99 protein-coding genes and 1 pseudogene (1 of these 100 running past the window's edge) are annotated in these 112,187 nt (G+C 74.6%); 45 read left to right on the top strand and 55 right to left on the bottom strand.

Annotation, left to right across the window (positions count from 1 at the left end; translation table 11 throughout):
* The 3 genes from AB0953_RS12055 to AB0953_RS12045 form a co-directional block, all read right to left on the bottom strand.
* Positions 1-234, bottom strand: the beginning of a protein-coding gene (locus tag AB0953_RS12055; RefSeq protein WP_366859318.1) for an ABC transporter ATP-binding protein. It extends 1,728 nt beyond the left edge of the window; 234 of the gene's 1,962 nt are visible here — the first part of the coding sequence; it begins with the start codon at positions 232-234; its stop codon lies beyond the left edge, outside the window.
* 134 nt (positions 235-368) lie between these two features.
* Positions 369-3,305 (bottom strand): FAD-binding and (Fe-S)-binding domain-containing protein, encoded by a 2,937-nt coding sequence (locus tag AB0953_RS12050; protein WP_366859317.1) that lies wholly within the window; start codon positions 3,303-3,305, stop codon positions 369-371.
* Between the two features lie 18 nt (positions 3,306-3,323).
* Positions 3,324-3,854 carry a MarR family transcriptional regulator gene (locus tag AB0953_RS12045; protein WP_366859316.1) on the bottom strand — a complete coding sequence of 177 codons (531 nt, stop codon included), beginning with the start codon at positions 3,852-3,854 and terminating at the stop codon, positions 3,324-3,326.
* Positions 3,855-3,940: 86 nt separating this feature from the next.
* On the opposite strand from AB0953_RS12045, the gene AB0953_RS12040 reads away from it, so the two are divergent.
* Together AB0953_RS12040 and mltG are read left to right on the top strand one after the other, a co-directional pair.
* Positions 3,941-5,857: an ABC transporter ATP-binding protein gene (locus AB0953_RS12040; protein WP_366859315.1), complete on the top strand. Its 1,917-nt coding sequence runs from the start codon at positions 3,941-3,943 to the stop codon at positions 5,855-5,857.
* Between the two features lie 56 nt (positions 5,858-5,913).
* Positions 5,914-6,822, top strand: a complete 909-nt coding sequence (gene mltG, locus AB0953_RS12035; protein ID WP_366859314.1) for an endolytic transglycosylase MltG — start codon at positions 5,914-5,916, stop codon at positions 6,820-6,822.
* 7 nt (positions 6,823-6,829) lie between these two features.
* On the opposite strand, the gene AB0953_RS12030 is transcribed toward mltG, so the two are convergent.
* From AB0953_RS12030 to AB0953_RS12015, 4 genes are all read right to left on the bottom strand, one after another.
* The gene (locus AB0953_RS12030; protein ID WP_366859313.1) at positions 6,830-8,041 is read right to left on the bottom strand and encodes an NAD(P)-binding domain-containing protein; all 1,212 of its coding nucleotides are present in this window, start codon (positions 8,039-8,041) and stop codon (positions 6,830-6,832) included.
* 77 nt (positions 8,042-8,118) lie between these two features.
* Positions 8,119-9,480 (bottom strand): cytochrome P450, encoded by a 1,362-nt coding sequence (locus AB0953_RS12025; RefSeq protein ID WP_366859312.1) that lies wholly within the window; start codon positions 9,478-9,480, stop codon positions 8,119-8,121.
* 167 nt (positions 9,481-9,647) lie between these two features.
* Entirely contained in the window at positions 9,648-10,325 is a 678-nt protein-coding gene (locus AB0953_RS12020) for an HAD family phosphatase (RefSeq protein ID WP_366859311.1), read from the bottom strand.
* 103 nt (positions 10,326-10,428) lie between these two features.
* Positions 10,429-10,908 (bottom strand): Lrp/AsnC family transcriptional regulator, encoded by a 480-nt coding sequence (locus tag AB0953_RS12015; protein WP_366859310.1) that lies wholly within the window; start codon positions 10,906-10,908, stop codon positions 10,429-10,431.
* Positions 10,909-11,061: 153 nt separating this feature from the next.
* Here AB0953_RS12015 and AB0953_RS12010 point away from each other — a divergent pair, with 153 nt between their 5' ends.
* The 3 genes from AB0953_RS12010 (at position 11,062) to AB0953_RS12000 (ending at position 15,427) form a co-directional block, all read left to right on the top strand.
* Positions 11,062-12,657, top strand: coding sequence for an SDR family oxidoreductase (locus tag AB0953_RS12010; RefSeq protein WP_366859309.1), 1,596 nt, complete (start codon positions 11,062-11,064; stop codon positions 12,655-12,657).
* Between the two features lie 206 nt (positions 12,658-12,863).
* Positions 12,864-14,237, top strand: coding sequence for a deoxyribodipyrimidine photo-lyase (locus AB0953_RS12005; protein WP_366859308.1), 1,374 nt, complete (start codon positions 12,864-12,866; stop codon positions 14,235-14,237).
* A 209-nt stretch (positions 14,238-14,446) separates the two neighbouring features.
* Positions 14,447-15,427, top strand: coding sequence for a MerR family transcriptional regulator (locus tag AB0953_RS12000; protein WP_366859494.1), 981 nt, complete (start codon positions 14,447-14,449; stop codon positions 15,425-15,427).
* Here the strand turns inward: AB0953_RS12000 and AB0953_RS11995 are convergent.
* The gene (locus tag AB0953_RS11995) at positions 15,354-15,941 is read right to left on the bottom strand and encodes a sigma-70 family RNA polymerase sigma factor (RefSeq protein WP_366859307.1); all 588 of its coding nucleotides are present in this window, start codon (positions 15,939-15,941) and stop codon (positions 15,354-15,356) included. The two genes, AB0953_RS12000 and AB0953_RS11995, sit on opposite strands and share 74 nt — an antisense overlap.
* 181 nt (positions 15,942-16,122) lie before the next feature.
* Between AB0953_RS11995 and AB0953_RS11990 the strand changes: the two genes are divergently transcribed.
* The 5 genes from AB0953_RS11990 (at position 16,123) to AB0953_RS11970 (ending at position 21,960) form a co-directional block, all read left to right on the top strand.
* Positions 16,123-16,722 carry a histidine phosphatase family protein gene (locus AB0953_RS11990; RefSeq protein WP_366859306.1) on the top strand — a complete coding sequence of 200 codons (600 nt, stop codon included), beginning with the start codon at positions 16,123-16,125 and terminating at the stop codon, positions 16,720-16,722.
* 315 nt (positions 16,723-17,037) lie between these two features.
* The gene (locus tag AB0953_RS11985; protein ID WP_366859493.1) at positions 17,038-18,621 is read left to right on the top strand and encodes an FUSC family protein; all 1,584 of its coding nucleotides are present in this window, start codon (positions 17,038-17,040) and stop codon (positions 18,619-18,621) included.
* A gap of 118 nt (positions 18,622-18,739) precedes the next feature.
* On the top strand, positions 18,740-19,330 hold the full coding sequence (locus tag AB0953_RS11980) for a GNAT family N-acetyltransferase (protein ID WP_366859305.1): 591 nt from the start codon (positions 18,740-18,742) through the stop codon (positions 19,328-19,330).
* A gap of 249 nt (positions 19,331-19,579) precedes the next feature.
* The gene (locus AB0953_RS11975) at positions 19,580-20,716 is read left to right on the top strand and encodes a nitric oxide synthase oxygenase (protein ID WP_366859304.1); all 1,137 of its coding nucleotides are present in this window, start codon (positions 19,580-19,582) and stop codon (positions 20,714-20,716) included.
* 152 nt (positions 20,717-20,868) lie between these two features.
* Complete coding sequence (locus tag AB0953_RS11970; RefSeq protein ID WP_366859303.1) at positions 20,869-21,960, top strand: lactonase family protein; 1,092 nt, start codon at positions 20,869-20,871, stop codon at positions 21,958-21,960.
* 126 nt (positions 21,961-22,086) lie between these two features.
* Here AB0953_RS11970 and AB0953_RS11965 read toward each other — a convergent pair whose 3' ends face one another.
* The 3 genes from AB0953_RS11965 to AB0953_RS11955 form a co-directional block, all read right to left on the bottom strand.
* Entirely contained in the window at positions 22,087-23,007 is a 921-nt protein-coding gene (locus AB0953_RS11965; RefSeq protein ID WP_366859302.1) for a hypothetical protein, read from the bottom strand.
* Between the two features lie 169 nt (positions 23,008-23,176).
* Entirely contained in the window at positions 23,177-23,863 is a 687-nt protein-coding gene (locus AB0953_RS11960) for a uracil-DNA glycosylase (RefSeq protein ID WP_366859301.1), read from the bottom strand.
* 87 nt (positions 23,864-23,950) lie between these two features.
* Positions 23,951-25,090: an exo-alpha-sialidase gene (locus AB0953_RS11955; RefSeq protein WP_366859300.1), complete on the bottom strand. Its 1,140-nt coding sequence runs from the start codon at positions 25,088-25,090 to the stop codon at positions 23,951-23,953.
* Positions 25,091-25,378: 288 nt separating this feature from the next.
* Here AB0953_RS11955 and AB0953_RS11950 point away from each other — a divergent pair, with 288 nt between their 5' ends.
* The gene (locus tag AB0953_RS11950; protein ID WP_366859299.1) at positions 25,379-26,740 is read left to right on the top strand and encodes a wax ester/triacylglycerol synthase family O-acyltransferase; all 1,362 of its coding nucleotides are present in this window, start codon (positions 25,379-25,381) and stop codon (positions 26,738-26,740) included.
* A 211-nt stretch (positions 26,741-26,951) separates the two neighbouring features.
* Here AB0953_RS11950 and AB0953_RS11945 read toward each other — a convergent pair whose 3' ends face one another.
* Complete coding sequence (locus AB0953_RS11945) at positions 26,952-28,310, bottom strand: FAD-dependent oxidoreductase (RefSeq protein ID WP_366859298.1); 1,359 nt, start codon at positions 28,308-28,310, stop codon at positions 26,952-26,954.
* Positions 28,311-28,362: 52 nt separating this feature from the next.
* Positions 28,363-28,986: a DUF305 domain-containing protein gene (locus tag AB0953_RS11940; RefSeq protein WP_366859297.1), complete on the bottom strand. Its 624-nt coding sequence runs from the start codon at positions 28,984-28,986 to the stop codon at positions 28,363-28,365.
* 51 nt (positions 28,987-29,037) lie between these two features.
* On the opposite strand from AB0953_RS11940, the gene AB0953_RS11935 reads away from it, so the two are divergent.
* Complete coding sequence (locus AB0953_RS11935) at positions 29,038-30,492, top strand: hypothetical protein (RefSeq protein WP_366859296.1); 1,455 nt, start codon at positions 29,038-29,040, stop codon at positions 30,490-30,492.
* Here the strand turns inward: AB0953_RS11935 and AB0953_RS11930 are convergent.
* The 4 genes from AB0953_RS11930 to AB0953_RS11915 form a co-directional block, all read right to left on the bottom strand.
* Positions 30,483-31,121 carry a helix-turn-helix domain-containing protein gene (locus AB0953_RS11930; protein WP_366859295.1) on the bottom strand — a complete coding sequence of 213 codons (639 nt, stop codon included), beginning with the start codon at positions 31,119-31,121 and terminating at the stop codon, positions 30,483-30,485. The genes AB0953_RS11935 and AB0953_RS11930 overlap by 10 nt on opposite strands.
* Positions 31,122-31,221: 100 nt before the next feature.
* Positions 31,222-31,869: a phosphatase PAP2 family protein gene (locus tag AB0953_RS11925; RefSeq protein ID WP_366859294.1), complete on the bottom strand. Its 648-nt coding sequence runs from the start codon at positions 31,867-31,869 to the stop codon at positions 31,222-31,224.
* Between the two features lie 84 nt (positions 31,870-31,953).
* Positions 31,954-32,895, bottom strand: a complete 942-nt coding sequence (locus AB0953_RS11920; RefSeq protein ID WP_366859293.1) for a M56 family metallopeptidase — start codon at positions 32,893-32,895, stop codon at positions 31,954-31,956.
* A gap of 79 nt (positions 32,896-32,974) precedes the next feature.
* A complete protein-coding gene (locus tag AB0953_RS11915; RefSeq protein WP_366859292.1) occupies positions 32,975-33,538 on the bottom strand; it encodes a DUF5134 domain-containing protein in 564 nt (187 codons plus the stop codon).
* A 151-nt stretch (positions 33,539-33,689) separates the two neighbouring features.
* Here AB0953_RS11915 and AB0953_RS11910 point away from each other — a divergent pair, with 151 nt between their 5' ends.
* The gene (locus AB0953_RS11910; RefSeq protein ID WP_366859291.1) at positions 33,690-34,229 is read left to right on the top strand and encodes a GNAT family N-acetyltransferase; all 540 of its coding nucleotides are present in this window, start codon (positions 33,690-33,692) and stop codon (positions 34,227-34,229) included.
* A 25-nt stretch (positions 34,230-34,254) separates the two neighbouring features.
* On the opposite strand, the gene AB0953_RS11905 is transcribed toward AB0953_RS11910, so the two are convergent.
* On the bottom strand, positions 34,255-34,947 hold the full coding sequence (locus AB0953_RS11905; protein ID WP_366859290.1) for a glycerophosphodiester phosphodiesterase family protein: 693 nt from the start codon (positions 34,945-34,947) through the stop codon (positions 34,255-34,257).
* Positions 34,948-35,338: 391 nt separating this feature from the next.
* On the opposite strand from AB0953_RS11905, the gene AB0953_RS11900 reads away from it, so the two are divergent.
* The 4 genes from AB0953_RS11900 (at position 35,339) to AB0953_RS11885 (ending at position 39,332) form a co-directional block, all read left to right on the top strand.
* A complete protein-coding gene (locus AB0953_RS11900; protein WP_366859289.1) occupies positions 35,339-36,745 on the top strand; it encodes a DUF6421 family protein in 1,407 nt (468 codons plus the stop codon).
* Positions 36,746-36,771: 26 nt separating this feature from the next.
* Positions 36,772-37,533 (top strand): SDR family NAD(P)-dependent oxidoreductase, encoded by a 762-nt coding sequence (locus AB0953_RS11895; RefSeq protein WP_366859288.1) that lies wholly within the window; start codon positions 36,772-36,774, stop codon positions 37,531-37,533.
* Entirely contained in the window at positions 37,530-38,591 is a 1,062-nt protein-coding gene (locus AB0953_RS11890; protein ID WP_366859287.1) for a low specificity L-threonine aldolase, read from the top strand. Before AB0953_RS11895 ends, AB0953_RS11890 begins: the two co-directional genes overlap by 4 nt.
* Before the next feature lie 96 nt (positions 38,592-38,687).
* A complete protein-coding gene (locus AB0953_RS11885) occupies positions 38,688-39,332 on the top strand; it encodes a transglutaminase family protein (protein ID WP_366859286.1) in 645 nt (214 codons plus the stop codon).
* On the opposite strand, the gene AB0953_RS11880 is transcribed toward AB0953_RS11885, so the two are convergent.
* Positions 39,268-40,530 carry an MFS transporter gene (locus AB0953_RS11880; protein ID WP_366859285.1) on the bottom strand — a complete coding sequence of 421 codons (1,263 nt, stop codon included), beginning with the start codon at positions 40,528-40,530 and terminating at the stop codon, positions 39,268-39,270. The two genes, AB0953_RS11885 and AB0953_RS11880, sit on opposite strands and share 65 nt — an antisense overlap.
* 83 nt (positions 40,531-40,613) lie before the next feature.
* On the opposite strand from AB0953_RS11880, the gene AB0953_RS11875 reads away from it, so the two are divergent.
* Positions 40,614-41,198 (top strand): CGNR zinc finger domain-containing protein, encoded by a 585-nt coding sequence (locus tag AB0953_RS11875; RefSeq protein ID WP_366859284.1) that lies wholly within the window; start codon positions 40,614-40,616, stop codon positions 41,196-41,198.
* Positions 41,199-41,443: 245 nt separating this feature from the next.
* Here the strand turns inward: AB0953_RS11875 and AB0953_RS11870 are convergent, their stop codons facing one another.
* Positions 41,444-42,166, bottom strand: a complete 723-nt coding sequence (locus tag AB0953_RS11870; protein WP_366859283.1) for a lysophospholipid acyltransferase family protein — start codon at positions 42,164-42,166, stop codon at positions 41,444-41,446.
* Between the two features lie 260 nt (positions 42,167-42,426).
* On the opposite strand from AB0953_RS11870, the gene AB0953_RS11865 reads away from it, so the two are divergent.
* From AB0953_RS11865 to AB0953_RS11845, 5 genes are all read left to right on the top strand, one after another.
* On the top strand, positions 42,427-42,807 hold the full coding sequence (locus AB0953_RS11865) for a thioredoxin family protein (RefSeq protein WP_366859492.1): 381 nt from the start codon (positions 42,427-42,429) through the stop codon (positions 42,805-42,807).
* 247 nt (positions 42,808-43,054) lie between these two features.
* Positions 43,055-43,594, top strand: coding sequence for a flavin reductase family protein (locus tag AB0953_RS11860; RefSeq protein ID WP_366859282.1), 540 nt, complete (start codon positions 43,055-43,057; stop codon positions 43,592-43,594).
* A 204-nt stretch (positions 43,595-43,798) separates the two neighbouring features.
* Complete coding sequence (locus AB0953_RS11855) at positions 43,799-44,584, top strand: electron transfer flavoprotein subunit beta/FixA family protein (RefSeq protein WP_366859281.1); 786 nt, start codon at positions 43,799-43,801, stop codon at positions 44,582-44,584.
* Between the two features lie 60 nt (positions 44,585-44,644).
* Positions 44,645-45,619 carry an electron transfer flavoprotein subunit alpha/FixB family protein gene (locus tag AB0953_RS11850; RefSeq protein ID WP_366859280.1) on the top strand — a complete coding sequence of 325 codons (975 nt, stop codon included), beginning with the start codon at positions 44,645-44,647 and terminating at the stop codon, positions 45,617-45,619.
* Positions 45,620-45,783: 164 nt separating this feature from the next.
* The gene (locus AB0953_RS11845) at positions 45,784-47,082 is read left to right on the top strand and encodes an aldolase (RefSeq protein WP_366859279.1); all 1,299 of its coding nucleotides are present in this window, start codon (positions 45,784-45,786) and stop codon (positions 47,080-47,082) included.
* 37 nt (positions 47,083-47,119) lie between these two features.
* On the opposite strand, the gene AB0953_RS11840 is transcribed toward AB0953_RS11845, so the two are convergent.
* The 3 genes from AB0953_RS11840 to AB0953_RS11830 all read right to left on the bottom strand — a co-directional run bounded on the left by AB0953_RS11840 (position 47,120) and on the right by AB0953_RS11830 (position 48,861).
* Entirely contained in the window at positions 47,120-47,449 is a 330-nt protein-coding gene (locus AB0953_RS11840; RefSeq protein ID WP_366859491.1) for a WD40 repeat domain-containing protein, read from the bottom strand.
* Positions 47,450-47,540: 91 nt separating this feature from the next.
* Positions 47,541-47,723, bottom strand: a complete 183-nt coding sequence (locus tag AB0953_RS11835) for a hypothetical protein (RefSeq protein ID WP_366859278.1) — start codon at positions 47,721-47,723, stop codon at positions 47,541-47,543.
* Between the two features lie 151 nt (positions 47,724-47,874).
* On the bottom strand, positions 47,875-48,861 hold the full coding sequence (locus AB0953_RS11830) for a LacI family DNA-binding transcriptional regulator (RefSeq protein WP_366859490.1): 987 nt from the start codon (positions 48,859-48,861) through the stop codon (positions 47,875-47,877).
* 202 nt (positions 48,862-49,063) lie between these two features.
* Between AB0953_RS11830 and AB0953_RS11825 the strand changes: the two genes are divergently transcribed.
* Positions 49,064-50,101: an NUDIX domain-containing protein gene (locus AB0953_RS11825; RefSeq protein WP_366859277.1), complete on the top strand. Its 1,038-nt coding sequence runs from the start codon at positions 49,064-49,066 to the stop codon at positions 50,099-50,101.
* A gap of 54 nt (positions 50,102-50,155) precedes the next feature.
* Here AB0953_RS11825 and AB0953_RS11820 read toward each other — a convergent pair whose 3' ends face one another.
* The gene (locus AB0953_RS11820; RefSeq protein WP_366859276.1) at positions 50,156-50,857 is read right to left on the bottom strand and encodes an MBL fold metallo-hydrolase; all 702 of its coding nucleotides are present in this window, start codon (positions 50,855-50,857) and stop codon (positions 50,156-50,158) included.
* A gap of 154 nt (positions 50,858-51,011) precedes the next feature.
* Complete coding sequence (locus AB0953_RS11815; RefSeq protein WP_366859275.1) at positions 51,012-52,376, bottom strand: dipeptidase; 1,365 nt, start codon at positions 52,374-52,376, stop codon at positions 51,012-51,014.
* Between the two features lie 273 nt (positions 52,377-52,649).
* On the opposite strand from AB0953_RS11815, the gene AB0953_RS11810 reads away from it, so the two are divergent.
* Positions 52,650-53,867, top strand: a complete 1,218-nt coding sequence (locus AB0953_RS11810; RefSeq protein ID WP_366859489.1) for a geranylgeranyl reductase family protein — start codon at positions 52,650-52,652, stop codon at positions 53,865-53,867.
* A gap of 171 nt (positions 53,868-54,038) precedes the next feature.
* Here AB0953_RS11810 and AB0953_RS11805 read toward each other — a convergent pair whose 3' ends face one another.
* Positions 54,039-54,500: a nitroreductase/quinone reductase family protein gene (locus AB0953_RS11805; protein ID WP_366859274.1), complete on the bottom strand. Its 462-nt coding sequence runs from the start codon at positions 54,498-54,500 to the stop codon at positions 54,039-54,041.
* A gap of 147 nt (positions 54,501-54,647) precedes the next feature.
* Between AB0953_RS11805 and AB0953_RS11800 the strand changes: the two genes are divergently transcribed.
* The gene (locus AB0953_RS11800) at positions 54,648-55,346 is read left to right on the top strand and encodes a TetR/AcrR family transcriptional regulator (protein WP_366859273.1); all 699 of its coding nucleotides are present in this window, start codon (positions 54,648-54,650) and stop codon (positions 55,344-55,346) included.
* Between the two features lie 596 nt (positions 55,347-55,942).
* Here the strand turns inward: AB0953_RS11800 and AB0953_RS11795 are convergent.
* Entirely contained in the window at positions 55,943-56,683 is a 741-nt protein-coding gene (locus AB0953_RS11795; protein ID WP_366859272.1) for a maleylpyruvate isomerase family mycothiol-dependent enzyme, read from the bottom strand.
* Positions 56,684-56,720: 37 nt separating this feature from the next.
* Here AB0953_RS11795 and AB0953_RS11790 point away from each other — a divergent pair, with 37 nt between their 5' ends.
* Both AB0953_RS11790 and AB0953_RS11785 read left to right on the top strand, forming a co-directional pair.
* On the top strand, positions 56,721-57,383 hold the full coding sequence (locus AB0953_RS11790) for an alpha-ketoglutarate-dependent dioxygenase AlkB (RefSeq protein ID WP_366859271.1): 663 nt from the start codon (positions 56,721-56,723) through the stop codon (positions 57,381-57,383).
* A gap of 65 nt (positions 57,384-57,448) precedes the next feature.
* Complete coding sequence (locus AB0953_RS11785; protein ID WP_366859270.1) at positions 57,449-58,771, top strand: ROK family protein; 1,323 nt, start codon at positions 57,449-57,451, stop codon at positions 58,769-58,771.
* A 488-nt stretch (positions 58,772-59,259) separates the two neighbouring features.
* On the opposite strand, the pseudogene AB0953_RS11780 reads toward AB0953_RS11785, so the two are convergent.
* Positions 59,260-59,661, bottom strand: a pseudogene (locus tag AB0953_RS11780) (ATP-binding protein); the annotation flags it as partial.
* 198 nt (positions 59,662-59,859) lie between these two features.
* On the opposite strand from AB0953_RS11780, the gene AB0953_RS11775 reads away from it, so the two are divergent.
* Positions 59,860-60,999 carry a PLP-dependent cysteine synthase family protein gene (locus AB0953_RS11775; RefSeq protein ID WP_366859269.1) on the top strand — a complete coding sequence of 380 codons (1,140 nt, stop codon included), beginning with the start codon at positions 59,860-59,862 and terminating at the stop codon, positions 60,997-60,999.
* A gap of 42 nt (positions 61,000-61,041) precedes the next feature.
* Here the strand turns inward: AB0953_RS11775 and AB0953_RS11770 are convergent, their stop codons facing one another.
* Positions 61,042-61,536, bottom strand: coding sequence for an SRPBCC family protein (locus AB0953_RS11770; protein ID WP_366859268.1), 495 nt, complete (start codon positions 61,534-61,536; stop codon positions 61,042-61,044).
* A 426-nt stretch (positions 61,537-61,962) separates the two neighbouring features.
* Between AB0953_RS11770 and AB0953_RS11765 the strand changes: the two genes are divergently transcribed.
* Positions 61,963-64,308: a hypothetical protein gene (locus tag AB0953_RS11765; protein WP_366859488.1), complete on the top strand. Its 2,346-nt coding sequence runs from the start codon at positions 61,963-61,965 to the stop codon at positions 64,306-64,308.
* On the opposite strand, the gene AB0953_RS11760 is transcribed toward AB0953_RS11765, so the two are convergent.
* The 5 genes from AB0953_RS11760 to AB0953_RS11740 all read right to left on the bottom strand — a co-directional run bounded on the left by AB0953_RS11760 (position 64,259) and on the right by AB0953_RS11740 (position 70,548).
* Complete coding sequence (locus tag AB0953_RS11760; protein ID WP_366859267.1) at positions 64,259-66,763, bottom strand: right-handed parallel beta-helix repeat-containing protein; 2,505 nt, start codon at positions 66,761-66,763, stop codon at positions 64,259-64,261. The two genes, AB0953_RS11765 and AB0953_RS11760, sit on opposite strands and share 50 nt — an antisense overlap.
* A 141-nt stretch (positions 66,764-66,904) precedes the next feature.
* Complete coding sequence (locus AB0953_RS11755) at positions 66,905-67,516, bottom strand: hypothetical protein (RefSeq protein ID WP_366859266.1); 612 nt, start codon at positions 67,514-67,516, stop codon at positions 66,905-66,907.
* Positions 67,517-67,724: 208 nt separating this feature from the next.
* A complete protein-coding gene (locus tag AB0953_RS11750; RefSeq protein ID WP_366859265.1) occupies positions 67,725-68,549 on the bottom strand; it encodes an MOSC N-terminal beta barrel domain-containing protein in 825 nt (274 codons plus the stop codon).
* A 58-nt stretch (positions 68,550-68,607) separates the two neighbouring features.
* The gene (locus AB0953_RS11745) at positions 68,608-69,132 is read right to left on the bottom strand and encodes a DUF6643 family protein (protein ID WP_366859264.1); all 525 of its coding nucleotides are present in this window, start codon (positions 69,130-69,132) and stop codon (positions 68,608-68,610) included.
* A 246-nt stretch (positions 69,133-69,378) separates the two neighbouring features.
* Entirely contained in the window at positions 69,379-70,548 is a 1,170-nt protein-coding gene (locus AB0953_RS11740; RefSeq protein WP_366859263.1) for a glycosyltransferase, read from the bottom strand.
* A 439-nt stretch (positions 70,549-70,987) separates the two neighbouring features.
* Here AB0953_RS11740 and AB0953_RS11735 point away from each other — a divergent pair, with 439 nt between their 5' ends.
* Positions 70,988-71,782 carry an aspartate/glutamate racemase family protein gene (locus AB0953_RS11735; RefSeq protein ID WP_366859262.1) on the top strand — a complete coding sequence of 265 codons (795 nt, stop codon included), beginning with the start codon at positions 70,988-70,990 and terminating at the stop codon, positions 71,780-71,782.
* Positions 71,783-71,794: 12 nt separating this feature from the next.
* Here the strand turns inward: AB0953_RS11735 and AB0953_RS11730 are convergent, their stop codons facing one another.
* The 3 genes from AB0953_RS11730 to AB0953_RS11720 form a co-directional block, all read right to left on the bottom strand.
* Positions 71,795-72,721, bottom strand: coding sequence for an ADP-ribosylglycohydrolase family protein (locus tag AB0953_RS11730; protein ID WP_366859261.1), 927 nt, complete (start codon positions 72,719-72,721; stop codon positions 71,795-71,797).
* Positions 72,718-73,347: a TetR/AcrR family transcriptional regulator gene (locus AB0953_RS11725; RefSeq protein ID WP_366859260.1), complete on the bottom strand. Its 630-nt coding sequence runs from the start codon at positions 73,345-73,347 to the stop codon at positions 72,718-72,720. Before AB0953_RS11725 ends, AB0953_RS11730 begins: the two co-directional genes overlap by 4 nt.
* A 230-nt stretch (positions 73,348-73,577) precedes the next feature.
* Positions 73,578-74,054 (bottom strand): VOC family protein, encoded by a 477-nt coding sequence (locus AB0953_RS11720; RefSeq protein WP_366859259.1) that lies wholly within the window; start codon positions 74,052-74,054, stop codon positions 73,578-73,580.
* A 116-nt stretch (positions 74,055-74,170) separates the two neighbouring features.
* Between AB0953_RS11720 and AB0953_RS11715 the strand changes: the two genes are divergently transcribed.
* From AB0953_RS11715 to AB0953_RS11705, 3 genes are all read left to right on the top strand, one after another.
* A complete protein-coding gene (locus tag AB0953_RS11715; RefSeq protein WP_366859258.1) occupies positions 74,171-74,686 on the top strand; it encodes a hypothetical protein in 516 nt (171 codons plus the stop codon).
* A gap of 76 nt (positions 74,687-74,762) precedes the next feature.
* Positions 74,763-76,379 (top strand): apolipoprotein N-acyltransferase, encoded by a 1,617-nt coding sequence (gene lnt, locus AB0953_RS11710; protein WP_366859257.1) that lies wholly within the window; start codon positions 74,763-74,765, stop codon positions 76,377-76,379.
* A gap of 36 nt (positions 76,380-76,415) precedes the next feature.
* Positions 76,416-76,988, top strand: coding sequence for an NUDIX domain-containing protein (locus tag AB0953_RS11705; protein WP_366859256.1), 573 nt, complete (start codon positions 76,416-76,418; stop codon positions 76,986-76,988).
* Positions 76,989-77,062: 74 nt separating this feature from the next.
* Here AB0953_RS11705 and AB0953_RS11700 read toward each other — a convergent pair whose 3' ends face one another.
* Entirely contained in the window at positions 77,063-77,839 is a 777-nt protein-coding gene (locus tag AB0953_RS11700; protein ID WP_366859255.1) for a trypsin-like peptidase domain-containing protein, read from the bottom strand.
* 234 nt (positions 77,840-78,073) lie between these two features.
* Between AB0953_RS11700 and AB0953_RS11695 the strand changes: the two genes are divergently transcribed.
* On the top strand, positions 78,074-79,363 hold the full coding sequence (locus tag AB0953_RS11695) for a bifunctional GNAT family N-acetyltransferase/ATP-binding protein (protein WP_366859254.1): 1,290 nt from the start codon (positions 78,074-78,076) through the stop codon (positions 79,361-79,363).
* A gap of 37 nt (positions 79,364-79,400) precedes the next feature.
* On the opposite strand, the gene AB0953_RS11690 is transcribed toward AB0953_RS11695, so the two are convergent.
* From AB0953_RS11690 to AB0953_RS11670, 5 genes are all read right to left on the bottom strand, one after another.
* Entirely contained in the window at positions 79,401-80,102 is a 702-nt protein-coding gene (locus tag AB0953_RS11690) for a hypothetical protein (RefSeq protein ID WP_366859253.1), read from the bottom strand.
* Positions 80,099-81,751 carry a serine/threonine-protein kinase gene (locus AB0953_RS11685; RefSeq protein ID WP_366859252.1) on the bottom strand — a complete coding sequence of 551 codons (1,653 nt, stop codon included), beginning with the start codon at positions 81,749-81,751 and terminating at the stop codon, positions 80,099-80,101. The genes AB0953_RS11690 and AB0953_RS11685 overlap by 4 nt, the downstream gene beginning before the upstream one ends.
* Positions 81,752-81,884: 133 nt before the next feature.
* A complete protein-coding gene (locus AB0953_RS11680) occupies positions 81,885-83,141 on the bottom strand; it encodes a Tm-1-like ATP-binding domain-containing protein (RefSeq protein ID WP_366859251.1) in 1,257 nt (418 codons plus the stop codon).
* A gap of 48 nt (positions 83,142-83,189) precedes the next feature.
* Positions 83,190-83,666 (bottom strand): NUDIX domain-containing protein, encoded by a 477-nt coding sequence (locus AB0953_RS11675; RefSeq protein ID WP_366859250.1) that lies wholly within the window; start codon positions 83,664-83,666, stop codon positions 83,190-83,192.
* A 72-nt stretch (positions 83,667-83,738) separates the two neighbouring features.
* The gene (locus AB0953_RS11670) at positions 83,739-84,806 is read right to left on the bottom strand and encodes a cation diffusion facilitator family transporter (protein WP_366859249.1); all 1,068 of its coding nucleotides are present in this window, start codon (positions 84,804-84,806) and stop codon (positions 83,739-83,741) included.
* Positions 84,807-85,030: 224 nt separating this feature from the next.
* Here AB0953_RS11670 and AB0953_RS11665 point away from each other — a divergent pair, with 224 nt between their 5' ends.
* On the top strand, positions 85,031-87,103 hold the full coding sequence (locus tag AB0953_RS11665; RefSeq protein ID WP_366859248.1) for a SpoIIE family protein phosphatase: 2,073 nt from the start codon (positions 85,031-85,033) through the stop codon (positions 87,101-87,103).
* A gap of 193 nt (positions 87,104-87,296) precedes the next feature.
* The gene (locus tag AB0953_RS11660) at positions 87,297-87,821 is read left to right on the top strand and encodes an FBP domain-containing protein (RefSeq protein ID WP_366859247.1); all 525 of its coding nucleotides are present in this window, start codon (positions 87,297-87,299) and stop codon (positions 87,819-87,821) included.
* On the opposite strand, the gene AB0953_RS11655 is transcribed toward AB0953_RS11660, so the two are convergent.
* Entirely contained in the window at positions 87,802-89,772 is a 1,971-nt protein-coding gene (locus tag AB0953_RS11655) for an ABC transporter permease (protein ID WP_366859246.1), read from the bottom strand. The two genes, AB0953_RS11660 and AB0953_RS11655, sit on opposite strands and share 20 nt — an antisense overlap.
* 128 nt (positions 89,773-89,900) lie before the next feature.
* Complete coding sequence (modA, locus tag AB0953_RS11650) at positions 89,901-90,734, bottom strand: molybdate ABC transporter substrate-binding protein (protein ID WP_366859245.1); 834 nt, start codon at positions 90,732-90,734, stop codon at positions 89,901-89,903.
* A 362-nt stretch (positions 90,735-91,096) separates the two neighbouring features.
* On the opposite strand from modA, the gene AB0953_RS11645 reads away from it, so the two are divergent.
* On the top strand, positions 91,097-91,504 hold the full coding sequence (locus tag AB0953_RS11645; protein WP_366859244.1) for an RNA-binding S4 domain-containing protein: 408 nt from the start codon (positions 91,097-91,099) through the stop codon (positions 91,502-91,504).
* Positions 91,505-91,778: 274 nt separating this feature from the next.
* On the opposite strand, the gene AB0953_RS11640 is transcribed toward AB0953_RS11645, so the two are convergent.
* The 4 genes from AB0953_RS11640 to AB0953_RS11625 all read right to left on the bottom strand — a co-directional run bounded on the left by AB0953_RS11640 (position 91,779) and on the right by AB0953_RS11625 (position 95,913).
* The gene (locus AB0953_RS11640) at positions 91,779-92,183 is read right to left on the bottom strand and encodes a PTS fructose transporter subunit IIA (protein WP_366859243.1); all 405 of its coding nucleotides are present in this window, start codon (positions 92,181-92,183) and stop codon (positions 91,779-91,781) included.
* Positions 92,180-92,776 carry a dihydroxyacetone kinase subunit DhaL gene (gene dhaL, locus AB0953_RS11635; RefSeq protein WP_366859242.1) on the bottom strand — a complete coding sequence of 199 codons (597 nt, stop codon included), beginning with the start codon at positions 92,774-92,776 and terminating at the stop codon, positions 92,180-92,182. The genes AB0953_RS11640 and dhaL overlap by 4 nt, the downstream gene beginning before the upstream one ends.
* 46 nt (positions 92,777-92,822) lie before the next feature.
* Positions 92,823-93,827 carry a dihydroxyacetone kinase subunit DhaK gene (gene dhaK, locus AB0953_RS11630; RefSeq protein WP_366859241.1) on the bottom strand — a complete coding sequence of 335 codons (1,005 nt, stop codon included), beginning with the start codon at positions 93,825-93,827 and terminating at the stop codon, positions 92,823-92,825.
* A gap of 133 nt (positions 93,828-93,960) precedes the next feature.
* Positions 93,961-95,913: an amino acid transporter gene (locus AB0953_RS11625; protein ID WP_366859240.1), complete on the bottom strand. Its 1,953-nt coding sequence runs from the start codon at positions 95,911-95,913 to the stop codon at positions 93,961-93,963.
* A 353-nt stretch (positions 95,914-96,266) separates the two neighbouring features.
* Here AB0953_RS11625 and AB0953_RS11620 point away from each other — a divergent pair, with 353 nt between their 5' ends.
* On the top strand, positions 96,267-96,911 hold the full coding sequence (locus AB0953_RS11620) for an alpha-ketoglutarate-dependent dioxygenase AlkB (RefSeq protein WP_366859239.1): 645 nt from the start codon (positions 96,267-96,269) through the stop codon (positions 96,909-96,911).
* A gap of 68 nt (positions 96,912-96,979) precedes the next feature.
* Here AB0953_RS11620 and AB0953_RS11615 read toward each other — a convergent pair whose 3' ends face one another.
* The 3 genes from AB0953_RS11615 to AB0953_RS11605 all read right to left on the bottom strand — a co-directional run bounded on the left by AB0953_RS11615 (position 96,980) and on the right by AB0953_RS11605 (position 99,208).
* Positions 96,980-98,245, bottom strand: coding sequence for an SUKH-4 family immunity protein (locus tag AB0953_RS11615; RefSeq protein ID WP_366859238.1), 1,266 nt, complete (start codon positions 98,243-98,245; stop codon positions 96,980-96,982).
* A gap of 91 nt (positions 98,246-98,336) precedes the next feature.
* Positions 98,337-98,669: a YkvA family protein gene (locus AB0953_RS11610; RefSeq protein WP_366859237.1), complete on the bottom strand. Its 333-nt coding sequence runs from the start codon at positions 98,667-98,669 to the stop codon at positions 98,337-98,339.
* A gap of 77 nt (positions 98,670-98,746) precedes the next feature.
* Positions 98,747-99,208, bottom strand: a complete 462-nt coding sequence (locus AB0953_RS11605; RefSeq protein ID WP_366859236.1) for a MarR family transcriptional regulator — start codon at positions 99,206-99,208, stop codon at positions 98,747-98,749.
* Positions 99,209-99,344: 136 nt separating this feature from the next.
* Here AB0953_RS11605 and AB0953_RS11600 point away from each other — a divergent pair, with 136 nt between their 5' ends.
* Both AB0953_RS11600 and AB0953_RS11595 read left to right on the top strand, forming a co-directional pair.
* Positions 99,345-99,902 (top strand): DoxX family protein, encoded by a 558-nt coding sequence (locus AB0953_RS11600; protein WP_366859235.1) that lies wholly within the window; start codon positions 99,345-99,347, stop codon positions 99,900-99,902.
* A 151-nt stretch (positions 99,903-100,053) separates the two neighbouring features.
* The gene (locus tag AB0953_RS11595; protein WP_366859234.1) at positions 100,054-101,865 is read left to right on the top strand and encodes a glycoside hydrolase family 15 protein; all 1,812 of its coding nucleotides are present in this window, start codon (positions 100,054-100,056) and stop codon (positions 101,863-101,865) included.
* A gap of 72 nt (positions 101,866-101,937) precedes the next feature.
* On the opposite strand, the gene AB0953_RS11590 is transcribed toward AB0953_RS11595, so the two are convergent.
* Positions 101,938-103,431, bottom strand: a complete 1,494-nt coding sequence (locus AB0953_RS11590) for an APC family permease (RefSeq protein ID WP_366859233.1) — start codon at positions 103,429-103,431, stop codon at positions 101,938-101,940.
* A gap of 349 nt (positions 103,432-103,780) precedes the next feature.
* A complete protein-coding gene (locus AB0953_RS11585; RefSeq protein WP_366859232.1) occupies positions 103,781-106,075 on the bottom strand; it encodes a SpoIIE family protein phosphatase in 2,295 nt (764 codons plus the stop codon).
* Positions 106,076-106,373: 298 nt separating this feature from the next.
* Between AB0953_RS11585 and AB0953_RS11580 the strand changes: the two genes are divergently transcribed.
* On the top strand, positions 106,374-107,174 hold the full coding sequence (locus tag AB0953_RS11580) for a class I SAM-dependent methyltransferase (RefSeq protein WP_366859231.1): 801 nt from the start codon (positions 106,374-106,376) through the stop codon (positions 107,172-107,174).
* A gap of 121 nt (positions 107,175-107,295) precedes the next feature.
* On the opposite strand, the gene AB0953_RS11575 is transcribed toward AB0953_RS11580, so the two are convergent.
* Positions 107,296-108,207 carry an alpha/beta hydrolase fold domain-containing protein gene (locus AB0953_RS11575; protein WP_366859230.1) on the bottom strand — a complete coding sequence of 304 codons (912 nt, stop codon included), beginning with the start codon at positions 108,205-108,207 and terminating at the stop codon, positions 107,296-107,298.
* Positions 108,208-108,420: 213 nt separating this feature from the next.
* Between AB0953_RS11575 and tdh the strand changes: the two genes are divergently transcribed.
* From tdh to AB0953_RS11560, 3 genes are all read left to right on the top strand, one after another.
* Positions 108,421-109,449 carry an L-threonine 3-dehydrogenase gene (tdh, locus tag AB0953_RS11570; protein ID WP_366859229.1) on the top strand — a complete coding sequence of 343 codons (1,029 nt, stop codon included), beginning with the start codon at positions 108,421-108,423 and terminating at the stop codon, positions 109,447-109,449.
* Between the two features lie 363 nt (positions 109,450-109,812).
* Entirely contained in the window at positions 109,813-111,021 is a 1,209-nt protein-coding gene (locus AB0953_RS11565; protein WP_366859228.1) for a glycine C-acetyltransferase, read from the top strand.
* A gap of 12 nt (positions 111,022-111,033) precedes the next feature.
* On the top strand, positions 111,034-111,948 hold the full coding sequence (locus tag AB0953_RS11560; protein WP_366859227.1) for a LysR substrate-binding domain-containing protein: 915 nt from the start codon (positions 111,034-111,036) through the stop codon (positions 111,946-111,948).
* The last annotated feature ends 239 nt before the right edge of the window (positions 111,949-112,187 follow it).

Raw genomic sequence — 112,187 nt, 5'->3', positions numbered from 1 at the left:
GGCCAGCAGGGCCCCGACGAGGAGCAGCCGCGTGCCGTCGCGGTCCACGACCGCGTCCACGCCGACTCCCACCGCGTACGGCAGGCCCGCGACGCCGCAGAAGTGGACCAGGCCCCAGCACAGGCTCTTGACCTGTCCGCCGAGTTGGCCCCGTCCGAGCCACACCAGGAAGCGGGGACCGGAACGGGCGTCGGGTACACCGGGATCCGGATACGGGAGATCGCTGATCTGCATGACGCCCCATGACTGGTCGAGAGGTCCAAACCGTGCAAGGTTCGCCTTCCGGACCGGAGCGGGGCAATCGATTTTGCGTTGGCCAAGGCCTCACACGGCGGGATGTGCGGTCGCCCCCGCCGTATGACGCCCGGTCAGGGGCGCGTGGCCCGCTCCAGCTCCAGCAGCACCGAGCGGTAGCTGCGGCCGGTCGCCAGGTCCATGCCCACCTCGCACATCCGGTTCGCCGACAGGTGCGCGTCGAACGCCCGGGAGGTCACCTCCGCCGCCTCCCGCGCCGTCGCCGAGGCGGTCAGCTCCGGATGCAGCATGCCCCGGTCGCCGGCGAAGGCGCAGCAGGCCGCGTCCTCGGGCACCACCACCTCCCGCGCGCACGCCCGGGCCACCGCCAGCAGCTGCGCCTCCACCCCCAGATGGCGCATCGAGCAGGTGGGGTGGACCACAGCCGAGCCCACCGTGCGCCGCACCGAAAGGTGCGGCAGCAGGTCCTGCGCCGCCCATACGACCGAGTCCACGACGCGGAGTTGCGCGTGCAGCGCGCGGTTGTCGTCGGTCAGGTGGGGGACCACCTCCCGTGCCAGGCCCAGCGTGCAGGACGAGGCATCCACGACCAGCGGCAGCCGCCCGCCCGCCGTCCAGCCCCAGGCGGCCTCCACGATCCGGTTGGCCATCACCCGGTTCCCCGCCTCGTAGCCCTTGGAGTGCCAGATCGTCGCGCAGCAGGTCCCGGTGACCTCATCCGGGATCCACACCGGCTTGCCGGCCCGCTCCGAGACGGCCACCACGGCCTCCTGCAAGGACGTGTCCTCGCCACCGTCCGGGCCGCCGAAGATCCGGTTGACGCAGGCCGGGTAGTAGACGGCCGCCGCGCCCGCCCGCCGCGTGGCAGGAGGCCTGCGCGCTGCCGGGCCGGGAAGCTGCGGCAGCCACTGCGGGACCAGGTCGGGCCGTACGGCACCGCGCAGGGCCGCCGTCACCGCGGCGGGCAGCCGGTCCCCGACCAGGCCGGCGACCCGGTCGGCGGCGGCCACGGCCAGCCGGGCCGCCCTCTCGACGGCCGCGAACCGGCGGGCGGCGAGCTCGGCCGCCCGCTCCTCGCGCGGACCGTGCCGGCGGTGCCGGAAGTCCCGTACCAGCGCGCCGGTGTCGATGCCGACGGGGCAGGCGAGCATGCAGGTGGAATCGCCCGCGCAGGTGTCGACGGCGTCGTACCCGTACGACTCCAGCAAGCCGTCCAGCACCTGCGAGCCCGGCTGCTGCCGCATCATCTCCCGCCGCAGGACGATGCGCTGGCGGGGCGTCGTCGTCAGGTCCGCGCTGGGACAGGTCGGCTCGCAGAACCCGCACTCGATGCAGGGGTCGGCCACCGCCTCCACCCGGGGAATCGTCTTCAGGCCGCGCAGGTGGGCCCGGGGGTCGCGGTCGAGGAGGATCCGCGGGGCGAGCAGCCCGTCCGGGTCGACCACCTGCTTGGTGCGCCACATCAGCTCGGTGGCCCTGGGGCCCCACTCCAGCTCCAGGTAGGGCGCCATGTTGCGGCCCGTTGAGTGCTCGGCCTTCAGCGAGCCGTCAAAGCGCTCCACCGCGAGCCGGCAGAAGGCGTCCATGAAGGCCGCGTACCGCTCGACGTCGGCGGGCAGGGAGGCGTCGAAGGCGAGCAGGAAGTGCAGGTTTCCGTGGGCCGCGTGCCCGGCGACGGCCGCCTCGAAGCCGTGCTCCGCCTGGAGCGCGAGCAGCGCCTCGCACGCCTCGGCCAGCCGGGAGGGCGGCACCGCGAAGTCCTCGGTGATCAGGGTGGTGCCCTGGGGCCGGGCCCCGCCGACGGCCGTGACGAAGGCCTTGCGCGCCTTCCAGTAGCCGTCGATCGTCCCCGGGTCGCGGGTGAAGGCGTTGGTGACCGACGGGACCGGCGCCACCAGGTCCAGCCCCGCCAGGACCTCGGCGGCGCGCCGCTCGTGCTCCGCCCGCCCCGCCTCGTCCGCGGCGCGGAACTCCACCAGCAGGGCCGTGGTGTCCTTCGGCAGCCCCGCCCAGTCGGCGGGTACGCCCGCGACGCGCACCGAGGCGCGCAGGGTGTTCCCGTCCATCACCTCGACCGCGAGGGCGCCCGCCGCGGTGAAGAGCGGCACCGCGGCCGCCGCTGCGGGCAGGGAGGGGAAGAACAGCAGGCCGGAGGTGCGGTGGCGGTCCAGCGGCAGGGTGTCGAAGACGAGCTCGGCGAGGAAGCCGAGCGTCCCTTCGGAGCCGACCATCAGACCGCGCAGGATCTCGACCGGGGTGGTGCCGTCCAGGTAGGCGTCGAGCCGGTAGCCGGTGGTGTTCTTGATCTCGTACTTGGCCCGGATCCGGGCGACCAGCTCCGGATCCGCCTCGATCTCCCGCTTGATCTCCATCAGCCCGCGGCACAGGGCCGGCTCGGCGCGGGCCAGCTCCTCGTCGGCCAGCGGATCGGCGGTGTCCACGATCGTGCCGCCCGGCAGGACGAGCGTCAGCGAGGCCAGCGTGCGGTACGCGTTCCTCGTCGTCCCCGCCGTCATGCCGGACGCGTTGTTGGCGACGACCCCGCCCAGGGTGCAGGCGACCGCGCTGGCCGGGTCCGGCCCGAGGACGCGGCCGTGGCGGGCGAGGGCGGCATTGGCCCGGGCCACGGTCGTGCCGGGCCGGATACGGGCCCGGCGGCCGCCGTCCAGCACCTCGATGCCGGCCCAGTGGCGGCGTACGTCGACGAGGATGTCCTCGCCCTGGGCCTGGCCGTTGAGCGAGGTCCCGGCGGCCCGGAAGACCACCTCGCGCCCGCGCCCGCGGGCGTAGGACAGCACCGCGGAGACGTCGTCGACGTCCTCGGCCACGACCACGGCCTGCGGCACGAACCGGTACGGCGAGGCGTCGGAGGCGTACCGGACGAGGTCGGAGGCCTTCCACAGCACCTTCTGCGCGCCCAGCAGCTCGGTCAGCTCGGTGCGCAGCGGCTCGGGCGTGCCGCCGGCGCGCCACTCGGGCAGCCGGTCGGGAGAGGGGCCGCGGACGGTGTGCGGGCGCAGGGCCCCGGGCTTCGGTTCCAGCAGCGGCATCGCGACCCCTTGCTCCCGTCAGCAGCGGCGCCCTCCGGGGGCGTCCATCAGAGCGTCCAGCAGGCCGCCGAGCTGGTCCCGCTGCCCGGCGGTCAACGGAGCCAGGATCTCCTCTGCGGCGTCGGTCCGCGCGCTGCGCAGCCTGCGCAGCGTGGCGCGCCCCGTGTCCGTGAGCTCGATCCGTATCACCCGCCGGTTCGCCGGGTCGGGCGCGCGGCGCACGCAGTCCGCGGCCTCCAGGCCGTCCACCAGCGTCGTCACGGCACGCGGCACCACTTCCAGGCGGGCGGCGAGGTCCGCCATGCGCGGCGGCTGCCCGCCGTCGTAGTGCGAGACCAGCCGCAGCAGCCTGCTTTGGGCAGGGGTGATGCCGAGCGGCTCCAGGTGGCGCTTCTGGATCCGGTGGAGCCGGCGGGTCAGCCGCAGCAGCTGCTCGGCGAGCACGCCGTCCGTGCTGTCCGCGGAGCTCTCGGGGCCCTCGGGGGAGACGGCGGCCGGGCCGGGGAACGGGCCGGCGGTCGAGCTGTCGGTTTCGGAAGCGGTGCTCATACTGGTGAACGGTACCAGGACCGGACTCATTGTGAGTATAGGTAACAATGAGCTATGCTCATGCGAGTCTCGTCAGAAGGAGGCCCATGCGCCCCGAAGAACCGAAGTGGACCCCATCGAAAGAAGCCCTCGACCCCAGCAGCCCCGCCCCCGCGGACCGCCCGCGCGAACTGCGCCGGATCGTGGGCCTCTTCCGCCCCTACCGCGGCCGGCTCGCCGCCGTGGGGCTGCTGGTCTGCGCGTCCTCGCTGGTCGGCGTCGCCTCGCCGTTCCTGCTGAAGGAGATCCTGGACGTCGCCATCCCCGACGGCCGCACCGGGCTGCTCAGCCTGCTCGCCCTCGGCATGATCCTCACCGCCGTCGTCACCAGCGTCTTCGGGGTGCTCCAGACCCTGATCTCCACCACCGTCGGCCAGCGCGTCATGCACGACCTGCGCACCGCCGTCTACGCCCAGCTCCAGCGGATGCCGCTGGCCTTCTTCACCCGCACCCGCACGGGCGAGGTGCAGTCCCGGATAGCCAACGACATCGGCGGCATGCAGGCCACCGTCACCTCGACCGCCACGTCGCTCGTCTCCAACCTGACGGCCGTGGTCGCCTCCGTGGTCGCCATGCTCGCGCTCGACTGGCGGCTCACCCTCGTCTCGCTGCTCCTGCTGCCCCTGTTCGTGTGGATCAGCCGGCGCGTCGGCCGCGAGCGCAAGAAGATCACCATGCAGCGGCAGAAGCAGATGGCCGCGATGGCCGCCACCGTCACCGAGTCCCTGTCCGTCAGCGGCATCCTGCTCGGCCGCACGATGGGCCGCGCCGACTCGCTCACCCGGTCCTTCGCCGAGGAGTCGGAGAAGCTGGTCTCCCTGGAGGTCCGCTCCAGCATGGCCGGGCGCTGGCGGATGTCCACCATCGGCATCGTCATGGCCGCCATGCCCGCACTCATCTACTGGGCCGCCGGCATGGCCCTCCAGTCGGGCGCGCCGTCCCTCTCCGTCGGCACCCTCGTCGCTTTCGTCACGCTCCAGCAGGGCCTGTTCCGGCCCGCCGTGAGCCTGCTGTCGACCGGTGTGCAGATCCAGACCTCGCTGGCCCTCTTCGCGCGCATCTTCGAGTACCTCGACCTGCCGGTGGACATCACCGAGCGCGAGGACCCCGTCCGCCTGGAGCGGGCCAAGGGCGAGATCCGGTTGGAGGACGTGGACTTCGCGTACGACGCCAAGCACGGGCCCACTCTCTCCGGGATCGACATCACCGTCCCGGCCGGCGGCTCCCTCGCCGTGGTCGGCCCGACCGGCTCCGGCAAGAGCACCCTCAGCTACCTGGTCCCCCGCCTCTACGACGTCACCGGCGGACGGGTTGCCCTCGACGGGGTGGACGTGCGCGACCTCGACTTCGACTCGCTGGCCCGCTCCATCGGCGTGGTCTCGCAGGAGACGTACCTCTTCCACGCCTCGGTCGCCGACAACCTGCGCTTCGCCAAACCGGACGCCACGGACGAGGAGATAGCCGAGGCGGCCCGCGCGGCCCAGATCCACGACCACATCGAGTCCCTGCCCGACGGGTACGACACCCTGGTCGGCGAGCGCGGCTACCGCTTCTCCGGCGGCGAGAAGCAGCGCCTGGCGATCGCCCGGACGATCCTGCGCGATCCGCCGGTGCTGATCCTCGACGAGGCCACCAGCGCCCTCGACACCCGCACCGAACACGCCGTGCAGCAGGCCATCGACAACCTCTCCGCGGGCCGCACCACCATCACCATCGCGCACCGGCTCTCCACCGTCCGCGACGCCGACCAGATCGTCGTCCTGGACAAGGGGCGCATCGCGGAACGCGGCACGCACGAGGAACTGCTGGAGGCCGACGGCCGGTACGCGGCCCTCGTCCGCCGGGACCGCGAAACCGCGGGCAGCGGGCCGACGGAACGGGTGGAGCCGCTGGAGCCCGTGGAGCGGGTCGCCGGGGCCGACCGCGCCGAGAGGGCCGAAAGCGTGGAACGTGTGATCGTCTGACCGGTGCCGGGACGTGCTGTCCGGGAATGCGGCGCCCTGCGGTTTAGCGTGCCCGCATGCCCTCCGCATTCCGGCCGCCGCGGCAGCGATGCCGGCTCACCCGCCGCGGACGTCTGGCCGTCTTCCTCTGCCTACTGCTCGCGTCCGGCACGGCCGTGCTCGTGCCGCTGCTGCGGGCGGAGCCGGAAGCGCCCCGGGTCCTGCGCAGGCTGGTCGTCCCCGAAGGCTGGCGGGCCCCGCAGGTCTACGCCGCCATCGACCGCGAGCTGAAGCTCCCGGCCGGGTCCGCCCAGGCCGCGGCCGCCGCGACGGAACTGCCGCTGCCCGCCGAGGCGAAGGGAAATCCGGAGGGGTTCCTGTTCCCTGCCGCGTACCCGGTGACGGCGAAGACCACGGCCGGCTCCCTCCTCGCGTCCATGGTGGAGACGGCCAACCGCCACCTCGCGGCCCGGACCGTCGCCGACGGCGGCAGAGCCCACGGCATGACCCCGTACGAGACGGCCACCGTGGCCAGCATCGTCGAGGCGGAGGCCGACACACCCGCCGACATGGGCAAGGTCGCCCGCGTGGTGCACAACCGGCTGGCGAAGGCGATGCCGCTCCAGATGGACTCCACCCTCCACTACGCGCTGGACCGCCGCACGCTCAACACCACATGGAGCGACACGCGCATCGACAGCCCCTTCAACACCTACCGGCGGCACGGGCTCCCGCCCACGCCGATCGACAACCCCGGCCCGGATGCCCTGGCCGCCGCCGTCGCGCCGACACCCGGCGACTGGCTGTTCTTCGTCACCGTGAAGCCGGGTGACACCCGCTTCTCGGTGACGTACGAGGAACACGAGAAGCACGTCGCGGAGTTCAACCGCATCCGCGCTGCCGCTGCCGCTGCCGCTGCCGCTTCGGCTGTGGCCGGCGCGAGACCGGCCGCGGCCCGGTCCGGTTCCGCGCCGGGCCCGGGCTAGAGCGCCGCTAGACCGCCGCGGCGACCCCGGCCGCCGGTCGGAGGCCGGCGGCCTCGACGGCGGCTTCGAGGGTCTCGGGGGCGGGCACCTCGGCCGCAGGCGCGACCGCGGGGTTCCGGGGCGCGAGCAGGCGGCGGATCTCGCGGACGGCGGCGGCGCCGGCCCGGTTGGCGCCGATGGTGGACGCCGAGGGACCGTAGCCGACCAGGTGGACCCGCGCGTCCCGGACCGACCGCGTGCCCTCGACCCGGATGCCGCCGCCCGGCTCGCGCAGCCGCAGCGGGGCCAGATGGTCGATGGCCGCCCGGAAACCGGTCGCCCAGAGGATCACGTCGGCCTCGACCTGCCGCCCGTCGTCCCAGGCCACGCCCGTCGGCGTGATCCGGTCGAAAACGGGCCTGCGGTCCAGTACGCCCGAGGCGATCCCCGCCCGCACCGCCTCGTTCAGGGCCAGCCCGGTGACGCTGACCACGCTCTGCGGGGGCAGCCCGCGGCGCACCCGCTCCTCCACCAGGGCCACGGCCGCCCGGCCCTCGGCCTCCCCGAACGGCCCGTCGCGGAACACCGGCGGCCGCCGGGTCACCCACGTGGTCTCCGCCGCGACCTCGGCGATCTCCAGCAGGTGCTGCACCGCCGAGGTGCCGCCGCCCACCACGACCACCCGGGCCCCGGCGAACGCCTGCGGCCCCGGGTAGTCCGCGGTGTGGAGCTGGCGCCCCAGGAAGGTCTCCTGCCCGGGGTAGCGCGGCCAGAAGGGCCGGTCCCACGTGCCGGTGGCGTTGATCAGCGCCCGGGCGGACCATACGCCGGCCGAGGACTCCACGCGCAGCCGCCCGCCGGTGCCCTCCCGTACGGCGGTCACGTCCACGGGGCGGCGCACGTCGAGGCCGAAGCGGTGCTCGTACGCGGCGAAGTACTCCCCGATCACCTCCGAGGACGGCCGCAGGGGGTCCGCTTCCGTGAGCTCCATGCCGGGCAGCGCGTGCATCCCGTGGACCTTGCCGTACGTCAGGGACGGCCAGCGGAACTGCCATGCGCCGCCCGGCAGCGGCGCATGGTCCAGGACCACGTGGCCGATCCCCGCCCGCGCCAGGTGGTGGGCGCTGGACAGCCCCGCCTGGCCGGCGCCCACGACCACCACGTCGACCGTGCCGGCCGCGTCGGCCGCGCCTGACGGGCCGACGTGCGCGCCGGGGCTCGTGGACCGCGTTCCCCGCATGAGTTCGTTCACGGTTCTACCAACTCTCCGGGGCGGCGGGATCTTCCCGCCTCTTTCCCGGGGCACGCGGCCCCCGTTCACGGCCGGCGCAGCACCGCCGGAACCGGACCCGCCGGCTGGAGCGTCAGCCCGGGGAAGACCGGCACGGGCGCAGGACCGCTGTCCACATGGAACCGCTGGGCCAGCACCGCCAGCACCAGCGCCGCTTCCACCAGGGCGAACCGCGCCCCCAGGCAGGCCCGCGGGCCGCCGCCGAAGGGGATCCAGGCCTGCTCGGACACGGGGTGCGCGGCGACCGCGTCGGCGGACCAGCGCTCCGGACGGAAGGCATGGGGATCGGGGAACCACCGCTCGTCCCGGTGCATCGACCACGGGCTGGTCCACGCGGTCGTCCCCTCCGGCACGGCCCGCCCCCCGATCGACGCCCCCTCCCCGGCGACCGCCGAGATCAGCCAGACCGGCGGGTACACCCGCAGTGCTTCCTTGACCACCTGCCGGGTCCAGGTCAGCCGCTCGTAGTCCTCGTACGCCGGCAGCCGCCCGCCCAGCACGCGGTCCAGCTCCTCCGTCAGCCGGGCCCGTGCCTCGGGCGCACCCGACAGCAGCTGCCAGGCCCAGGTCAGCGTGGTGGACGTCGTCTCGTGGCCGCCGATGTACAGGGTGATCGACTCGTCCCGCAGCTCCTTCCCCGAGAGCGGGGCGCCGTGCTCGTCGCGGGCCGCCAGCAGTCGGCTCAGCAGGTCGTCCCGCTCGGTGCCGCTGCGGGAGGCCGCCTCGTGTTCCCGTACGACGTGCGCGATCTCCCGGTCGAGGACCGCCACCGCCCGGCGCAGCCGGCGCCGGCCGGGAGTCCGCACCCAGGGCGGCAGGAAGAGGGTCAGGCCCCGGAACTCGGCGCCCAGTTCCTGCTGCGCCGTGGCCATCGCCGCGCTGATGGGGGCCTCGCGGCCTGCGGCGTCACTGCCGAAGAGGGTGCGCACTGCGATCCGCTGGGTGAGCCCGGCCATCTCCCGGTGCACGTCGATCCGGCTGCCCTCGGTCCAGTCGCGGGCCAGCGCGTCGGCGCACTCCACCATCGTGGCGGCGTACGCGCGCACCTGCCGGGGCCGGACGGCCGGCTGCACCAGGGCTCGCTTGCGCCGCCACTCCTCCCCGGTGGAGACCACCACGCCGTCGCCGAGCAGTTGGTGGAACGCCCAGCCCAACTCCATGGGCTTGAACGTTTTCTCCACGGAGCCGAGCAGCTCGCCGGCGTGCTCGGGCCGGGAGAGCATCAGGTTGCGCCGCGGCCCCAGGGCCCAGGGCACCCAGTCGCCGTAGTCGTCGCGCAAGGACTCGAAGAAGGCCAGGGGGTCGCGGGCGAAGGCCGGCAGGTTTCCGAGGAGGGGCCACCGGCGCGGTCCGCGCTCGGTACCCGTGGGCAGCAGGGTGGCGGTCACGCCCCGCATGGTCGCAGCGGGCCGCCCCCGCCCGCCAGAGCCCTGCAGGCCGTAACGCTTCGGCCTGCCAGGGGCCTTGAGCGGTGCGAGGCCCGGCAGCGACCCGGTCCGGCGACGCGGCGACCCGGCGGCTCAGCGCTCCGGCGCACGAGGGGCGCGGTGCGGCCTCAGGCGGCGCGGCGGGCGGACAGCCAGGCGTATGCCGCATCGGCGGTGAACTCGGGCTGCCCGGAGCGGAAGAGGAGCTCCGCGGTCGCGAACCCCGGATCGCCGGCCGCTGCCTCCGCGTACGGCACGGCCACGCAGGCCATGCCCGCCGCATGGGCGGCCCGCGCACCCGGCGCCGCGTCCTCGACGACCACGCAGTCGGCGGGCCGCACGCCGAGCCGGCGCGCCGCCTCCAGGAAGACGTCCGGGGCCGGCTTGCCGCGGGTGACCTCCTCGGCCGAGACCGCGGTGGTCAGCAGCGCGTCCAGCCCCGTCCCCGCCAACACCGCGTCGATCGCCTCCCGCGAGGACCCCGACGCCACCGCCATCGGCACGCCCTCCGCGTGCAGCCGCTCCACGAAGACCCGCATCTGCGGGAACGCCTCCGTGCCGCTGCGGGCCAGCTCCAGGTACGCCGCGTTCTGCTCGGCCAGCAGCTGCTCCACCGGAGCCCGGAGCCCGTACCGGTCCTTGAGGATGTGCAGGGTCTCCAGGGTGCCGATGCCGATGAAGCGGGAGTGCTGCTCCCAGGTGAAATCGGGCACGCCGTGGCGCTCCAGGGTGCGCCGCCCGGACTCGTAGTAGTTCGGCTCGCTGTCCACGAGGGTGCCGTCGAGGTCGAATATGACGGAGATCATCCGCTGCGCCCGTCCTGCCCTGCCGGTCCTGATGCACGTGCCGTACCTGCCGTACGTGCCGTACGCGCCTGACGCGGCCATCTTGCCAGCACGTGCGCATGCGTCAGGAGGTGCGCGCCGCCCGGCCCACGGATTCCACCAGTGGCAGCAGCCGGTGCGCCACCCGCTCGCGCAGCGCCACCTCGGTCCGGGTGCGGACCACGCCCGGGAGCCGGATCAAGCGCTGGATCACGTCCTCCAGGTGCTCGTTGTCCCGGGCGGCCACGCGGGTCAGCAGGTCCCCGCCACCGGTGATCGAGAACGCCTCGATGATCTCGGGTACGGCCGCCAGCGCGTCGCCGACCTGGTCCAGATAGCCCTGGGTGACCTCGATGTGCACGAAGGCGAGGACCGGGTGTCCCAGCGCGGCGGGCGAGAGCACGGGGCCCGTCCCGGTGATCACACCGGTGCGCTCCAGCCGGTCGAGGCGGGCCTGCAGCGTGCCGCGTGCGACTCCGAGGATCCGGGCGTACTCGCGGACGCTGGTGCGCGGCTGCTCGATCAGCAGGCGCAGGATCCGGGTGTCGAGTTCGTCCACCGCCATGCCGTGACTGTACCAATGGCCCAGTGGCGGGGCGCCGCGTCGGGGTAGGCGTGCAGGTACGCGGGCCCCGGCATGTGTGCGGAGCGGCTGCATCCGGTCCCGCCCGTCCGACCGAATCCCGTCCGGGACAGCACGAAGAGCGGAGCGAGAACCATGACCGGTCTGCACTGCCTGGTCACCGGGGCCACCGGCTACATCGGCGGCCGGCTGGTGCCCGAGCTCCTCGACGCCGGCCACCGCGTCCGGTGCCTGGCCCGTTCCCCGGAGAAGCTGCGCGACCACCCGTGGGCGGGGCGGGCCGAGACGGTCCGGGGGGACGTCGGCGACCCCGCGGACGTCGCTGCCGCCCTGGAGGGCATCGACGTCGCCTACTACCTCGTCCACGCCCTCGGCGCAGGACCCGGCTTCGAGGACCGCGACCGCGCCGCCGCCCGCATCTTCGCCGAGCAGGCCCGGGCGGCCGGCGTCCGCCGCATCGTCTACCTCGGCGGCCTCACCCCGGCCGGCATCCCGCACCACGAGCTGTCCCCGCACCTGCGCTCGCGCGCCGAGGTCGGCCGGATCCTGCTCGACTCCGGCGTGCCGACCACCGTGCTGCGCGCCGCCGTCATCATCGGCTCCGGCTCGGCCTCCTTCGAGATGCTGCGCTACCTGACCGAGCGGCTGCCGGTCATGGTCACCCCGAGCTGGGTCGGCACCCGGGTCCAGCCCATCGCCGTCCGCGACGTACTGCGCTACCTCGTCGGCAGCGCCGCCATGCCGCCCGAGGTCAGCCGGTCCTTCGACATCGGCGGCCCCGACGTGGTCACGTACGAGGAGATGATGCACCGCTACGCGGCCGTCGCCCAGCTGCCCCCGCGGCTCATCCTGCGCGTCCCCATGCTGACGCCGGGGCTCTCCAGCCAGTGGATCGGGCTGGTCACGCCCGTGCCGCGGGCCCTGGCCCGGCCGCTCGCCGAATCGCTGCGCCACGAGGTGGTGTGCGCCGAGCACGACATCGCCCGCCACGTCCCCGACCCGCCGGGCGCCCCGATCGGCTTCGACGAGGCACTGGCGCTCGCCCTGCAGCGGGTGCGGGAGGCGCGGGTGGACACCCGCTGGTCCTCCGCCGCCGTGCCCGGCGCACCGAGCGACCCGCTGCCCACCGACCCCGACTGGGCGGGCGGCAGCCTGTACACCGACCGGCGGGAGCGCGCCGTGGACGCCTCGCCCGCCGCACTGTGGCAGGTGGTGGAGGGCATCGGCGGCGAGAACGGCTGGTACTCCTTCCCGCTGGCGTGGGCCGTACGGGGCTGGCTGGACCGGCTCGTCGGCGGGGTCGGCATCCGCCGCGGGCGGCGCGACGCGGCACGGCTGCGGGTGGGGGACTCCCTCGACTTCTGGCGGGTGGAGGAGATCGAACCGGGCCGGCTGCTGCGACTGCGCGCCGAGATGCGGCTGCCGGGGCTCGCGTGGCTGGAGATGTACGCGGAGCCCGCACCGGCGGCTGCGGGCGACGGGCCGGCGCCGCGGGCGCGCTACCGGCAGCGGGCCCTGTTCCACCCGCGCGGGCTGCTCGGGCACCTCTACTGGTGGAGCGTCTCGCCCTTCCACGCGGTGGTCTTCGGCGGCATGGCCCGCAACATCGCCCGCGCCGCGCACCGGCTGGAGGAGCGCGGCGGTGGCGCGACCGGCGCATCCGCCGGGCACGCACCGGCCGAAGTACCGGGTGGAGGCGGCCGTCCACCCGAGCCCGGACGGCGGCCCTGAACCCGGCCCCGGACCGGGGACGAAACCCCGGGCCGGGGGCCGAAGCCCCCAACCGGGGCCGCACCCCCCGGACTGGGGCCGAAACCCCGCCCCGGAGCCGGACCGGCCCCTGACCGGCCCCCGCCGGCACCGGGGCCACGTCCCGGGCCGGAGCCGGGCCCCCGCCCGGACCGGCCCCCCACACCCCCTGACCGGAGCCCGAACCCATGAACGTCGCGGTGGTCCTCTACACCTCCGACCTGCGCCTGCACGACCACCCCCCGCTGCGCGCCGCGCTGTCCTCCTGCGACCGGGTGGTCCCCCTCTTCGTCCGCGACCGGGCCGTCGATGCGGCCGGCTTCGCCGCGCCCAACCGGCTCGCCTTCCTCGCCGACTGCCTCGCCGACCTCGACGCCGCCCTGCGCGAGCGCGGCGGCCGCCTGGTCCTGCGCTCGGGCGACACCGCGGCCGAGGTCTGCGCAGTGGCCCGCGAGTGCGACGCCGACGAGGTCCACATGGCGGCCGGCGTCAGCGGCTTCGCGCACGCCCGGGAGGAGCGGCTGCGCGCCGCCCTCGAAGCGGAGGGCCGCCGGCTCTACGTGCACGATGCGGTGGTCACGGTGGCCGCCCCCGGCATGGTCCGCCCGTCCGGATCCGACCACTTCGCCGTGTTCACCCCGTACTTCCGCCGCTGGGCCGAGCTCGAACCGCGGCAGGTCCTGTCCGCCCCGCGCTCCGTGCGCGTGCCCGAGGGCATCGGCTCGGAGCCGCTGCCCCGGCGCGGGGCGGTCGCGGGCGCCTCCCCGGGCCTCGCGCCCGGCGGCGAGCGCGAGGCCCGTGCGCTCCTGGCGAGCTGGCTGCGCGCCGGCATGTCCCGCTACGCCGACGCCCATGACGACCTGGCCGGCGACGCGACCTCCCGCCTCTCCCCGCACCTGCACTTCGGCACGCTCTCGCCCACCGAGGCCGTCCGCCGCGCCCGCGCCGCCGGCGGGCCCGGCGCCGAGGCCTTCGTCCGGCAGCTGTGCTGGCGCGACTTCCACCACCAGGTGCTCGCGGCCCGCCCCGACAGCGCGGCGCACGACTACCGCGGCCGCGGGGACCGCTGGCGCACCGGCCCGGCCGCGGAGGAGGACACCGAGGCGTGGAAGGAGGGCCGCACCGGCTACCCGGTCGTCGACGCGGCCATGCGCCAGCTGCGGCACGAGGGCTGGATGCACAACCGGGGCAGGCTCCTCGCCGCCAGCTTCCTCACCAAGACCCTCTACGTGGACTGGCGGATCGGCGCCCGCCACTTCCTCGACCTCCTCGTCGACGGCGACCTCGCCAACAACCAGCTCAACTGGCAGTGGGTGGCCGGCACCGGCACCGACACCCGGCCCAACCGCGTCCTGAACCCCGTCCGGCAGGGGCTCCGCTTCGACCCGGACGGCCGGTACGTGCACCGCTGGGTCCCGGAACTCGCCGGCCTCGACGGCCCCCGCCTGCACGAGCCGTGGCGCCTGCCCGCCCCCGACCGCGCCCGCTACGCCTATCCGCCGCCGGTGGTGGACCTCGCCACCGCCCTGGCCCGCTTCCACCACGGACGCGGCACCGGTTGACCCAGCCCCGGCCGGCCTCGCACCCATCGGCCGGGCCGTATCGTGAGCAGGTGGACAGCGTGCCCGGCGTGCCCCCTTCCCCGCCCCCGGACCCGACCGAGCCGCCGCCGAGTGCGCCGGACGGGGACGCGCCCGCGGCCTCGGGAGTGGCGCACAGGTCCCCGCCCAGGTCGCCCCGGCCGGGCCCGCAGGAGCCGTCCGCCGCCGCGCTGAGCACCGGCGCCGTGGCCCGGCGGCTCGGGGTGTCCCCGACCACCGTCCGGTCCTGGGAGCGGAGGTACGCCATCGGTCCGGCCCGGCGCGAGGAGGGCCGCCACCGCCGCTGGACCCCCCAGGACATCGCCCGCCTGGAGCTGATGTGCCGGCTCACCGCACAGGGCGTGCCGCCGGCGGAGGCAGCCCGTACCGCACGCGGCGGCGCCCTGGACCCGGCCGCCGCCCCTGCGGAGCCGCCGACGAACCCCGCGGACCGCCCCGGCGGGGTCGGCAGCGGGATGCCGCTGGGCGCGGTCCGCCCGGAATGCCGGGGCCTGTCCCGGGCCGCCGTGCGCCTGGACGCACCGGCCGTGGCCGACCTGCTGGCGGCGGCCGTGGCCGACCTCGGCCTGGTCACCGCCTGGGAGGAGGTCATCGCGCCGACGCTGCACGCGGTGGGCCGCACATGGGCCACCGTCGGCGAGCGGTACGTGGAGGTCGAGCACCTGCTGTCCTGGCAGGTCTCCGCCGCCCTGCACCGGATCCGACCCCGGCCCGAGCCGCCGCACACCCCGCCCGTGCTCCTGGCGTGCGTGCCCGGCGAGCAGCACAGCCTGCCCATCGAGGCGTTGACCGCGGCGCTCGGCGAACGGGGCGTGGCGACCCGGATGTTCGGCGCGGCCCTGCCCGCCGAGGCCCTGCACGATGCCGTACGGCGCACCGGCCCGCGCGCCGTCGTCCTGTGGGCGCAGTCCCGTACGACCGCCGACCGCGCCCTGGCCCGTTCGGTAGCGGGCATCGAGTGGGGCCTGCGCGGGGCACGGAGGCACTCGGCGCTGCTGCTGGCCGGACCCGGCTGGGCGGGGGGAGCCCCGCTGCCCCGCGCCGAACGGCTGCACGGGCTGAGCCAGGCCCTCGCGGTCATCGACCCGCGGACACCTGCTCCGGCAGGGTCCGGCGCAGCCGGCCCAGGGCCCTTCGCATGTGGCTCTTGACGGTGCCCAGCGGCAGCCCGGTGCGGTCCGCGATCTGCGTCTGCGTCAGGTCGGCGTAGAAGGCGAGGTGCAGGATCTGCTGCTGCGCCGACGGCAGCCGGGCCAGCGCGGAGTGGATCAGCACCCGGTCCACCGCCTGCTCCGCCTCCGGCAGCGGCGCCGGCCCAGGGCATCCGGCCGCCTGCGGCGCGATGCGGGCGGCGGCGTCCGCCGCCAGGGCCCGCCGGGTCCGCGAGCGGAGCGCATCGGCCACCTTGTGGCGGGTGATCCCGGTCAGCCAGGCCCCGAACCCGCCCGGCCCGGGGCGGTACCGATCCCGCCCCCGCCAGGCGGCGAGAAAGACCTGCTGCGTGACGTCCTCGGCCTCCCGGTCGTCGCCCAGCGCCCGCTGGGCGAGCGCATGAACGAGCGGCCGCCACCGCCGGTAGACGGCCTCCACGCACCGCTCGTCGCCTGCCGCGAACCCCGCGGCGATCCCCTGCTCGCCCGGCCCACCAAGCGTGACCTCGCCCATGCCATGAGCCTCGCGACCCCTGCCCCGCGCGACCAGTCGCACCGTTTGCGCATCGTTTCGAGGCGGCGGTGGGCGTGCCAGAGGTGCCCAGCGGGTGGCCAGGGCGTGGGCAGGGCGTGGCAGGGCATGGCCAGGGCGTGGCCGTCGGGCCCCGGCGGCGGGCGGGGGATATCGTCCGAGGGTGAGTGACCTGTTGCTGGTGAGGCACGGCGAAACCGCGTGGAGCGCCACCGGGCGGCACACCGGCCGCACCGACGTCCCGCTCGCACCCGCCGGGGTCGAGGAGGCCCTCTCGCTCGCCCCGTTCTTCCGCGACCTCCGGCCCGCGCCCGCCCTGGTGCTGACCAGCCCGCTGCGCCGCGCGGTCGCCACCGCGGAGCTCGCCGGGCTCGTCGGCGGCATCGCCGACCCCGACCTCCACGAGTGGGACTACGGCGCCTACGAGGGCGTCACCACCGCGGAGATCCGCAGGACCCGCCCCGACTGGTCCCTGTGGACCGACGGCGTCCCACCCGGCGACGGCGACCACCCCGGCGAGCAGGCCGCCCAGGTCGGCGCCCGGGCCGACCGCGCCCTGACCCGGCTGGCCCCCGTCCTCGCCGGGACCGGCGGCAGCGCCGTCGTCGTCGCCCACGGCCACTTCCTGCGCGTGCTCACTGCCCGCTACCTCCGGCTGCGGCCCGAGGACGGCCGTCTCTTCCTCCTGCGCACCGGCACGGTCAGCGTGCTGTCCACCGAGCACGGCCTCCCCGTGATCGCAGGCTGGAACATCCGCCCCTAACCCCCGACCAGCCCCCGACCCGGCCCTTTCGGGCACCCTGCGCACCCGCTGGTCCGTTGGTCCTGCCCTGGCACAGGAGCCCCCGGGGCGAGTGGACCAATGGTCCAGCGTTGACGCGTTGTGTTGAGCCAGTGGGCCCTTCGATGGTTATCTGTGGTGTATCCATGTACTTACGGCACCGCGCGGTGCCGGGCGGCAACGAGGCCGTCCCGAGCGCGGTGCCTTCGCCGTGCCCGTCTGCCGCCCACCACCCCCGGGCGGACACCGGGCCGGCGCGCACCACCTTGAGGGGGGCGGCACACCGCCGTGAAGAGGATGTTCGTGGCTCCGGATCCGGGGCGTCTGAGACTGCGCAACTCGCTGCGGGCCGTCATCGGCGTCAGCCTCGCCGTGGCAGTGGCCGAACTGTGCGGCCTCTCCCTCATCGCCTCGATCACCGGGGGCCTGGCCGCCCTGCTCGCGCTGTTCACGGTGCTCGACCCCACGGTCGGCGCCCAGCGCGCCACGACCGCACTGCTGCCGGTCGCCGGCTTCCCGGTCCTGGCGCTGGCCACCACCCTGCACGACATGCCGCACGCCCGCGACGCCGCCTTCCTGGCGGTCGTCTTCGCCGGGGTCTACGCCCGCCGCTGGGGGCCGCGCGGGCACGCCCTCGGGATCTTCGGCTTCATGATGTTCTTCGTCACGCAGTTCCTGCACGCCGTCCCCGCCCAGCTGCCCGAGCTCTACGCCGCCGTCGGGCTGGCGCTGCTCGCCTCCGGCGCCGTGCGGTTCCTGCTGTGGCCCATCGAGCTGCGGACCCCGCCGCCCCCCGCCCCGCCCGCACTGCCCGGCACCGGCCTGGCCCGGCCGACCACGCGGCAGGCCTTCCAGGCCACCGTCGCCTGCGGCTTCGCGCTCGCCATCGGCCAGGCCCTCTCCGAGGACCGCTGGTACTGGGCCGTCGGCACCGCCTGGTGGATCTTCGTCAACACCGCCTCCCGCGGCGAGACCCTGGTCCGCGGATTCCGCCGGGTCCTCGGCACCGTCATCGGCATCGCCGCCGGACTGCTGATCGCCGTACCGCTGCACGGCGCACCCGCCCCCACCGCCGTGCTCGTCGCCGTGTGCGTCTTCGGGATCTTCTACACCGCGGCGCCGTCGTACTCCTGGATGATGTTCTTCGTCACGGTGATGGCGGGGCTGCTGTACGGGCTCCTCGGCGTCCTGCACCCCGGCCTGCTGCTCCTGCGCTTCCAGGAGACCGCCATCGGCGCGCTGGGCGCCGCGCTCGCCGTGGTCCTCGTCCTCCCGGTGACCACGCACGCCGCCAACGACGCCTGGATCCAGCGCGCCCTGCACTGCGTACGCGCCGCCACCGCGGCCGCACTCGACCGCCTCGCCGGCGACCCCGGGGCCGACCCCGCCCCGCACGCCGCCGAACTGGAACTGCTGCTGGGCCGCGCCCGGACGGCCCTCGCGCCCCTGGTCCACCCGCTGAGCCCGCTGCGCGCCCGCAAGGTTCGGGCCCGGCAGGTCCTCGCCCTGCTGGACGACTGCGCCCGGGAGGTGCGCGGGCTGGTGGCCGTCGCCGCCGACCCGCAGGCCTCCCACGACGCCCGCCTCGCCGCCGCGTGCTGGCGCGTCGAGGCGGCGGTGGAGGCGTTGACGGCTCCTGCGGCCGCCGTGGCTGCGGGAGCCCCGGTGGCTGCGGGGGCTCCGGTGGCGCCCCCTGGTGGGTCGGCCGCCTCCGCCGGGGGCGGTGCCGACTCCCCCGGGGCCGCCCGTCCGCGGGCCGCTGCTGCTGCCCCCGACGGCGTGCCGGCGCTGGCGCACCTGCACGGGCTGGAGCACGCCCTCGTGGCCTTGCACGCCCCGCTGCGCACCGACCCGCGGTCCCCGCTCGTCATCACCGCCTGACGGCCCGTGGCCGCCCGAACGCTGGGTCGCCCTGCGGCCGACCGTCGAGCGCCCGGCGGCCGACCCGTCTGACCGAAAGCCGCGCCCCGCGGGACCGGCGGGCCATAGGGTCGGCGCCATGGACATCACGTACCGCACGGCCCGCCCCGAGGACGCGGAGGCCATGGCGCGGCTCGACGGGTCGTTCACCACGCACACCGTGTTCGAGGTGGTCGGCGGGGAGGCCGGCTTCGCGGTGCGCGAGGTGCCGGTCGACCCGCCCGTGCGCAAGGTGTTCCCCCAGGACGAGGTCGAGCGTGAAGCCGCTGGTGGGGCGGGCGGGGCGGACGGGTCGGGCGCCGCCTACGAGGCGGGCGGGGCGCCGGAAGGCGACGAGCAGGTCTTCGTCGCCCTCGACGGCGAGGTGGTGTGCGGCTTCGCCGCGGTCACCTACGCCCCGTGGAACCGCCGCGTCACCGTCGACGACATCGAGGTCTCCCCGACCCACCGCGGCCGCGGCATCGGCCGGACCCTCATGGAGCACGCCTCCGCATTCGCGCGCGAACGCGGCGCCGCGCACCTGTGGTTGGAGGTCAGCACGCTCAACGCCCCTGCCGTGCACGCCTACCGGTCCATGGGATTCGCCCTCTGCGGCCTCGACACCGCGCTGTACGACGGCACCGCCTCGGCGGGGGAGCAGGCGCTGTTCATGAGCCGGCCCTGCTCCTGATGTCCCCGACGTCACGCCGACCACACCGACGTTCAAACGGCCGATGTTCCCGGGAACCCACGCCGCGGATCCTACGCCGCGCCCGGACCGACCCGCAGGGCGTTGGCTCGAAGGTCACTCGGTGGAGTGTTCCGCGTCCTCGGACTCTCACGCGACTGACCTGCGGCATGTACAACGGGTGATTGTTCACCGCACATTCATCCGGCACGTACAGGGTGGATCTGTCCGGACAGGGGGTAACGGCTCGGGATGGAAATACTTCAAGAGCGCTCGACCACCGGCCAAGTGTGGCAAGCGGCGGAGGAGTTCATCCGACTCTTCCACCGGGAGGTTCCGCAGGCCGGTGATCCGCAGCCCCGACTCGCCGCCGTACGCGCCGAGATCGCGGAGACCGGCACCTACCGGCACACCGCGCAGGAGCTGGCCCACGGGGCCAGAGTCGCCTGGCGCAACAGCAACCGCTGCATAGGCCGGCTCTACTGGAACTCGCTGAGGGTGCGCGACCGCCGCGAGCTGACCGACGCCGACGAGATCGCCGCGGAGTGCTTCCAGCACCTGCGCGAGGCCACCAACGGCGGCAGGGTCAGGCCCACGATCACCGTCTTCGCGCCGGACACCCCGGACCGCCCCGGCCCGCTGATCTGGAGCGAACAGCTCGTCCGCTACGCCGGCTACGGCGACCACCCCTCGATCACCGTCGGGGACGCGCGCAACGCCCCGCTGACCAGCGCCCTGCTCGCGCTCGGCTGGAGCGGCGGCGCCGGAACGCCCTTCGACCTGCTCCCGCTGGTGGTCCAGGGGGTCGACGACAAGCCCCGCTGGTTCGACACCCCCGCGGACGCCGTCCTCGAGGTGGCGATCGAGCATCCCGACGACCCCGGCTGGGCGGACTGGGGGCTGCGCTGGCACGCGGTTCCGGCCATCTCCAACATGTGCCTGGAGATCGGCGGCATCCACTACCCGGCCGCGCCCTTCAACGGCTGGTACATGGGGACCGAGATCGGCGCCCGCAATCTCGCGGACACCGACCGGTACAACCTGCTGCCCGCCGTGGCCCGCCGCCTGGGCCTCGAGACGTCGAGCGACCGCTCGCTGTGGAAGGACCGCGCGCTGGTCGAGCTCAACCGGGCCGTACTGCACTCCTTCGACCGGGCCGGCGTCACGATCGCCGACCACCACAGCGAGTCGCGGCGCTTCCTGACCCACCTGGCGCGCGAGGAGGGCAAGGGGCGCGAGGTGGGCGCGGACTGGTCGTGGATCGTGCCGCCGATCTCGGGTGCCGCGACGCCGGTCTTCCACCGCACCTACGACGACCGGCCCAGCTCCACCACGTACGTGCACCATGCGGGCGCACGGGACAGGGCGCAGGGGCGAGATCTGGTCTAGACCTTCTGTTACCGTCGGCCGGGAGGACCGGAGACCGGTGGAGAGGGGCCCTTGTGGACGGCGCTGACGGGATGAGTGGGACGGCAGGGGGCTCTGCCTCGGGAGGCGATGGCGGTTCGGGGGAGGTCGGCGGTTTGAGCGAGGAGAGGGGTGTGGTTTACGTCGGCTCGTTCACCTCGGCCGGCGGCCGCGGCATCACCACCGCGGCCGTGGATCCGCTGACCGAGGCCCTCACCCTGCTCTCGTCCACCGACGCGCTCGCCGACCCCTCCTACCTCGCCGTCGACCGGGGCACCGGCCTGCTGTACGCGGTGAGCGAGGCCGAGCAGGGCGCGGCCGGTGCCTTCCGACCGACCCCTGAGGGGCTCACCGCCCTCGGCCCCGCCGTCCGCGTGGGCGGCTCGGGGCCGACGCACCTCAGCGTCGCCGGGCGCCGGCTGCTGACCGCCAATTACACCTCCGGCAGCGTCAGCAGCCTGCCGCTCGCCGCCGACGGGCGGCTGTCCGGGCCGGCCGCGGTCCTCGTCCACCGGGGCAGCGGACCCCACCCGAGCCGCCAGGAGCGCCCGCACGCCCACCAGGTGCTCCCCGACCCGAGCGGCCGCTGGGTGCTGAGCGTCGACCTCGGCACCGACTCGGTACGGGTCTGCGCAGTGGACCCGGCCACCGGGTCGCTGCGCCTGCACGGCGAGACGGCGCTGCGCGCCGGGACGGGGCCGCGGCACCTCGCCTTCCACCCGGCGGGTGAGCTGCTGTACGTCGTGCACGAGCTGGAGCCGCAGTTGACCGTCTGCCGCTGGCATCCTGGCACGGGCCGGGTGGAGGCGGGTGCGGAGGTTCCGATCGGCTCGGACGGCGGTTCGGCGCCTGTACGGAGTGCGGGCAGTGCCGAGGGGGGCACCGCGGGAGGCGCCGAGGGGGGCGCCGAAGGTGTACGGGCCTACCCGTCGGCCCTGGTGGCCTCGCCGGACGGGCGCTTCGTGTGGGCCGCAGTGCGCGGCGCCGATGTCATCCTCACCTTCTCGCTCGCCGACGGGCCCGAGCGGCCCAGGCTCACGTCCGTCGTGGCGTGTGGCGGGAGTTGGCCCCGCGACCTGGCCGCCGACCCGGCGGGGCGCCGGCTCTACGCGGCCAACGAGCGCTCCGGGGACGTCTGCTGGTTCGACGTGGACCCGCTGACCGGGCGGCCGAGGCCGGCCGGCTCGGTGGCGGTGCCGGCCGCCAGCTGCGTGGTCTTCGCCTGAGGGGGACGACTCGGGGAGCGGCCGGGGGAGGCCGGTCGTCCGGCCTGGAGCCCGGCATGCGCGAGGGCCCGCACCCCGGGTGGCGGGGTGCGGGCCCTGGTGCGGCCGGTGCGCGGGTCGGACGGCTCAGCGGGCCGGGGTGCCCTGGGTGATGCCCAGCGCCGCGGCGTACTGCGTGACGACGAGCTTGCCCAGCGCCGAGTAGGCGCCCAGCACCTCGGCGGCCGCGCAGTCGGCCTCCTTGGCGGCGGTGTCCAGCAGGCCCTCGGCCGCCTCCGGGCCGATCAGGTAGGGGGCGAGCGCGAGCTGCGTGGAGCCCTCGGCGCGCAGCTGCTCGGCGACCGACGCCACCGAGCCCTCCTGGTCCAGGGCGGCGGCCTTGACCGGTACCGCGAGGCGGGCGGCCAGCAGCATGCCGGTGACGCCGGCGACCTGGACGGCCTCCTCGCCGCCGGTGGTGGCCACGATGATGCCGTCGGCGGCGGTGGTCACGGTGAAGAGGCGGGCGCGGTCGGCGCGGGCCAGGCCCGCCTCCGAAAGCCGCACGTGCAGGCCCTCGGCCAGCAGCGGGTGCGGGCCGAGCACCTCGGCCAGTTCCACGGCGGCCGAGGAGTCCATCACGGCCTGGCGGATCCGGCGCAGCAGGTCGGCGTCAGGGCCGGCCAGCAGCGGCACGACCACGGCGTCCGGGCCGGTCGGCTCGGGCACCTCGTGGCCGGCGGCGCGGGCGAACTCGGCGCGCGCGACACGCTCGGCCGCGACGGCGCTCAGCGTCGTGGACAGGGCCGGGAACTCGGCGCCCTCCTCGTCGCTGCCCTCGAGGAAGCCGATGCGGGCCTCCAGGCCGGGCAGCTCGGAGCGGCCGATGCTGATGATCTCTTCCGCGAGACCGCGCGAGGCGGCCGAGGGGGTGCCGGGTACGGCGAGCACCAGCGTGGGCGCTCCCTCGGGGGCCACCGCGGGCTCGGGCCGGCGGTGGCGTCCGGTCTGACGGGGTCGCGGCATTCGTACGGGCAGGCCATGTGCGGGCCCAGTGGGGGAGCTCATGGCGCCGCATGCTACTGGCTTATCGGAACCCGGTGTTCGGTCAGGGTCCACTCGGGCGGCATCTGTCCGTATTTATCCGGTGAATGTCGTATACGGTTCAACTGCTCGGCGCGTTCGGCGCTGCTCGGCGTCGTTCGGGCTGCTCGGCAGTGTTCGGCGGGCCGCTGGGTCAATTGGCCGAGGGAAGGTGCCAGTCCACCGGCTGCGCCCCCTGCCGGGCCAGCAGGTCGTTCGTCCTGCTGAACGGCCTGGAGCCGAAGAACCCGTTGTCGGCGGACATGGGCGAGGGGTGGACCGATTCCACGGCCGGAAGCTCCCCCAGCAGCGGCCGCAGGTTGCGGGCGTCGCGGCCCCACAGGATCGACACCAGCGGCTTGCCGCGCGCCGCGAGCGCCCGGATCGCCTGCTCGGTGACCGCCTCCCAGCCCTTGCCGCGGTGCGCGTTGGGCTTGCGCGGGGCGGTGGTGAGGGAGCGGTTCAGCAGCAGTACGCCCTGGCGTGCCCACGGGGTCAGGTCCCCGTTGGCCGGGCGCGGCACGCCGAGGTCGGCGTACAGCTCGCGGAAGATGTTGTCCAGGCTCGGCGGTACGGGCCGTACGTCGGGGGCGACCGAGAAGGACAGGCCCATCGCGTGCCCCGGGGTGGGGTACGGGTCCTGTCCGACGATCAGCACCTTCACCTCGTCGAAGGGCTGCTGGAACGCCCGCAGGACGTTCGCCCCGGCGGGGAGGTAGGTTCTGCCCGCCGCGATCTCGGCGCGCAGGAAGTCGCCCATCGCGGCGATCTGCGCCGCCACCGGCTCCAGAGCCCGGGCCCAGCCCGGCTCGACGATTTCGTTCAACGGTCGTGCTGCCACGGGGAGTCACTCTACTGGCCCACACTGACAGTCCGTGCCGCACTGGTGGAGCCGGTCTGGTGCCGGCCTGCTGTCGCCTCAGTCGCCTCAGGACGTGCTGCCGTTCAGTACTGCTGCCCGTACGCACAGGATGTCCGGAAGGTGCTCCGCCAGGAGTTCCCAGCTGTCCCCGTCGTCCCGGCTGGCGTACAGCTCGCCGTTGCGGTTGCCGAAGTAGACGCCCGCCGGGTCGGCGTCGTCCGTGCAGAGGGCGTCGCGCAGCACCGTCCCGTAGTGGTCCGCCGTCGGCAGCCCGCGGGTCAGCGGCTCCCAGGTGGCGCCCGCGTCCCGGGTGCGGAAGATGCGGCAGCGGTGCTCCGCCGGGACCCGGTCGGAGTCGGCGTTCAGGGGGAAGACGTACGCGGTGTCCGGGCGGTGCGGGTGCGCGGCCACCGCGAAGCCGAAGTCGGACGGCAGCCCGCCGCCGATGTCGGTCCACTGCCCGCCGGCGTCGTCGCTGCGGTACACGCCCCAGTGGTTCTGCAGGTACAGCCGTTCGCGGTTGCCGGCATCCCTGGCGATCTTGTGCACGCACTGGCCGAACTCCGGGTGCGGGTCCGGCAGGAACACCGCCGAGACGCCCCGGTTGGCCGGTGTCCAGCTCGCCCCGCCGTCCCGGGTGCGGAAGACGCCGGCGGTGGACACCGCCACCGTCACCGCATCGGGGTCCGACGGGTCGGTCAGCACGGTGTGCAGGCCCTCACCGCCGCCGCCCGGCACCCAGGCGCTGCGGGTCGGGTGCTCCCACAGCGGGCGGACCAGTTCGAAGGACACGCCCCGGTCGGTGGAGCGGAAGAGGGCGGCCGGCTCCGTTCCCGCGTACACCACGTCCGGCGCCTCGGGGCCGGCCGGATGCAGCTGCCAGACCCGCTCCAGTGAGGCGCCGGTGTCCTTGGGGAACCGCACCGCGGGTTCGGCGGGCTCCTGCCAGGTCGCGCCCAGGTCGTCGGAGGTGAAGACCGAGGGGCCCCAGTGCGAACTGTCACCACCGACGAGCAGGCGGGGCGTCGGGCCGCGGCGGTCGATCGCCACGGCGTAGACGGCTTGGGCGTTGAAGTGCGGGCCGTCGAACGTCCAGGGGGCGGCGTCGCTGCCGGGCGTGGATCCGCCGCCTCCGCCTCCGCCCGTGTCCCTGCGCCCGATGAACAGGCCCTTGCGTGTTCCCGCGAGGAGCAGCAGCTCTGGCATGTCGGTACCTCCGGACTTCGTCGTCCCGTTCCGGTTCGTCGTCCCGTTCCGGGTTCGTCGTCCCGTCCGGTTCGTCGTCCTGTTCCGGTTCGTTGTTCCGTTCGGGTTTGTCCCTGTCGTCCCGGTCAGTCTGCACCCGGTCGGCCCTCTGGGCTCGGCGGCTTGCCCGGCGCCTTTCCGGCTGATCGGCGTCGGTCAGCGGGTGCGCGAAAAGTGTGGCTACTTGATCGTAGGAGGGTGCAAGGGGTTGACTTTCACGCCTCTGCCACTGCACGCGAGAGGCACTACGTGGCCACAGAGCATCTCTCCCCGCTCGACCTCGCTTTCTGGCGGATCGAATCCGCCGGCCATCCCATGCATCTCGGGGCGCTTGCGGTCTTTGACGCCTCCGGTTTCACTACCTCTGGTTCCGGTGGTCCTGTCGGCGACTCCTCCGCCCTTGATCCCGCCTCCGTCGCTGCTCGGCTCCTCGCCGTCCGTTGTGTCCGGGTGCCCGGGCTGCGGCGTCGGATCCACGACGTGCTGGTGCCCGTCGGCGCGGCCGCCTGGGCGGCCGATGAGGACTTCGATGCGGACCGGCACGTGTTCCTCGTCCGTACGCCCGACCCGCGGGCCGCGGCCGGCCCGCTCATGGCGCGCCCCCTGGCCCGGGACCGGCCTCCGTGGGAGGCGCACGTCCTGGCGGGGCCCGACCCGCGGTCCTTCGCGGTTCTGTTCAAGTTCCACCACGCCCTCGCCGACGGGCTCGCCGCCCTCGCGCTCGCGGCCTCGCTGTTCGACGAGGGGCCGCCCCTACGCGGTCCGGCGCGGCCGCTGCCGCAAGCGCCGGCCGCCGGCTCCGGCCTGCGGAACCTTCCCGGGGTGCTCGCCGCCCGGCTCCAGGGGGTCGGCCAGGCGGTGGAGATCGGCGCCGCCATGGCGCGGTCGGGCTTGCCGCTGGCGGTGCCGCCCGCCCTGACCGCGGTCGCGGGCGGGACCGGGACGCGGGCGGTGGCCGGCCTCGCCCTGGATCTGGACGACGTGAACCGGATCCGCAAGGTCGCCGGCGGAACCGTCAACGACGTGCTGATCACCCTCGTTGCGGGCGCTCTGCGGCGGTGGCTGACGGGCCGCGGTGACCCCGTCCCCGAAGGCCCCGGGCCGCGGGCGCTGATACCGGTATCCCGCCGCAGGCCGGGCGCCGGCGCGAGGTACGGCAACCGGCTCTCGGGCTATCTGCTGCGGCTTCCGATCGAGGAGCCGGATCCGCTGCGGCGGTTGGAGCGGGTGCGGACCGGCATGGACCGCAACAAGGAGGCCGGGCCCGCGCGGGGCGCCGGCGCCGTCGCGCTGCTCGCCGACCACGTCCATCCGCTCGGGCACCGTCTGGGCGGCCCGCTCGTGGCCCAGGCGGCGCGGCTGCTCTTCGACATCCTGGTCACCAGCGTTCCGCTGCCCGGCTTCACCTTCACGCTCGGTGGCAGCCGGGTGCGGGAGGTCTATCCGTTGGCTCCGCTGGCCCGTGGGCACGCACTGGCGGTCGCCGTGTCCACGTACAAGGACACCGTTCACTACGGGCTGGTCGCCGACGCGGGTGCCGTGCCGGACCTGGCCGAGCTGGTGGAGGCGCTGCGGGTGGAGTTGGAGGAGTTGGTGCGGGAGGTTTTGTGAGGGGCCGCGGCCGGGCGGAAGTGGTGCGCTACCAAGGTTTCCCGGCAGCCCATGGTCCTTCCGGGGCGCGCCGGGCCCTCAAGGGCGCTCCTTCGTCGCGTCGCTTCGCGATGGCCTTCGGCCGCCCTTGACCGCCCGACCCGCCCCGGAACGGCAACGGACTGCCGGGAAGCCCCGGAGGAACGGCTCGCGGGTTGTGCGGGGCCGGTGTTCAGGGGGTGGTGTCGTGGGCGCCCGATGCGGTGAGGAGGCCCGGCCAGTCCGGGATCTTGACGGAGCGGCGGCCCAGGGAGCGGCCGAGGTCCGCCTCCGCGGTTTCGATGGCCAGCCAGCCCGGCCATTCGACCGGGCGGAGGCCTGCGGCGCGGAGGGCGTCGAGGGGGTCGTCCGGGAGCTCGCGGCGGGCGAGGGCAGGGGCGTCCTGGAGGAGGGAGGAGGCGGTTTCCTTGGCGCAGGGGCGGTTGGTGCCGATCACGCCGGTGGGGCCGCGTTTGATCCAGCCCGCCACGTACTCGCCGACCGAGGCGCGGCCCTCGCGCAGCACGCGGCCTGCGGCGTGGGGGACGGTGGCGGTGGCGGGGTCGAAGGGGAGGCCGGGCAGGGGGACGCCCTGGTAGCCGACCGAGCGGAGGACGAGCTGGGCTTCGATGTCCTCGTGGACGCCGGTGCCGACGACGCCGCCGCGGCCGTCCGGGGCGGTGCGTTCGAAGCGGACCGCGGCGACGCGGTCGTCCGGGCCGGCGAGCAGTTCGACCGGGCGGAGGTAGAAGCGGAGGGTGATGCTGCGGTCCGTGGCGGGGGGACTGTCCGACCAGCTCCGAAGGACCTCCAGGTTGCGGCGGGCGACGGCGGGGAGGCCGGTTTCGTCGGTGGAGGCCGGGTCGCGGGCGAGCTCGGCGGGGTCGACACGGGTGGCGACGCGGGGGAGGGTGCCGAGTTCGCGGAGTTCCTTGGTGGTGAACTTCGCCTGCGAGGGGCCGCGGCGGGCGACCATGGTGACCGAGCGGACGCCGCTGTCGGCGAGGGCGCCCAGGGCCGGGTGGGGCATGTCGGTGGGGGTGAGCTCGGGTACGCCGCGGGCCAGCATGCGGGTCACGTCGACGGCGACGTTGCCGGCGCCGATGACCAGGGCCGAAGTGGTCCTCGGGAGGTCGAAGGACGCGGCGGCGGCGTCCGGGTGGCCGCTGTACCAGGCCACGAAGGCGGTCGCGGAGTGGACGCCGGCGAGGTCCTCGCCCGGGATGCCCAGGGTGCGGTCGCGTGCGGCGCCCACGCAGTAGACCACCGCGTGGTACAGGTCCAGCAGGCGGGCGGTGGGGAGCCGGGGGCCGCCCACTTCCAGGTTGCCGAGGAAGCGGATCCGCGTGTCCTCCAGGACGGTGCGCAGGTTGTTCTGGAGGGACTTGATCTTTTCGTGGTCGGGGGCCACCCCGTAGCGCACGAGGCCGTACGGGGCCGGCAGGCGGTCCAGTACGTCGACGCGGACGCCGGGCACCTCGCGCTGCTGGACCAGGGTCTGGGCGGCGTAGACCCCGCTGGGGCCCGAACCGACGACGGCGACACGAAGCACGGCGGAACTCCTCCCGCAGGGATTCCCAGGATGGCACCGGGGCGGGCGCCCGTCAGCTCATGGTGCGCATCCGGCTGATCTCGGCGCTCTGGGTGGCCACCACTTCGTTGGCCCACTCTTCGACGGCGGGGTCGTTGCCGTTCTTGAGCACGTCGGCCGCCATCTTCAGGGCGCCCTCGTGGTGGGCCGTCATCAGGGTGAGGAACAGGTGGTCGAAGTCGGTGCCGCGGGCGTCGGCGAGGGCCTTCAGCTGGGCTTCCGTGGCCATGCCCGGCATGGGGGTGTGGTCGTGGGCGGGGGTGGACTGGGTCTTGCGCTGCCATGACTGCATGGCCGCGATCTCGGGCGTCTGTGCTGCCGTGATGCGTTCGGCCAGGTGTTTGACGGCGGGCGAGGTGGCGCGGTCCGGGGCCAGTGCGCTCATGGCGAGGGCCTGCCGGTGGTGTTCGATCATGTGGCCGACGTAGGTGCGGTCGGCCGCGTTCGGGGTGTTGTCGGGGCGGCGGCGCGCGGCCTCCTCGGGGGAGAGCGTGCGGTTCCCGTCGCCCGGTCTGCCCGGTGCGATGACGGGGGGTTCGGCGCCTCGGGTTTGCGTGGTGCAGGCGGTGGCCGACAGGAGGGCCACCGTGAGGGCCGCGGTCATGATTCGGCCGAGTGAGACCTTTGCCATGTCCATGATGAGGAACATACTGCGGTGGTCCGCATTCCGTTCCCACGGGAGGGCACAGTGTTACTGAAACGGAGAGTCCTGGCCGCCTCGGCCGGACTCCTCACCGCACTCCTGGCCGCCGGGCCCGCGGCCGCCAGCCCCGATCCCGGCGACCTGGGCCCCGGCGGGGAGTTCCGGCAGAGCGCCGACGTGACGGCCGGCCGTGAACTCGCCCCCGGGGAGATCCCCGGCCGGGACGAGATCGTGCACAGCGGCAACGTCAAGCCACTGGTGAACGTCCCCAGCTCCTTCCCCGACGCCTTCGACACCGATCTGGCCTTCCAGGGGAAGTACGCCTACGCCGGGAACTACAACGGGTTCGTGATCTACGACATCGGTGATCCGAAGGCGCCGAAGGTCGTGAGCACCGTGCTGTGCCCCGGCGGGCAGAACGACGTGTCCGTCTACGGCGACCTGCTCTTCCTGTCGACGGACTCCTCGCGCAGCGACGACTCCTGCAACAGCGTCTCGCAGCCGGCGACCGAGAAGTCCTCCTGGGAGGGCATCAAGATCTTCGACATCCGGGACAAGAGGAGCCCCCGGTACGTGAAGTCCGTGGAGACCGCATGCGGGTCGCACACCCACACGCTCGTGCCCTCCGGCCCGGACGTCTACGTGTACGTGGCCTCCTACTCGCCCAGCGAGGCCTTTCCCGACTGCCGGCCGCCGCACGACGGGATCTCGGTGGTCAAGGTTCCGCGCAGGGATCCGACGCAGGCCGCCGTGGTGGCGTTCCCGGTGCTGTTCCCGGACGGCGGGAACCCGGGCGCCCCGACCAACCCGGGGGTGGCGAAGACCACGGGCTGCCACGACATCACCGTACTGCCCTCCGAGAAGCTCGCCGCCGGGGCGTGCATGGGCGACGGCATCCTGTTCGACATCAGCAAGCCCGAGCAGCCGCGGGTCATCGACCGGGTCCAGGACAACGTGAACTTCGCGTTCTGGCACTCCGCGACCTTCAACGCCACGGCGGACAAGGTGGTCTTCACCGACGAGCTCGGCGGCGGTGGCGGCGCCACCTGCAACGAGGCCACCGGAGCCAACCACGGGGCCGACGGGATCTACGACATCACCGGCAGCGGCGACCAGCGCAGGCTCGTCCTGCGCAGCTACTTCAAGATCCCGCGCCACCAGGCCGACACCGAGAACTGCGTCGCCCACAACGGCTCCCTGGTCCCGGCGTTCGGCCGCGACATCATGGTCCAGGCCTGGTACCAGGGCGGGGTGTCGGTCTGGGACTTCACCGACTCCGCCCGGCCGCGGGAGATCGGGTACTTCGAGCGCGGGCCGCTGTCCACCGACCGGCTGTCCGTCGGGGGATCCTGGTCGGCGTACTACTACAACGGGCACATCTACTCGAACGACATCACCAAGGGCCTCGACGTGCTGCGGCTCGACGACTGGCGCACCGAGAGCGCGAAGTGGGTCCGGCTGGACCGGCTCAACGTGCAGAGCCAGCCCGACTACCGCTGAGCCAAGGCCGACGGAAACGTTCCCTCGGGCGGGGAGCCGGAGGGGGGCGTGCCCAGGGTCCAGTCGAGGGCGTACCGCTGGAAGAGCTCCGCCCGCAGGCGGGGCGCCGGCATCGGGGCGCCCGGCAGCAGGACCGCCACCACCGCCCCCATCAGCTGGGCCCGCAGCAGGGGGTAGTCGGCGTCCGGGTCCGCCGAGCCGTAGCGGGCGACGGTGTCCCGGAGCAGCGCGGCCAGCCGCTGCTGCTCCGGGCACTGCACGAAGCCCTCGGCCTGGAGGATGCCCGCCATGTGCGTCCGCATCAGCAGCGGCCGCTCCAGGGCCAGGCCGAGGATCGCGTCGATGGCCCGGGCCAGCCGCTCGCGGCCGTCCTCGGTGCGCGGCTCCCGTTCGAGGGCCGCCTCCAGGGTGAGGTGCATCAGCCGGTGCACCGCCGACTGGAGCAGCTGCCGCTTGCCCGGGAAGTAGTACGAGACCAGGCCGCGGGCGGCGCCCGCGCGGTCGGCGATGTCGCCGAGGGTCGTGGCCTCGTAGCCGCGCTCGGCCACGAGTTCGACGGTGGCCTGGAGCAGCCGCTCGCGGGAACGTCTGCGCAATTCTTCATTGACCGATGCGCTGCGCGGGGACATGCTTACTCCTGCGTTGACTGGCTGCCAGCCAATATACTCAGCGCAGGTGCACCTGCTCTGCGCGACGCGGGGGATCGCGCAGGGCAGGACGTGCACACCCTCACCCAGCGGCGGCTTTCGGTCGATTCCGCGGGTCGGGCAGGGCGATCACCGCCACGGCCAGCGCCACTCCCAGCAGCCAGCCGCCCAGCACGTCCGACAGCCAGTGCACGCCGAGGAAGATCCGGGTGAAGCCCACCCCGAACACCGAGGCCAGGGCCAGGATCCACGCCGCCAGGCGCCACGGCTTCGGGGCCGACCGGGGCACCAGCCACAGCAGCAGCGGGCAGACCACCGCCGCCGTCAGGGCATGCCCCGACGGGTAGGCCGCGTAGTCGGCCGATACGACCGGATCCGGCCAGATCGGGCGGTGCCGGCCCACCAGTGCCTTCATCCCCTGAGACAGCAGCAGGGCGGCCACCGCGGCCCCCGCGATCAGCAGGGCGCGCCGCCGGTCGCCGCGCCACCACAGCCACCCGCAGGCGACGGCGGCCAGGGCGCGCATCGTCCAGGGGTCCCACACCCAGTCGGTGAGCACCCGCATCGCCGAGGTCACCGCCGGATGGCCGACGGCGTCCGCGTGCAGGCTCCGCGCGACCGTGCCGTCGTACGAGAGGAGCGGCGCCCAGCGGACGATCACGAGGGAGGTCACGACGGCCGCGAGCAGCGCGCAGCCGATCCCGGCCCGGAGGAGGTGCCTGCTGTGCATGCCGGAGATCCTTGCACCGCCGGGCCCGTGCGCGGGCCATGCCCCCGGGCGCGGACGCGTCGTGCCGCCGCCCGGAGCGCGCACTCAGGCGAGAGCGGTCAGGCCCGGCACGAGCGCCACCGCCAGCGGGACCACGGGGAGCAGGGTGGCCAGGGCGGTCAGCCGGAGCCTGCGGCCCGCCGGCAGCCGCGCCGGCGCCGACAGCAACCGGCGCACCCGCTCGGGGACATGGGGCTCCGGGGCGGGGGAGGGCCCGAAGACCCCGCGGTCCTCGTTCAGGCCGACGAGCGCGAGCGCGACGGTGAGTCGCCCGAAGCGGCGCGAGGCCACGTCGTCGGCGGCCAGTTCGACGAGCCGGTGCATTTCCGCGTCGAACGCGGCGAACACCGGCACCTGCGGGAACCCCCCGGCCAGCGCCCGCGAGCAGTGCAGCAGCCAGTCGTGGCGCGCGGCCGCATGCCCCTGTTCGTGCGCCAGCACGGCATCCAGCTGACTGCCCTTCAGCCGCCCGAGCGCGGCCGTGGTCACCACCAGCTGCGGCGCGGAGCCGGGCAGCCACCAGGCGTCGGGCCGGGACCCCTCCAGGACGACGAGCCGGGCGCCGCCGGCCGGGTCCTCCCCGGGCAGCAGGGGCGCCCGCACCCGCAGTTCGGCACCCCGGGCCCGCCGCCCGGCCCGGGCGCGCACCACCTCGCGGGTCAGCCGGAAGCCGGTCCACAGACCGCCGCCGGCCAGCACCAGCGCGGTTCCCGCGGCCCACGGGCCGCCCGTGGGGCCCAGGGCGTAGGCGTCGACCACCCCGTGCGGTGCGGCGGCGAAGAGCCGCCCCCGCACCGCCAGCCAGGCGGCGGCCGCGCTCAGCAGCATCGACAGCGCGAAGGACACGAGCACCGCGCCCACCACGCACTGCCACACCCACAGGGCGACGACGGGTTCCCGCTCGGGCCACCGGGCCCTGGCCAGCAGGCGGGGAGCGAGCACCGCGGTCACGGCGCCGAGCAGGAGGAGAGCGGCGGCCACCATCATGGCCGCCAGCCTAGGGCGGCGGACTACCTGCGGGTACGGTCCCGGGCGGATTGGTGACGCAGGACACGTTTCCGCGCCCTCACACGGTGAGCAGCATCGCCAACATGCCCATTCCCATGGCCAGTCGGCATGCCCGGGCGAGCTCGGCCGGGGCTCCCGGGGCCGGCACCGCAGCCGTGCCCGGGAGCGCGGCCGGCAGCAGGCGGGCCCCGCCGAGCAGGACGTAGCCGGCGTAGTAGAGGAGCAGGGCGCCGGTCACGAGCGGCGGCCCGCCGCCGTGCCCGTGGCCGCCGGCACCGGTACCCGCCCCCGCCCCGAGCCCGGCGAGGGCCATGTAGGCCATGGCCAGCGAGCCCACCAGGTGGTGGCCGTGGTGCAGCCCGCCGCGCAGCAGCCACACGGCGTGCACCGCCGTCCCGCAGAAGACGGCCAGCAGGATCTGCGGCCCCCACGGCCCGATCCCCGGGGGCGCCGCCATCGCCGCCATCCCCAGCCCCATCAGCCCCTCGCCCGCCGCCGCACCGTCCGCCGCCCGGCCGGCCCTGCGCACCCGGCCCAGGCAGTACGCGCCGCTCGCCGCGCACAACAGGACCAGCAGCCAGGCGGGGAGGGAGGCGGAAGAGGACAGCGCGGGACCGTGCACGGCGGAACCCCCCGGTTCGTCGGCGTCACCGAAGAGATGCCCGCGCCCACGGGCCCGCACGCCGCACGGGGTTAGGCTGTCGGTGCAGCACCGGGCATGTCATATGCCACGCAGCAGCGCAGCACGGCGCAGAGCAGAACGGAGCCACCCCATGTCGACAGCCCAGCCCAGCGCACTGGAGTTCCGCAACGCCGTGGAGGCGGACGTCCCGGAGCTCGTGGCGCTCGTCGAGTCGGCGTACCGGGGGGACGCCAGCCGGGCCGGGTGGACGACCGAGGCGGACTACCTGGAGGGACAGCGCACCGACCCGGACGGCGTGCGCGCCGTCATCAACACCCCCGACAGCGTCCTGCTGGTCGTGGAGCGCTCCGGTGAGCTCGTCGCCTGCTGCCAGCTCGAACACCGCGGCGACCACGCCTACTTCGGGATGTTCGCGGTCCGCCCCGGACTCCAGGGCGGCGGCCTCGGCAAGGAGATCCTCGCCGAGGCGGAGCGCCGCGCCCGCGAGACGTGGGGAGCCACCGAGATGCGGATGACGGTGGTGAACGTACGGGAGGAGCTCATCGCCTACTACCTGCGCCGCGGCTACCGGCGCACCGGCGAGTTCAGCCCCTTCCCGTACGGGGACCAGCGCTTCGGCGTGCCGCTCCGCGACGACCTGGCCTTCGAGCTGCTGGTCAAGCCGCTCTAGCCGCTACGGCAGGCGGCGCGGCCCGTCAGGCCGTGAACCGGCCCGTGCTGCGGATCTCGGGGAAGTCCGTGGCCGCGCCGTCCAGTTCGAGCGCCCGCGCGAGCCGCAGGTGCTCCAGCGAGTTCACCGTCCAGCCGGTCACCCGCAGACCGGCCCGGTGCGCCGCCTCCACCGTCTCCAGGGTGAGCCGCCGCAGGTTCAGGGCCAGGCTGTGCGCGCCCGCGGCCAGGGCCCGGTCCACGACGTCCTCGGCCTCGTCCCCCGCGAGGTCCGAGTGCAGGACGGTCCGGGCGCCCGGCACCAGCCGGGCCGTCTCGGCCAGCACCGCGTCCGAGAACGAGGCCACCTCCACCCGCCCGGCCGCGTCCCGGCGCACCACCAGCTCCGCGAGCGCCGCCGCGGCGGCCCGGTCCGGTGCGGACACCTGGAGGGGGAGCCGGACCGCGTCCAGGACCTCCTCGAAGACCGGCACCCGTTCTCCGCGGCCGGCATCGAGCTCGCGCAGCTCGGCCAGGGTCAGATCGGCGACGGCGCCCGTGCCGTCGGTGGTCCGGTCCACCTCGGCGTCGTGCAGGACGACGAGCACGCCGTCCTTGCTCAGCTGCACACCCAGCGCGATGGCGTCCATGCCGGCACGCTCCGCGCGGACGAACGACCGCAGGGTGTTCTCCGGCTCGACACCCATGACCCCGCGGTGACCGATGGTGAGGAAAGTCAAGGTTCTCTCGCTTCCGTCGACGGCGGCTCCCGGCGCGGTCGGCGTCCCAGGTCCGCCCGCGCGCGGTGAGGCGCATGCTAGTGGCCCCCGCCCGGGTTGGGACCGCCCGTGCAGAGCCCCGGATTCCGCGGACGACCGGTTCCCGCCAGGGCCGTACGCCTCCGGCGCCGCCGCGCGGGCCCGCCGGGCCCCGTGCCGCGTCACCCGCGCGTGGGCGCGCCTCCGCGACCTTGACGGAAGGACGAAGCCGTCGCCCGGACCGGGGAGCGGCGGGAAGAATTGCGGTAACGATAGGGGTGTCACCGAATAATTTCCTGAGCGACCTCTTGAGCGGGAGAGCGTCCCGTGCATACGCTGTGCTGACGTGAGGTTCTCCTGTGGAGGAAGTGACATGACGGAAACTCTTGTGCCGGCAACTGGCGGCGCGGTGATAGCCGCCGGAGCGCGGGTGGTCGACCACCCTGCGTGGCCCGAGCTCAAGGCCGCCGTGGAGGAGATCCGCCCCTGGCAGGCCAAGGACGGTTCGATCGACTTCGAGGCTGCGGACGCCCCCGCCCCGGCCGATGTCGAGGCCGTCGTCGAGCGCGTGATCAGCGCCGTCGAGACCCTGTCCCCGCTGCTGCCGCACGCCGCCGTGTACCACAAGGCGCTCGTCGCCGACCTGCGCAAGTGGGTCGCCGAGGGCTTCGGCGTGCCGGACTTCCTGGACTCCCTGCTGGCCTTCCAGCCCGCCTCCGAGCGCGCCGACGGGCTCCAGCACCTGGTCGTCTTCCCCATGTACACGCAGAACGGCAACCCGGACCGCAACTTCGAGGCCGTCGTCCTGAAGATGGTCTGGCCCGAGTGGCTCTCCGAGCTGGAGCGCACCCGGTACGACAACCCGCTGTTCCTCGGCATCACCTTCGAGGACTTCACCCCGGGCTACGACACCCACTCCGCCGTGCTCTTCCCGGAGACCATCGCCGTCCGCGAGGCCCCCGAGCGCTTCACCTGGGGCGGCATCTTCTGCGACCGCGAGGCCGCCCGCTACCGCAAGGTCACCGCGGCCGCCGTCGACATCCTGGGCATCGAGCTGCCCGAGGACATCGCCCGCATGGTCGAGGACCAGGAGCGCTGCGAGAAGGCCTTCGTCCTGTGGGACATGGTCCACGACCGCACCCACAGCCACGGCGACCTGCCGTTCGACCCCTTCATGATCAAGCAGCGCCAGCCGTTCTGGATGTACGGCCTGGAGGAGCTGCGCTGCGACCTCACCGCCTTCAAGGAGGCCGTGAAGCTCGAGTCCGAGGGCAACGAGCACGGCCGCGACGTGCAGTACGCCGTCCTCTTCGACCGGATGTTCCGCTTCCCCGTCTCCGGTGACCGCAACCGCAACTACGACGGCCTCGGCGGCCAGCTGCTCTTCGCGTACCTCCACAAGCACGACGTCGTGCGCTGGACGGACAACAAGCTGAAGATCGACTGGATGCGCGCCCCGCAGGTCACCAACCAGCTCTGCGGCGAGATCGAGGACCTGTACCGGGCCGGCATCGACCGCCCGAAGCTCGTGCACTGGTTCAAGGCGTACGAGCTCGTCTCCACCTACCTCGCCCCGCACCCCGGTTCCAAGTGGGCCAAGGGCCCCGACGCCCTCGACCTGACGCAGCCGCCGCGCAAGCTCGTGGACGACGTGCTTCCGGACGAGTTTCCGCTGAGCATGTTCTATGAGGCGCTCGCGAAGAAGCTCAAGGGCGTGATCGCCTCCACGAAGGGCATTACCGCACCGAACGCCGAGTCGGCCGAGCGGGCCGCCGCGTGAGCACTCGCCCACAGGAGGCTGCACAGATGAACACGGGGAACAACGCGAACGGCCCGCTGAAGGGCGCCGTCGTGGCGGTCGCCGGTGCCGGCGGTCCCGCCGGCCGGGCCGCGCTGCTCCGCCTCGCCGAGGCCGGCGCGGTGGTCGTCGCGTCCGACGCCGACCCGGCGCGCCTGGCCGAGGCGGTGGACGCGGCCCGCTACGCCCACGGCGGTGCCACCGTCACGGGCGACACGGTGGACCTGCTCGACCTGGAGGCCACCAAGGCCTGGGCCGACCGCACGGAGAAGGAGTACGGCCGCGTCGACGGAGTCGTCCACCTCGTCGGCGGCTGGCGCGGCAGCACCTCCTTCACCGAGACCGACCTCGCGGACTGGGACTTCCTGGAGAAGCTCCTGATCCGCACCGTCCAGCACACGTCGATGGCCTTCCACGACGCACTGCTGCGCAGCGACCGGGGCCGCTACGTCCTGGTCAGCCAGTCCGGCGCGCACAAGCCGGTCGCCAACAACGCCGCGTACAACGCCGGCAAGGCGGCCGCCGAGGCGTGGACGCTGGCCATGGCCGACTCCTTCCGCAAGGCGGGGGGCGAGGAGGGCCCGGGCGCCGCGGCTGCGATCCTGGTGATCAAGGCACTGGTGCACGACGCGATGCGCGCCGAGCGCCCCAATGCGAAGTTCGCGGGCTTCACCGACGTCAAGGAGCTGGCCGAGGCCATCGCCGGCGTGTGGGAGCGGCCCGCCATCGATGTGAACGGACAGCGTCTGTGGCTCACTCCGCAACCGTGAAGACCGATGCCCGCCGCCACCACGATCCGGCGGTACGCGGTTTCGCGAGCGACAACTATGCAGGGGTCCATCCGGAGATCCTGGAGGCCCTTGCCCTGGCCAACGGCGGCCACCAGGTCGCCTACGGCGAGGACGAGTACACCGAGCACCTGCAGAAGATCATCCGCAGCCACTTCGGCCCGTACGCGGAGGCCTTCCCGGTCTTCAACGGCACCGGCGCGAACGTCACGGCCCTGCAGGCCATGACCGACCGCTGGGGTGCGGTGATCTGCGCCAAGACCGCCCACATCAACGTGGACGAGGGCGGCGCGCCCGAGCGGATGGCCGGCCTGAAGCTGCTGGCCGTCCCCACTCCGGACGGCAAGCTCACCCCCGAGCTCATCGACCAGGAGGCCTGGGGCTTCGAGGACGAGCACCGGGCGATGCCGCAGGTCGTGTCGATCACCCAGAACACCGAGCTGGGCACGGTCTACACCCCGGACGAGATCCGGGCGATCTGTGAGCACGCGCACGCGCTCGGCATGAAGGTCCACCTCGACGGGGCCCGCATAGCCAACGCCGCCGCCTCCCTCGACGTGCCGATGCGCACCTTCACCAACGCGGTGGGCGTCGACGTGCTGTCCTACGGCGGCACGAAGAACGGCATGATGTTCGGCGAGGCCGTGGTCGTGGTCAACCCGGACGCGGTGCGGCAGATGAAGCACGTCCGCAAGATGTCGATGCAGCTCGCGTCGAAGATGCGGTTCGTGTCCGTGCAGCTCGAGGCGCTGCTGGCCAAGGACCTGTGGCTGCGCAACGCCCGGCGCGCCAACGAGATGGCGCAGCGCCTGGCGGCGGGCGTCCGCGAGACCGACGGGGTGGAGATCCTCTACCCGGTGCAGGCCAACGCGGTGTTCGCGAAGCTGCCGCACGAGGTGTCGCGGCGGCTCCAGCAGCGCTACCGCTTCTACTTCTGGGACGAGGCCGCCGGCCACGTGCGGTGGATGTGCGGCTACGACACCGCGGAGGAGGACGTCGACGGCTTCCTTCAGGCGCTGAAGGAAGAGATGTCCCGCTAGCCGACAGGCGACCGGCCCTTCGAATCTTCTGAATATTTATACCGATGACCGCAAATCCATTGATTTGCGGTCATCGGTGCGCCTATCCTCGGAGTCATGGAGCTGATCCAGCAGAGCCCTGACATCCACGACTATCTGGCCTCCGATGAGGTGATCGACCACGGCCACCCCGTGGTGCAAGAGATCGCCGAAACCTTCTGGTTCACCACCGGCACCGCATACTCATACGCCGAGGCGGTGTTCGACTTCGTCCGCGACGCCATCCCCCACTCCGCGGACTCCGGCGATCCCCGGGTCGCCTGGCGCGCCTCCGAGGTGCTCGGCACCCGCAACGGCATCTGCCACGCCAAGGCGCACGCACTGGTGGCCCTGCTCCGGGCCAAGGGCATACCGGCAGGCATGTGCTACCAGCGCCTCACCGGCGATCATCAGTGCAGCGACAGCTGCTCCAGTGGAGCCGGGGCTTGCCCCGGGGGCTCCCAGCCGGCGATCCACGGCCTGGTCGCCCTCCGGATGCCCTGCAGCAGCCGGTGGTACCGCCAGGACCCGCGGGGCAACAGGCCCGGCGTGGACGCCCGGTTCTCCCTGGACGCCGAGCGGCTCGCCTTCCCCGTACGGCCCGAGCTCGGCGAGATCGACTACCCCGAGCTGTACGCCAGCGCCCACCCGGCCGTGCTCAAGGTGCTCCGGGAGTCCCCCGACCGGTCCCGGCTGTGGCAGAACCTGCCGGTCGACCTGTAGCCGGGGCGGCTCCAGCTGAGGCTGCCGCCCCGGAGGGCGGCGCCAGCCGGGCGTGCAGCAGGGCCGACGCCAGGACCAGCACGGCGACCGCGGACAGCAGCGCCTGCGGCGGCGCCCCGGCGGCGAGCCCCACGAGGGCGGCACCGAGGGAGGCCGCGGTCACCTTCAGCCCCGCCCCCAGCGTGAACACCTGCGTCCGCACCGCCTCGGGGGCGAACTGCGCACGGACCCGGAGCGTCGCCGTGAGCAGAGGCCCGTCGCACACCCCCGCGGCGGCGAACAGCGCCGCCGCCACGCCGACGGACGGCGAGAAGGCGGCCGCGGCGAGCGCGGCCCCGGTGCCCGCCATCGCCCACCGCGCCATCCGGCCCGCGTCCAGACCCGTGATCCGCCCGAGGGTGAGCGAGCCGGCCAGCGCGCCCACCGCGAAGGCCGTCATCAGCACACCGCCCGCACCCGGACTGCCGAGCCGGGCCGCCAGCAGGACCGAGGTGGCGGTGAGGGAGCCGAGCCCGGCGAAGGCCAGGCTCGTGGCGGCGGTGATCGCCCGCAGCTCCCGGATCCGCCACAGCGCCCCCAGACCGGCGCCGAGCCCCGCCCTCGGGCCCGTCCGCGGCGGCACCTGCCCCGCCGCACCGGGCGGAAGGCCGTAGGGGAGCGTCGCGGCCAGGCCCGCGGCGACCGCGCAGACCCCCGCCAGTCCCGCCATCGCCGGCGCGGCCGAGCCGAGCGCCGCGACCAGGCCGACCGCCGCCGGGGCCACCACGGAGGCGACGTTGTAGGTCGCCGCGTCCCACGCGTACGCACGGTCGCGCGCCGCCCCTGCCGGGACCAGCCCGGCCACCAGGCTGGACATCCCGCCCGTCACCATCGGCCCGCAGCTCCCGCCGAGCAGCGCCACGGCGAGCACCGCGGCAGTCGGGGCCCGGCCCAGGAGCAGGGCCAGGGCGGCCGCGGCGGCCGTGAACCCGGCCAGCGACCCCACGTGGAAGAGCCGCGGCCGGCGGGCGCGCGCCGCGGCCGCCCCGGCGAGCGGGGCCGCCAGGACGTGCGGGGCCAGCCATGCCGTCAGCACGTACGCGCCGTGCGCCGCGCTCCCGGTCCGCTCCAGGGCCAGCAGCATCACGGCCAGGCCCATCCCCTCCGAGGCCGTCCGCGCCGCGACCGCCGCTGCCAGGTACCGCCCGAATGCGGGCATCCCGGATCCCCCCTGCCGACCGTGTAACGTGATGGTCGTACAAGACGTTACGTCGTGGAGGCATACGGCGAAAGGATGCGGCGATGACCGACTCCGACCGGGGGTTCTCCGCCGCCCGGCGACTGGTCGAGCTCGCCGAGGCGGTCCGCGCCGACCCCGCCCTCCCGCGCGCCGAACTCGCGGCGCTGCTGCTCCGGCACGGGGAGCGCCCCGCCGACCTCACGCCCGAGGCCTTCACGGAAGCGGACGCGGACCGGCTGCGCGGCGCCGCACGCCGGATGGCGGAGGTCCTGGCCGAACCCGACGAGGACCGCGCCGCCCAGGCCCTCAACGACCTCTTCGCGCAGTACGCCACCCGTCCCCGCCTGACCCGGCACGACGGCCACCCCTGGCACCTGCACGTCGACCGGGGCGACGGGGCCGGGTGGGGCGAGTGGTTCCTGGCCTCCGGGGCCCTGGCCCTCGCCCAACTGCTCACCGAGCACGGCCGCATCGCCTGGGGCGGCTGCGCCGCGGCCGGCTGCGGGCGGCTCTTCCTCGGCGGCGGGCCCGGCAGCCCCCGCCGCTACTGCTCCCCCACGTGCGCCACCCGCGAACGGGTCGCCGCACACCGCCGCCGCAAGCGGACCGGTGCCGCCGAAGCCGCCGAAGCCCCGCGAGCACGCTGAGCCGCCCCGCGGCCGCACGCCCGCTGCCGCTGCGCGGAGCCTGTCCCCTCCCCGCCCCTTCCCGAACCGGGGCTCCGCCCCGGGGTCCGTTCCGTGCGCTTCGCGCCCGGTGCGCTCAAACGCCGCGCGGGCTGGACGTGCCGCGCAGCGGGGACCGGCACCATGTCCGCATGCGAAGAGGCCCGCGCGGGCCGCCGGGGGCGGGCCGCGCGGGCCGCAGATTCACTCGTCCCGGTGGTCCGGGATCAGCCCGCTTCCTTGACCTGGGCGGCCGTCGGGGCGGAGCCGCCCAGGTGCGCCGGCAGCCACCAGGACCCGGCGGCATCCTTCGGCTGGACCGGGTAGGCGCGCTGCGCCGCGTCCAGCAGCTCCTGCACGCGCTCGCGCAGCCGCCGCGTGATGGCACCCGCGTACTGGTCCGTCGGGGCCTCGATCGGCTCGCCGACCCGCAGGGTCACCGGGATGTGGCTGCGCTTGAGGTCCTTGGGGCGGCCCTTGGTCCACAGCCGCTGCGTGCCCCACAGGGCCACCGGGACCAGCGGGACGCCGGCCTCCTGCGCCATCCGCGCCGCGCCCGACTTGAAGCTCTTGAGGGTGAACGACTGGGAGATCGTCGCCTCGGGGAACACGCCGATGATCTCGCCGGAGCGCAGCGAGTCCAGGGCGTGCTGGTATGCCGTCTCGCCCTGCTTGCGGTCCACGGGGATGTGCTTCATCGCGCGCATCAGCGGGCCGGACACCTTGTGCCGGAACACCGACTCCTTGGCCATGAAGCGCACCAGCCGCTTCTGCGGCCGCGCGGTCAGCCCGGCGAAGATGAAGTCGAGGTAGCCGATGTGGTTCGACACCAGTACCGCCCCGCCCTTGCGCGGGATGTGCTCGGTGCCCTTCATGTCGATACGGATGTCCAGGGCCCGGAAGAGGGTGTGCGCGGCCCCGATCACCGGGGGGTAGACGAGCTCAGCCATGGTGCGGAGACCCCGCTTTCTGCCTGGGGAGGTTCTCCCGGCCGGAAGTTACGGCAGCGTAGGTACGCGGCCCTTGGGGATCGTGCCGCATCCGGGGGCTGCTGGCCAGCCCAGATGCCCCGGCCCGGCGAGATTCTCGTCACGCCGGGAATGCGGCGCGCGCCCCGGGCGCTCGGATCGGCGTACGAACGTACTTCAATGATGCGGGACGGGAAGTCCCGCAGTGACGGCGGGCGGGGGCAGTGGCGTTGACGGTGGCGATGACGGGAGACGGCGTGGACGGCAACGGCAACGGCAACGGCGGCATCGGCAACAGCAGCAACGGCAACGGCCGCGCACCGCTGGGCGCCGCGCAGCTGGGCGCGGAGCCGGGGGAGCGGGCCAGTCTGGTGCAGTTCTCCAGCGCGTTCTGCCAGCCCTGCCGGGCCACCCGCCGCATCCTCGCCGAGGTGGCCGACATGGTCGACGGGGTGGCCCACATCGAGATCGACGCCGAGCGCAACCTCGACCTCGTCCGCACCCTGGGCATCGAGAAGACCCCGACCGTGCTCGTCCTGGACTCCTCCGGCCGGATCGTGCGCCGGGCGGCCGGGATGCCGCGCAAGGCCGACGTGATCGCCGCGCTGGGCGCCGCCGTATGACGGGCGCGCCGGTACGCGCGCCCGCACGCAGCGTGACGCGCCTCGCATCTGACCGTCGCGGCTTGACTGTGTACACGAGAGATCGCCAGGCTGGCGGCATGCGGTACGAACTCCTGCTGTACGGGCGGGTCCACCTGGACCTCGTCCGCCATGCGAGTGCGCGCTGTCGGACCCGCTGAAGGCCCCGGCCCCCGACCCGATCCCCGCGCCCTCGCCCGCCGCGTCCGCGGCAGAAGGAAGCCCCTCCATGACGGCCCCGACGGCCACCACGGCCCAGCCCGCCCACCCCGCGCCCTTCGGTTCCGCCCTGCCCGGCTCGCCCGAGCTGCTCCGCTCCGTGTTCCGGCAGCACGCCGCGGGCGTCGCCGTGATCACCGCCGAGACCGCAGGCCGGCCGGTCGGGTTCACCGCGACCTCGCTCAACTCGGTCTCCGCGGACCCGCCGCTGCTGTCGTTCACCATCTCGACCGGCTCCTCCAGCTGGCCCGCGATACGCGACAGCGACCACCTCGGCGTCCACATACTCGGCGAGCACCAGCAGGAGCTGGCCGGCCTGTTCGCCCGCAGCGGCGCAGACCGCTTCGGGCCGGCCACCGGCTGGGCGCCGGGCCCGTACGCGGTTCCGCTGCTGGACGGCGTCCTGGCCTGGCTGGTGTGCCGTGTGGTCGCACGGGTCCCGGCCGGCGCGCACCGGGTGATCATCGCGGAGGCGGTCGTCGGTGACCCCGCCGGCGAGGGGCGTCCGCTGCTGTACCACCAGGGACGCTTCAACGCGCTGCGCGACTGAATCGTCCCTGCTGGGGCGGGTTCGGGCGGCGTTGGACAGATCACAGTTCACCGGCCTTGCCTCCCGGGCGGACCCGCGGTGTACTGACGAGTAACATTCCCTTCGGAGCGCGGGCCGCCCCGACCGGGATCAGCCCGAAAAAGGCGCCTATGCTGCCTGCACAAGGCGGTATCAGTAACAAGACGATGCGGTAGGAGAGCCGGCGTGAGCCTGAGGATCGTTGTCTGTGTGAAGTACGTGCCCGACGCCACCGGCGACCGGCACTTCGCCGATGACCTGACGGTCGACCGCGACGACGTCGACGGTCTGCTGTCGGAGCTCGACGAGTACGCGGTCGAGCAGGCGCTGCAGATCGCCGAAGAGGCCGACGACGCCGAGATCACCGTCCTGACGGTGGGCCCCGAGGACGCCAAGGACGCCCTGCGCAAGGCGCTGTCCATGGGTGCCGACAAGGCCATCCACGTCGAGGACGACGACCTGCACGGCACCGACGTCATGGGCACCTCGCTGGTGCTGGCCAAGGCCGTCGAGAAGGCCGGCTACGACCTGGTCATCACCGGTATGGCCTCGACCGACGGCACCATGGGCGTCCTCCCGGCGATCCTGGCCGAGCGTCTGGGCGTCCCGCAGGTCACCCTGCTCTCCGAGGTCAAGGTGGAGGACGGCACCGTCACCGGCCGCCGCGACGGCGACTCCGCGAGCGAGCAGCTCGAGGCCTCCCTCCCGGCGGTCGTCTCCGTGACCGACCAGTCCGGCGAGGCCCGCTACCCCTCCTTCAAGGGCATCATGGCCGCCAAGAAGAAGCCGGTGGAGTCCTGGGACCTGTCCGACCTCGAGATCGAGGCGGAAGAGGTCGGCCTGGAGGGCGCCTGGACCGCGGTGGACTCCGCGGCGCAGCGTCCGGCCCGTACCGCCGGCACGATCGTCAAGGACGAGGGCGAGGGCGGCAAGCAGCTGGCCGAGTTCCTGGCCGGTCAGAAGTTCATCTAAGAGCTTCAGCCAGCACCCTCTCGAACCCCCTGACTACTTCGCATTCGCAGGAGCATTCCCATGGCTGAAGTCCTCGTCTACGTCGACCACGTGGACGGCGCCGTCCGCAAGCCCACCCTCGAGCTGCTGACCCTGGCCCGCCGCATCGGCGAGCCCGTCGCCGTCGCCCTCGGCGCCGGTGCCGAGAACACCGCCGCCGCGCTCGCCGAGCACGGTGCGGTCAAGGTCCTCACCGCCGACGCCCCCGAGTTCGCCGAGTACCTCGTCGTACCGAAGGTGGACGCGCTCCAGGCGGCGTACGAGTCGGTGTCCGCCGCCGGCTCCCTGGCCGCCGTGCTGGTCCCCTCCTCCGCCGAGGGCAAGGAGATCGCCGCCCGCCTCGCCGTCCGCATCGGCTCCGGCATCATCACCGACGCCGTGGACCTGGAGGCCGGTGACGAGGGTCCGGTCGCGACGCAGTCCGCGTTCGCCGCGTCCTTCACCACCAAGTCCCGCGTGTCCAAGGGCACCCCGGTCATCACCGTCAAGCCGAACTCGGCCCCGGTCGAGGCCGCCCCGGCCGCCGGCGCCGTCGAGACGCTCGCCGTCACCTTCGGCGCCCTGGCCACCGGCACCAAGGTCACCTCGCGCACCCCGCGCGAGTCGACCGGCCGCCCCGAGCTGACCGAGGCCGCGATCGTGGTCTCCGGCGGCCGCGGCGTCAACGGCGCCGAGAACTTCGGCCTCATCGAGGCCCTGGCCGACTCCCTCGGTGCGGCCGTCGGCGCCTCGCGCGCCGCCGTCGACGCCGGCTGGTACCCGCACACCAACCAGGTCGGCCAGACCGGCAAGTCGGTCTCCCCGCAGCTGTACATCGCCTCCGGCATCTCCGGCGCGATCCAGCACCGGGCCGGCATGCAGACCTCGAAGACCATCGTGGCCATCAACAAGGACGCCGAGGCCCCGATCTTCGAGCTGGTCGACTACGGCGTGGTCGGCGACCTCTTCGAGGTCGTCCCGCAGCTGACCGAGGAGATCAAGGCGCGCAAGGGCTGACCTGCGCAAGTCCTCCGTCACGGGGCCGTGTGGTGTTTTTCGCCGCACGGCCCCGAGTCGTATCCCGGGAAGGGCGGGGGGACCATTGACGGAGCGGAACCCCGTGACTAAATTCTGCTATGCGGAGCCAGGCTTCCGTGAAGCGGAAAAGAGGAGAGTGCACGATGGGTCAGCAGGAGAAGGTGGCGACGAGCCTCGCAGGCGCGGTCAGCGAGGGCATCAGCGCCTCCCTCGCCCCGGTGGACGCGGAGCTCGCGCGCCACTACCCGGGCGACCCCGGCACCCGCCAGCCCATCCACACCGTCTACGTCCCCGGCGACGTCTTCACCGCCGACACCATCCGCACCTGGGGCGACCAGGCCCTGGCCGCCCTCGACGAGCACGCCCCGGACGCCGCCACCTTCGCCAAGGTGCTCGGCATCGGCGACGAGCTGGCCGTCCCCGTCTACGACCGCGTCCGCGCCAAGCTGCGCCGGGAGCCCATCGAGGACCTCCGCATCGACTTCGAGGACGGCTTCGGCGTCCGCTCCGACGAGGAGGAGGACCAGGCCGCCGCCCGAGCCGCCCGCCTCGTCTCCGAGGCCTTCTCCAACGGCACCAACGCCCCGTACATGGGCATCCGCATGAAGTGCATGGAGTCCAACGTCCGCGACCGCGGCATCCGCACCACCGACATCTTCCTGTCGGGGCTGCTGGAGCACGGCGGCCTGCCCGAGGGCCTCGTCCTCACCCTCCCGAAGGTGACCTACGCCGAGCAGGTCAGTGCCTTCGTCAAGCTGCTGGAGGCCTTCGAGGCCGCCCGCGGCCTGCGCCCGGGCCGCATCGGCTTCGAGATCCAGATCGAGACCAGCCAGTCGATCCTCGCCTCCGACGGCACCGCCACCGTGGCCCGCATGATCGAGGCCGCCAAGGGCCGAGCCACCGGCCTGCACTACGGCACCTTCGACTACAGCGCCTGCGTCGGCGTCTCCGCCGCCTACCAGGCCAGCGACCACCCGGCCGCCGACCACGCCAAGGCGATCATGCAGGTCGCGGCCGCCGGCACCGGCGTACGCGTCTCCGACGGCTCGACGAACGTGCTGCCGATCGGCACCACCGAGAAGGTCCACGAGGCCTGGAAGCTGCACTACGGCCTGACCCGGCGCGCCCTGGCCCGGGCCTACTACCAGGGCTGGGACATGCACCCGGGCCACCTCCCGACCCGCTACGCGGCCGTCTTCACCTTCTACCGCGAGGGCCTCGAGGCCGCCGCGGCCCGCCTCAAGGCGTACGTCGCGAAGATCGAGGGCGACGTGATGGACGAGCCCGCCACCGCCAAGGCGCTCGCCGGCTACCTGGTCCGCGGCCTCGACTGCGGCGCCGTCGGCACCGACGAGGTCACCGCCCTGACCGGCCTGACCCGCGCCGAACTGGACGCCTTCGCCATCCCGCGCCGCTCGGCCACCCTGACCGCCACGGCCTGACCCGACGCCCCCGATACCGCCCGGCCCCGGACTGCGATCACCGGGGCCGGGCCTGTTTTCCGCCGACGCCGGCCCCGTACCGGTGCGCACGCACAGGTGCCCGCCGTCCGGCGAGAAGGCCGGCCTGCGCAGCGGGGTGCCGTGGTCGCAGGACAGGGCCGGCAGGGCAACAGTGCCCCTCGCCCAGTGCGGCGGCCGGCGAGCGTTCCGCCAGCGACCGCGGGCGCCGCGCACCGACGTTCGGACCCTGCCGGTAGAGCACCACGGTGTCGCTCTCGCCGCAGGCGGCGAGCGAACGGCCGTCGGGCGAGAACGCGACGTCGAGGAGCGGCCCGTCGCGCCCGGTCAGAGCAGGACCGAAAGCCACGCCCGGGTACGGGTCCCACAGCCGCACGGTCCCGTCGTCGCAGGCCGGTGGCCAGCAGTCGGCCGTCGCCGCGAGAAGGCGGCCGCCCACGTCAAGGAGTCGGGGCAGACGTCGCTCTGGGGGGCGACGGGCAGCCACCCGCGATCCGGGACTTCGCCGCCCGTGCCTCCGGCTCCCGGTACGAGGGGTTGCCGCCCTCGATCCGGAGCCGGCGCAAGTCGGCGGCGAAGCGGCCCAGTTCCTCGTCGAACCCGGCGGCGTGCGGTACGTCCACCCGGCCAGTCTGTGCAGAGATCGGCCGAACGGTGCCGGACTTGACGGAACGGCACCGAGCGGGCGGGGTGCACCCCGCTCTGGCCGTGCTCGCCGGGCTCACCGCCGGGGGCGGGGCCTGCCCGTGCTGCGGGGGCTCATCCGGTGAGCGGTCAGGCCGGCGGGAGGAGTTCGCCCGAGCCGCGGGGGATCAGGCGCGTCGGCAGTTCGATGCGGGCCGGCGGGAGGGCGGAGCCGCCGAGGCGCTGGAACAGGCGGTCCGTGGCCACCCTGCCCAGGGCCGCCGGGTCCTGGGCGACCACGGTGACGCCGGGCCGCAGCAGGTCGGCCAGCTCGAAGTCGTCGAAGCCGACCAGCGCCACCGGCCCCGGGTGGCCGGCCACGACTCGTACCGCGGTCACCGTCACCCGGTTGTTGCCGGCGAACAGCGCGGTGACCGGCTCCGGTCCCGCGAGCATGGCGCGGGCCGCGGCGGTGACCCGCTCGGGGGTCGTCGGCCCCAGCGACACCCAGGACTCCGCCACCGGCAGGCCCGCCTCCGCCATGGCCGCCCGGTAGCCGCCGAGTCGCTCCGTCGCCGTGTGGATGCGGGGCCGGTCGCCGATGAACCCGATCCGCCGGTGGCCCCCCGCGATCAGGTGCGCGACGCCCTCACGGGCACCGCCGCGGTTGTCCGACAGCACCACGTCCGCCTCGATCCGGCCCGCCGGGCGGTCCACGAACACCGTGGCCACCCCGGCCTTCATCTCCGGCTCCAGGTAGCGGTGGTCGTCGCCCGCCGGGATCACGACCAGTCCGTCCACCCGCCGCGCGCACAGCGCCAGCGCCAACTCCCGTTCACGGTCGGGGTCCTCCGCGCTGGAGCCGTTGATCAGCAGCGCCCCGTGCGCGCGGGCCACCTCCTCCACGGCCCGGTTCAGCGGCCCGTAGAAGGGGTCGGCGAGGTCCTCCAGGATCAGCCCGACCGTGGCGGTCCGGCCCTTGCGGAGCACCCGCGCGCTGTCGTTGCGGCGGAAGCCGAGCGCCTCGATGGCCTCCTGGACCCGCCGGACGGTGTCGGGCGTGACCCCCGGCTCGCCGTTGACCACCCGCGACACCGTCTTCAGGCCGACCCCCGCGCGGGCCGCCACGTCCTTCATCGTCGGCCGGGAGCCGTAGCGGGGGTCGGACGACGGGCGGCGGATCTGCGGCACGGGAGCGAAACCTCCGGGGACACGACGGGCGGGCGGGCACGGCTGCGACCTCGAGGATAAGCACCCGGGCCGTCCGCGGGTTTCCGTGGCAGGGTGATGCGGGCAAGCCACTGGGGGCTTTTGACGAGCCGTGGGGAGAGGGGTAGACGTGATTGTCTGGATCAACGGCACATTCAGCGCCGGGAAGACCAGCACGGCCCGGGAACTGACCAGGATCCTCCCGGACAGCACCCTGTACGACCCGGAGCTCGTCGGCGACGCACTGCGCCGGCTCCTGCCGCGCAAGCGCCTCGCGGAGGTGAGCGACTACCAGGACCTGCCGAGCTGGCGCCGCCTGGTCGTGGACACGGCCGCGGCGATGCTCGCGGAGCTGGGCGGGGTGCTGGTGGTGCCGATGACGCTGCTGCGCCAGGAGTACCGGGACGAGATCTTCGGCGGGCTGGCGGCGCGCCGGATCCCGGTGCGCCACGTGCTGCTCGCCCCCGCGGAAACGATCCTGCGCCACCGCATCGCGACCCGCCGGGAACCGGGCAGCGCCGAGGAGGTCGACCTCCACGTCCGGCAGTGGGCGTACGACCACATCCCCGCCTACCGGCAGGCCCTCGGCTGGCTGACGGCCGACGCCCACGTCATCGACAACGGCACCCTGAGCGTGCGGCAGACGGCGGAGCTGATCGCCGAAGCCGTGCGCACGGAGGCCGCCGGGATCTGCGACATCGTGCAGACCCCCGAGCCGACCCGCGAGACGGTGGCGGCCGGGGTGCTGCTCTTCGACGACCAGGACCGGGTGCTCCTGGTGGACCCGACGTACAAGGCGGGCTGGGAGTTCCCGGGCGGCGTCGTCGAAGCGGGCGAGGCGCCCGCGCGCGCCGGGGTGCGGGAGGTGGCCGAGGAACTCGGCATCGACCTCGGCCGCGTACCCGGGCTGCTCGTGGTGGACTGGGAGCGGCCGGTGCGCCCCGCGTACGGCGGCCTGCGGCTGCTGTTCGACGGGGGCCGGCTGTCCCCCGGGGCGGTGGCCCGGCTCCGGCTGCCCGGCCCGGAGCTGCGGGCCTGGCGGTTCGCCACGGAGGCGGAGGCCGCCGAGCTGCTGCCGCCCGTACGCCACGAGAGGCTGCGGTGGGCGTTGCGGGCGCGCGAACGCGGGTGCCCCCTGTACCTGGAGGGCGGCGCGCCCACGCCGTAGCCGCCGGCGCGGCCGTACGGGCCGGGGCCGGGACGGCCCCGGCCGGGCCCCGGGTCAGGGCAGCGCCGGCTCGGCGGTCGACGCCGCATGCAGCACGGCCGCCGCATCCGCGGTCAGCGGCTCCCCGTGGCCGAAGCAGGCCACGGCCGGAGCCAGCGCCGACAGGCGGCGGAAGGAGGCCTGAGCCTGCTCCCGGTCCACGTTGAAGACGCCCAGCATCACCTGGCCGACCCCCGCGATGCAGTCCCCCGCGAACAGCACCCCGTGGTGGGGGAGGTGGATGCCGATGCTGCCCGGCGTGTGGCCGGGCGCGTGCACGACCACGGCGCCGTCGCCGAACGGCAGCACCTCGCCGTCCTCGACCTCCTGGTCGACCCGGGTCGGCGGCGCCTGGGGAACCGTCATCGCGTGCTCGTAGTAGGGCAACTCCCAGTCCAGCAGGACCGGATCGGGGACCGGTCGCTCGCCCCGGACCACCGGGGCCTCCAGCCGGTGGGCCACCACCCGGGAACCCCACCGGCCGGCGAGGTCCTCCGCGGCGCCGATGTGGTCGGCGTGACAGTGCGTCAGCACGATCCGTTCCAGCCGCGCCGGGTCCAGCCCGAGCGAGCGGATGGCCTCCTCGATCGCCGGGGCGGCCCCGGCGTGGCCGGAGTCGACCAGGGTCAGGGCCTCACCGTCGCACCACAGGTAGGCCTGGCCGATCGGGAAGCGGAGCATGTACAGCCGTTGGGGTATGACCTCGACAAGATCCATGCACCGACCGTACGAGGGCCGGCTCCGCTCCCGTAACTGCTTTCACCGGCAGCGGAGTTCGCCCGTAGCGCAGGCGCGCCGCCCGTCGCCGCAGTGGCGGACGACGGGCGGCGCGGCCGCGGTGCGGGCAACGGGCCGGCCGGGCCCGTGCGCCTCAGGCGCCCTTGGACGCCGCGTAGTTGAGGAGGAAGTGGGCCTCGGCCACCGACAGGCGCTCCAGCTCCTCCGGGGAGACGCTCTCGTTCACCGCGTGGATCTGCGCCTCCGGCTCGCTCAGGCCGATCAGCAGCATCTCGGCCTGCGGGTACAGCGAGGTCAGCGTGTTGCACAGCGGAATCGATCCGCCCATGCCGCTGACCTGCATCTGCTGTCCCGGGTAGGCGACCTCCAGGGCGGCGGCCATGGACGCGTACGCCGGGCTCGCGGTGTCCGCCCGGAACGGCTGGCCCTGGCCGACGACCTCCACGTCCAGGTGCGCCTTCCACGGCGTGTGCGCCACCAGGTGCGCCTCCAGCAGCTTGATCGCCTCGGCCGTGTCCACGCCCGGCGGCACCCGCAGGCTGATCAGCGCGGACGCGCTCGCGTGCACCGACGGGGTCGCGCCGACCACCGGCGGGCAGTCGATGCCGAGGACCGTGACGGCCGGACGCGCCCACAGCCGGTCCGCGATGGTGCCCTCGCCGATGAGCTCCACGCCGTCCAGCACCTTCGCGTCGGAGCGGAAGTCCTCCTCCGGGTACTGCAGGCCCTCCCACACCGCGTCCGCCGCGAGGCCGTCCACCGCGGTCGAGCCGTCCGCCGCGCGCAGCGAGTCCAGCACCCGGATCAGCGCCGCAAGGGCGTCCGGGGCGACCCCGCCGAACATGCCCGAGTGCAGGTTGCCGGCCAGCGTGTCGATCTTCACCTTCAGCAGGCACATGCCGCGCAGGGTGGCCGTCACCGTAGGCAGGCCCAGGCGGAAGTTGCCCGCGTCGCCGATGACGATCGTGTCGGCGGCCAGCAGCTCCGGGTGGGCCTCGGCGTACTGCTGCAGGCCGCCGGTGCCCTGCTCCTCCGAACCCTCGACGATCACCTTCACGCTCACCGGCACCCCGCCGTTGGCCTTCAGGGCGCGCAGCGCCAGCAGGTGCATGATGAACCCGCCCTTGCAGTCCGCGGCGCCGCGCCCGTACCAGCGGCCGTCGCGCTCGGTCAGCTCGAAGGCGGGGGAGATCCAGGCGGCGTCGTCCAGCGGCGGCTGCACGTCGTAGTGCGCGTACAGCAGCACGGTCGGCGCGCCCTCGGGGCCGGGCAGGAAGCCGTACACCGACTGCGTCCCGTCCGGGGTGTCGAGGAGCGCCACGTCCCGGAAGCCCTCCGCGCGCAGCGCGTCCGCCACCCAGTTCGCCGCGCCCTCGCTCTCGCTCTTGGGGAACTGCGCCCAGTCCGCCACCGACTGGAAGGCCACCAGCTCGGTCAGCTCCTGCTTGGCGCGGGGCATCAGCGAGGCGATGGTCTCGGCGATCGGATTCTGGGACATGGGCACGCTCCTCTTGGGTGCGACGTTGTCGTCTGTGTACGCCTCCCGCATCCGCGTGGTGGGCGCATGCCGGGGATGGGCGCAGGTCGGTCCGATCCTCGCACAGCAGAACGGGCCGCAGGCGCGCCGTAGGATTTCCCCGGCATCGGAGCAACGCATGATCAGGAGCAGCAGCACATCGTGAGCAGCGACGAAAGCACCGTCGACGGAGCCGACGCAGCAGGGCGGACCGCCGCCGGGGCGGGGGACGAGGTGGCCGGCGGGACCGGCGAGGTGTGGGACGTGGTCGTGGTCGGGGCCGGCCCGGCCGGGGCCTCGGCGGCCCATGCGGCCGCGGCGGCCGGGCGGCGCGTCCTGCTGCTGGAGAAGGCGGAGCTGCCCCGGTACAAGACGTGCGGCGGCGGCATCATCGGCCCGTCGCGCGACGCGCTGCCGCCCGGTTTCACGCTTCCGCTGAAGGACCGGATCCATGCGGTCACCTTCACGCTGAACGGGAAGCTGACCCGCACCCGCCGCTCGAAGCACATGCTGTTCGGGCTCATCAACCGGCCCGAGTTCGACGCCGGCCTGGTCGCGGAGGCGGAGAAGGCGGGCGCGACCGTGCGGACGGGCACGGCGGTCGCCCGGGTCGAGCAGCACGGCGCGGCGGTGCCCGACCGGCGCACGGTCGCCGTGGTGCTGGCGGACGGCGAGACCGTCCTGGCCCGGGCGGTGGTCGGCGCGGACGGCAGCGCGAGCCGGATCGGCGCCCACGTCGGCGTCGAGATGGACCAGATCGACCTGGGCCTCGAGGCGGAGATCCCGGTCCCGGCGACGGTCGCCGAGGACTGGAAGGGCCGCGTGCTCATCGACTGGGGCCCGCTGCCCGGCAGTTACGGCTGGGTCTTCCCCAAGGGCGACACCCTCACGGTCGGGGTCATCTCGGCCAAGGGCGACGGCGCGGCGACCAAGCAGTACCTCGAGGACTTCATCGCCCGGCTGGGGCTGGCCGGCTTCGAGCCCGCCGTCTCCTCCGGCCACCTGACGCGCTGCCGCAAGCCGGATTCACCGCTGTCGCGGGGCCGGGTGCTGGTGGCGGGCGACGCGGCCGGACTGCTGGAGCCGTGGACCCGTGAGGGCATCTCCTTCGCGCTGCGCTCGGGCCGGCTGGCCGGCGAGTGGGCCGTGAAGCTGTCCGAGGCGCAGGACGCGGTCGACGCCCGGCGCCAGGCGCTCAACTACGCCTTCGCGATCAAGGCGGGCCTCGGCGTCGAGATGAGCGTCGGCAAGCGCATGCTGACCCTCTTCGAGGCGCGGCCCGGCCTGCTGCACGCGGCGCTCACCGGTTTCCGCCCGGCGTGGCGGGCCTTCGCCCGGATCACGCGGGGGGCGACGACCCTGGCCGAGCTGGTGCGCACGTACCCGCTGGCCCGCAAGGCGCTGCACCTGGTGGACGAACGGCAGTCGCGGACGGGCGGAAAGGCGGCGGGGGGCGGCCGGAGCGAGGGCTGAGGCCCGGAGCCCCGAGCCGGCGCCCGGTCTGCGGCCGCAGGCCGCGGGCGGCCGAGCCGGGCCGGCATCGAGCACGTCAGGGGAGTGGCCGGCAGCGAGCAGGTCGGGGGAGTGGCGGTCTTGCCCGGAGGTCCGGGCGGGGCCGCCACTTCTGCTGTGCCGGGGCGGCGTTCAGCGGGAGACCGTGATGCGGAAGACCGGGTGGTCGTCGGCGGCCGCCCGGAGCTCGGCGTCGGAGGAGGTGGCGGTGACGCCCTGGAAGAACTGGTTGACCTGCCAGCCCCACCGCTCGAGGTAGGCGCGCAGGACCGGGGCCTTCTCGGCCGGGTCGGTGAGCTCGGTGACCGTGAAGGTGCGCACCTTGCGGCCCACGCGCAGCTCGCCGCCGCCCGCCACCCGCATGTTGCGGACCCACTGGGAGTGGCCGCGCGCCGAGACCAGGTACTGCTCGCCGCGGAAGGTGTGCGGGTTGACCGGGATCCGCTGCATCTTTCCGGAGGTGCGGCCGCGCACCGACAGCTCGGCGGAGCCGGCGAGGCTGATCCCGAGGCGGGCTAGCTTGCCGAAGAGGGCGTTGAAGCGGGTGGCGAGCGACCCGGCCTGGGCGTAGTACGGGGTGGTGGGCGCGGTCATGACTGCCTCCGAGGCGATTGGGAGAGCGGTGCTCTCGCTTGAGATCAGTGTGCATGGATCGCCGCCCCAAAACAAGAGCAGTGCTCTCAACTTGAATCACCGATCCGTTTTTTGTGCACCGCTCTCCCCGCGTGGCAGACTGACGCCATGAGTACCGTGCGCGGGGCCCGGGAGCGGGCCCGAATCGAGGTCACCGCCGCCATCAAGGACGAGGCGCGCCGCATGCTCGCGGCCGAGGGCGCCGCGAAGCTCTCCCTGCGCGCCGTCGCCCGGCAACTCGGCATGGTCTCCTCCGCCCTCTACCGCTACTTCCCGAGCCGGGACGACCTGCTCACCGCGCTGATCATCGACGCGTACGACAGCGTCGGCGCGGCGGCCGAGGAGTCCGACGCCGGTGCCGTTGCCGCCGGCCTGCCGCCGCGCGAGCGGTGGCTCGCGGTCGCCCGGGCGGTCCGCGCCTGGGCACTGGAGCACCCGCACGAGTACGCCCTCATCTACGGCTCCCCCGTCCCCGGATACAGCGCTCCCGTGGACACCGTCGCCCCCGCCTCCCGGGTCGGGAACACCTTCATCGGCATCGTCCGCGCCGCCCACGCCGGCCACGGCCTGGCCCTGCCGCCGCTGCCCGCCGCCCTGCGCCCCGAAGCGGCGCGGATGACCGCGGACTTCGCCGAGGGCCTGCCGCCGGAGGTCACGGCCGCCCTCGTCGCCGCCTGGGCGCAGATGATCGGCCTGATCTCGTTCGAGCTGTTCGGCCAGTTCAACCGTGTCGTCGAGGACCGCGACACCTTCTTCACCCACGCCGCCGCCCAACTCGCCCACTTGGTCGGCCTCCCGGCGGTCTGAGGCGCGAACGCCGTATGGGCAACGGGTGCGGACCCGGGGTGTCGGCGGCATACGGCATGAGGGATCTCCGCTCAACTGCCGGAGAGCGTCTGCGAGGAGGGTCCGGCGTCCTGGAAACCGGCCCAGGAGACCGGCAGGCGCAGGTGACGTTGTGCGCGCCCCACCAGGTGTGGAAGGCGTCGCTGCGGGTAGACAGCTCGCCGACCGGATCGTGCAGCCCCGTGAGGGTGCGTAGATCCGCCGGCCCGAGTTCGCCCAGCGGAACCCGCCGCAGCTCATGCACCGTGCGTACCCAATGGGTCGCGTCAGAGCCGGGAGGCGCCCAGCGAGGCGGGTCCAACTCATCGAGCCTGCGGTGGAGACGGAGCAGACGGTCCATAGGGTTCCTTTTGCTGGAACAGCAGGGGAACCTCTGACTCAGGTCACCAGCACCGAAGTCTCCCATGGGTGGTTTGGGGAACACCCTGACGTCGACCGCGTGTTCGGCTTGCCGCCGGTGTGGTGGACCTCCGTGCCTTGACGGGGAGGTTGTCTTCGGGGCCGGCTCGCGCGGGCCGCCCGGGTGGGGCGGCCCGCTTCCGCAGGGGCCGTGTGGGTCAGATGCCGGCTGTTTCCGTCCACAGGCGGGCCAGGGACTCGTCGCCCGTGACGCCCGGGCCCGCCAGCGGGAGGCGGTTCCACAGGGCCGTGTACAGCCAGGCCGCGTCGGCGGTCACCTCGCAGTCCGCCGGGCCGGCATCGCCGAGGACCGTGCGGGGCGGCTCGGGGGACAGGTGGACGGTCCACACCGCGCCCGTGTCGGCGGCCCGGATCCGCAGGACCCGCGGCCGGTCCGTCCGCACGCGGCTGCGCGGGCGGGCGTGGAACCCGGTGAGCAGCTCGTCCACGCCGTCCTCGGCGAACTCCGGGGCCACCGGCGAGGGGGCGAGCCCGAGCGCCGCCTCGGCGTCCATCCGGTGCACGGTGGTCTCGTGCGCCTGGCGCCGCGCCCAGAACGCCAGCGGCGACGGCGGCGCCGTCGGCAGGAAGGTCCAGCACTGGACGTCGGCCGGCGCCTCGGCCAGCGTCCGGACCAGGGCCGCGTGCCCCTCCCGGTACCAGGACAGCAGCTCGGTGCCGGCCAGCTCCGGCGCCTCGGGGAACGGGCCGGGCTCCACGGCCCCGTCCCGTACGTACGAGGCCGCCCAGCGGTGGACCGCGCCGGTGTGCCGCAGCAGGTCGGTGATCCGCCACGGCGGGCAGGTGGGCACCGGGGCGTCCGTGCCCGCCCGCTCCGCCTGCGCGGCGAGCAACTCGCCCTCCCGCTCCAGGGTCTCCACGAATTCGGTGATCTTCATATCGGCAGTCTTGCAGTCGACCCCCGACAATGGGGGCATGAACGGGGAACTCTTCCCGCGTGAGCGGACCGAGATCGCCCCGGGCGCCGTGCACGTGCCCGACTGGCTCGGTCCCGGGCGCCAGCGCGAGCTGCTGGCCGCCTGCCGGGCGTGGGCGCGGCCGCCCGCCGGACTGCGTACGGTCCGCACGCCGGGCGGCGGCACGATGACCGCCCGCCAGGTCTGCCTCGGCCTGCACTGGTATCCGTACGCGTACGCGCGCACCGCCGTCGACGGGGACGGGGCCCCCGTCAAGCCGATGCCGGGCTGGCTCGCGCAGCTGGGGCGCGATGCCGTGGCCGCCGCCTACGGCGAGGCCTTCGCCGTGCCCCCGTACGACATCGCGCTGATCAACTTCTACGACGGGGACTCCCGCATGGGCATGCACCGCGACGCCGAGGAGAAGTCCCCGGCTCCGGTGGTCTCCCTCAGCCTCGGCGACACGTGCGTCTTCCGCTTCGGCAACACCGAGAACCGCGGCCGGCCCTACCGGGACGTGCAGCTGTGCAGCGGGGACCTCTTCGTCTTCGGCGGGCCGGCGCGACTGGCCTACCACGGGGTGCCGAAGGTCCTGCCGGGGACCGGGCCGCGGGGGCTCGGGCTCACCGGGAGGCTGAACATCACCCTGCGGGTGGGCGGCCTGGACCTGCCCGGCCGCTGACCGCCGGGCGGTCGGCGGTCGGCCGGGTCGACGCCCACCCGGCCGATCATGCGAGGATCGCTGTCATGAACGGCAACGGGGCCCCGCCGCGGGTGGGGGACGGGACCACGGCACCCACCGCATCCGCGGCAACCGCGGCATCCGCGGCGACCGCGGCATCCGCGGCGACCGCGGCGTCCGCCAGGAGCAAGCTGGAGCGCGGCCGTGGCGCCCTCGGCCCGGCGCTGGAGCTCGTCCACACCGGCCGGGCCCCGACCCGCGCCGTCCTGACGGCCGAGCTCGGTGTCACCCGCGCCACCGCCGGGGCCGTCGCCGCCGAGCTGGAGGCGCTCGGCCTGATCCGCGTCGACTCCCGCCCGGGCGGCACGGGGGGCGGCGCCCAGGGCCGGCCCTCGCACCGGCTCGCCATCGACGAGAACGGCCCCGTGGCCCTGGCCGCCCAGGTGCACCCGGACGGCTTCCGGGCCGCGCTCGTCGGCCTCGGCGGGCGGATCGTCGCCACGGCGCCCGGCAAGATCACCGTCTCCGCGGACCCCGCGCAGGTGCTCGGCGCGGTCGTCGACGCGGGCGCCGCCCTGCTCGCCGAGACCGGCCGGCGCTGCATCGGGGCCGGGCTGGCGGTGCCGTCGGCGGTCGCCGAGCCCGACGGTACGGCGCTGAACCCGCTGCACCTGGCCTGGCCGGCCGGTGCGCCGGTACGGGCCATCTTCGAGCAGCGCGTCAAGGCCGCCGGGATCGACGGACCGGCTCTGGCCGGGAACGACGTCAACCTCGCGGCGCTCGCCGAGCACCGGCACGGCGCCGGCCGCAGCGCGCAGCACCTGCTGTGCGTGGCCACGGGGCACCGCGGGGTCGGCGGGGCGCTGGTCCTGGACGGGCGCCTGCACAGCGGCAGTTCGGGCCTGGCGCTGGAGGTCGGGCACCTCACCGTCAACCCGGAGGGCCGGGCCTGCCACTGCGGCGGGCGCGGCTGCCTGGACGTGGAGGCCGATCCGCTGGCCTTCCTGACCGCGGCGGGCCGCACCCCGGGGCCGGAGGTGTCGCTGCTCCAGCAGGCACGCGACCTGCTGCGCGAGGAGTACGGGCAGCCGGCGGTACGGGCGGCCGCGGAGGAGCTCATCGACCGGCTGGGCCTGGGCCTGGCCGGGCTGGTGAACATCCTGAACCCGGACCGGATCATCCTGGGCGGGCTGCACCGGGAACTGCTGTACGCGGACCCGGAACGGCTGCGGGCGGTGGTCGCCGACCGCAGCCTGTGGGGGCGCAGCGGGGGAGTGCCGATCCTGCCGTGCACGCTGGACCACAACAGCCTGGTGGGGGCGGCGGAGCTGGCCTGGCAGCCGGTGCTGGACGATCCGCTGGGGGCGCTGGGGGCGGCGCCCGCCTAGGCCTTGCCCTCGCCCGTACGGGGGGCTACGCGCCCGGGCGGCCGGGTGGGTGGGTGCTTCGGCCGCCCGGGCCGCCGGTCTCGACCGGGCGGCTACCCGGGGCCGATGACGGTCGGCGCCCTCAGCGTCAGGCCGCCGGGTGCGCGGGAGCCGTCTGCGGCGCCGCCGCGCTCTGTCGTGTGGGCCGACGGGGTCGCGTGGGCCGGTGGGGCCGGTGGGGCCGACGCGGTCGCGTGGGCCGACGGGGTCGAGGCGGTCGACGGGGCCGAGTGGGCCGACGGGGTCGCGTGGGCCAGGGGGGCCGGATGGGGCGACGGGGTCGGCGTCTGCCCCCGCGCAGGGGCCACGGCGAGCGGGTCCGCGGTGGTCAGGACCACGGCCGGGATGCGTTCCGCGGCGGCCAGTGGCGCGAGCGGGGCTCCCGTCAGCGACGCGGCCACCGGAACGGTCGACGGGGCTCGGGGCGCCTTCGGGCTGGGTCGGGCGGGGGCGGCTCTCAGCGAGAACCAGACCACCTTGCCGGGGCTGTCCGGCCGGTGCCGGGCCCCCCAGGCCTCGCTGACCGCCTCGACGAGCGCGAGGCCTCTCCCGCAGGTCTCCAGCGCGTCCGCGGCCGCCGCCCGCAGGACGGGGAGGCGCGGGTCGCTGTCGTACACCGAGACCGTCAGCCGCCCCAGCCGCAGTTCGATCTCGACCGTGCAGGTCTTGTCCGGCTGCGCATGGCGGTGGACGTTGCTCAGCAGCTCCGTCACCCCGAGCGCAGCCCGGTCTATGAGCGGATCCAGGTGCCAGTGGCGCAATTGCGCCGAAACGATCCTCCGGATCTGCCCGATCCGGGACGGCAAGGCCTGCAGTTCGACGACGCAGTGCCTGCGTGAGTGACTGATCACGGCTGCGACTCCCCGACATGAGTGTTACGGGTGCTGCACCCTCAGTAATGCTCCAACCAGGGTCACCCACGGTGCCCGTGTATGCAACCGAACGCGATCGAAAGCGATCCGCATGGATACCCAAAGTGACTGTTTGCGCAGGTGAGAGAGGTACATTGCGAAAGCAGGGGGCGAAGACCGCACGAAGGAGCAAGGCGCATGAGCACCACCCGTACCACCTCCGGTACGACGGCCACGACGATCGACGTCGACCGCAGCGACGCGGACTACCGCGCCTGGCTGAACGAGGCCGTCCGCAAGGTCCAGGCGGACGCCAACCGCTCCGCCGACACGCACCTGCTGCGCTTCCCCCTCCCCGAGGCGTGGGGCATCGACCTGTACCTCAAGGACGAGTCCACGCACCCCACGGGCTCCCTCAAGCACCGCCTCGCTCGCTCGCTGTTCCTCTACGCCCTGTGCAACGGCTGGATCCGCCCCGGACGCCCCGTCATCGAGGCCTCCTCCGGCTCGACCGCCGTCTCCGAGGCGTACTTCGCCAAACTCATCGGTGTCCCGTTCATCGCCGTCATGCCGCGCACGACCAGCCCCGAGAAGTGCCGCCTGATCGAATTCCACGGTGGTGAATGCCACTTCGTCGACGACCCGATGAAGATGTACGAGGAGTCGGCGGACCTCGCGGCCCGCACCGGCGGCCACTACATGGACCAGTTCACCTACGCGGAGCGCGCGACGGACTGGCGCGGCAACAACAACATCGCAGAATCGATGTACCAGCAGCTGCGCCTGGAGCGGTACCCCGAGCCCGCCTGGATCGTGGCCACCGCCGGCACCGGCGGCACCTCGGCCACCATCGCCCGCTACGTGCACTACATGCAGTACGACACCCGCATCTGCGTCCCGGACCCGGAGAACTCCTGCTTCTTCGACGGCTGGACCCGCAACGACCCCCACGCGAGCAGCGACTGCGGCTCGCGGATCGAGGGCATCGGCCGGCCCCGGATGGAGCCCAGCTTCGTGCCCGGCGCCATCGACCGGATGATGAAGGTGCCGGACGCGGCGAGCATCGCCGCCTGCCGCGCGCTGGAACAGGCCATAGGCCGCAAGGCGGGCGGCTCCACCGGAACGGGCCTGTGGAGCGCACTGAAGATCATTTCGGAGATGGTGGCGGAGGGCCGCACCGGCAGCGTCGTCACCCTGCTGTGCGACCCGGGCGACCGCTACCTCGACAAGTACTACTCGGACGCATGGGTGGCCGCGCAGGGCCTGGACGTCGCCCCGTACGAGAAGGCCATCGCGACCCTGCTGGAGACCGGGGTCTGGCGCGAGCCCGGCGCCTGACCGCGGGATGACGGCGGCCGGGCCGCCCACGGCCGTGTCCCGTCAGCCGCCGCTCCAACGGCGGTCCGCCAGGCGGGCGTCCAGCGCACGCACCGCGGTGCGGAACGAGTGCCCGAGGCCCGGGCGGGCGCCGGCGAGGGCCAGGCGGAACGAGGCCGAGCCGTCCGCGGCGAAGGTCCAGCGGACCTCGGTCCCGTGGCCCTGGGCGGCCGGAGCGAGCCGCCACTCCTCCAACAGGGCGCGCATCCCCGGGACGTTGGTCTCGTCGACGCGGTACGCGTAGCGCTGCTCCGGGTCGGCCGCCACGACCGTCTCCCGGAACCACGCCCCGCCCCGCAGCCGGACCTCCCGGCCGGCGCCGCCGCGCACCGGCCGGGCGAGCGTCACCGCCCCGAACCAGTGCGGCCAGCCCTCGACCTCCTCGGCCAGCGCCCGGTACACGGCCTGGGGCGGTGCGGCGGTGCGGGCGGTGAAGGTCGGGCGGAGCGGGGCGCTGCCGGTGAAGTCCAGCCCCACCGGGCGGAGACTGCGAGCCATGGCCTGCCTCCTGAGGAGTCCATCGGTCCGGACGGTTCCGTGCGGGCGGTGCGGGCGGTGCGGGTGGTGCGGGTGGTGCGGGCCGTGCACCGCCGTACGCGCGGGCGGTACGTGCCGTGCATGTGGTGCCCGGTGTGCATGTCGTGCGTGTCGCGTACGCGGGCGCGCTGCGGTGCATGCGGGGAGGCTGTGGCGGATGAAGTGCCCCTGGGGGCCCGCTACGGAAGGGTAGTTGATGTGCCATCGGGTTGCGCCCCTCGGCGCCCCCGGCGCAGCAACGATCGCCCGGACAGGGGCTATGCGCGCGCCTCCCCGCGCGGGATGCTGGACCTGCGCCGATACGCCCCGTGAGCGGAGGCCGCCGTGCCGGACCACCCCCAGCCCCCGCACCCCCTCGCCCTCGAACTCCTCGCCCCGCCCCGCCCCCTGGCCCTCGAACTCCGCGTCCACGGCGTGCACGGCGCGTCCCCCGAAGAGCTGCTCGACGATCCGCGCACCGTCCGGGTCACCGGCGACGCGACCGCCGCCGTCTTCCGCCGCGCCGCCGACGCCGATGCCGAGTCCCACCCCGAGCGCTACGCCGGGCGGCCCGTCGTGGAGGCCTACTGCTGGTCCCGGCTCACCTCCGGCAACGGCTCCCGCGCCCTGTGGCTGCTGCTCCTGCCGTTCATGGTGGTCAACCTCGCCCACTGGGCCCGGCCCGCCGTGCCCGACGGCGCCCCGCCGCCGCGCGCGGTGCGGACGTACGGCGTCCTCGTCCGGATCCTCGCCCTCAGCCTCACGCTGCTGCTGATCGCGGCCGCCTGCGAGGTGGCGCTCGACCTCCTCGCCTGGCAGTGCGCCGGCTCCCCGGCCTGCGCGGGCTCCCGCTCCTGGCCGGGATTCGCGCAGCCGGGCCGCTGGTGGGGGCAGCCCGGGCGGCGGCTCGCGCTGGCCGCGCTGCTCCCGGCGGCCCTGACCGGGCTGCTGTGGTTCCTGTCCAACCGCACGTGGAGCGCGTACGAGTCCCAGACCCCGCCCGCGGACGCAGCCGCCCCCGCCGAGGACACCCCCGCCCTCGGCCGGCCCGGATTCTGGTACGGGCGCCGGATCGTGGCCCGGCTGCGCGCCGCCCACACCGCGGCCGGACTGCTCACCGTCGCCGCCGCGGTCGCGCTGCCCGCCGCCCGCCACGACCGCAGTGCCGGCACCCCCGGCCTCGAGGCCTTCGGCTGGGCCGTGGAGTTCCTGCTCACCCTCGCGGCCGCCGCCGTGGCCTGGGTCGTCTGCCGGCGCGGACGCACCGAAGCCCGGCCCGACCACCGCCTCGACCGGGCCGCCGTCACCTGGCTGCCCGCCACCGCGCTCGCCCTCCTCGTCACCGCCTTGGTGTACGCCTGCTGGTCCCGGCCCGGATGGACCTCCTCCGGCCGGCTCCCCGGCGACTTCGCCTTCGGCCTGCTCATGCTCGGGCAGGGCTGCTGCACCCTCCTCCTCGCCGTCGTCGCCCTGCGCCTCCACCGCCTCGCCCCCGACCCGCAGACCGCCCTGTCCGGGCTCGGCGGCCCCGCCATCGCCCTCCTCGGCTGCGCCCTCGGCGGCGTCATGACCGGCGGGGTCGCCCAGCGCGTCGCCGACTGGCTCGACGTCACCGGAACCGGCGCCGCCGGCGCCGCCGCCGTGCCCGCCCCGCCGGTACTGCTGTCCTGGCAGGCCGCCGTGCTGCCCCCGCTGCTCCTCGTCCTCGCCCTGCTCGCCGCCGCCTTCGCCGTCCGCACCCTCCTCGCCCGGCGGCGGATCGCCGCCGGCGTGGCCGCCGAGTACCCGGGCGAGTCCCCCGACGAGGACCGCAGCCGCCGCATCGCCGGGGCCCGGGCCGCCGCCGCGCTCACCGACTCCGCGCCCTGGTTCGTCGCCGCCGCCTCCGGGACCACCCTGCTGCTCGGCGCGGGCGCCCTGGCCGGCGCATGGCTCACCGGGCAGGTGCCGGGCGAGGCCGCCCGCGGCGCCCACCCGCTCCTGGAGGCCGCCGCCCGCTCCGCCCAGGACGCCGGGTCCTGGCTGATAGGCGTCGGCTTCCTGCTCCTGGTCACCTGGGGCCGGCGCGCCTACCGGGACCCCGCCGCCCGCCGCACCATCGGCGTGCTGTGGGACGTGGGCACCTTCTGGCCCCGCGCCGCCCACCCCTTCGCCCCGCCCTGCTACGCCGAGCGCGCCGTGCCCGACCTCACCTGGCGGATGACCGGATGGACCGGCCGCACCGGCGGCCGCCTGGTGATCTCCGGCCACTCCCAGGGCAGCGTCCTCGCGGCCGCCGCCGTGTGGCAGCTGCCGCCGCACGTCCGCCGCCGCGTCGCCCTGCTGACCTACGGATCCCCGCTGCGCCGGCTCTACGGGCGCTGGTTCCCGGCCTACTTCGGGCCCGCCCCGCTCCTGGCCCTGCACCGGCAGGTCGACTGCTGGCGCAACCTGTGGCGGGCCACCGACCCGATCGGCGGCCCCGTCGCCGCCGATCCCGCCGAGGACGTCGACCTGGGCCCGCTCGCCGACCCGCTCGCCTACGGGCGCAGCACCCGCCACCCGCTCCCGGCTCCCGTGCTCGGCCACTTCGACTACCAGGCCGACCCCGCCTTCGCCGCGGAACGCGACGCCCTCCTGGCCCGGCTGGCCGGCCCGCCCGCACCCCCGGACGGGCAGGAGCAGCAGGCCCGGCCCGGCCGGCCGCCCGTCCCGCCCCCGCGGATCAGCAGGGAGCCGGCAGCGCCGGGAGATCCTCCGCGAACAGCAGGGTGAGCTCGTCCGTGCCCGGATCCGCCAGCTGGGCCACCCGGCCCGCGTGCCGCTCCACCATCGACTCGAAGGTCTGCCGCGCGGTCCGCCCGTTCCCGAACGCCGGGCCCTTCGGCAGCTCGGTGAAGTACTTCAGCAGCGCCTCGGCCGTCCCCTCACCGAGCCGGTACTCGTGCTCCTCCGCCTGCTGCTCCACGATCCGCAGCAGCTCCTCGGGCCCGTAGTCGCCGAAGGTGATGGTCCGGGAGAAGCGCGAGGCCACGCCCGGGTTGACGGTCAGGAAGCGCTCCATCTCCGCCGTGTACCCGGCGACGATCACCACGACGGCGTCCCGGTGGTCCTCCATCAGCTTGACGAGCGTGTCGATCGCCTCCCGCCCGAAGTCCCGGCCCGAGTCCTCGGGGGCCAGCGCATACGCCTCGTCGATGAACAGGACCCCGCCGCGCGCCCGCTCGAAGGCCTCCTGGGTCCGGATCGCGGTGGACCCGATGTGCTCGCCGACCAGGTCCACGCGGGACACCTCGACGAGGTGGCCGCGCTCCAGGACGCCGAGCGAGGCGAGGATCTCCCCGTACAGCCGGGCCACCGTGGTCTTGCCGGTGCCGGGGGAGCCGGTGAAGACCAGGTGGCGGCGGACGGAGGCGGCCTTCAGGCCGGCCTGCTGCCGCCGCCGGCCCACCTCGATCATGTCCGTGAGCGCACGCACCTCGCGCTTGACGCTCTCCAGGCCCACCAGCGCCTCGAGCCGCTCCAGCACCGCCCCCGAACCCGCCCGCACCGGGGCCCCGTCCGCCCCCTGCGCACCCTGCGCACCCGGCTCACGGCCCGCCGGGCGCGCCCCGGGCACCGGCGAGCCGCCCGCGGCCGGGGAGGAATCCCCGGCGCCCCGCCGCGCGGTGAGCGTACGGCCGCTCGCCCACTCCCCTCCCGGATCCCCGTCCGCCCATGCCCCGCCGCCGGAGCCCGGCCGGTCGGCGGCGAACCGGGACGCCGGCTCGTCGGCGGTGCAGTCCTCGGCGAGGGGCCCGTCCTCCGGGAACTCGTACCCTCCGCGCGCACAGCGCTCGGTGCGGCAGCGGGTCAGCGTCGTGCGGCAGCCGTCGAGGACGTGGAACCCGAAGCCGGAGCTGTCGGCCACCCGGCACCCGTGGAAGCTGCCGCGTCCGCCGGCCGACACGTAGAACCCGGCCTCGGCGGGCGAGACGACCGTGCACCGCTCCACCACGGGATCGGCGCCCTTGGTGACGATGACCCCGGTCCGGACCCGGTCGAAGGTGCTCCCCGCGAGGGTGCCGCCGCTGCCGTGGTCGCGGAACCAGGCGCCGGTCCCCGCCTCCCGGATCCGGCAGTCGTCGACCTGCACGGTCGCCCCGTCACTGACCGACACGGCGGTGTTGCGCACCTGCGACAGGTCGCTGTCGACCACCTCCGCCCGCGAGCCCCGGTCCAGGACGAACACCGCGTCGGGCACGTCGTGCACCCGGCAGGACGTCAGCGCGGCGGTCGCCCCGTCGCTGATCCAGACCGCCGGGTAGTCGCCGGTGCTGTCGTGGATCTCGCAGGACTCGGCGTCCACCCGCGTGCCCGGGTCCCACACGGACAGGCCGTTGCGCCCGAAGCGCCGCACGGTGGTGCGGGAGAGGGCGAGCACCGAGCGCGACCGCAGGTCGACCGCGTTCTCGGGGATGTCGTGGATGTCGCAGCCGGAGAGGGTGAGCACCGCGTCCGTGTCCAGGGTGACCCCGTCCGCGGAGGTGCGGTGGACCATGCAGTCGGTGAGGCGGGCGGCCGCCCGGGCGGCGATCTGCACGCCGCTGCCCTTGATCTCGTACACCTCGCAGCCCAGTGCCTCCAGCCCCGAGCCCTCGCCGGTGACGGCGATGCCCGCGCCCGAGGCGTGGTGGACCCGGCAGCGCTCCAGGCGCGGGTGCCCGCCGCCGCGCACCGAGATCCCGCTCTGGCCGGCGGCGACGACCTCGCACTCCTCGAACACCCCGCCGCCGCCGTCGAGCACGGCGATCCCGACGCCCGACGGATTCTCGACCGTGCACCGGCGCACCAGCGGCCGGGCCCCGCCGCGGACCTCGATGCCGGCCGCGGAGCGGGTGCTGACCCGCAGGTCGGTCAGCTCGGGGGAGCCCTCCTCCACCAGCAGCGCGGGCGCCGCCCGGTCCTGGCCCTCCACGTGCAGGTCCTGGACCACGGCCGAGGCGCGCAGGGTCAGCGCCACCCCGTCGGGCGGGGCGATCCGTACCGAGCCCGGAGCCCCGCCCTCCGGCCCGCGCAGGGTGACGGCGTGGTGCAGCACCAGGTTCTCCCGGTAGGTGCCGGGGGCGAGGGAGAGCACGTCCCCGTCGCCCGCGGCGGCGAGCGCGGCGGCCAGCGTCGGGTATTCACCGGAGCGGCGGCGCCACCGCGAGGACCCGCCGTGCGTCACCTGGACCGTGCCGTGTGCCATGGTGCTGTCGTGCCCCCGCCCTCGTCCTTGCGCTGTCGAAGCGACCGAAGCGATTGAACCTGCCGGACCCGCGCGCGGCGGCCTACGGCAACCGCTCCGGCCGCTCCACCGTAGCGCGCGGGAGCCCGCCGGGAGGCCAGGTCAGCCGCCTGCGCCCGCGCGGCCCCAGTCCGGTCCCGCCGCGGCCCAGGCCCGGTCCAGGCGCCGGTAGCGCAGGTGCACGAGCCGCCGTACGACGAGCCGGCGCACCGTCTCCACCAGCGCGGCGGCGCCGACCGCGGCGGCCAGGCCCACGAGCGCGGCGTGCGCACTGGCCACGGACGGGTCGAGCGGCCGCCCCACGAGCCGGCCCCGCAGGTCCGTCCATATCCGGAACCGGTCGCCGGCCTGCGGCGGTTCCTCCGCCGCGGGGACCGTGCCCTGATGACTGCTGCCGTCCGGGGCGGTCCACGAGGCCACGATCGGCGTCCGCTGCGGGGTCTGCCGCTGCGCCGTCGCGTCCGCACCCGCGCCCGCGGGCGGCTCGGCGGCCGGCCGGACCACCACCGCCGGGACCAGGTACCGCTCCTGCTGCTGTACGCGCGCGGCCCGCTGCAGCGTCCCGTCCACCTCGAGCCCCGTCACGCAGCCGACGGCGGGGGCCACCAGCAGGACGAACACCAGCGCGGCGAACGCCACCCAGGCCTCGAGGAGATCGGTCGGCCGCCGCAGCGGATTGCGCCGCCAGCGCCACACACCCATTGCTGTCCACACGGTCCGGCTCCCCCAACTTGTGCCAGCCTCCGTCTGCCTGCCGTCCAAGCCTCTCGCACACCCCGGTGAGGCGCATGTCCGGGACTCGCGAAGGACATGCCACCCGATCCGGCAAGTTCCCCCGTACCTCGTGCGACACGTTCCGAATGATCCAACGGCACGGCCGGGGCTCTTGGTTCCAGCGTTCCCGCAGAGCCCCCCGAAGGTGTCATTCCAGGACGCGGACCTCGTCGCCGACGCGCACCGTCCCCGTCCGCACCGGCACCAGTTGCCGGCCGAAGGCCAGCGACTTGCCGATCCGCCGGTGCCCGGCCAGGGTCTTCAGCGGCTCCTTGCCGCGCTCGGCCGTCCGCTGGTCGGTCGTCGTCACGATGCACCGGCCGCACTCGCGCACCCCGCGGAAGACGGCGTCGCCGATCGCGATCCGCCGCCAGCCGTCCTCGGCCCAGGGCTCGGCCCCGGCGACGACCAGATTGGGCCGGAAGCGGTCCATCGGCAGCGGCCCCTCCTCGGGGTGGCCGCCCTGCGCGATCAGCGCGTTGAGGGCGTCCAGGGACGCCCGTGTGGTCAGCAGCACCGGGTAGGCGTCGGCGAGGCTCACCGTCTCGCCGGGGAGGGCGTAGTCGGGGTCCACGGGGCGCCGCACGGCGGGGTCGTCCAGGTGCACCAGTCGTGCCGGCACACCGAGGTACTCACTGAACCAGTCGGCCGCGGCGGCCGCCGCGACCACGGTCTCGACCTTCTTCCCGAACAGGACGACCGGCTCCAGCGGCCCGGGCGCGGGCACCTCGACCACGAGCTCGGCCATGCCCGGCGCCGACAGCGCGACCCTGCCCCCCGCAAGAGGCCGCGCTGCGGCCAACGCCAGGCGCGGCTGCTGGCGTTGGGTGATGACGGTGTTCCCGTCGTCGACGACCGCCCAGCGGCGGTCCCCGGAAAAGCCCCATGGCTCCACGGCCACCTCGTCGGGAGCTGTCCCCGCTACCGACTTGACGGGGTGGACGTGGAGCGCATGGACGGAGAGGTTCGACATGGGAGCATCCTGCCAGGAGCCCCGCCGCCGTCCCAGGGGGGCGCCGGCCGGCCTCCCGTCAGTAGCCGCGCTGCTGGTACGGGCGGCCGTACGGGTCCTCGTAGGTGGCGGCCGGAACCGGAGTCGGCACCTGCATCGGGCGCGGCGCCGCCGGGCGCATCGCCTCGTACCCGGTGGCCGCGGCCACCGGACGCGGCTGCTGCGGCTGGGTCTGCTGCATGTACGCCGCGCGGGCCGCCACCGGCTGCTGCTGCGGGATGTACGGCGCGGGCGCGTTCTGCAGGGGCATGGGCGCGGGAGCGGCCTGCCCCTGGTACGGGTAGCCGTACCCGCCGGTCTGCTGCTGCGGCTGGGGCGCTGCCGGGGGCAGCGCCGCCGGCAGCGCGGGCAGCGCGGAGGGGAGGGCCGGGACGTAGCCACCGCTCGAATAGCCCGTGCTCGGGGAGTCGTAGGCGGCCGGAACCCGGATCGGGGCGATCTGCGGAGTGCCGCGTTCCGCCACGAGCGAGTCGTAGATGGGGGTGTCCGGGAAGGAGGGCGCGGAGTAGTAGCCGCCGCCATAAGTGGAGCGGGGGGAGGTCATGGGACATAAGTTAAGCCCACGACTTCACGGGGTCCATAGCGAGGTGTGACGAACGCCGCGCTGACCTGCATCTTCGCAGGTCAGCGCCACACCTTTCACTTCTCCTTCACGTGCACGATTCGCCTCTTGCGTCCCATTGTGCTCCGACTCGTGCTCAGTGCTTGGCTGTTGCACGGACTTGCCGCTGACGCAGCGTCACACCTCGGTGACCTGCGATGACATCGCCGAAGACGGGGTCCAGCGGTTTCAGGCGTCGCTCGGGCGGGCATAGGTGCGGCCCTTCCAGGCCGCTCCGCGCCCCCGGTAGTGCTGCACGGCCGAGTCGACGGTCATCAGCAGGTACAGCAGAGCCGTGAGCGGAAGCAGCGGGGCGAGTGTCGCGGGCTGCCGGTAGTAGCGCAGCATCGGCAGGTACGTGCCGGCCATCAGCAGCCACGCGAGGCCCCCGGCCCACGCGGCCGCCGGCCGCCCGGCCGCCAGCCCCGCGAAGAGGGCCGCCGGGGGCACGAGGTAGACGAGGACCAGCCCTGCCACCGTCGCGGCCAGCAGCAGCGGCCGGTGGCGCAGTTGCGCGTACGCACTGCGCGAGACCATCCGCCACAGGTCGGCCAGGGCCGGGTACGGCCGCACGCTGTCCACCCGCTCCGCGAGGCCCAGCCAGATCCGCCCGCCGGAGCGCCGCACGGCCCGGGCGAGGGAGACGTCGTCGATGACGGCCTGCCGGATCGACTCGGGCACCCCGGCCCGCACGGCGGCCTCCGTGCGCAGCAGCACGCAGCCTCCCGCCGCGGCGGCGGTCCGGCCGGAGGGGCGGTTGATCCGGCGGAAGGGGTACAGCTGCGCGAAGAAGTAGACGAACGCCGGCACGACGAGCCGCTCCCACGGGCCGGCGACGCGGAGCCGGGCCATCTGCGAGACCAGGTCGAGGCCGGCGCTGGTCGCGGCGGCGACCAGCTCGCGCAGGCTGTCCGGCTCGTGCGCGATGTCGGCGTCGGTGAGCAGCAGGTACTCCGGCTCGGCGGCACGGGCGGTCCGGGCGAGCGCGATGCCGTGGCGCAGCGCCCACAGCTTCCCGGTCCAGCCGGGCCCGGGTTCCCCGGGCGAGGTGACGGTGAGCGGGAGCCCGGGGTGCTCGCGGGCCAGGCGGCGGGCGAGCGCGGCCGTACCGTCGGTGCTGCCGTCGTCGACGAGGATGATCTCGGCCTCGCCGGGATAGTCCTGCGTGATCAGCGACACCAGGCTCCGGGGCAGCACCTCGGCCTCGTCGCGGGCCGGGACGACGACGGCCACCGAGGGCCAGCGGGCGGGGGCGGAGCGGGGCGGGAGGCGGACGTCGGTCCGCCAGAACATGCCCTGGGCGAGGGTCAGCCAGATCCAGGCGGCGAGGGAGGCGCAGGCGGCGCCGGTGAGGCCCATGGCGGCCAGTCTGCCGAAGCTCGCGGGGCCTGTCCCGTATGCACGCCGCCGCACCCCGGCTTCCGCTGCGCGGAGCCTGTCCCCTCCCCGCCCCTTCTCCCCCAGCTACCGCTGGGAGGTGCCCCCAGAAACCGGGGCTGACGCCCCGGACCCCGTTCCGTGCGCTTCGCGCCCCGTGCGCTCAAACGCCGCGCGGGCTGGATATTCCAGCCCCGCCGGCGTTTGGGGCGCTGGGGGAGGGTCCGGGGGCGGAGCCCCGCCGCGCGGCGCAGCCGCATATCCGGCACAGCGGGAAGGGGCGGCGGGGAGGGGACCGGCTCCGCGCAGCGGAAGCGGGAACGGCGCGGCCCTGCGAGGGCGGGGGCCTGGTGGTGTGCTGCGGCCCACACGAGGGCCTTGTCGGCGGCTTCGGAGCGGGCGCGTCGATTAAGGTGACCAGGTGAAGATCGCCCTCATGGACTCCGGAATCGGCCTCCTCGCGGCTGCCGCCGCGATGCGACGGCTGCGGCCGGACGTCGATCTGGTCCTGTCCTCCGACCCCGACGGCATGCCCTGGGGCCCGCGCACCCCCGCCGACCTCACCGGGCGCGCGCTCGGTGTCGCCCGGGCCGCCGCCGCCCTGCGCCCCGACGCGCTGATCATCGCCTGCAACACCGCCACCGTCCACGCCCTGCCCGCCATCCGGGCCGAGCTGGAGCCCGCGATCCCGGTCATCGGCACCGTGCCGGCGATCAAGCCCGCCGCCGCCGACGGCGGCCGCGTGGCGATCTGGGCCACCCCGGCCACCACCGGGAGCCCCTACCAGCGCGGGCTGATCCGCGACTTCGCCGCCGGAGCGTGCGTCACCGAGGTGCCGTGCCCGGGCCTCGCCGACGCCGTCGAGGCCGGCGACGAGGCGGCCGTCGCCGCGGCCGTCGCGGTCGCGGCCGCGCTGACCCCGGCCGACGTCACCGACGTCGTCCTCGGCTGCACGCACTACGAGCTCGTCGAGCCGACCGTCCGCGCCGCCCTCGCGGAGCGCACCGGCGGGGCCGAGCTCACCTACTACGGCTCCGCCGAGCCGGTCGCCGTGCAGGCACTGCGCCGCATCGGCGCCGCACCCGCCCCGGACCTGCCGCGCACCGGCGGCCTGACCGTCCTGCTCAGCGGCGCCGAGGGGGCTCTGCCCGCGGCCGCGCTGGAGTACGCCGAGGGGCGGCTGCTCGCCGGCGAGGGCGCGGCCGTCGCCGGCTGACCGGACTGCCGTTCAGAGCCCGCCCGGTTCCGCGAGGCCCCGGGCCAGCTCGCGCAGTTCGTCCGCGCCCAGGACGCGCGGCCCGAAGCCGGGCAGGGGCACGTGCACCGCCGCGGTCCACTCCGGCGGGATCGCCGCCTGCCCGTAGCACGCGCCGGCCAGGGTGCCGGTGACGGCGGCCACCGTGTCGGTGTCCCCGCCCAGGTTCACGGCGGCCCGTACGGCCTCGGCGAAGTCGGCGGTCGTGCGCAGCGCCCACACCGCGGAGCCCATGCAGGGCCACACCGCGCCGTTGAACTCCGTGGCCAGGCCCGGGTGCCAGCCGGGGTCCAGCACCCGGCCGTACCGCTCCCGGTGCTCCGGATGCACGGCCGCCAGCACCTCGGGAAGTGCGGCCAGCGGATCGGCGCCGTCCAGGGCGATCCGTACGAGCTCGTGCAGCACGGCCGTGCCCTCCCAGGCCGCCCGGTCGCCGTGGGTCAGGGCGGCGATCCGCCGGGCCGCGTCCATCGTCGGATCCCGCCCGTCGGCGGCGAAGTACACCGCCGAGGTCGAGGCGCGCATGAGGGAACCGTTGCCCGCCGCCCGCGCGTTGGCCTGGAAGTGCAGGGCGGCCGCCAGATCCCAGGGCGCGCCGCTGGTCAGCACGTCCTCCGTCTGGAGCCCGATGTCCTTGGGCCCTCCCGCCGCCCAGCGCTGGAACCGGCCGAAGATGTCGGGAAGTTCGAGGCCGTCGTGCTCCAGCAGCGACTCGCCGACCAGGACCGCCATCTGCGTGTCGTCGGTCGCCTCGCCCGGCTCCCAGCCGCCGCCCCCGCGCATCTCGGCGCCGCGCGCGGCCAGTTCGCCGGCGGGCCCGAACTCGTAGGGGGCGCCGAGCGCATCGCCGACGGCCGAGCCCAGGACCGCCCCGACGGCGCGGTCGAGCCGCGTGGTCATCGCTCCTCCTCCTCTTCGACATCCGCCTCCGGCCCGTACGCTGCCGGCTCCGGGCAGACGGCGGACAGTACACCCCGGGCGAAGGTGTCCACATCGTCCAGCCCGGCGGCGGCCAGCGTGTCCGGCGCCCCGGCCAGCAGGTGCCGGAGCGCTCCGTGCATCGCAAGGGTCAGGGCGCGGACCTGCGCCGGCCCGGCCGGCAGCCCGGCCCGGCGCAGCCGCCGGGCGTGGGCCGCGAAGTCCGCCGCGGCGATCGGGTCCAGCAGTGCGGCCAGCCACGGCCGCCGCGCGGCCTCGGCCTGGAGCTCCAGGTAGGCCAGGACCCGTGCCCGCCCGGGCCCGGCCGCATCGTGCAGCAGTCCGGCGAGCAGCAAGGCCAGGGCGTCCCGGCCGTCGGGCGCCGGGCCGGCCCCCGCGAGGGTGTCGGCGACGGCCCGGTACTGCTCCAGGCACCGCTCGGCGACCGCCCGCAGCAGGGTGTCCCGGCTCGGGAAGTAGTTCTTGGCCGTGCCCAGCGGCACGCCGGCCGCGGTGTCGACCGCCCGGTGGGTCAGCCCGCGTCCGCCCGCCTCCGCCAGGACCGCAACGGCGGCGTCGCGCAGCGCGTCCCTTCGTTCCTGGTTCACGGGTGCAGCCTAACCACACGGGTACCACAGATGTAGTACCACTGTCGTGGTGGTCCGTGTCGGACAGCCCGCCGAGGGGGAATACGCCATGTACGGGCAACGGGATCGGCCGCAACGGGACACGGGCACGGCGCGCCCACCTCGCGTACGGGCGGCGGCTGACCGACCCGGACGCGCTCGGCGCCGGCCTCGTCGTCGGCGCCGACGGCCTTTCGTCGGCGCCGACGGCCTCAGGCCTGCGCGAGGCGGCGCTCCAGCTCCTCCCCGGACACGGTCTCCAGGTGGGTCAGGAACACCCACAGGTGCCCCGACGGGTCGCGCAGGATGGCCGTCCGGTCACCGTGGAACCGGTCGCCCGGAGGCTGGAGCAGCTCCGCGCCCTCCGCCACCGCCGCCGCGGCCAGCGCGTCCACGTCCGGTACGTACACGTGGAGCGCGACCGAGGTCCCGCCGAGCGCCGAAGGCGCCGAGAAGGGCCCCTCGGCGGCGTCGCCGAGCATGAGCACCGCGTCGCCGATCCGCAGCTCCGCGTGCAGCACCCCGCCCCCGTCGGGGCGGTCGAGCCGGAAGTCCACGACGGCGCCGAAGGCCCGCTCGTAGAAGGCGAGCGCGGCGTCCGCGTCGGCCACCAGGACGTGCGGCACCACCGCCGTGCGGTAGCGCTCCGGGATGATCTGTGCGGCCCCTGCCGCCTCGTGAGTGGTCATGCGGGCGACCGTAGGAGCTCAACCTTGCTTGAGGTCAACGCCGCCGGGTACGCGCCGCTGGGCAGTCCGGGCGAGAGGCGGTGCCGTGCATGCGGAACGTGAGTACGCTGCTTCCCATGACGGGTCACCCCCCTGGTCCGCTGTGGACGGGCCGGGCCTCCAACCGCGCGCAATGGCTGCTGGCGGCGGCCGGGGCGGCGGCGCTCGCGCTCGGCATCGAACTCGCCGTCGACTTCTCCTGGGAGTCGGGCACCGTCCCCCTCGCCATGTCCGTGGTCGGCTGCCTCGCCGTCGGCCTGCTGATCCTCTACGGCACGATCGCCTTCGTGCACGTCGCCGTCATCGTGGACTCCGAGGCCATGGAGGTGCGCTGCGGGCACATAGGGCTGCCGCGGCGCACGATCCGGCTCTCCGAGGTGACCTCCGCCGAATTCGTGCCCCGGATCACCCCCCGGCAGTGGGGCGGCTGGGGCTACCGCTGGCGCCCCGAGAAGGGCACCGCCGTCGTCGTCCGGCGCGGCGAGGGGCTCGCCCTCCACCTCGGCGACGGCAAGCTGTTCACCGTCACCGTCGACGATGCCGAAAACGCGGTCCGCGTCATCCGCACGCACCTGCGCGCCCTCGCCCGCTGATCCGCAGCCCGGACGGCGCCCCGCCGCGGACCCGCCCGTGTGGGGGCATCCGGCCGGGCCACGTACACTCCGCCCAATGAGCAGCAGTGTCACCCGCAGGCCCGACGGCGCCGAAGCGGAAGCCGCCACCGGAGCAGGAACCGCCGCCCGCCCGGCCCCCGGGCTGCCGCGGCGCAAGGCCGCCGCAGCCCTCCGCGCGGCACTGGCGGCCGGATCCGGCGTGCTGCTCTACCTGAGCTTCCCGCCGCGCCCGCTGTGGTGGCTGGCCCCCTTCGCGCTCGCCGTCCTCGCCGGCTGCCTGCACGGCCGCCGCGCCCGCGCCGGCTTCGGCCTGGGCCTCCTGCACGGCCTGGGCTTCCTGCTGCCCCTGCTGGTGTGGACCAGCGAGGGCGTCGGCCCCGTCCCCTGGCTCGCCCTCGCCACCCTCGAGGCCCTGCTCATCGGCTTGACCACCCTCGGCATCGCCCTCGTCAGCAAGCTCCCCGCCTGGCCCCTGTGGGGGGCAGCGGTCTGGATCGCCGGCGAGGCCCTGCGCGCCCGGGCCCCCTTCGGCGGCTTCCCGTGGGGCAAGCTCGCCTTCGGCCAGGCCGACGGCCTCTTCCTGCCGCTCGCCGCCCTCGGCGGCACCCCGCTGCTCTCCTTCGGCGTCGCCCTGTGCGGCTTCGGCCTGTACGAGGTGCTGCGCACCGCCCGCACCCACCCGCGCGGGGCCACCGCCGCCCTCGCCGCCCTCGCCGTCGCCGCCCCGGCCGGCGCGGCGCTCGCCGCCCGCCCGCTGGTCTCCGACGCCCCCGAGGACGGCACCGCCGTGGCCGCCGTGGTCCAGGGCAACGTGCCGCGCGCCGGGTTCGACTTCAACGCCCAGCGCCGCGCCGTCCTCGACAACCACGCCAACCGCACCCTGCAGCTCGCCGACGACGTCAAGGCGGGCCGGGTCGCCAAGCCGGACTTCGTGGTCTGGCCGGAGAACTCCTCCGACATCGACCCGTACACCCAGCCGGACGCGTACGACGCCATCGACCGCGCGGTGAAGGCCGTCGGCGTACCCGTCGCGATCGGCTCCGTCCTCGCCCCCGAGACCGGCCCGCTGCGCAACACGATGATCCTGTGGGACCCGGTCAAGGGCCCCACGGACACCTACGACAAGCGCAAGATCCAGCCGTTCGGCGAGCGCATCCCGATGCGGTCCTTCGTCCGGATCTTCAGCTCCGACGTGGACCGGGTGCGCCGCGACTTCGGCCCGGGCAAGGACCCCGGCGTCTTCGACATGGCCGGCAGCCGCATCGGCATGGTCACCTGCTTCGAGGCCGCCTTCGACGACGCCGTCCGCTCCACCGTGCAGGACGGCGCGCAGGTCATCGCCGTGCCCAGCAACAACGCCACCTTCGGCCGGACCCAGATGACCTACCAGCAGCTCGCCATGGACCGGATCCGCGCCGTCGAGCACAGCCGCACCGTCCTCGTCCCGGTCACCAGCGGCGTCAGCGCCGTCATCCGGCCCGACGGCGCGGTCGTGCAGCAGACGAAGATGTTCACCGCGGACGCGCTGGTCGCCGAGATCCCGCTGCGCTCTGCCGAGACGCCCGCCACCCGCTTCGGCCCGCTGCCCGAGTACGCGCTCCTCGTGCTCGCCGCCGGGGCCCTGGGCGGCACGCTCGTGCGCCGGATCCGCGGCCGCCGGAGCGCCGCCTGACCGGGGGCCCGCCGCGCGCCTCGTAAGGTTCAGGGCATGAGCACACCTGAGTTCATCCGCGAGATCCGCGCCCATGCCGGGAACCGGCTCCTGCTGCTGCCCGGGGTCAGCGCCATCGTCGTCGACGGAGAGGGGCGGGTCCTGCTCGGCCGCCGCGCCGACACCGGAGGCTGGTCCGTGGTGGGCGGGATCGCCGAGCCGGGCGAGCAGCCCGCCGACACCGCCGTGCGCGAGGTGTACGAGGAGACGGGCGTGCGGTGCGTGCCCGAGCGGGTGGTGCTGGTCGAGATGCTCCAGCCCTTCACCTACCCCAACGGCGACGTCTGCCAGTTCCAGGACATCACCTTCCGCTGCCGGGCGACCGGCGGCGAGGCCCGCGTCAACGACCACGAGTCGCTGGAGGTGGCCTGGTTCGCGCCGGACGCGCTGCCGCCGCTGGAGCCGTTCGCGGTGGACCGGATCCACCGGGCGCTGCGCGACGAGCCGACCTGGTTCAGGCCGGCCGCCGAGCTCCCGCAGGAGGCCCCGGCCCCGGCGGCCGCCGCCGGTGCCGCGGCCACGGGCGGTGCCGCGTCGCCGGCATGGGTGCCGGAGGGCATCCCCGAGTAGCCGCCCACCGACCGCGCCCGCCCCGTCGGCCGCTCCGCCCACCGACCGGACCCGCCGGCCGCGGTGCGGCCGCGTCAGTCGGCGTCGGCCGCCTCCCGGTAGAGCTCCACCGCCTGGTCGCCCAGCACCGCGCTGTACGAGACGTCCGGGTCGGAGCCCCCGCCCTCGTACCCGCCCAGCACCCCGGCCACCGCCCCGCCCACCAGCCACGGGCTCCCGCTCGTACCGCCGCTGAGGTCGGGGCAGTCGATCCGGCGCTGGGTGTCGGAGTACAGGGCGGTGGTGTTGGCGCAGCGCAGCGGAGCGTCCTCGGTGCTCGGGTAGCCCACGATCGTGACCGGCGCATCGGCCGCCTGCTCGGCCGCCACCGGGAAGCCGCCCACGGCGTCCTCGACGTACGCCGCCTGCCCCTCGTCGACCGGGGTCACCGTGGCGAAGGCCACGTCGGCGTCCGGGTCCTGGCCGGCGGTCCACTGCGGCGCCACGTACACGCCGGTCAGCCGCCACACCCCGTACGGGGCGCTGCCCTCGCGGTAGCCGGGGGCGAAGTAGGTGTTCTGCGGGTCCGCCAGACAGTGCGCGGCGGTGGCTATCACGTCGTGGCCGTCGCTGTGCACCACGGCGGCGGTGCAGAAGTGGCCCCCGGACAGGCCGCCCGCGAACAGCGGCCCGACCCGGTCCGCCGTCGGCCCGGGGTGCGCCTGCGCGGTCACGCCCAGCGGCGGCACCGCCTGGGCGTCCGGCATGTTCACGCTCAGCAGTGCGGCCATCGCGGCCAGCGCGGCGAGCGTCCGGGAGGTCCGCCGGATGCGGCGGCGGTGGGCCGGTCGGGGGAGCATGCTGGGGATCATGCTCCGAGCCTCCCCGTCGAAACTATGACCGGAGCCCGTTATTCCATATGAATCCGCTGTGAATCACGGCCCGCCCGCACCCCGCCCGCCCGCACCCCGCCCGCCCGGGCGGAAACACCGTCTATGGACGCCACGGACGGTTTCCGCAGCCGGTGTTGTGCACCGCGGAGCGTGAGCGGGCCGCCCCGCCGCCCCTAGCCTCGCCGCAGGAGCACGAACGAGGGGCGGTACCGGGTGAACTGGCTCATTCACGACTACCGCGAGAGCGATCTCGCCGCAGTCGTCCATCTGATCGACACCACGGCCGAGCTCGGCCAGGAATCCGTCTTCTCGCTGGCCGAGTGCATCAGCGCCCTGACCGACCGGCAGCCCTGCGTGGTCGCCGTCCACCAGGGCGTCCCGATCGGCGCGGCCCTCGCCTGCGTCACCGGCGAGCGCGCCTGGGTGATGCGGATCGCGATCGCCGCCGGCTGGCGCGGCCGGGGCCTGGCCAGCGCGCTGCTGGTCGAGCTGGAGCGGCGGCTCATCGCCGCCCGCGTCGGCCGGATCGCGTACGTCCTGCCCGAGGAGGACCTGCTCGGCGAGGGACTTCTCAACGCCGGCTACACCCGGCAGCCGGCCGTCGCCTACTTCGAGAAGAGCGAGCCGCTGCACGGGCCCGCCGCCGGCCTCCTCGACGACCTCGGCGGCCGCTTCCTGCCGAGCGACCTGTGGGAGAAGGTCGCCGGCATGGAGCAGGAGAAGGACCTCATCGAACGGCGCGTGGTGCTGCCGCTCGCCGAGCCCGAACGGGCCGCCGCCCACGGCGTGCAGCCGCCGCGCGCCATCACCCTGTTCGGCCCGCCCGGCACCGGCAAGACCACCTTCGCCCGCGCCATCGCCTCCCGGCTCGGCTGGCCCTTCGTGGAGCTGCTGCCCTCCCGCCTCGCCGACGAGGGCAACCTGGCGGCCGCGCTGCGCGACGCGTTCGCCCGGATCGCCGAGCTGGAACGGGTGCTCGTCTTCATCGACGAGGTCGAGGAGATCGCGCCCGTGCGCACCGAGCCCGCGCAGCCCGGCGGCATCCACGGGGTGACGAACGAGCTGCTCAAGCTGATCCCCGGATTCCGCGAGGGCGGCGAGCGGCTGCTGGTCTGCGCCACCAACTCCATCCGCTCCCTGGACCCGGCCTTCCTGCGGCCCGGCCGCTTCGACTACCTGATCCCGATCGGCACGCCGGATTCCGGCGCCCGCGCCGCGATCTGGTCGCGCTACACGGCGGGCCGCGCGGACGTCGACGTGGCGGCCCTGGTGGAGGCGAGCGAGCTGTTCACCCCGGCCGACATCGAGCACGCGGCGCGGATCGCCGCCCAGGTGTCCTTCGAACGGGACCTGGAGTCGGTGGGCGCCCGCGGCGCGGCGCCGGACCGGCTCGGCGCCACCACCGAGGACTACCTGGCGGCGGTCCTCCAGTGCCGGCCGACGGTCACCCCCGCCATGACGGGCGAGTTCGAGGCGGACATCACCGCCCACGCCCGCTTCTGACGGGCGCGGCGCTGCCGTGTCCGGGGCCGGCCCCCGCTCAGCTCGCGCAGCGGTAGGTGAACCCTGCCGTGGCGGTGCGGTGTTCGGGGGAGACGAGCTCGATCTGGGCCGTGGCCGCGTAGACCCCCTGTCCCCGGAAGGTCCACAGCAGGTGCAGCCGGGCCTCCTCCCGGCCGCGCGGCACGCGCTCCGTGAGCTGCTCCGAGCGGGTGCCGTCGCTGCGGATCCACCGGTACGCCAGCGTCCCCGGGCGCCCGTTGGTCCGTACGACGGCCACCACATCGGCGGTCGTATCGCAGCCGGCGTCCTGTGCGCCGGCCGTGGCCGTCACCTCCCGCACCTCGATGCCCGGCCCGAACCGCTGCCACGCCAGGTACGCCAGCACGGCGAGCAGCACCGCACCGGCGAGGGCGTAGCGGCGCCACCCGCCCCGCCGCCGCGCCGGCGGGGCCAGGACCACGGGGAACGGGGCCGGCACGGTCGCCGTCACCCCGGGCCCGAACCGCATGACCGACCCCTCGATCCGGTCCGCCACGGCCTCCTGGGCCTGCGCCTGCGCCGGCCCGTCCTGCGCCGGGAGGGGCAGCGTCCGTTCGGCTTGCGCGGGCAGGGGTTGCGTCCGGTCGGCCTGCGCGGGCAGGGCCTGCGTCGGACCGGTCTGCGCCGCCTCCGCCTCCGCCGGGCGGCTGATCCAGTGGCTGCCGAGCACGGTCGCGCTGTACTCGTCGTCCTCGCTCATCCCGGAACGCACCTCCTGTCGAGCAGGGTGTCGGTGGCCGGCCCCTCGGCCGCCGCCGGCACCGTCGTGATCCGCACGGCCCAGTAGCAGCCCGTGCCCTTGAACGTATGCGTCAGCGGGCCGAAGGCCGCGCCCGGCTTGTACTCGTAGACGGCAGAGCCGTCCGGCGCCGCGAACGGGTTGCCGTCGTTGCCGGTGAACCACTGCACCGTGACCTTCACCGTGCCGCTGCCCGAGGCCTTGATGCCCACGCTCGCCTGCCCGGTGCCGGGGGCGGTCTGCGTCAGGTTCACCCCGACCGCGTACACGGTCGTCCTCGGGGACGGGGCGGGCGGCGAGGAGGTCGGCGGTTTTGCCGTGGCCGAAGGAGTGGCCGGCGGCCAGGACACCGTGTGCCCCGGGCTCGGCGACAGCGACGGCCACACCCCGCCGGACGGCGAGGCCGACGCGGAGCCGGACGGCGACGCGGACGCCGACGGGGACCCGCCGGGCGAGGCCGACGCGCTCGGGGAGGCCGACCCGCTCGGCCCCGGCAGCGGCGAGCCCGACGCTCCCGTCGAAGCGGACGGCCCGGGGCTCGACGTCGCGAAGGTGTTCACCGCCCGGGCCCCGCCCGGCTCCCCGCCCATCGCGCTGGTGGTGAGCCCCGCCACCACCCCCAGGACCAGCGCCGCGCCGGCCGCGTACAGGCCGCGCCGCCCCGGCGCCCAGCCCGAACCGCGCCCCAGCGAGGTCGTCGCCACCGCCGTGGTCCCCTCCGCCGGTGCACCCGCCGAGGGGAACAGCAGCGGCAGCAGTGCGGCGAGCGCCGCCAGCTTGCGCTGCCCGCGCTCCTCCCACTCCGGCCCGTACGCCGCCAGCGCCACCTGCTCCAGCTCGGCGACGAAGGCCTCTGCGTTCTCCGGGCGCTGCTCCGGAGCCTTGGCCAGGCCCCGCCGGATCAGCGGGCGGACCGGCTCCGGGACCTCGGCCGCCGGAACCGGAGCCTCGACGTGCTGCACCGCGAGCTCCCCCAGGCTCTGCCCCGGGAAGGGCTTCCGGCCGGTCAGGCACTCGAAGAACGTCGCGGTCGCCGCGTACACGTCGGCGGCGGGCGAGGCGGGCCGGCCCTGCCACTGCTCGGGCGCCATGTACGCGGGGGTGCCGGCCACGCCGGGCGTGCTGCCGCGGCGCGTCGCGATCCCGAAGTCCACCAGCTTCGACGTGCCGTCGGCCGCGACCAGCACGTTCTCCGGCTTGTAGTCGCGGTGGACGACGCCCTGCCGGTGCGCCGCGGCCAGCCCCAGCAGCGAGCCCTTCAGCAGGACCAGGGAAGCCTCGGGGCCGGCCGGCCCGGACTGCTTCAACAGGGCGCGCAGGGAGATGCCGTCGACCAGTTCCATCACGATGGCGGCGCCGCCGGGCGCCTCCGTGAACTCGCAGTATTCGTACAGGCGGACCACGTACGGCGTGTCCAGGCCGCCCAGCAGCCGGGCCTCCGCCCGGAACTCCCCGACGAACGCGGGGTCCTCGCGCAGCCGGTCGGCGAGGTACTTCACCGCCACGGGCGTGCCGGTCGCGTCATGGACGGCGAGGACCACCCGGCCGCTCGCCCCGGAGCCGAGGTCCCGGGCATGCGTGTAGCCGGGCACCGTCCACCCGTTCGTCATCGTCCGCCCCCGTCCGTGGCGCCGCCGTTCCCGAAGGGCCGGTCGCCATCCGGCCGGCCACCCCCCAGGACACGGTTTCCGCCACGGCCGGTTCCCAACCCTGCGGCGCGTCTCGCCCCTCGGGCGTCACGTGTCAGGCCGCGGCGCGCTCCGCGCCGATCATCGCGTGCAGCCGGTCCGCGGCCGCCCGCCCGAACGCGGGGTCGTTGATGTGGGTGTCGTAGTCCCGCAGGACCGCGGAACTGCCCCGCAGCCCCTCGCGCAGCGCCGCGAACAGGGCCCGGTCCGCGGCCGGGTCGTGGTACGGGCCGCCCGGCGCGCCCAGCGTGGACAGCCCGCGCAGCGGCAGGCACACCTCGGTGGGGCCCGTCGCCGAGCGGAGCTTGGCGGCGACCCGGCGGCCGAGCTCCGCGCACTCGGCCTCGGTGGTGCGGATCACCGTGATGGACGGGTTGTGGACGCGGACGCGCCGGTAGCGCACCCGTTCGGGGAGGGAGTCCAGCGGCCCGAACTTCACCATGTCCAGTGCGCCCAGGCTCACCACCTGCGGGACGCCGGCGCGGCCGGCCGCGCTGAGCCGGTCGGGACCGGCGCTGAGGATGCCGCCGCACAGGTCGTCGGCGAGCTCGCTGAGGGTGAGGTCGAGCACGCCCGCGAAGACGCCCTGGCCGGCCAGTTTCTCCAGCGTCCGGCCGCCGGTGCCGCTGACGTGGAAGACGAGGACCTCGTAGCCCAGTTCGGTCAGCCGCTCCCGCGCCGCATCGACGCCGAGCGTGGTCACGCCCGCCATGCTCGCCGCGACGAGCGGCCGCGACCCGCTGCCCAGCCGGGCGGGGCGCAGCACCTCCAGGCCGGCCCGCTCGTACGCCTTGGCCATGCCGGCCGCGGCGGCCACGGCGTTGGCGAGGATCGGGGAGGAGACGCTGTTGATGCCCGCGATGTCCACGACGCTGTACATCATCGTGATGTCCGCCGATCCGACGTACGGGGCCACGTCCCCGGAGGCCATGGAGGAGACCATCAGCTTCGGCACGCCCAGCGGCAGCGCGCGCATCGCCCGGCTGGCGATGGAGGTCCCGCCGCTGCCGCCGATGGCGAGCACCGCGTGCAGCCGGCCCTCGGCGTGCAGGCGCAGCAGGACCGCCTCGGCGCCGCGCGCCATCGTGGTGACGGCCGCACCCCGGTCGGCGCCCGCCCGCAGTTCCGACAGTTCCGCTCCCGCCGCCCGGGCCACCGCCTCGCGGGGCATGTCGGCGGGCACCCGTGGTTCGCCCATGATGCCCGTGTCGACCATGATCACTTCGACGCCGGTGCGCAGCAGCCCCTCGCGCAGCCAGCCGTACTCGACACCCTTGGTGTCCAGGGTTCCCACCAGCACGACGTTCGTCATACGTGCAATGTCCACGCGGGTGGCGTTTGTTGGCAAGTCAAGGTCGAGTCAACCCTGCGGCAACCCCAACAGCCGCTCGAGAAATGCGACTTGAGAGCGCACCAGCTTCGTTTCGGCCACCTCCGGAGCGAACCAGGCGACCCGGTCCAATTCGGGGAACTCCGCCGTCCGTCCCGAGCGCGGCGGCCACTCCATCATGAAGGTCCCGGGCACCATCAGCGCCGGATCCAGCTCCGCCCGCACGGCCCAGACCGTCACCAGCTTCCCGCCCGGGATCCGCACCTCGCCCAGTGGGAGGTACGGCCCCTCGGGCGGCGGGAGGCCGATCTCCTCGGTGAACTCCCGCCGCGCCGCGTCCAGCGGCTCCTCGTCCGGCGTGTACTCGCCCTTGGGGATGGACCACGCCCCGTCGTCGCGGCGCTCCCAGTACGGGCCGCCCATGTGGCCGAGGAGCACCTCGATGCCCGTACCGCCGGGGGCGGCGTCGCGGAAGAGGAGCAGCCCGGCACTTCGTTTGTCGGTCATGGGCGGATGTATGCCCGCCGGACGGGCCCGCCACCGCTCGGCGGCCGTGCGGCGACCGGCGGCGCGCCGCCCTCAGTGGTCGTGCGGGCCCTGCCGGTGCACGGGGCCGTGCGCGTCCGCGCAGTGCGGGTCGGCCGCGTCCTCGCCGGGGCGGCCCACCGCCAGCAGCGCCTCCTGCACGTGGTCCACCTGGAGGGTGGTGTGGCTGATCCCGTACTCCTGCGCCAGCAGCCGCTCCAGCTCCCGGCGCACCGCGTGGCAGTCGCCGGCCGGCTCGAGGAGCACGTGCGCCGACAGCGCCGCCTGGCCGGAGGTGATGGTCCAGATGTGCAGGTCGTGCACCTCGGTGACGAGCCGGTGCCCGACCAGCCGGTCCCCGACCGCATCCGGGTCCACGTGCGCAGGGGCGGCCTCCAGGAAGATCCGGCCGGAGTCGCGGACCAGCCCGTAGCCGGCCTTCACCATCAGCGCCACCACCACGAGCGTGGCGATCGCGTCGGCCTGCACGAAGCCGGTCGTCAGGACGACCAGGCCGGCGACGGCGGTGCCGATGAAGGCGAACAGGTCGTTCAGGATGTGCTGGTAGGCGCCCTCCACGGCGAGCGAGGAGCGGTTCGCCCGCGAGATGCACCAGGCCGCCGCGACGTTCACCGCGATGCCGGCGAGCGCCGTGACCAGCACCAGACCGCCCGCCACCGGCGGCGGGTCGAGCAGCCGCCGCACCGCCTCGTACGCCAGCCAGACCGCCAGCAGCAGCAGGGTCAGCCCGTTGGCCTGGGCGGACAGGATCTCCGCGCGCTTGAGCCCGTACGTGAACCCGCCGCGCGCAGGGCGGGCCGCGAGCCGCATCGCGACGAGGGCGAGGACGATCGAGACCGCGTCGGTGAGCATGTGCGCGGCGTCGGAGATCAGGGCCAGCGACCGGGCGATGATGCCGATGGCCACCTCCCCGGCCATGAACGCGCCGATCAGGCCGAGCGCGATGGCCAGCCACCGCCGGTCGGCGTCCGCGGCCACCCCGTGGCCGTGCCCGCCGTGGCCGTGGCCGTGGCCGTGGTCATGTCCGTGGCCGTCTCCGGCGTGGCCGCGGCCCGCGCCGCGGTGGCCGTCCTCGTCCTGCGTGTGGTGGTGCACGCTCATCCCGTTCCCCCGTCCGTTCGGTTCCGACGCGTGAAGTGAAGCGCACTGCGAAGCAATGGGCAAAGGCTGCAACGGGGACCGTTGTCATTCCCCATAAGACGGCCCTGACCTGCGGTGATGCCGGGACGGCCGAGCCGGCGGCCCGACGGGCCGGCGGGCGGTCGACGCCGAGCGGGCGGGCCGCGCGGCCCGCGCGGGGCAGCGATCGGTGAGACCCTGGCTGCATGGCCGAAAGGCGAGCGAGCCCCGAGGTCCGGTGGCCCGCGCAGCCGGACATGAGCCTCGCGCTCAACCACATGGGCACCTTCGACTGGGACCTCGACAGCGGGCGCATGCACCTGGACTCCACCGCCCTGGAGGTCCTCGACCTGGATCCCGAGGAGTTCAGCGGCACCCCCGCCGGCCTGCGCAGCCGCATGGGACCGTCCGAGGCGGCCCGGCTCGACGCCCGCGTGGCCCAGGCCCTCAAGGACGGGCGCAGCCACTACGGGGCGTACGTCCGCAGCCGCCGGCGCGACGGGTCCCCGGCCTGGACCCACATCCAGGGCCACATCCTGCGCGACGCCGACGGCCGGCCCTACCGGGTCATCGGAATCCTGCGCGACGCCGCCCACGACCCCGGCGAGCCCGGCGCGGGCGGGGAGCGGGCCGAGGGGCGGCGCCGCATGACCGGCGTCGTCGAGCGGACCACCGCGATCCTGGCCCACGCCCGCACCGTCAACGACGTCACCGACGTCCTGAAGGACCCCGAGGCCCTCAGCCACCTCGGCGCGGTCAGCGTCATGCTCGGCATCGTCGACGGGGGCCGGATCCACCTCGTCGCCGAGGGGCAGCTCGGCTCGTACGTCCCCGAGATCGAGTACACCCGCATCGACGCCCGGTTCCCGATGAGCGAGGCCGTGCGGAGCCTCCAGCCCGTCTTCCTCGCCTCCCGAGAGGAGTTCCAGCACCGCTACCCGGAGCTGTGGCCGTACATCGAGCCGCTGGCCGTGCGCAGCGGGGTCTACCTGCCGCTGATCGCCCAGGGGCGGGCCATCGGCGCGCTCGGGCTGCTGTACCGGCGCGACGGCGACTTCACCGCCGAGGAGCGCAACGTCCTCGTCGCCCTCGGCAGCGGCATCGCCCAGAGCCTGCAGCGGGCCATGCTCTTCGAGCAGGAGCACGACCTCGCCGAAGGCCTCCAGCGGGCCATGCTGCCGCGCCGGATCCCGCAGGTGCCGGGCAGCCGGATCGCCGTACGGTACCGGGCCGCCCGCATGGGGCGGGAGATCGGCGGCGACTGGTACGACGTCGTCCCCCTCGGCGACGGCCGGATCGGGGTGATGGTCGGAGACGTGGAGGGCCACGACACCGACGCGGCCGCGATCATGGGCCAACTGCGGATCGTGCTGCGGGCCTACGTGTCCGAGGGCCACACCCCGGACACGGCGATGGCCCGGGCCTCCGCCTTCCTGCGCGACCTGGCCACCGACCGGCTCGCCACCTGCACGTACGCCGAGCTCGACCTCGGCACCGGCCTGCTCAGGCTGGTACGGGCCGGCCACCACGACCCGGTGGTGCGGCGCGGCGACGGCACCGCCCACCCCGTCCAGGTCGCCGGAGGGCTCCCGCTCGGGCTGGCGCCGCGCGAGACGGCGCCGGCGGGCCGGTCGGGCTCCGGATACCCCGTCACCAGCCTCGAACTCCACCCCGGGGACACGCTGGTCCTCTGCACCGACGGGCTGCTCGCGCGGCCGTACGCCGAGGACCCCGACGCGGGCATGCGGGAGCTGATGGACGCCGTCAGCAGCGGGCCGGCCGACGTGGAGGAACTGGCCGACGCCCTGTGCGACCTGATCGGCGACGCGGGCGGCGGGGACGACATGGCCCTGCTCCTGCTGCGCCGCCGCGGCACCCCCGGCCCGCGCGGCGGCGGGCCGCTGCGGCTGCGGCTCACCCCCGGCGACCCCGAGGGGCCGGCGATGGCCCGCCACCTGATCCGGGCCGCCGTGGCCGCATGGGGGGCGCAGGAGCTGGCCGATGCGGTCGAACTGGCCGCGGACGAGCTGATGGCGAACGTACTGGTGCACACGGACGGCGGCGGCCACGTCAACGTCCGGCTGACCGCCGCCGGCCGGATCCGGGTCGATGTCGAGGACACCAGCAGCGCGCTGCCGCGGCGGCGGGAGGCGGGCGACTGGGCGGTGTCGGGACGGGGGCTGCTGCTGGTGGACCGCCTGGCCGCCGAGTGGGGCGTGGAACCCCGGGGCGGGGGCAAGTCGGTCTGGTGCGAGTTCGCGCTGCCGTCCCCGCCGTAACGCTGCCGCTGTTCCGCTGCGCGGAGCCGTTCCCCCACCCCGCCCCTTCCCGGGTCCGGGCTCCGCCCCGGACCCGGTTCCGGGCGCTGCGCGCCCGGTGCGCTCAAACGCCGCGCGGGCTGGATCGTGCCGCAGCGGAGCCAGGAGAAAAGCGGATGAACTCGGGCGCTACTGCCCCGTAGCGTTGGCTTTCATGGAACCACTGACCGAGAAGCAGATCCGTTCGTCCTTCGTGAACTGCACCAAGGGCGAGGCGGCCCGGCTGAAGCTCCCGCAGAACTTCGACGAACTCCCCTGGGAGGACCTCGACTTCCTCGGCTGGGTCGACCCGGGCGCCCCGCTGCGCGCCCACCTCGTGCGGCCCGGCGCCGACGGCGCACCCGTCGGCATCAGCCTGCGCGTGCCGGGAACCAACCGCACCAGCGCGCTGAAGTCCAGCGTCTGTCAGATATGCCTGACCGGCCACGCCGCCTCCGGCGTCTCCCTGCTCGTCGCCCCGCTCGCGGGCGCCCGCGGCCGGGAGGGCAACACCGTCGGGTTCTACGTCTGCGCCGACCTCGCCTGCTCCCTGTACCTGCGGGGCAAGCGGCAGCCGAAGCTGCGCGGCCGCGCGTACGAGGAGACGCTCACCCTGCAGGAGCGGGTCGAGCGCACCCTGGGCAACCTCGACGCCCTCACCGCCAAGGTCACGGCCGGACTCACAGCCGGACGAGACTGACCTCGGTCGCCTTCACGCTCGTCCACACCTTCGAGCCGTCGGCCAGGCCCAGTTCGGCGGCGGCCTCGGGGGTGATCTCCGCGACCAGGTCGGGCGCGTCGGCCGGGGCGACCAGCACGCGCAGCCGGCTGCCGACCGCGGTGATCTCCCGCACGGTCCCGGGCCAGACGTTGCGCGGGCTGCCGGCGGGCCGCTCGCGGTGCACCGACACCGCCTCGGGGCCGATGATCGCGAGCGCCGCATCCCCTTCGGGAAGCGCCTCGGCCACCACCAGCCGGACCCCGGTCGGCAGCACCAGCCCGTCGGCCGACGTGGTGCCCGGCCAGGCGTTGCGGCCCAGCATCCGCGCCACCCACGGAGACCGCGGGTGCCGGGTCACCTCGGCCGGCGGGGCGTCCTGCAGGGTGCGCCCGTCGGCGAGCACGAGCACGCGGTCGGCCAGCGACACTGCCTCGACCGGATCGTGCGTGACGATCAGGCAGACCCCGCCGAACCCCGCCAGGTGCGTGCGCAGCGTGTGCCGCACACGGGCCCGGGTCGCCTGGTCGAGCGCGGCCAGCGGTTCGTCGAGCAGCAGCAGCCGCGGCCGCGCGGCGAGAGCCCGGGCCAGTGCCACCCGCTGGGCCTGGCCGCCCGACAGCTGGGCGGGGCGGCGGGCCGCGAGGTGGCCGACGCCGAGCCGGTCCAGCCACAGCTGGGCCTCACGACGCGCCTCGGCCCGGGGCGCCCCCCGGGCGCGGAGCCCGTACGCGGTGTTGGCGAGCGCGCTGAGGTGCGGGAACAGCGCCCCGTCCTGCGGGACCCAGGCCACCTGCCGCCGGTGCGGGGGCAGCGCCGTGACGTCGGTGTCGCCGAGCCGGAGCTCGGCCCGGGCGCGCGGGGTCAGGCCGAGCAGGGCGCGCAGCAGCGTGGTCTTGCCCGCGCCGTTCTCACCGACCACGGCGATGGTCGTGCCGGGGGCGGCGTCGAGGGTGAGCTCGGTGAAGCCGGTGACAGTGGCGTGCAGCGGCCACCGTCCGGCGCCGTCCCCGGCGGAGTCGCCGTCCCCGGCGGTGACGCCGTCGACGGCGGGGCCGGCAGCGGTGCCGCGCCCGGTTTCGGCCGGCTGTTCGGAGTGCGCGGCGGCGGGCGGGGCGCCGGCGGGCCTGCCGGCGGCGGGGGTGCCGGTCCAGCGGCCGCGCAGGGCGATCAGTACGGCCATGGCGATCGCGAGGAGCAGCAGGGACACCGAGGTGGCGGCCTCCGGCCGGTCCTGGAGCAGCAGGTAGACCTGGAGCGGCAGGGTCTGCGTGGTGCCGGGCAGGTTCCCGGCGAACGTGATCGTCGCCCCGAACTCCCCGAGCGCACGCGCCCAGGTGAGCGCGGCCCCGGCCACGAGGCCGGGGGCCACCATGGGCAGGGTCACGGTGAAGAACACGCGGACGGGCGGGGCACCGAGCGAGGCGGCGGTCTCCTCGTAGCTCTGCTTCAGGCCGCCCAGGGCGCCCTCGAGGCTGATGACGAGGAACGGCATGGCGACGAAGGTCGCCGCGAGGACGGCGCCCGAGGTGTGGAAGGGGAGGGTGATGCCGAAGGCGTCCTCCAGCCAGGGCCCGAGCAGCCCGCGCCGGCCGAAGCCCAGCAGCAGCGCCACACCGCCGACCGTGGGCGGCAGCACCATCGGCAGCAGCACCAGCGAGCGGACGAACGCCTTGCCCTTGAACTCGACGCGGGCCAGCAGCCAGGCGAGCGGCACGCCGAGCAGCAGCGAGAGGCCCAGCGCCCACGCCGACACCAGCAGCGAGAGCCGCAGCGCCTCGACGGTGCCGGGGCTGGTCAGGTGGGTGCCGAGGTCGCCCCACGGGGTGCGGGTGAGGATGCCGACCAGGGGCAGCAGCAGGAACGCGACGGCGAGCAGCGCGGGCAGCGCCAGGGTCACGGGGGGCCGGGTGGGGGTGCGGTGTCTGCTCATGGGATTCCTGGCCGAAGGGTACGGGGACGGGGTGGTCACCGACGACGTGCCGAGAGGGCTGCCTGTCCCCCCGGACCAGGCAGCCCCTCTCGCTCCTGCCGGGCCGAAGCGGCCCCGGCAGGAGCCGGTCACGCCTTCTGGAAGCCCGCGTCCTGGAGGATCTTCTGCGCCTCCGGGCTGCTCAGCCAGGCCACGAACGCGGCCGCGGCCTCGGCGTTCTCGGACTGCTTGATCGTGGCGGCCGGGTAGGCGGCCACGGCGTTCTGGTCGTCCGGGATCTCCACGGTGTCGACCTTGTCGGCGGACTTGGCGGAGTCGGTCTTGTAGACGAGGCCGGCGTCGGCCTCGCCGAGCTCGACCTTGCTGAGGACGGCACGGACGTTGGGCTCCTGGGACACCGGCTTCACCTCGACCTTCTGGGCGTCGAGGATCTGCTTGCCGTAACGGCCCACGGGGACCTCGGGCGCGGCGAGCACGACCTTGATCTTGGTGTCGGCGAGGTCCTTGAGACCGGCGATCTTGAACGGGTTGCCCTTGCCGGTGGCGATGACGAGGCGGTTCCTGGCGATGACCGCCGGCTCGTTCGTCTCGGCCTTCAGGCCGTCCATCGTCTTGGTGTCGGCGGTGACCAGGGCGTCCGCCGGGGCGCCCTGCTTCACCTGGGCGGCGAGCTCCTGCGAGCCGGCGAAGGAGAAGGTGACCTTCGTACCCGGGTGGGCCTTCTCGTACGCGGCGCCGGCGGTCTTGAAGACGTCGGTGAGGGAGGAGGCGGCGAGCACGGTGAGGTTCGCGGCCTTGGGCTGCGCCGAGGCGGAGGAAGAGGCGCCCGATCCGGTGCTGCCGGCGGCCTCCTTCTCGCCGCTGCCGCTGCCGCAGGCGGACAGCGCGGGCACGAGCAGGGCGGCGGCCAGCGCAGCGGCCGCGGCGGTGCGGCGGTGCCCGGGGAGGGAGGTGAAGGACATGAGCAGGTGCTCCTCGGTCGGGTCGGCTGCCGGACGCGGGCCGGCTGCGCGGGGTGGCGACCCGCGCCGGTGACGGCGGAGCGGGCAAAGGGGGACGAGCGGCAGGAGGGGGCGGTGGTCCGGAGGGGACCGGTCCCCGATCCGGGAGGGCCGGCCGGTCAGGTGCGGGCGGTGTCCGGACCGGCGCCCGGCAGACCCGCCGCCTGCCCGGTGCTATTGGGCTGCATATGCGACACGGTAGGGCCATGTGGCGGGCATGTGCAATTCTCTTGGGTAGATACACATGGCACATGCGATGGGGCTGGGAGATTCCGCCAAAATGCGTTCCGCTTCGGGGCGCCCGGATCGCTAGAGTCGGAGCCATGGCTGATGACGCAACGGGCAAGGGTGCGGGCGCGGGCACGGAGACGGGAAGCGCGCGGGTGGACGCCTGGATCTGGTCGGTCCGGCTGACCAAGACCCGCTCGATCGCGGCGACCGCCTGTCGGGCGGGCCACGTGAAGGTCAACGGGGAGCGCGCGAAGCCGGCCCAGTCGGTGAAGGCGGGAGACGAGGTGCGGCTGTTCCACGCGGGGCGCGAGCGCATCGTGGTGGTCAAGCGACCGGTGACGAAGCGGGTGGGGGCGCCTGTGGCCGCCGAGTGCTTCGTCGACAACAGCCCGCCGCCGCCGACCGCCGTGGAGGCTGCGGCCGTCGGCATCCGCGACCGCGGAGCGGGCCGTCCGACGAAGCGGGACCGCCGGGAACTCAACACCCTGCGCGGCCGCTGACGGCCGCGCGGCGCGAGGCCGAAACCGGTGGCGAAACCGGCGCGCCGCGGTCCACCGTGCAGCGCATGAGCGATTGCCTGCGCGCTGGACCCGGGCGACCGTCCACCCCGACATGGGGGCCGACCCGGACGACGACCCCCCGCAGCAACGAGGACAGCCCGGACGGCGAGCTCGGGACCCTGAAGGAGCGGCCGGCCCCCGGTCGGTCCCGCCCTCGGCGATGTCGCTGCTCGGTGCTGCGGCACCTCGCCGAGGGGGAACGGGACGGGGGCGGTCAGGTCTTGCGGTAGCCGTACGCCTCCTCGGCTGCTGCGGCCACCGCGTCCAGATCGGCTCCCGTCGAGGCCGCCACCACCGCCGACACCGCGCCTTCCAGGAACGGGGCGTCCACCAGCCGGGCCCCCGGCGGCAGTTCCTCGTCGGCCAGCAGCGACTTCACCGTCAGCACCGCGCTGCCCAGGTCCGCGATCAGCGCGACTCCGGCCCCCCGGTCGACCTGCCGCACGGCCGCCGCGATCAGCTCCGCGCTCGTGCCCAGCGAGCCGTCCTCGGTGCCGCCCGCCGCGGCGACCGGAGCGACCGCCCCGCCCGCGGCCAGGCCCTTCGCCAGCTCCGCCACCGACTCCGCCACCCGCGCGCTGTGCGACACCAGCACGATCCCGACCTCCTGCCCGGTCATCCCGCCACCTCCGCCAGCGCCGCCAGGAGCAGCGCGGACGAGGTCGCCCCCGGATCCTGGTGGCCGATGCTGCGCTCCCCGAGGTAGCTGGCCCGGCCCTTGCGGGCCAGTATCGGCACCGTCGCCAGCGCGCCGCTCTCCGCCGCGTCCGCCGCCGCCCGGTACGAGGTGGACAGCCCCTCCAGCCCCGGGACCAGCGCGTCCAGCATCGTCTTGTCGCCCGGCGCCGCCCCGCCCAGCTGCGCGACCGCCCCGACGCCCGCGGACAGTGCCTCCCGCAGCGCCTCGTCGGACACCTCGGCGGCGTCACCGAGCTCCTTGCCGGTCCGCCGCAGCAGCGTCCCGTACAGCGGGCCCGACGCCCCGCCGACCGTGGAGATCAGCGTCCGGCCCGCCAGTTGGAGCACCGCCCCCGGCGTGCCGGGCGGCTCGCCCTCCAGGGCGGCCTGCACCGCCGTGAAGCCGCGCAACAGGTTGCTGCCGTGGTCGGCGTCCCCGATGGGGGAGTCGAGCTCGGTCAGCCGGTCGGCCTCGCGCTCCACGGCGGCCGTCGCCGCGGCCATCCAGCGCCGGAAGAAGTCTGCGTCACGCATCCCGGATCTCCTCGCCCCGCTCGTCCCGCTGCCGCACCCCGTCCCCTCAGCATCCCCAGCGCAGCGCCGCGGTCCGCACCGGCGCGTCCCACAGCCGCACCAGCTCCTCGTCCGCGCGGCACACCGTCACCGAACAGCCCGCCATGTCCAGCGAGGTGACGTAGTTCCCCACCAGCGAGCGCGCCACCTGAACGTTCCGCGCGCCCAGCGCGGCGGCCACCTCCGCATGGAAGCCGTACAGCTCCAGCAGCGGGGTCGCCCCCATGCCGTTGACGAGGAGGAGCACCGGGGCGTCGGCGGGCCCCACCTTCGCCACCTCCTCCATGACGGCGGCCACCGCGGTCTGCGCGATCTCCCGCGCCGGCATCATCGGCCGCCGCTCGCGGCCCGGCTCGCCGTGGATGCCGATGCCCAACTCCAGCTCGCCGTCCGGGAGCTCGAAGGTCGGGCTGCCCTTCGCCGGCGTCGTGCACGCGCTCAGCGCCACGCCGAAGCTGCGCGAGGACTCGTTGACGCGGCGGGCGAGCGCCGCGACCCGCTCCAGCGGGGCGCCCTCCTCGGCGGCCGCCCCGGCGATCTTCTCCACGAAAAGGGTGGCGCCGGTGCCGCGGCGTCCCGCCGTGTACAGGCTGTCCATGACGGCGACGTCGTCGTTGACCAGCACCTGCTCGATGCGCACGCCCTCGTCCTCGGCGAGCTCGGCGGCCATCTCGAAGTTCAGCACGTCGCCGGTGTAGTTCTTCACCACGAACAGGACGCCCTGGCCGCTGTCCACGGCCTTCGCGGCCCGCAGCATCTGGTCGGGCACCGGGGAGGTGAACACCTCGCCGGGACACGCGGCCGACAGCATGCCGAGGCCGACGAACCCCGCGTGCAGGGGCTCGTGCCCGGAGCCGCCGCCCGAGACCAGGCCGACGCGGCCGCCCTCGCGCGCGTCGCGCCGTACGACGACCCGCTTGTCGACGTCGACCTCCAGCTCGGGATGGGCCGCAGCCATTCCGCGCAGGGCGTCGGCGACGACGGTCTCGGCACTGTTGATCAGCATCCTCATGTGCATCTCCCGGGGTGAGGGCGGCGGGTGCGTATGCCCGTCGGCGACCGGAAGCGAGCCTATGCGCCGCGCCGCGCACCGTCACGTAACCGCCACGCAAGGTGACCCCGGAGCCGGAGCGCCCCGCGCGGGCTCAGCCCGCGTGGACGTGCGGGCGGCGGCTGCGGTCCGGCTCGGCCTCCCGCAGCACCTCGCGGGTGACGGGTGCGACCTCGCCCTGGCCGAAGAGGAAGAACCGCAGGAAGTTCGTGAGCGGGTTGCCCTCGGTCCACTCGAAGTAGATGTGCGGACGCTGCCCGGTCTCGTCCCGCACGTGCAGCAGCAGCGCGGCGAGGGCGTTCGGCACCGTGGAGCTCTCGAGGGTCAGCACGCGGTAGCGGCCGTGCAGCACCTCGCCGCGCACCCGCAGATTCGACTCGAACTCGGACGGGTCGAGCACGGTGACCTCGACGAACAGGACGTCGTCGCCCGCAGGGATGTCGTTGTCGGCCCGTATCTGGTCGACCTTGTCCCGGTACTCGGCCTCGTCGCGGCTGTCCGGCTCGTTGGCGATGAAGCGGATGGTGCGGTTGGCGGTGTCGCGGACGAACCGCTGGGCCATGGTGTCGAGTTCCACGTCGGTGACGCGCAGTTCGAAGATGCGGGCCAGGCGCGAGAGGAGCGACAGGGCCATGATGCCGGCGATGAAGCAGGCGCCGATCTTCACACCGTCGGGGCGTTCGACGACGTTGACGGCGGTCGTGTACACGAACACCGCGGAGATGACGCCGAAGCCGATGGTCCAGCCGCGCTCGCCGCTCCGGTGGGCGGCGATGGTCACGGCGACGGCCGCCGAGGTGATCAGGACGAGGACACCGGTGGCGTACGCGCCGCCCTGCGCGTCCACGTCGGCGTGGAACAGCCAGGTGACCAGGAACGCGACCAGGGTGAAGACGATCACCATGGGGCGCAGGGCCCGCGCCCAGTGCGGAGCCATGCCGTACCGGGGCAGGTAGCGCGGCATCAGGTTCAGCAGTCCGGCCATGGCGGAGGATCCGGCGAACCACAGGATCAGGATGGTCGATATGTCGTAGACGGTGCCGAAGGCGGAGCCCAGATGTTGGTGGGCCAGATAGGCCAGGGCGCGGCCGTTGGCCTCGCCGCCCGGCTGGAACTCGTCCGCCGGGATCAGCAGCGTGGTGACGAAGCTGCTGGTGATGAGGAAGACGCTCATGATCACGGCGGCGGTGGTCAGCAGCTTCTTGGTGCCGCGGATCCGGCCTGCGGGCCTGTCCTCGGTGTCCTCGCGGTCGCCCTGGACGTGCGGCATGACCGCCACGCCGGTCTCGAAGCCGGACAGGCCCAGCGCCAGCTTGGGGAAGACGACGAGCGCGATGGCGATCATCATGAACGGGTTGCCGTGCTCGGCGGTCAGCGCCTGCGTCCAGTCGCCGATGACGTGCGGCTCGGACAGCACCTGCCAGAGGCCGACGGCGATGACGACGACGTTGAGCGCGAGGTAGGAGCCGACCAGGACCATGGCCAGGCCGATGGCCTCGCTGAACCCCTTGAGGAACACCGCCCCCAAGAGGGCCACGAGCAGCAGGGTGATGACCACCTCGTGCCCGTGCAGCGTGCCCGTGAGGTGCGGGTTCTCCACCAGGTGGGCGGTGGCGTCCGCGGCGGAGAGGGTGATGGTGATCAGGAAGTCGGTCGCCGCGAACCCGAGCAGGGTCAGCACGAACAGCTTTCCCTTCCAGAACGACAGCAGCCGCTCCAGCATGGCGATCGAGCCCTCGCCGTGCGGGCTCTCCTCGGCGACCCGCCGGTAGACCGGCAGGGCCCCCAGCAGGGTCAGCACCACCAGCACGATCGTCGCCAGCGGGGAGAGCAGCCCGGCAGCGAGCGCCGCGATGCCCGGCTGGTAGCCGAGGGTGGAGAAGTAGTCGAGGCCCGTCAGGCACATCACCCGCCACCACGGCCGGCCGTGGTCCTCGACCGGCTCCGGGTCCTGCGGGCGGTGCGCGGCGCGCTGCTTGGCGTGCTGGTCGGTCAGCCCTTCCAGCAGCCACGCCCTGAAGCGGGTCGTCCGGGTGGGGGTGGCCATCGGGGGTACTCCTCTGTACGGCTCGGATCCGGCCATCGGTGCGACGGCTGGGCAAGCGTACGGAACCGGATCATCCACCCGTTCCCGCCCCCGGGCGGCCCGGCGGGGGCGGGAACGGCCGGACCGATCGGCGCCGCACGCGCCGAAGCGACCTCGACAAGGGCTCCGAGCTGGGCTGATGCCGTGCACGGGGGCGTAGCGACGCCCGCTCCCGGTGGGCTGCGGCGGCCCGGCCTTGACGCTTCCTTGACGCCCCCCTAGCGCTTCCTTGACGGGTGTCGTGCACCACACCGCCCGACGCGCGGCGCCGTTTTGTTCGAGCGCGTGTTCGAGGGGCGCGTTAGGCTGGATCCATGCGCGCCACCCAGAGTCTCCACGGCCTCCAGGGCTCCCTCTTCGACCAGGGCGAGGAGATCGGCCTCGGCCCGCTGACGGGCCTGCGGCGCACCGCGCTCGGCGCCGGTGCCTGGGTCGACCGGCTGCCCGGCTGGCTCACGGGGGCCGACGCCCTCTTCGAGCACCTCGCCGCACAGGTGCCCTGGCGGGCCGAGCGCCGGCACATGTACGAGCGCGAGGTGGACGTCCCGCGCCTGCTCGCCTTCTACGACGAGGGCGCCCCCCTGCCCCACCCCGTCCTCACCGACGCCCGCGAGGTCCTCACCCGGCACTACGCCGAAGAGCTCGGCGAGCCCTTCGCCACCGCCGGGCTGTGCCTCTACCGCGACGGCCGCGACAGTGTCGCCTGGCACGGCGACCGCATCGGCCGCTCCGCCACCGAGGACACCATGGTCGCGATCGTCTCCGTCGGCGATCCCCGCGACCTCGTCCTGCGCCCCCGGGGCGGCGGTCCCACCCTGCTGCGCCTGCCGCTCGGCCACGGCGACCTCGTCGTCATGGGCGGCTCCTGCCAGCGCACCATGGAGCACGCCGTGCCCAAGTCCACGCGCGCCGTCGGCCCCCGCATCAGCATCCAGTACCGCCCGCGGGGCGTCCGCTGAAGCCGCTCGCCGCCGGGCGCCGGCGCCCAGGGTGCCTACGCCCCGGGCGCTGAAGCCCTGCGCGTCAGTCAGTAGCCCCAGACGCTCAACTCCGTGATGCCGGCGAACACGTGCTCCCAGGCCTGGCCGCCCGGCTCGTCGGTGTCCACCGAGACCGGCTCCAGCTCCGCCGCCTCGCTCAGGAACGCGGCGTGGCCCGGCTCGCCGTCCCACGGGTCCCAGCAGGCCCCCATGAACCGGTAGACCGCCTCCAGCAGCCGGACGAACGTCTCGGTGTCCCGGGCGAGGGGGAACGGCCCGTCGCCGTCCCGGACCATCGACACCGCGCCCGTCTGCGGGTGGACCAGGACCGGACCGCCGTCGTACCCGAACTCGAACGTGCCCAGGTGCAGCAGCCCCGCGGCATCGGGCTGCGGGTCGCGCGGCCCCGACGCCGTCCACGCCGGCTTGAAGGAGGCCACCCCCACCGCCCAGTACGCGGGCAGGCCCGCCGTGGCGATCAGCTCGCGCGTCGGCCGGTGGGTGAGCGCCTCCGGCTGCCGCGCCTGCGGTACCCGCACCACCCCGTCCGCGCCGAAGGCCGCCTCCAGGCGGGCCGCGTCCAGCGGCGTCCGGTAGGGCGCGGGGCCGGCGAACCACGGCTCCCCGGGGCCCCAGGAGGCGCTTTCCGCCGCGCCGGAAGCGTCCGGCGCGCCGGTGGGCGCCGCGGTGCTGCCCCGCTCCAGTACGGCGAGCCCGCGGGCTTCGACCAGCAGGAAGCGGTCGCCGCCGAGCGGCGCGAGCTCCTCCCAGGTGTCCGGGGTGTGCAGCCCGTCCTCGCCCTCCGGGTCGAAGAGGAACGGCCCGTCCGGGTCGTAGTGCTCCTCGCGCGGGGTGGCCTCGCCCTGCGCCGGCTCCGGCGACGGGCCGCCGGTTGCCGCGTCGAACCACCGCTGCTGCGTCCACAGCGAGGAGACCTTGACGAGGACCCGGCCATCCGCGGTGTCGAACAGCTCGGCGGAGGCGTCCCCGCTGAGGTTCGGCTGGGCCCGGAAGGCGCCTACCGGCCGCCACCAGGCCCAGACCGTCCGCCACGGCATGTCCGGCTCGGCGGCCGCCACCGCATCGGCGTAGGAGTCGTGTCCCAGCACCTTCGCGGCGAAGTGCAGCCACGAGGCGAACTCCGCCCGCGGCACCTGCGCCCCGGCGAGCACCGCACTCGCCTGGGCGAAGACCTCGCGGCCCGCCCCGCCGCCGGAGTCCGGCAGTTCGAGCAGCTCCGTCAGCTCGGCGGGCCCGGTTTGAAGGACGGCGGCGGGGGAGGCGAAGAAGGCGTCAAGATCGTCACGAGGCATGGAGGACATGGTGCCAGCCGCCTCCGACAGCCGGCCGCGGGGCCGCAGGTCCGCGCCGGGCGCACATCCCACCGGCGCCGGCCGGCCCCGGTCACCTGCCCGCTGCCTCCCCGGCCGGGGCCGCGGAGGTCCGCGCCGGGGCGGTCCCGAGGCCGGCCGAGGCCGCCGACGCCGCCGCCCGGAGCGCCCGCAGGGCCAGCAGCAGGATCCCGATGTCGTCGAGGTACACCGGATCCGGAAGCAGGTCCACCGGCGAGACCGTGTAGACCACGGCCAGCCAGAACAGCGCCTTGTCCCGCAGCGGAACCCCCGCGTCGAGCAGCAGGCGCCGCGCCCTGACCACCCGTACGAGCAGCACCGCGGCCGCGGCCGCCAGCCCGAGGGCGAGCGCCGCGGCGAGGACCAGCCAGACCGTCGTGTCCATGCGTCCCCTATACCCCGTCCCGCCCCGCACCCCGCCCTGCCGCCGGCCGCCGCGCCGCCCGCGGGCCCGCTCGGCCGTCAGGCCTGCGCACGCAGCCGCCGGCTGACCTCGCCCAGCCCTTCGGCGATCGCGTCGAGCTGCTCCGGCGTCAGGACGTCGATGAGCGCCTCCCGTACGGCCGCCACGTGCCCGGGGGCCGCCTCGTCCAGGCGGGCGCGCCCCGCCTCCGTGAGGACCGCGAAGACCCCGCGCACATCCGAGGCGCAGCTGCGGCGGCGGACCAGCCCCGCCTTCTCCAGTTGGGTGACCTGGTAGGTCAGGCCGCTCTTGGAGTTGATCAGGCCATTGGCCAGATCGGTCATCCGCAGCTCGTGGTCCGGGGCCGCCGAGAGCCGTACGAGGATCTCGTACTGGGGGTGCGAAAGCCCGGCCTCGTCCTTGAGCTGCTGGTCGAGACGGCGGTTCACCAGCGCCGAGGCGGCCAGGAAGCCGCGCCAGGCGTGCATCTCTCGATCGTCGAGCCATCTCGTTTCAGCCATGCGCTCCAGGGTACCGGGTTGTTCGAATTTGAATCAATCGGTACTGTCAGGTCGGTCGGCAGGTTCGAATTTGAACAACCCTGCCACGTACCACCTCCCTCTCCCGCCGAGGGCCGCCTGACCGGAAGGAATCCCCATGACCAGCCCCTCCGCCACCGCGACGGAGCCGCAGGCCGCCACCCCGGCCGCCGCACCCCTCGCGCTGTCCACCCCCGCCCACGACACCGGGCTCCTGCTGCTGCGCCTGGTCCTCGGCCTGACCATGGCCGCCCACGGCTCCCAGAAGCTCTTCGGCTGGTTCGGCGGCGGCGGGATCAGCGGCACCGGACAGTTCTTCACCGCCAGCGGCTACCCGGCGGGCGAGGCCATGGCCGTCGTCGCCGGCCTGGCCGAGACCCTCGGCGGCCTCGGCCTCGCCGCCGGCCTGCTGACGCCGCTCGCCGGCGCCGCCGTCGTCGGCACGATGATCAACGCGATCGCGGTGCACGGCACCGGGTCGTTCTTCGCACCCAAGGGCATCGAGTACGAGCTGCTGCTGACCGCGGGCGCCGCCGCCGTCGCGCTCACCGGCCCCGGCCGCTACGCCGTCGACCGCCTGCTGCCCGTGCTGCGCGGCCACCGCCTGGCCCACGGCGCCCTCGCCGTCGCCCTCGGCGTCGTCCTCGCGGTCGCCACGCTCCTCGTCCGCACCTAGGTGCTCCGGCCGGTGCGGTGCACCGCCCCGCGGCGCCCCGCACCGGGCGCCGCGGGGCGGCCGGACCTTCCGGCCCCGGCACGGTCAGGACCCTCCACGAGCCGCGGCAGTGCGCTGATTGGGTCCCCTCATTCGGGGGAACAGCGCACAAATGACACAACCCATCGAAGACTACGCAATCATCGGCGACCTGATGACCAGCGGGCTCGTCGGCCGTGACGGGTCCATCGACTGGCTGTGCCTGCCGCGCTTCGACTCGGCGGCCTGCTTCGCCGCGCTCCTCGGCGGCCAGGAGAACGGCCACTGGCGCATCGCCCCCGCAGCGGCCGCCGACGGCGCCCCCTGCACCCGGCGCGCCTATGTGGACGGCACCCTCGTCCTGGAGTCCTACTGGGACACCCCGGACGGCGGCTCGATCAAGGTCGTCGACTTCATGCCGCAACGCGACAAGGCCCCCGACGTCATCCGCATCGTCGAGGGCCTGTCCGGCGAGGTCACCGTCCGCAGCACCCTGCGCCTGCGCTTCGACTACGGGCACGTCGTGCCGTGGGTCCGCCGCTGCGACGGCCACCGCGTCGCCGTCGCCGGACCCGACTCCGCCTGGTTCCGCAGCGAACCGCCCGTGCGCACCTGGGGCGAGGACAACAGCACGCGCTCCGAGTTCACCGTCGCCGCCGGCGAACGCGTCGCCTTCGTCCTCACCTGGCACCCCTCGCACGAACCGCGCCCCGAGCCCGTGGATCCGTACACGGCTCTGGAGCAGAGCCTCGCCGACTGGCGGGACTGGACCGGCCAGTGCCGCTACGAGGGCCCCTACAAGGAGGCGGTGATCCGCTCCCTGGTCACCCTCAAAGCCCTCACCTACGCGCCCACCGGCGGCATCGCCGCGGCCGCCACCACCTCCCTGCCCGAGGAGATCGGCGGCGTGCGCAACTGGGACTACCGCTTCTGCTGGCTGCGCGACTCCACCCTGACCCTCGGCTCCCTCCTCGCCACCGGCTTCCTCGACGAGGCCCGCGCCTGGCGCGAATGGCTGCTGCGCGCCGTCGCCGGCGACCCCGCAGACCTGCAGATCATGTACGGCATCGGCGGCGAGCGGCGGATCCCGGAGGCCGAGCTGCCGTGGCTGAGCGGCTACGCCTACTCCGCGCCCGTCCGGATCGGCAACGCGGCCGTGAACCAGCTCCAGCTCGATGTGTACGGGGAGGTCCTGGACTCCCTGCACCTGGCGAGGTCCGCCGGGCTGCCCGCCGAGCGGCACAGCTGGCGGATCCAGCTCGCCCTGCTGGACTTCCTGGAGCACAACTGGCGCCGACCCGACGAGGGCCTGTGGGAGGTCCGCGGCCCGCGCCGGCACTTCGTGCACTCCAAGGTCATGGCGTGGGTGGCCGCCGACCGCGCCGTGCGCACCCTGGAGAACGACCCCTCCGAGCGCGGCGACGTGGACCGCTGGAGGGCCATGCGGGAGGCCGTCCACCGCGACGTCTGCGAGAACGGCTACGACCCCGTGCGCAACACCTTCACGCAGTCCTACGGCTCACAGGAGCTGGACGCCGCCACCCTGCTCATCCCCAGGGTCGGCTTCCTCCCGCCCGACGACCCCCGCGTCGTCGGCACCGTCGACGCCGTCCGCGCCGAGCTCGGCAGCAGCGGCCTGGTGCGCCGCTACAGCACCGAAGGCGCCTCGGTGGACGGGCTGCCCGGATCCGAGGGAGCCTTCCTGGCCTGCTCCTTCTGGCTCGCGGACGCCCTGCACATGACCGGCCGCGAGAAGGAGGCCCGCGAGCTCTTCGAACGGCTGCTGGAGGTCCGCAACGACGTGGGCCTGCTCGCCGAGGAGTACGACCCCGCGGCCCGGCGCCAACTGGGCAACTTCCCGCAGGCGTTCAGCCACGTCGGCCTGGTGAACACCGCCCTCACCCTCGGCCTCGGCAGCGGCCCGGCGAGCGCCGCGGCACGCTGAACGGCGGGGCCGGCCGCAGGCGCCCGCGCCCGCGGCCGGCCCCGCCGGCCGGTTGTTCCCGAAGAGGTCCTGCTAGGCGGGTGCGCCCTCGCCGACGGCGATCCCGGAGACGGCACCGGTTGCGAGCCCGGTCTCCGCGCCGGCCAGGGCCGCGGCCCCGGCGGCCTCGTCGGCGGTCTCGTCCTCCGGCACGCTGACCAGCCAGCGGGTGTCCTGCCGCGGCCGCAGGTACAGCGCCCAGTAGAGCGTCGCCGCAGCGGTGATCCCGCCCGTCCACAGCAGGTACTGGGTCTCCTGCTGGGTCAGGATGTACCCGAGGACGGCGATCAGCGCGATCGGAACCGCCGGCCACAGCGGCATCCGCCACGCGGCCACCTCGCGGTGCGCCCCGCGCCGGGCGAACAGCGCGGCCACCGCGACCAGCAGGTACATGCCGGTCACCGAGACGCCCGTGACGCCGTACAGCGTGTCGAGGTTGACGAAGCACAGCGCCGCACCCGGGACGCCGACCACCAGGGTGGCCACCCACGGCGAGCCGAACCGGCCCAGCTTGGACAGCGCGTTGTTGACCGGCTCGGGCCAGGCCTTGTCGCGGGCGGAGGCGAACAGCACGCGAGAGTTCTGGATCACCATGACGATGCCGGCGTTGATGATGGCCAGCGCGACGCACAGGCTGACGAAGGTGCCCACGGCCGAGTTCGACCAGGCGGTCACCATCCCGCCGAGGTCGCCCTCGGCCAGCGCGCCCAGGTCCGGGGCGCCCACGGTGATGGCGATCACCGGAACCAGGATCACGGCGGTGGAGATGGCCAGCGTGGCGAGGACCGTGCGGGCCACGTTGCGGCGCGGGTTCTCCAGCTCCTCCGACAGGTAGACGGCGGTGGAGAAGCCCTGGGTGACGAACAGGGCGATCGCGAGGCCGGAGACGACCATCATCGCGGTCACGGGCGAGGACGCGCCGTTCTCGCCCGCGGCGACGCCGTGCACCAGCGCGTCCGCACCCCGCTCGCCGTGCGCGAACCCGAGGACGGCGACCAGCGCGGCGGCCACGACCTCCAGGACCAGGAAGATGCCGGTGATCCAGGCGTTGGCCCGCAGGTCCAGCAGGCCGGCCAGGGTGGCGAGCAGCATCACGCCGCCGCCCGCGACGGGGGCCGGTATGTGGACGATCGGCGCGAGGTAGTCGGCCGTGCCCATGGCGATCACGGGCGGCACGATCATCACCACGAGCAGGGACAGGACGAACACCAGCCAGCCGGCGAGCCGGCCCGCCAGCGTGGAGACCATCGCGTACTCGCCGCCCGCGCTGGGGATCAGGGTGCCGAGCTCGGAGTAGCAGAACGCCACCGCGATGCAGAGCAGCGAGCCGATGGCGATCGTCAGGGCGGTCCACGTACCGAGGTCGGCGAACAGGTCGGGCACGACCACGAACAGGGTCGAGGCGGGCGTCACGCACGAGAGGGTCAGCAGGGTCCCGCCGACGACGCCGATGGAACGCTTGAGCTTCTGGGGGGTGGGGCCGGTGGCCGGCGCGAGGGCCTGCGGGGCGCTGATCGTTTCAGTCATCGGTGCGGGGTTCCGATCGGCAGATGCGGTGAGCTGAGAGAACGGGAGCGGTATCGCCTCCGGGGCGGTGGTGTGCAGAGATGTTCGGTTGCTCCCGGGCCGACATGGAATCCCCGGGGGATCCGCAGGTCAAGAGTCCACCGCCTGCGGATTCCATCGTTCCGCTGGATGTCGGGAGGCCTTCGGCGACGTTAAGGCCGCGTAAATGCTGCGCGGTGTCCTCGTACGGGAACCGCAGCCGGGCGCGCGCAAATTTTCTTCCGCTTTGCCGATGTGTGGCCGCCGCGACACCGCAGCGGAGGAAGACGATCACCGCCGCCCGCAGACGGCCGCCACCGCCGCCGCAGGCTCACCGCCGCCGGCCCGGGGCGGCCGGCCGGGACGCCAGCAACAGCGCCACGTCGTCCGGCCGGTCCGCGCTGCCGTCCACCTCGCCGACCAGCCGGTCGGCCGTCTCCGTCAGCGGCGACGGCCGGGCCGCCGCCAGCGTCGCCCGAAGCCGCTCCACACCGGCGTCGAAGTCCCGGCCCGGCGTCTCCACCAGCCCGTCCGTGTACAGGGCCAGCACCGCCCCCGGAGCCAGCTGCAGCCGCGTCACCGGGTACACCGCATCGGCGTCCACCCCCAGGACCACCCCGCCCGGCAGGTCCAGCACCTCCGCCCGCCCGTCCGGATGGCGCAGCAGCGGCTGCGGATGCCCCGCCCGCACCGCCTGCGCCGCGCCCGAGACCGGGTCGAGCAGCACGTAGCAGCAGCTGGCGAACTGCCCCGGGTCCAGATCGATCAGCAGCCGGTTCGTCCCCGACACCACTTGGTCGGGGGCGTTCCCGCTCAGCGCGAAGGCCCGTACGGCGCTGCGCAGCTGGCCCATCGTCGCCGCGGCCGCCACCCCGTGGCCCTGCACGTCCCCGATCACCAGCGCCAGCCGGCCCGTACCGGCCTCGACCACGTCGTACCAGTCGCCGCCCACGTCCATCCCCGTCGTGCCCGGCAGGTACCGCCCCACCGTCTCCACGTGCTCGCGCACCGGCAGCCGGTGCGGCAGCAGCGCCGACTGCAGCCCGCGCGCCAGCGCCGCCTCGGAGTCGTAGCGCTGGGCCCGCTCCAGGGCCTGCGCGATCAGCCCGGCCAGCGCCGTCAGCACCGTCCGCTCCTCCGGGGAGAACCCGCGCGGCGTGTCGAAACCGAGGATGCACGACCCCACCGGACGGCCCGATGCGATCAGCGGCAGGAACGCCCGCGCCCCGACGTGCGCGTCCAGCGGGATTCCCGGATAGGCGGCCGCCAGGTGCTCCATCGACTCGAAGAAGATCGGCCGGCCCGTGGTCAGCGTCTCCACGCCCGGCAGCCGCGCGTCCAGCCCCACCCCGTCGAACCGGTCCAGGAACCCCCGCGGGAACCCCGTCTCCCACGCCAGGTGCAGGTGCCGCTCGTTGAGCAGGTAGATCGCCAGCTGGCGGCCGCCGAACGCCGGCAGCAGCTCCTGCGTGACCACCGCCGACACCTGCCGGGCCGTGACCGCCCCCGTCAGCGCGATCGCCAGCGCCACCGGCCGGTACAGCGCCGAGGCCCGGTCCGCCGGAGAACCCAGTCCCGTCGGTGAACGGGCGCCCGTCGGCGCACCCGGGCCCCCCGGCGCACCCGCGCCCGCCGGAGCACCCGCACCTGCGCCCGCCGCAGCACCCGCACCCGCGCCCGCCGCCGAGCCGGGCCCCGCCCCCGGCCGGCCCGCCGCATCGGGCGCATAGGGCGGCTGGTCGCTCGCACCGATCAGCACCGTCACGCCGTCCGGACCCGGATACAGCTCCACCGACACCCATTCCGCGTGCGGCGGCCGGCCCCTCCGGGCCGGGAAGGCCACCGGGTCCCCGGCGATGAACACCGCCCGCAAGTGGTCCTCGTACGCCGGCTGGCCCAACCACGGCACCGCCTCCCACAGCACCCGCCCCCGCAGGTCCGGCCCGCCCAGGCCCAGCAGCGCCGCGGCCCCGTTCGCGTAGCGGATCCTGCCCGCGCGGTCCACCGACAGCACCGCCTGCGGCAGCCGCTCCACCGCCTCGCGCGCCCCCTGCGCCCGCCCCGCCGGAGCCACCGGCACCGGATCGCCGTTCCACACCACCGGATCCCCGGCCGCGACCAGCGCCCCCAGCTCCCCGGCCAGCCCCTCCGCCGCCGCCCGCAGCCGCGCCCGGTCCCGGGGCCCCACCGCGGCGCCCGGCGTCGCGGGCCGCATCACCCACAGCACCCCGAACCGCTCGGGCCCGGCGGACAGCGGCTCGTACAGCGACCCGAACGGGAACGGCAGTCCCGCCATCAGCTGGGGGAAGCGCTGCATCGCCGACTCGGCGTCCGGCAGGTGCACCGACTGCCCGCTGCGGTACGCCTCCGCGACCGGATAGGGACGGTTGACGCCCATCCGCCACCAGGGGCGGAACAGCTGCGCCGGGAGCCCGGTCACCACCGCCAGCAGCAGCAGCCCCTCGGTGCCCGAGCGCAGGTAGACCCCGCCGGCGAACCCGCCCAGCTCCCGCACCGCGTCGACCGTCGCCTGCACGAGCACCCGGGCCATGGCGTCGCCGGCCGGGCCGCGCTCCGGTCTCGCCGTCACACAGTCAGCATGCCCCCGCCCCGCCCGGCGCTGCATCCCCGAGCCGGACTTTCTCCCGGGACCCCGCCACCACCGCGGCCGCCGCCACCTCAGCGGCCCGGGAAGTGCGGATCCCCTGTGGAAACGCGGGGCCGGCCCGGCCGTACGGCCGGGGGAGAGCCCGTACGGCACGCGGCACGGCCCGGCCGCCCGGCACACCGTCGGACACCCCGGACGCCGTACGCACTGGCCCGAACGCTTCCCCGTCCGGGGGACGCGCCCGTGCCCGCGCCGACGCCCGGCCGCACACCGGGGCACCCTACGCACGCGTCCCCCCGGCCACGGAAGGCAGAGCATGCGGTTCCAGTACGACACCATCGGCGAGCGCTTCGTGGAGTCCAAGAGCACGGCGGCCTTCTCGGCGGCCGACACCCACACCCTGCTCGGGGCGCTCGACGCCCTCGGCGGGGTACGCGGGCTCGACACCCTCGACCTGGCCTGCGGACACGGACACAACACCCGGCTGCTCGCCCGCGGCGGAGCCCGGCGCACCGTCGGCGTGGACATCTCCGAGAAGATGATCCGCCTGGCCCGCGCCCACGGCACCGAGGCCGGCCCCCTCACAGCGCAGGCCGGAGCCGGTGCGGCCGCCGAGGCCGCCGACGCCGACGCCCGCCTCCGCGCCCGCATTTCGTACGTGGTCGCCGACGCGGCCGAGCTGCCCCGGATGGGCCCCTTCGACCTGGCCACCGCCGTCTACCTGTTCGAATACGCGCCCGATCGGGCCGCCCTGCACGCCATGTTCCGCTCCATCCGCGCCAACCTGCGCGACGGCGGCCGCCTGCTGGCCATCGTCCCCAACCCCGGCGCCTTCCCGCACGTCGACTGGTCGCCGTACGGCGTCCGGATCGTCGACCGCGTCCCCGAAGGCGACGTACCGCTGCTCAAGGCGCAGTTCCTCACCGAACCCTCCGTCGACTTCGAGTTCCGCGAATGGGCGCACGCCGACTTCGCCGAGGCCGCCGTCGAGGCCGGCTTCAGCACCGTCGGCTGGCAGCCCAGCCGCACCCCGCCCGCGGACGAGACGCGCGACGAGGCCTACTGGACCGCGTACAAGGCCTGCCCCGTCAGCTCTCTCATGACGTGCACGGCCTGACCACCCCTGCGCTCGCGGGCCCTGCTCGGCCCGCACCGGCCCTCTCCCGCCCTCAGCGCCTTCCCCGCCTTCCGGGCCACCGCCCCGCGCGGACCCCTGCGGGCCCGGCCCGGCGGCCGCGTCACCCGTCGGCCGCTGCGGCCCGGATCAGCTCCACGATCCGCTCCCGCGCCGCCCGCCCCTCCGGCACCGGCAGCAGCGGGTACCCGTGCGGCAGCCCCGGCTCCTCGTGGAACTCCACCTCCGCACCCGCGCCCCTGGCCCGCCGCAGCAACTCGCGGCTGTCCGTGCTCAGCACGTCCCGGGTACCGGTGAACACCGTCATCGGGGCCAAGCCGCGGAACGAGCCGTGCAGCGGGCTGACCCGCGGGTCGTCGGCCGCCAGCGTCCCCGCGTACAGGCGGCCCGCCTCCAGCAGCCCCGGCCGCGCCTGCACCGGATCGTCCGCCTCCAGGGCCGCCTGGTCCGGATGGCTCATCGTCAGGTCCACCCACGGGGAGATCAGCACGATCCGGGACGGCTGGGCGCCCGTACGGTCGCGCAGCCGCTGCGCGGCGGCCAGCGCCAGCCCGGCCCCGGCCGAATCGCCGATGAGCACCGTCCCGCCCGCCCCGCCGGCCTCGATCAGGCCGCTCAGCAGGTCCGCGGCCACCGGAACCGTCCGGTCCGCGGTGCCCCGCGGCGCCAGGATGTACGCGGGCACCACCACCCGGGCCTGCGCCTGCGTGACCAGCGTCCGGATCATCGCCCAGTGCGGCCGGACCAGCTCGTGGATGTACCCGCCGCCGTGCACGTACAGCACACTGGCCGCCGGCTCGGCCCCGCGCGGGCACACGTCGTACACCGGCCACGCCCCGACGAAGGTGCGGGATATCTCCGCGACCCGGCCCAGCGACCGCGGCGGAAGGTGCGACGCCGGCCGGCGGGCCGACTCCGCCACCCTGGCGTGCACCGCCTCGGCACTCGCGAACCGTCTTCGCCGCCCCGCCGCGATCAGCGCGACCGACAGCGCCCTGCTGCGCAGACTCGGCACGCCCCACACCTCCCCGATCCCTGCCCCGACCACGGCCTCTTGCGCAGGCCACAGCCCTTCACGTGAGGAGCATAGGCGTGAAGCTGGGCTGTCGACCCGCTTAAGAAATCCTCGATGGACTGATCACCGCCGCTCTCGGCAGATTGGTCCTGTCGATCCGCCGCACCCGTCACTTCGGTCGCGGTGCCCCCTGCACATGCCTGGAGCCACCTCATGAAGGCACTCGTCAAGCACAAAGCCGAACCCGGGCTGTGGCTCATGGACGTCCCCGAGCCGGAGTACGGCGCCGGCGATGTGCTGATCAAGGTGCTCCGCACCGGCATCTGCGGCACCGACCTGCACATCCGCTCCTGGGACGGTTGGGCGCAGGGCGCCGTCAAGACCCCGCTCGTCCTCGGCCACGAGTTCGTCGGCGAGGTCGCCGCGGTCGGCAGCGACGTCCGCGACATCGAGGTCGGCGCCCTGGTCAGCGGCGAGGGCCACCTCGTGTGCGGCAAGTGCCGCAACTGCCTGGCCGGCCGCCGCCACCTGTGCCGCAGCACCGTCGGCCTCGGCGTCGGACGCGATGGCGCCTTCGCCGAGTACGTCGTCCTGCCCGCGCAGAACGTGTGGGTGCACCGCACCGCCGTCGACCTGGACGTCGCGGCGATCTTCGACCCGTTCGGCAACGCGGTCCACACCGCGCTGTCCTTCCCGCTGGTCGGCGAGGACGTCCTGATCACCGGGGCCGGGCCGATCGGCATCATGGCCGCCGCCGTCGCCAAGCACGCCGGTGCGCGCAACGTCGTCATCACCGACGTCAGCCCCGAGCGCCTGGAGATCGCCCGCAAGGCGGGCGCCACGCTCGCCCTCGACGTGTCGCAGAAGACGATCGCCGACGCACAGGCGCAGCTCGGGCTGCGCGAGGGCTTCGACGTCGGCCTGGAGATGTCCGGCCGCGCCGAGGCGATGCGCGACATGATCGACAACATGACGCACGGCGGCAAGATCGCCATGCTGGGCCTGCCGGCGCAGGAGTTCCCGGTGGACTGGGCGAAGATCGTCACCTCGATGATCACGATCAAGGGCATCTACGGCCGTGAGATGTTCGAGACCTGGTACGCGATGACGGTGCTGCTGGAGGGCGGGCTCGACCTCAGCCCCGTCATCACCGGCCGCTACTCGCACCGCGACTTCGAAGCCGCCTTCGACGAGGCGGCCACGGCCCGCAGCGGCAAGATCATCCTGGACTGGACGTCCTGACCGGGGGCCGCTGCCCGGCCTGATCGGGCCGGCAGGTCGGCTGGTTGGCCCGGCTGGCCGGCCGGCTGGCCGGCCGTCGCGGTCGGTCCGCTGGCCGTCTCGGCAGGTCGGTCGTCCGGCTGGCCGTCTCGGTCGGTCGGATCGGGCGGTCGGATCGGTCGGTCGGATGCGGAGCATCCGGGCCGACCAGGGCCGTCCGGGCCGTTCCATACAGACCACCTCCCTCCGGCCGGGCCCCGCCAACCCTCCCCCCTCCGCGGGGCCCGGCCCCCCCTTCCTCTCCCTCCGCCCTCTTCTTCCGCCCTTCCTTCCTTCCTCCCTCCCTCTCCCTCCGCCGCACGAGGAGAAAGCGAGCACCGCACCATGTTCGAGACCGTCCGCGAAGACCTTCGCGCCACCCTCGACGAGATCCGCTCCGCGGGCCTGCACAAGCCCGAGCGCGTCATCGGCACCCCGCAGAGCGCCGCCGTCGCCGTCACCGCGGGCGGCACCCCCGGTGAGGTGCTCAACTTCTGCGCCAACAACTACCTCGGCCTCGCCGACCACCCCGAGGTCGTCGCCGCCGCCAAGGACGCCCTCGACCGCTGGGGCTACGGCATGGCGTCCGTCCGCTTCATCTGCGGCACCCAGGAGGTGCACAAGGAGCTCGAGGCGCGCCTGTCCGCGTTCCTCGGCCAGGAGGACACGATCCTCTACTCCTCCTGCTTCGACGCCAACGGCGGCGTCTTCGAGACCCTGCTCGGCGCCGAGGACGCGGTGATCTCCGACGCCCTCAACCACGCCTCCATCATCGACGGCATCCGCCTCTCCAAGGCCCGCCGCTTCCGCTACGCCAACCGCGACATGGCCGAGCTCGAGGCCCGCCTGAAGGAGGCCACCGAGGGCGGCGCGCGCCGCAAGCTGATCGTCACCGACGGCGTCTTCTCCATGGACGGCTACGTCGCGCCCCTCACGGAGATCTGCGACCTCGCCGACCGCTACGACGCCATGGTCATGGTCGACGACTCCCACGCCGTCGGCTTCGTCGGCCCCGGCGGCCGCGGCACCCCCGAGCTGCACGGCGTCATGGACCGCGTCGACATCATCACCGGCACCCTCGGCAAGGCCCTCGGCGGCGCGTCCGGCGGCTACGTCGCCGCCCGCGCCGAGATCGTCGAGCTGCTGCGCCAGCGCTCGCGCCCGTACCTCTTCTCGAACTCCCTCGCCCCCGTCATCGCCGCTGCCTCCCTGAAGGTCCTCGACCTGCTGGAGTCGGCCGGCGACCTGCGCGAGCGCCTCGCGGACAACACGAAGCTCTTCCGCACGAAGATGACCGAGGCCGGTTTCGAGATCCTGCCCGGCGACCACGCCATCGCCCCCGTCATGATCGGCGACGCGGCCGAGGCCGCCCGCATGGCGGAGCTCCTGCTGGAGCGCGGCGTGTACGTGATCGGGTTCTCGTACCCGGTCGTCCCCATGGGCCAGGCGCGCATCCGCGTGCAGCTCTCCGCCGCCCACTCGACCGCGGACGTCGAGCGCGCCGTCGCCGCCTTCATCGACGCCCGCGCGGCTCTCGGTGCTGCTCAGGGCTGACATCATGGAGGGGTGATCGACCCCCGCCGGCTGCGCATCCTGCGGGCCGTGGCGGACCACCGTACGGTGACCGCCGCGGCCGCCGCCCTGTACCTCACCCCCTCCGCCGTCTCCCAGCAGCTCGCGGCGCTGGAGCAGGAGACGGGGCACGTGCTGCTGACCCGCAGCGGCCGGGGCGTGCGGCTGACCGCGGCCGGCGAGATCCTGCTCGGCCACGCCCACGAGGTCCTGGCCCAGCTGGAACGCGCCGAAGCCGAGCTCGCCGCCTACGCGGGAGGCTCCGCGGGCGAGGTCACCGTCGCCGCCTTCGCCACGGGCATCGCCGAGGTCCTCGCCCCGGCCATCACCCGCCTCGCCCACGACCACCCCGGCATCCGGCTGCGCGTGCGGGACGCCGAGGGCGACGAGAGCCTGCCGCTACTGCTCGACGGCGAAGCCGACGTTGCTCTCGCCGTCGAGTACCGCGGCGCCCCCGGCGCCGACGACGGCCGTCTGTCCGTCATCCCGCTGTACGCCGAGCCCTTCGACGCGGTGCTCCCGTCGGGGCACGCGCTGGCCGACCTGCCCGAGATTGCCTTGGCCGACCTGTCGGACGCGGACTGGGTGGGGCAGTATCCCGGGAACCCGTGCCACGACGTGACGCTGACCGCCTGCGAGCTGGCGGGCTTCCAGCCGCGGTTCCTGCACTCCTCCGACGACTTCCGGGCCGTCACGGCCCTGGTCGGCGCGGGTGCCGGGGTGGCCCTGGTCCCGCGGTCGGCCCTGCACGGCATGGACCTCAAGGAGGTCCAGGTCCGCCCGGTCTCGGGCCCGGCGGCAACCCGCCGCGTCTTCGCCGCGACCCGGCGAGGGGCGGAAGCACACCCGCTGATCGCACCGGTCCTGGCCGCGCTGCGGAGGGAGGCCGGGAGACTGCCGGCTCATTGAGGCGACGGGGAGCGGAGGGGGCCCGGCCGACCAAGCCCCACGCCGGGCCGGCGGAGGGGGCGACCGGCGCCCCCCGAACCGAGGCGCGCAGCAACTGGGCCGAGGGCTTGGATGACGGGTCACGGTCGACCGGCGTCGGAGGACGTCCGGGGGCGTCCCGGCCGCCCATTGTCCTTTCGGTTCGCGCCGGCCCGTCAAGGGCGCTCCCTTCGGTCGCGTCGCTTCGCGATGTCGCTACG

It is taken from the genome of Streptomyces sp. NPDC046866 (assembly GCF_040704625.1).
In the GTDB taxonomy this organism is placed as follows: domain Bacteria; phylum Actinomycetota; class Actinomycetes; order Streptomycetales; family Streptomycetaceae; genus Streptomyces.
Note: the sequence above shows the minus strand (reverse complement) of the source record. Positions and strands in the feature narration are given on the sequence as shown.

What these genes read in the sequence shown, in the direction of transcription:
- AB0953_RS11595 (WP_366859234.1), top strand. Translation starts at nt 100,054, where the DNA reads ATGACACAACCCATCGAAGACTACGCAATCATCGGCGACCTGATGACC.
- AB0953_RS12020 (WP_366859311.1), bottom strand. Translation starts at nt 10,325, where the DNA reads ATGATCTCCGTCATATTCGACCTCGACGGCACCCTCGTGGACAGCGAG.
- AB0953_RS11880 (WP_366859285.1), bottom strand. Translation starts at nt 40,530, where the DNA reads ATGCCCGCATTCGGGCGGTACCTGGCAGCGGCGGTCGCGGCGCGGACG.
- AB0953_RS11805 (WP_366859274.1), bottom strand. Translation starts at nt 54,500, where the DNA reads ATGACCGCGCCCACCACCCCGTACTACGCCCAGGCCGGGTCGCTCGCC.
- AB0953_RS11615 (WP_366859238.1), bottom strand. Translation starts at nt 98,245, where the DNA reads ATGCCTCGTGACGATCTTGACGCCTTCTTCGCCTCCCCCGCCGCCGTC.
- AB0953_RS11930 (WP_366859295.1), bottom strand. Translation starts at nt 31,121, where the DNA reads ATGTCCCCGCGCAGCGCATCGGTCAATGAAGAATTGCGCAGACGTTCC.
- AB0953_RS11815 (WP_366859275.1), bottom strand. Translation starts at nt 52,376, where the DNA reads ATGTCCCAGAATCCGATCGCCGAGACCATCGCCTCGCTGATGCCCCGC.
- AB0953_RS11785 (WP_366859270.1), top strand. Translation starts at nt 57,449, where the DNA reads ATGAACGGCAACGGGGCCCCGCCGCGGGTGGGGGACGGGACCACGGCA.
- AB0953_RS11585 (WP_366859232.1), bottom strand. Translation starts at nt 106,075, where the DNA reads ATGCAGCGCCGGGCGGGGCGGGGGCATGCTGACTGTGTGACGGCGAGA.
- dhaK (WP_366859241.1), bottom strand. Translation starts at nt 93,827, where the DNA reads ATGAGGATGCTGATCAACAGTGCCGAGACCGTCGTCGCCGACGCCCTG.
- AB0953_RS11690 (WP_366859253.1), bottom strand. Translation starts at nt 80,102, where the DNA reads ATGAGCGAGGACGACGAGTACAGCGCGACCGTGCTCGGCAGCCACTGG.
- AB0953_RS11565 (WP_366859228.1), top strand. Translation starts at nt 109,813, where the DNA reads ATGTTCGAGACCGTCCGCGAAGACCTTCGCGCCACCCTCGACGAGATC.
- AB0953_RS11850 (WP_366859280.1), top strand. Translation starts at nt 44,645, where the DNA reads ATGGCTGAAGTCCTCGTCTACGTCGACCACGTGGACGGCGCCGTCCGC.
- AB0953_RS12010 (WP_366859309.1), top strand. Translation starts at nt 11,062, where the DNA reads ATGACCGGTCTGCACTGCCTGGTCACCGGGGCCACCGGCTACATCGGC.
- AB0953_RS11860 (WP_366859282.1), top strand. Translation starts at nt 43,055, where the DNA reads ATGACGGCCCCGACGGCCACCACGGCCCAGCCCGCCCACCCCGCGCCC.
- AB0953_RS11875 (WP_366859284.1), top strand. Translation starts at nt 40,614, where the DNA reads ATGACCGACTCCGACCGGGGGTTCTCCGCCGCCCGGCGACTGGTCGAG.
- dhaL (WP_366859242.1), bottom strand. Translation starts at nt 92,776, where the DNA reads ATGCGTGACGCAGACTTCTTCCGGCGCTGGATGGCCGCGGCGACGGCC.
- AB0953_RS11985 (WP_366859493.1), top strand. Translation starts at nt 17,038, where the DNA reads ATGTTCGTGGCTCCGGATCCGGGGCGTCTGAGACTGCGCAACTCGCTG.
- AB0953_RS12050 (WP_366859317.1), bottom strand. Translation starts at nt 3,305, where the DNA reads ATGCCGCTGCTGGAACCGAAGCCCGGGGCCCTGCGCCCGCACACCGTC.
- AB0953_RS11920 (WP_366859293.1), bottom strand. Translation starts at nt 32,895, where the DNA reads ATGATGGTGGCCGCCGCTCTCCTCCTGCTCGGCGCCGTGACCGCGGTG.
- AB0953_RS11975 (WP_366859304.1), top strand. Translation starts at nt 19,580, where the DNA reads ATGGAAATACTTCAAGAGCGCTCGACCACCGGCCAAGTGTGGCAAGCG.
- AB0953_RS12015 (WP_366859310.1), bottom strand. Translation starts at nt 10,908, where the DNA reads ATGGCGGTGGACGAACTCGACACCCGGATCCTGCGCCTGCTGATCGAG.
- AB0953_RS11625 (WP_366859240.1), bottom strand. Translation starts at nt 95,913, where the DNA reads ATGGCCACCCCCACCCGGACGACCCGCTTCAGGGCGTGGCTGCTGGAA.
- AB0953_RS11845 (WP_366859279.1), top strand. Translation starts at nt 45,784, where the DNA reads ATGGGTCAGCAGGAGAAGGTGGCGACGAGCCTCGCAGGCGCGGTCAGC.
- AB0953_RS12045 (WP_366859316.1), bottom strand. Translation starts at nt 3,854, where the DNA reads ATGAGCACCGCTTCCGAAACCGACAGCTCGACCGCCGGCCCGTTCCCC.
- AB0953_RS11940 (WP_366859297.1), bottom strand. Translation starts at nt 28,986, where the DNA reads ATGGACATGGCAAAGGTCTCACTCGGCCGAATCATGACCGCGGCCCTC.
- AB0953_RS11885 (WP_366859286.1), top strand. Translation starts at nt 38,688, where the DNA reads ATGGAGCTGATCCAGCAGAGCCCTGACATCCACGACTATCTGGCCTCC.
- AB0953_RS11620 (WP_366859239.1), top strand. Translation starts at nt 96,267, where the DNA reads ATGCGCGCCACCCAGAGTCTCCACGGCCTCCAGGGCTCCCTCTTCGAC.
- AB0953_RS11705 (WP_366859256.1), top strand. Translation starts at nt 76,416, where the DNA reads ATGAGCACACCTGAGTTCATCCGCGAGATCCGCGCCCATGCCGGGAAC.
- AB0953_RS11665 (WP_366859248.1), top strand. Translation starts at nt 85,031, where the DNA reads ATGGCCGAAAGGCGAGCGAGCCCCGAGGTCCGGTGGCCCGCGCAGCCG.
- AB0953_RS11685 (WP_366859252.1), bottom strand. Translation starts at nt 81,751, where the DNA reads ATGACGAACGGGTGGACGGTGCCCGGCTACACGCATGCCCGGGACCTC.
- AB0953_RS11790 (WP_366859271.1), top strand. Translation starts at nt 56,721, where the DNA reads ATGAACGGGGAACTCTTCCCGCGTGAGCGGACCGAGATCGCCCCGGGC.
- AB0953_RS11600 (WP_366859235.1), top strand. Translation starts at nt 99,345, where the DNA reads ATGACCAGCCCCTCCGCCACCGCGACGGAGCCGCAGGCCGCCACCCCG.
- AB0953_RS11800 (WP_366859273.1), top strand. Translation starts at nt 54,648, where the DNA reads ATGAGTACCGTGCGCGGGGCCCGGGAGCGGGCCCGAATCGAGGTCACC.
- AB0953_RS11605 (WP_366859236.1), bottom strand. Translation starts at nt 99,208, where the DNA reads ATGGCTGAAACGAGATGGCTCGACGATCGAGAGATGCACGCCTGGCGC.
- AB0953_RS11655 (WP_366859246.1), bottom strand. Translation starts at nt 89,772, where the DNA reads ATGAGCAGACACCGCACCCCCACCCGGCCCCCCGTGACCCTGGCGCTG.
- mltG (WP_366859314.1), top strand. Translation starts at nt 5,914, where the DNA reads ATGCCCTCCGCATTCCGGCCGCCGCGGCAGCGATGCCGGCTCACCCGC.
- AB0953_RS11895 (WP_366859288.1), top strand. Translation starts at nt 36,772, where the DNA reads ATGAACACGGGGAACAACGCGAACGGCCCGCTGAAGGGCGCCGTCGTG.
- AB0953_RS11910 (WP_366859291.1), top strand. Translation starts at nt 33,690, where the DNA reads ATGTCGACAGCCCAGCCCAGCGCACTGGAGTTCCGCAACGCCGTGGAG.
- AB0953_RS11660 (WP_366859247.1), top strand. Translation starts at nt 87,297, where the DNA reads ATGGAACCACTGACCGAGAAGCAGATCCGTTCGTCCTTCGTGAACTGC.
- AB0953_RS11640 (WP_366859243.1), bottom strand. Translation starts at nt 92,183, where the DNA reads ATGACCGGGCAGGAGGTCGGGATCGTGCTGGTGTCGCACAGCGCGCGG.
- lnt (WP_366859257.1), top strand. Translation starts at nt 74,763, where the DNA reads ATGAGCAGCAGTGTCACCCGCAGGCCCGACGGCGCCGAAGCGGAAGCC.
- AB0953_RS11770 (WP_366859268.1), bottom strand. Translation starts at nt 61,536, where the DNA reads ATGGCTCGCAGTCTCCGCCCGGTGGGGCTGGACTTCACCGGCAGCGCC.
- AB0953_RS11900 (WP_366859289.1), top strand. Translation starts at nt 35,339, where the DNA reads ATGACGGAAACTCTTGTGCCGGCAACTGGCGGCGCGGTGATAGCCGCC.
- AB0953_RS11675 (WP_366859250.1), bottom strand. Translation starts at nt 83,666, where the DNA reads ATGACCGACAAACGAAGTGCCGGGCTGCTCCTCTTCCGCGACGCCGCC.
- AB0953_RS11980 (WP_366859305.1), top strand. Translation starts at nt 18,740, where the DNA reads ATGGACATCACGTACCGCACGGCCCGCCCCGAGGACGCGGAGGCCATG.
- AB0953_RS11965 (WP_366859302.1), bottom strand. Translation starts at nt 23,007, where the DNA reads ATGAGCTCCCCCACTGGGCCCGCACATGGCCTGCCCGTACGAATGCCG.
- AB0953_RS11680 (WP_366859251.1), bottom strand. Translation starts at nt 83,141, where the DNA reads ATGACGAACGTCGTGCTGGTGGGAACCCTGGACACCAAGGGTGTCGAG.
- AB0953_RS11820 (WP_366859276.1), bottom strand. Translation starts at nt 50,857, where the DNA reads ATGGATCTTGTCGAGGTCATACCCCAACGGCTGTACATGCTCCGCTTC.
- AB0953_RS12040 (WP_366859315.1), top strand. Translation starts at nt 3,941, where the DNA reads ATGCGCCCCGAAGAACCGAAGTGGACCCCATCGAAAGAAGCCCTCGAC.
- AB0953_RS11645 (WP_366859244.1), top strand. Translation starts at nt 91,097, where the DNA reads ATGGCTGATGACGCAACGGGCAAGGGTGCGGGCGCGGGCACGGAGACG.
- AB0953_RS11760 (WP_366859267.1), bottom strand. Translation starts at nt 66,763, where the DNA reads ATGGCACACGGCACGGTCCAGGTGACGCACGGCGGGTCCTCGCGGTGG.
- tdh (WP_366859229.1), top strand. Translation starts at nt 108,421, where the DNA reads ATGAAGGCACTCGTCAAGCACAAAGCCGAACCCGGGCTGTGGCTCATG.
- AB0953_RS11870 (WP_366859283.1), bottom strand. Translation starts at nt 42,166, where the DNA reads ATGGCTGAGCTCGTCTACCCCCCGGTGATCGGGGCCGCGCACACCCTC.
- AB0953_RS11745 (WP_366859264.1), bottom strand. Translation starts at nt 69,132, where the DNA reads ATGACCTCCCCCCGCTCCACTTATGGCGGCGGCTACTACTCCGCGCCC.
- AB0953_RS12005 (WP_366859308.1), top strand. Translation starts at nt 12,864, where the DNA reads ATGAACGTCGCGGTGGTCCTCTACACCTCCGACCTGCGCCTGCACGAC.
- AB0953_RS11730 (WP_366859261.1), bottom strand. Translation starts at nt 72,721, where the DNA reads ATGACCACGCGGCTCGACCGCGCCGTCGGGGCGGTCCTGGGCTCGGCC.
- AB0953_RS11830 (WP_366859490.1), bottom strand. Translation starts at nt 48,861, where the DNA reads ATGAAGGACGTGGCGGCCCGCGCGGGGGTCGGCCTGAAGACGGTGTCG.
- AB0953_RS11580 (WP_366859231.1), top strand. Translation starts at nt 106,374, where the DNA reads ATGCGGTTCCAGTACGACACCATCGGCGAGCGCTTCGTGGAGTCCAAG.
- AB0953_RS11720 (WP_366859259.1), bottom strand. Translation starts at nt 74,054, where the DNA reads ATGACCACTCACGAGGCGGCAGGGGCCGCACAGATCATCCCGGAGCGC.
- AB0953_RS11700 (WP_366859255.1), bottom strand. Translation starts at nt 77,839, where the DNA reads ATGATCCCCAGCATGCTCCCCCGACCGGCCCACCGCCGCCGCATCCGG.
- AB0953_RS11955 (WP_366859300.1), bottom strand. Translation starts at nt 25,090, where the DNA reads ATGCCAGAGCTGCTGCTCCTCGCGGGAACACGCAAGGGCCTGTTCATC.
- AB0953_RS11715 (WP_366859258.1), top strand. Translation starts at nt 74,171, where the DNA reads ATGACGGGTCACCCCCCTGGTCCGCTGTGGACGGGCCGGGCCTCCAAC.
- AB0953_RS11795 (WP_366859272.1), bottom strand. Translation starts at nt 56,683, where the DNA reads ATGAAGATCACCGAATTCGTGGAGACCCTGGAGCGGGAGGGCGAGTTG.
- AB0953_RS11590 (WP_366859233.1), bottom strand. Translation starts at nt 103,431, where the DNA reads ATGACTGAAACGATCAGCGCCCCGCAGGCCCTCGCGCCGGCCACCGGC.
- AB0953_RS11925 (WP_366859294.1), bottom strand. Translation starts at nt 31,869, where the DNA reads ATGCACAGCAGGCACCTCCTCCGGGCCGGGATCGGCTGCGCGCTGCTC.
- AB0953_RS11610 (WP_366859237.1), bottom strand. Translation starts at nt 98,669, where the DNA reads ATGGACACGACGGTCTGGCTGGTCCTCGCCGCGGCGCTCGCCCTCGGG.
- modA (WP_366859245.1), bottom strand. Translation starts at nt 90,734, where the DNA reads ATGTCCTTCACCTCCCTCCCCGGGCACCGCCGCACCGCCGCGGCCGCT.
- AB0953_RS11775 (WP_366859269.1), top strand. Translation starts at nt 59,860, where the DNA reads ATGAGCACCACCCGTACCACCTCCGGTACGACGGCCACGACGATCGAC.
- AB0953_RS11740 (WP_366859263.1), bottom strand. Translation starts at nt 70,548, where the DNA reads ATGGGCCTCACCGGCGCCGCCTGCGCCTCCCTCGCCGCCTGGATCTGG.
- AB0953_RS11750 (WP_366859265.1), bottom strand. Translation starts at nt 68,549, where the DNA reads ATGTCGAACCTCTCCGTCCATGCGCTCCACGTCCACCCCGTCAAGTCG.
- AB0953_RS11670 (WP_366859249.1), bottom strand. Translation starts at nt 84,806, where the DNA reads ATGAGCGTGCACCACCACACGCAGGACGAGGACGGCCACCGCGGCGCG.
- AB0953_RS12030 (WP_366859313.1), bottom strand. Translation starts at nt 8,041, where the DNA reads ATGCGGGGAACGCGGTCCACGAGCCCCGGCGCGCACGTCGGCCCGTCA.
- AB0953_RS11865 (WP_366859492.1), top strand. Translation starts at nt 42,427, where the DNA reads ATGACGGGAGACGGCGTGGACGGCAACGGCAACGGCAACGGCGGCATC.
- AB0953_RS11995 (WP_366859307.1), bottom strand. Translation starts at nt 15,941, where the DNA reads ATGGGCGAGGTCACGCTTGGTGGGCCGGGCGAGCAGGGGATCGCCGCG.